Origin of the sequence: Streptomyces sp. NPDC007025 (assembly GCF_042869455.1) — a bacterium.
Classification (GTDB): domain Bacteria; phylum Actinomycetota; class Actinomycetes; order Streptomycetales; family Streptomycetaceae; genus Streptomyces.
Genome location: NZ_JBIAFT010000007.1, coordinates 289,430 through 380,049, shown reverse-complemented (window position 1 = coordinate 380,049; position 90,620 = coordinate 289,430). Strand labels below are relative to the sequence as shown.

80 protein-coding genes, 2 tRNA genes, 4 pseudogenes and 1 riboswitch (1 of these 87 cut by a window edge) are annotated in these 90,620 nt (G+C 72.5%); of the genes and pseudogenes, 36 read left to right on the top strand and 50 right to left on the bottom strand.

Annotation, left to right across the window (positions count from 1 at the left end; genetic code table 11):
* A pseudogene (locus ACFYMO_RS16685) lies at positions 1 to 90 on the top strand (phage tail tape measure protein); the annotation flags it as partial.
* 102 nt (positions 91 to 192) lie between these two features.
* On the opposite strand, the gene ACFYMO_RS16680 reads toward ACFYMO_RS16685, so the two are convergent.
* A complete protein-coding gene (locus tag ACFYMO_RS16680) occupies positions 193 to 810 on the bottom strand; it encodes a TetR/AcrR family transcriptional regulator (protein ID WP_388546983.1) in 618 nt (205 codons plus the stop codon).
* A 213-nt stretch (positions 811 to 1,023) separates the two neighbouring features.
* On the opposite strand from ACFYMO_RS16680, the gene ACFYMO_RS16675 reads away from it, so the two are divergent.
* A complete protein-coding gene (locus ACFYMO_RS16675; protein ID WP_366774626.1) occupies positions 1,024 to 1,602 on the top strand; it encodes a dihydrofolate reductase family protein in 579 nt (192 codons plus the stop codon).
* A gap of 72 nt (positions 1,603 to 1,674) precedes the next feature.
* Here the strand turns inward: ACFYMO_RS16675 and ACFYMO_RS16670 are convergent, their stop codons facing one another.
* Complete coding sequence (locus ACFYMO_RS16670) at positions 1,675 to 2,187, bottom strand: hypothetical protein (RefSeq protein ID WP_366774627.1); 513 nt, start codon at positions 2,185 to 2,187, stop codon at positions 1,675 to 1,677.
* Positions 2,188 to 2,315: 128 nt separating this feature from the next.
* On the opposite strand from ACFYMO_RS16670, the gene ACFYMO_RS16665 reads away from it, so the two are divergent.
* The 3 genes from ACFYMO_RS16665 (at position 2,316) to ACFYMO_RS16655 (ending at position 4,434) form a co-directional block, all read left to right on the top strand.
* Positions 2,316 to 2,705, top strand: coding sequence for a PadR family transcriptional regulator (locus ACFYMO_RS16665; protein WP_388546979.1), 390 nt, complete (start codon positions 2,316 to 2,318; stop codon positions 2,703 to 2,705).
* Positions 2,702 to 3,406, top strand: coding sequence for a permease prefix domain 1-containing protein (locus tag ACFYMO_RS16660; protein WP_388546976.1), 705 nt, complete (start codon positions 2,702 to 2,704; stop codon positions 3,404 to 3,406). Before ACFYMO_RS16665 ends, ACFYMO_RS16660 begins: the two co-directional genes overlap by 4 nt.
* A gap of 212 nt (positions 3,407 to 3,618) precedes the next feature.
* Complete coding sequence (locus ACFYMO_RS16655) at positions 3,619 to 4,434, top strand: class I SAM-dependent methyltransferase (protein ID WP_366774630.1); 816 nt, start codon at positions 3,619 to 3,621, stop codon at positions 4,432 to 4,434.
* Between the two features lie 172 nt (positions 4,435 to 4,606).
* Here the strand turns inward: ACFYMO_RS16655 and ACFYMO_RS16650 are convergent, their stop codons facing one another.
* The 5 genes from ACFYMO_RS16650 to ACFYMO_RS16630 all read right to left on the bottom strand — a co-directional run bounded on the left by ACFYMO_RS16650 (position 4,607) and on the right by ACFYMO_RS16630 (position 9,451).
* Entirely contained in the window at positions 4,607 to 5,569 is a 963-nt protein-coding gene (locus ACFYMO_RS16650; protein ID WP_366774631.1) for a zinc-binding dehydrogenase, read from the bottom strand.
* Positions 5,570 to 5,683: 114 nt separating this feature from the next.
* Entirely contained in the window at positions 5,684 to 6,589 is a 906-nt protein-coding gene (locus ACFYMO_RS16645; RefSeq protein ID WP_388546972.1) for a TIGR03620 family F420-dependent LLM class oxidoreductase, read from the bottom strand.
* A 94-nt stretch (positions 6,590 to 6,683) separates the two neighbouring features.
* Complete coding sequence (locus tag ACFYMO_RS16640) at positions 6,684 to 7,475, bottom strand: amino acid ABC transporter ATP-binding protein (protein WP_366774632.1); 792 nt, start codon at positions 7,473 to 7,475, stop codon at positions 6,684 to 6,686.
* The gene (locus tag ACFYMO_RS16635) at positions 7,472 to 8,428 is read right to left on the bottom strand and encodes an amino acid ABC transporter permease (RefSeq protein ID WP_019354532.1); all 957 of its coding nucleotides are present in this window, start codon (positions 8,426 to 8,428) and stop codon (positions 7,472 to 7,474) included. The genes ACFYMO_RS16640 and ACFYMO_RS16635 overlap by 4 nt, the downstream gene beginning before the upstream one ends.
* A gap of 66 nt (positions 8,429 to 8,494) precedes the next feature.
* On the bottom strand, positions 8,495 to 9,451 hold the full coding sequence (locus ACFYMO_RS16630) for an ABC transporter substrate-binding protein (protein ID WP_366774633.1): 957 nt from the start codon (positions 9,449 to 9,451) through the stop codon (positions 8,495 to 8,497).
* A gap of 532 nt (positions 9,452 to 9,983) precedes the next feature.
* On the opposite strand from ACFYMO_RS16630, the gene ACFYMO_RS16625 reads away from it, so the two are divergent.
* On the top strand, positions 9,984 to 11,180 hold the full coding sequence (locus ACFYMO_RS16625; protein ID WP_366774634.1) for an NADP-dependent malic enzyme: 1,197 nt from the start codon (positions 9,984 to 9,986) through the stop codon (positions 11,178 to 11,180).
* 122 nt (positions 11,181 to 11,302) lie between these two features.
* Here ACFYMO_RS16625 and ACFYMO_RS16620 read toward each other — a convergent pair.
* Positions 11,303 to 12,091, bottom strand: a pseudogene (locus ACFYMO_RS16620) (class I SAM-dependent methyltransferase).
* Between the two features lie 77 nt (positions 12,092 to 12,168).
* Here ACFYMO_RS16620 and ACFYMO_RS16615 point away from each other — a divergent pair.
* Positions 12,169 to 12,846: a CGNR zinc finger domain-containing protein gene (locus ACFYMO_RS16615; RefSeq protein WP_366774636.1), complete on the top strand. Its 678-nt coding sequence runs from the start codon at positions 12,169 to 12,171 to the stop codon at positions 12,844 to 12,846.
* A gap of 44 nt (positions 12,847 to 12,890) precedes the next feature.
* Here the strand turns inward: ACFYMO_RS16615 and sodX are convergent.
* A pseudogene (sodX, locus tag ACFYMO_RS16610) lies at positions 12,891 to 13,220 on the bottom strand (nickel-type superoxide dismutase maturation protease); the annotation flags it as partial.
* A gap of 162 nt (positions 13,221 to 13,382) precedes the next feature.
* Between sodX and sodN the strand changes: the two are divergent.
* On the top strand, positions 13,383 to 13,778 hold the full coding sequence (gene sodN / locus ACFYMO_RS16605; protein ID WP_019354527.1) for a superoxide dismutase, Ni: 396 nt from the start codon (positions 13,383 to 13,385) through the stop codon (positions 13,776 to 13,778).
* A gap of 175 nt (positions 13,779 to 13,953) precedes the next feature.
* Here sodN and ACFYMO_RS16600 read toward each other — a convergent pair whose 3' ends face one another.
* The 3 genes from ACFYMO_RS16600 to ACFYMO_RS16590 are packed head-to-tail and all read right to left on the bottom strand — an operon-like array spanning position 13,954 to position 16,945.
* Positions 13,954 to 15,150: a cytochrome P450 gene (locus ACFYMO_RS16600; RefSeq protein WP_388546965.1), complete on the bottom strand. Its 1,197-nt coding sequence runs from the start codon at positions 15,148 to 15,150 to the stop codon at positions 13,954 to 13,956.
* A 2-nt stretch (positions 15,151 to 15,152) separates the two neighbouring features.
* Complete coding sequence (locus tag ACFYMO_RS16595) at positions 15,153 to 15,764, bottom strand: cupin domain-containing protein (RefSeq protein WP_388546962.1); 612 nt, start codon at positions 15,762 to 15,764, stop codon at positions 15,153 to 15,155.
* The gene (locus ACFYMO_RS16590) at positions 15,761 to 16,945 is read right to left on the bottom strand and encodes a type III polyketide synthase (protein WP_388546960.1); all 1,185 of its coding nucleotides are present in this window, start codon (positions 16,943 to 16,945) and stop codon (positions 15,761 to 15,763) included. Before ACFYMO_RS16590 ends, ACFYMO_RS16595 begins: the two co-directional genes overlap by 4 nt.
* Positions 16,946 to 17,199: 254 nt before the next feature.
* On the opposite strand from ACFYMO_RS16590, the gene ACFYMO_RS16585 reads away from it, so the two are divergent.
* A complete protein-coding gene (locus ACFYMO_RS16585; protein ID WP_366774640.1) occupies positions 17,200 to 17,973 on the top strand; it encodes an N-acetyltransferase in 774 nt (257 codons plus the stop codon).
* A gap of 52 nt (positions 17,974 to 18,025) precedes the next feature.
* Here the strand turns inward: ACFYMO_RS16585 and ACFYMO_RS16580 are convergent, their stop codons facing one another.
* On the bottom strand, positions 18,026 to 19,216 hold the full coding sequence (locus ACFYMO_RS16580; protein WP_366774641.1) for a class I SAM-dependent methyltransferase: 1,191 nt from the start codon (positions 19,214 to 19,216) through the stop codon (positions 18,026 to 18,028).
* Positions 19,217 to 19,436: 220 nt separating this feature from the next.
* Here ACFYMO_RS16580 and ACFYMO_RS16575 point away from each other — a divergent pair, with 220 nt between their 5' ends.
* Positions 19,437 to 19,670 (top strand): hypothetical protein, encoded by a 234-nt coding sequence (locus tag ACFYMO_RS16575; protein WP_366774642.1) that lies wholly within the window; start codon positions 19,437 to 19,439, stop codon positions 19,668 to 19,670.
* Between the two features lie 67 nt (positions 19,671 to 19,737).
* On the opposite strand, the gene ACFYMO_RS16570 is transcribed toward ACFYMO_RS16575, so the two are convergent.
* Positions 19,738 to 20,268, bottom strand: coding sequence for an NUDIX hydrolase (locus tag ACFYMO_RS16570; RefSeq protein WP_026004291.1), 531 nt, complete (start codon positions 20,266 to 20,268; stop codon positions 19,738 to 19,740).
* Between the two features lie 85 nt (positions 20,269 to 20,353).
* Entirely contained in the window at positions 20,354 to 21,709 is a 1,356-nt protein-coding gene (locus ACFYMO_RS16565) for a transcriptional regulator (RefSeq protein WP_388546956.1), read from the bottom strand.
* 250 nt (positions 21,710 to 21,959) lie between these two features.
* Between ACFYMO_RS16565 and ACFYMO_RS16560 the strand changes: the two genes are divergently transcribed.
* The 5 genes from ACFYMO_RS16560 to ACFYMO_RS16540 all read left to right on the top strand — a co-directional run bounded on the left by ACFYMO_RS16560 (position 21,960) and on the right by ACFYMO_RS16540 (position 27,352).
* The gene (locus ACFYMO_RS16560) at positions 21,960 to 23,714 is read left to right on the top strand and encodes a hypothetical protein (protein WP_388546953.1); all 1,755 of its coding nucleotides are present in this window, start codon (positions 21,960 to 21,962) and stop codon (positions 23,712 to 23,714) included.
* A 74-nt stretch (positions 23,715 to 23,788) separates the two neighbouring features.
* Positions 23,789 to 24,379, top strand: a complete 591-nt coding sequence (locus ACFYMO_RS16555; RefSeq protein ID WP_388546951.1) for an N-acetylmuramoyl-L-alanine amidase — start codon at positions 23,789 to 23,791, stop codon at positions 24,377 to 24,379.
* 79 nt (positions 24,380 to 24,458) lie between these two features.
* The gene (locus ACFYMO_RS16550) at positions 24,459 to 25,460 is read left to right on the top strand and encodes a 1-aminocyclopropane-1-carboxylate deaminase/D-cysteine desulfhydrase (RefSeq protein WP_388546948.1); all 1,002 of its coding nucleotides are present in this window, start codon (positions 24,459 to 24,461) and stop codon (positions 25,458 to 25,460) included.
* A gap of 519 nt (positions 25,461 to 25,979) precedes the next feature.
* The gene (locus ACFYMO_RS16545; protein WP_019354516.1) at positions 25,980 to 26,393 is read left to right on the top strand and encodes an anti-sigma regulatory factor; all 414 of its coding nucleotides are present in this window, start codon (positions 25,980 to 25,982) and stop codon (positions 26,391 to 26,393) included.
* Positions 26,394 to 26,413: 20 nt separating this feature from the next.
* Positions 26,414 to 27,352 carry an RNA polymerase sigma factor SigF gene (locus ACFYMO_RS16540; protein ID WP_366774654.1) on the top strand — a complete coding sequence of 313 codons (939 nt, stop codon included), beginning with the start codon at positions 26,414 to 26,416 and terminating at the stop codon, positions 27,350 to 27,352.
* A 92-nt stretch (positions 27,353 to 27,444) separates the two neighbouring features.
* Here ACFYMO_RS16540 and ACFYMO_RS16535 read toward each other — a convergent pair whose 3' ends face one another.
* Positions 27,445 to 27,900 (bottom strand): hypothetical protein, encoded by a 456-nt coding sequence (locus ACFYMO_RS16535; protein WP_366774647.1) that lies wholly within the window; start codon positions 27,898 to 27,900, stop codon positions 27,445 to 27,447.
* Positions 27,901 to 27,968: 68 nt separating this feature from the next.
* On the opposite strand from ACFYMO_RS16535, the gene ACFYMO_RS16530 reads away from it, so the two are divergent.
* Positions 27,969 to 28,937, top strand: a complete 969-nt coding sequence (locus ACFYMO_RS16530; RefSeq protein WP_366774648.1) for a diacylglycerol kinase family protein — start codon at positions 27,969 to 27,971, stop codon at positions 28,935 to 28,937.
* A 315-nt stretch (positions 28,938 to 29,252) separates the two neighbouring features.
* A complete protein-coding gene (locus ACFYMO_RS16525; RefSeq protein ID WP_016469673.1) occupies positions 29,253 to 29,516 on the top strand; it encodes a WhiB family transcriptional regulator in 264 nt (87 codons plus the stop codon).
* Between the two features lie 232 nt (positions 29,517 to 29,748).
* Here the strand turns inward: ACFYMO_RS16525 and ACFYMO_RS16520 are convergent, their stop codons facing one another.
* The 7 genes from ACFYMO_RS16520 to ACFYMO_RS16490 all read right to left on the bottom strand — a co-directional run bounded on the left by ACFYMO_RS16520 (position 29,749) and on the right by ACFYMO_RS16490 (position 38,407).
* On the bottom strand, positions 29,749 to 31,218 hold the full coding sequence (locus tag ACFYMO_RS16520; protein ID WP_366774655.1) for a histidine kinase N-terminal domain-containing protein: 1,470 nt from the start codon (positions 31,216 to 31,218) through the stop codon (positions 29,749 to 29,751).
* A 489-nt stretch (positions 31,219 to 31,707) separates the two neighbouring features.
* Entirely contained in the window at positions 31,708 to 32,358 is a 651-nt protein-coding gene (locus tag ACFYMO_RS16515; protein WP_366774649.1) for a class II aldolase/adducin family protein, read from the bottom strand.
* Between the two features lie 13 nt (positions 32,359 to 32,371).
* A complete protein-coding gene (locus tag ACFYMO_RS16510; RefSeq protein WP_366774650.1) occupies positions 32,372 to 33,433 on the bottom strand; it encodes an SIS domain-containing protein in 1,062 nt (353 codons plus the stop codon).
* A gap of 108 nt (positions 33,434 to 33,541) precedes the next feature.
* Positions 33,542 to 35,083 (bottom strand): glycoside hydrolase family 3 N-terminal domain-containing protein, encoded by a 1,542-nt coding sequence (locus tag ACFYMO_RS16505; RefSeq protein ID WP_366774651.1) that lies wholly within the window; start codon positions 35,081 to 35,083, stop codon positions 33,542 to 33,544.
* 136 nt (positions 35,084 to 35,219) lie between these two features.
* Complete coding sequence (locus tag ACFYMO_RS16500) at positions 35,220 to 36,050, bottom strand: carbohydrate ABC transporter permease (protein WP_366774652.1); 831 nt, start codon at positions 36,048 to 36,050, stop codon at positions 35,220 to 35,222.
* Positions 36,050 to 37,072 (bottom strand): sugar ABC transporter permease, encoded by a 1,023-nt coding sequence (locus ACFYMO_RS16495; protein ID WP_366774653.1) that lies wholly within the window; start codon positions 37,070 to 37,072, stop codon positions 36,050 to 36,052. Before ACFYMO_RS16495 ends, ACFYMO_RS16500 begins: the two co-directional genes overlap by 1 nt.
* Positions 37,073 to 37,138: 66 nt before the next feature.
* Positions 37,139 to 38,407, bottom strand: a complete 1,269-nt coding sequence (locus tag ACFYMO_RS16490) for an extracellular solute-binding protein (protein ID WP_366774707.1) — start codon at positions 38,405 to 38,407, stop codon at positions 37,139 to 37,141.
* Positions 38,408 to 38,684: 277 nt separating this feature from the next.
* On the opposite strand from ACFYMO_RS16490, the gene ACFYMO_RS16485 reads away from it, so the two are divergent.
* The 6 genes from ACFYMO_RS16485 to ACFYMO_RS16460 all read left to right on the top strand — a co-directional run bounded on the left by ACFYMO_RS16485 (position 38,685) and on the right by ACFYMO_RS16460 (position 46,662).
* Positions 38,685 to 39,479 (top strand): GntR family transcriptional regulator, encoded by a 795-nt coding sequence (locus ACFYMO_RS16485; RefSeq protein WP_019354505.1) that lies wholly within the window; start codon positions 38,685 to 38,687, stop codon positions 39,477 to 39,479.
* A 252-nt stretch (positions 39,480 to 39,731) separates the two neighbouring features.
* Positions 39,732 to 41,918, top strand: a complete 2,187-nt coding sequence (locus ACFYMO_RS16480) for a carbon starvation CstA family protein (RefSeq protein ID WP_388546941.1) — start codon at positions 39,732 to 39,734, stop codon at positions 41,916 to 41,918.
* 20 nt (positions 41,919 to 41,938) lie between these two features.
* The gene (locus ACFYMO_RS16475; RefSeq protein ID WP_366774709.1) at positions 41,939 to 42,142 is read left to right on the top strand and encodes a YbdD/YjiX family protein; all 204 of its coding nucleotides are present in this window, start codon (positions 41,939 to 41,941) and stop codon (positions 42,140 to 42,142) included.
* A 99-nt stretch (positions 42,143 to 42,241) separates the two neighbouring features.
* Entirely contained in the window at positions 42,242 to 42,739 is a 498-nt protein-coding gene (locus ACFYMO_RS16470; RefSeq protein WP_366774687.1) for a GNAT family N-acetyltransferase, read from the top strand.
* 160 nt (positions 42,740 to 42,899) lie between these two features.
* Positions 42,900 to 43,035: riboswitch (cobalamin riboswitch) on the top strand.
* Between the two features lie 160 nt (positions 43,036 to 43,195).
* Positions 43,196 to 45,637 carry a ribonucleoside-diphosphate reductase subunit alpha gene (locus ACFYMO_RS16465; protein ID WP_388546938.1) on the top strand — a complete coding sequence of 814 codons (2,442 nt, stop codon included), beginning with the start codon at positions 43,196 to 43,198 and terminating at the stop codon, positions 45,635 to 45,637.
* Complete coding sequence (locus ACFYMO_RS16460; protein WP_366774689.1) at positions 45,637 to 46,662, top strand: ribonucleotide-diphosphate reductase subunit beta; 1,026 nt, start codon at positions 45,637 to 45,639, stop codon at positions 46,660 to 46,662. The genes ACFYMO_RS16465 and ACFYMO_RS16460 overlap by 1 nt, the downstream gene beginning before the upstream one ends.
* Positions 46,663 to 46,764: 102 nt before the next feature.
* On the opposite strand, the gene def is transcribed toward ACFYMO_RS16460, so the two are convergent.
* The 8 genes and pseudogenes from def to ACFYMO_RS16420 all read right to left on the bottom strand — a co-directional run bounded on the left by def (position 46,765) and on the right by ACFYMO_RS16420 (position 54,172).
* Positions 46,765 to 47,409, bottom strand: a complete 645-nt coding sequence (gene def, locus ACFYMO_RS16455) for a peptide deformylase (protein WP_366774690.1) — start codon at positions 47,407 to 47,409, stop codon at positions 46,765 to 46,767.
* A gap of 103 nt (positions 47,410 to 47,512) precedes the next feature.
* A complete protein-coding gene (locus ACFYMO_RS16450; RefSeq protein WP_019354498.1) occupies positions 47,513 to 48,514 on the bottom strand; it encodes a tetratricopeptide repeat protein in 1,002 nt (333 codons plus the stop codon).
* Positions 48,515 to 48,685: 171 nt separating this feature from the next.
* Complete coding sequence (locus ACFYMO_RS16445; RefSeq protein WP_366774691.1) at positions 48,686 to 49,957, bottom strand: hypothetical protein; 1,272 nt, start codon at positions 49,955 to 49,957, stop codon at positions 48,686 to 48,688.
* Positions 49,954 to 50,751: pseudogene (locus tag ACFYMO_RS16440) on the bottom strand (HD-GYP domain-containing protein); the annotation flags it as partial. The pseudogene ACFYMO_RS16440 and the gene ACFYMO_RS16445, both read right to left, overlap by 4 nt.
* Before the next feature lie 464 nt (positions 50,752 to 51,215).
* The gene (gene rsrA, locus ACFYMO_RS16435; protein ID WP_366774692.1) at positions 51,216 to 51,593 is read right to left on the bottom strand and encodes a mycothiol system anti-sigma-R factor; all 378 of its coding nucleotides are present in this window, start codon (positions 51,591 to 51,593) and stop codon (positions 51,216 to 51,218) included.
* Positions 51,590 to 52,261 (bottom strand): sigma-70 family RNA polymerase sigma factor, encoded by a 672-nt coding sequence (locus ACFYMO_RS16430; RefSeq protein WP_388547025.1) that lies wholly within the window; start codon positions 52,259 to 52,261, stop codon positions 51,590 to 51,592. The genes rsrA and ACFYMO_RS16430 overlap by 4 nt, the downstream gene beginning before the upstream one ends.
* A gap of 299 nt (positions 52,262 to 52,560) precedes the next feature.
* Positions 52,561 to 53,250 (bottom strand): alpha/beta family hydrolase, encoded by a 690-nt coding sequence (locus tag ACFYMO_RS16425; protein ID WP_366774694.1) that lies wholly within the window; start codon positions 53,248 to 53,250, stop codon positions 52,561 to 52,563.
* Between the two features lie 64 nt (positions 53,251 to 53,314).
* Positions 53,315 to 54,172 carry an SOS response-associated peptidase gene (locus tag ACFYMO_RS16420; RefSeq protein WP_366774695.1) on the bottom strand — a complete coding sequence of 286 codons (858 nt, stop codon included), beginning with the start codon at positions 54,170 to 54,172 and terminating at the stop codon, positions 53,315 to 53,317.
* Positions 54,173 to 54,268: 96 nt separating this feature from the next.
* On the opposite strand from ACFYMO_RS16420, the gene ACFYMO_RS16415 reads away from it, so the two are divergent.
* The 4 genes from ACFYMO_RS16415 (at position 54,269) to ACFYMO_RS16400 (ending at position 57,917) form a co-directional block, all read left to right on the top strand.
* Positions 54,269 to 55,009 (top strand): M50 family metallopeptidase, encoded by a 741-nt coding sequence (locus tag ACFYMO_RS16415; RefSeq protein WP_019354491.1) that lies wholly within the window; start codon positions 54,269 to 54,271, stop codon positions 55,007 to 55,009.
* Positions 55,010 to 55,085: 76 nt separating this feature from the next.
* Positions 55,086 to 56,480 carry a 3-phosphoshikimate 1-carboxyvinyltransferase gene (gene aroA, locus ACFYMO_RS16410; RefSeq protein ID WP_366774696.1) on the top strand — a complete coding sequence of 465 codons (1,395 nt, stop codon included), beginning with the start codon at positions 55,086 to 55,088 and terminating at the stop codon, positions 56,478 to 56,480.
* 13 nt (positions 56,481 to 56,493) lie between these two features.
* Positions 56,494 to 57,510, top strand: coding sequence for a ribosome small subunit-dependent GTPase A (rsgA, locus tag ACFYMO_RS16405; protein WP_366774697.1), 1,017 nt, complete (start codon positions 56,494 to 56,496; stop codon positions 57,508 to 57,510).
* An 83-nt stretch (positions 57,511 to 57,593) separates the two neighbouring features.
* Positions 57,594 to 57,917 carry a multidrug efflux SMR transporter gene (locus tag ACFYMO_RS16400; protein ID WP_360301867.1) on the top strand — a complete coding sequence of 108 codons (324 nt, stop codon included), beginning with the start codon at positions 57,594 to 57,596 and terminating at the stop codon, positions 57,915 to 57,917.
* A gap of 74 nt (positions 57,918 to 57,991) precedes the next feature.
* Here the strand turns inward: ACFYMO_RS16400 and ACFYMO_RS16395 are convergent, their stop codons facing one another.
* Positions 57,992 to 58,633: a helix-turn-helix domain-containing protein gene (locus tag ACFYMO_RS16395; RefSeq protein ID WP_366774698.1), complete on the bottom strand. Its 642-nt coding sequence runs from the start codon at positions 58,631 to 58,633 to the stop codon at positions 57,992 to 57,994.
* Between the two features lie 191 nt (positions 58,634 to 58,824).
* Here ACFYMO_RS16395 and hisN point away from each other — a divergent pair, with 191 nt between their 5' ends.
* Together hisN and ACFYMO_RS16385 are read left to right on the top strand one after the other, a co-directional pair.
* The gene (gene hisN / locus ACFYMO_RS16390; RefSeq protein ID WP_366774700.1) at positions 58,825 to 59,619 is read left to right on the top strand and encodes a histidinol-phosphatase; all 795 of its coding nucleotides are present in this window, start codon (positions 58,825 to 58,827) and stop codon (positions 59,617 to 59,619) included.
* 166 nt (positions 59,620 to 59,785) lie between these two features.
* Positions 59,786 to 60,208 carry a CBS domain-containing protein gene (locus ACFYMO_RS16385; RefSeq protein WP_366774701.1) on the top strand — a complete coding sequence of 141 codons (423 nt, stop codon included), beginning with the start codon at positions 59,786 to 59,788 and terminating at the stop codon, positions 60,206 to 60,208.
* A gap of 153 nt (positions 60,209 to 60,361) precedes the next feature.
* On the opposite strand, the gene ACFYMO_RS16380 is transcribed toward ACFYMO_RS16385, so the two are convergent.
* Positions 60,362 to 61,828 (bottom strand): catalase, encoded by a 1,467-nt coding sequence (locus ACFYMO_RS16380; protein WP_388546928.1) that lies wholly within the window; start codon positions 61,826 to 61,828, stop codon positions 60,362 to 60,364.
* Positions 61,829 to 61,962: 134 nt separating this feature from the next.
* Here ACFYMO_RS16380 and ACFYMO_RS16375 point away from each other — a divergent pair, with 134 nt between their 5' ends.
* Positions 61,963 to 62,379 carry a Fur family transcriptional regulator gene (locus ACFYMO_RS16375; RefSeq protein WP_366774703.1) on the top strand — a complete coding sequence of 139 codons (417 nt, stop codon included), beginning with the start codon at positions 61,963 to 61,965 and terminating at the stop codon, positions 62,377 to 62,379.
* 198 nt (positions 62,380 to 62,577) lie between these two features.
* Here the strand turns inward: ACFYMO_RS16375 and ACFYMO_RS16370 are convergent.
* The 4 genes from ACFYMO_RS16370 to ACFYMO_RS16355 all read right to left on the bottom strand — a co-directional run bounded on the left by ACFYMO_RS16370 (position 62,578) and on the right by ACFYMO_RS16355 (position 68,001).
* Positions 62,578 to 62,651, bottom strand: a tRNA-Met gene (locus ACFYMO_RS16370).
* A gap of 277 nt (positions 62,652 to 62,928) precedes the next feature.
* Positions 62,929 to 64,803, bottom strand: a complete 1,875-nt coding sequence (locus ACFYMO_RS16365; protein ID WP_366774704.1) for a tetratricopeptide repeat protein — start codon at positions 64,801 to 64,803, stop codon at positions 62,929 to 62,931.
* Positions 64,804 to 64,970: 167 nt separating this feature from the next.
* A tRNA-Met gene (locus tag ACFYMO_RS16360) sits at positions 64,971 to 65,047 on the bottom strand.
* Positions 65,048 to 65,094: 47 nt separating this feature from the next.
* The gene (locus ACFYMO_RS16355; protein WP_388547022.1) at positions 65,095 to 68,001 is read right to left on the bottom strand and encodes a UPF0182 family protein; all 2,907 of its coding nucleotides are present in this window, start codon (positions 67,999 to 68,001) and stop codon (positions 65,095 to 65,097) included.
* A 161-nt stretch (positions 68,002 to 68,162) separates the two neighbouring features.
* On the opposite strand from ACFYMO_RS16355, the gene ACFYMO_RS16350 reads away from it, so the two are divergent.
* Positions 68,163 to 68,729, top strand: a complete 567-nt coding sequence (locus ACFYMO_RS16350; protein WP_027759059.1) for a PPA1309 family protein — start codon at positions 68,163 to 68,165, stop codon at positions 68,727 to 68,729.
* A gap of 158 nt (positions 68,730 to 68,887) precedes the next feature.
* On the opposite strand, the gene ACFYMO_RS16345 is transcribed toward ACFYMO_RS16350, so the two are convergent.
* The 4 genes from ACFYMO_RS16345 to ACFYMO_RS16330 all read right to left on the bottom strand — a co-directional run bounded on the left by ACFYMO_RS16345 (position 68,888) and on the right by ACFYMO_RS16330 (position 72,257).
* The gene (locus ACFYMO_RS16345; protein ID WP_388546923.1) at positions 68,888 to 70,003 is read right to left on the bottom strand and encodes a PDZ domain-containing protein; all 1,116 of its coding nucleotides are present in this window, start codon (positions 70,001 to 70,003) and stop codon (positions 68,888 to 68,890) included.
* Positions 70,004 to 70,028: 25 nt separating this feature from the next.
* On the bottom strand, positions 70,029 to 70,334 hold the full coding sequence (locus tag ACFYMO_RS16340) for a hypothetical protein (RefSeq protein WP_388546920.1): 306 nt from the start codon (positions 70,332 to 70,334) through the stop codon (positions 70,029 to 70,031).
* 205 nt (positions 70,335 to 70,539) lie between these two features.
* Positions 70,540 to 71,037: a molybdenum cofactor biosynthesis protein MoaE gene (locus ACFYMO_RS16335; protein ID WP_366773948.1), complete on the bottom strand. Its 498-nt coding sequence runs from the start codon at positions 71,035 to 71,037 to the stop codon at positions 70,540 to 70,542.
* A 119-nt stretch (positions 71,038 to 71,156) separates the two neighbouring features.
* Positions 71,157 to 72,257 (bottom strand): SDR family oxidoreductase, encoded by a 1,101-nt coding sequence (locus ACFYMO_RS16330; RefSeq protein WP_366773947.1) that lies wholly within the window; start codon positions 72,255 to 72,257, stop codon positions 71,157 to 71,159.
* Positions 72,258 to 72,445: 188 nt separating this feature from the next.
* Here ACFYMO_RS16330 and ACFYMO_RS16325 point away from each other — a divergent pair, with 188 nt between their 5' ends.
* Together ACFYMO_RS16325 and ACFYMO_RS16320 are read left to right on the top strand one after the other, a co-directional pair.
* On the top strand, positions 72,446 to 73,972 hold the full coding sequence (locus ACFYMO_RS16325; protein ID WP_366773946.1) for a zinc-dependent metalloprotease: 1,527 nt from the start codon (positions 72,446 to 72,448) through the stop codon (positions 73,970 to 73,972).
* Positions 73,969 to 74,547 (top strand): NUDIX hydrolase, encoded by a 579-nt coding sequence (locus ACFYMO_RS16320; RefSeq protein ID WP_366773945.1) that lies wholly within the window; start codon positions 73,969 to 73,971, stop codon positions 74,545 to 74,547. The genes ACFYMO_RS16325 and ACFYMO_RS16320 overlap by 4 nt, the downstream gene beginning before the upstream one ends.
* Here ACFYMO_RS16320 and ACFYMO_RS16315 read toward each other — a convergent pair.
* Positions 74,519 to 75,130 carry a M48 family metallopeptidase gene (locus ACFYMO_RS16315; protein WP_366773944.1) on the bottom strand — a complete coding sequence of 204 codons (612 nt, stop codon included), beginning with the start codon at positions 75,128 to 75,130 and terminating at the stop codon, positions 74,519 to 74,521. The two genes, ACFYMO_RS16320 and ACFYMO_RS16315, sit on opposite strands and share 29 nt — an antisense overlap.
* Before the next feature lie 225 nt (positions 75,131 to 75,355).
* Here ACFYMO_RS16315 and ACFYMO_RS16310 point away from each other — a divergent pair, with 225 nt between their 5' ends.
* On the top strand, positions 75,356 to 76,516 hold the full coding sequence (locus ACFYMO_RS16310) for a ThiF family adenylyltransferase (RefSeq protein ID WP_388547019.1): 1,161 nt from the start codon (positions 75,356 to 75,358) through the stop codon (positions 76,514 to 76,516).
* Complete coding sequence (locus ACFYMO_RS16305; RefSeq protein ID WP_366773943.1) at positions 76,509 to 77,924, top strand: AarF/ABC1/UbiB kinase family protein; 1,416 nt, start codon at positions 76,509 to 76,511, stop codon at positions 77,922 to 77,924. Before ACFYMO_RS16310 ends, ACFYMO_RS16305 begins: the two co-directional genes overlap by 8 nt.
* A 150-nt stretch (positions 77,925 to 78,074) precedes the next feature.
* On the opposite strand, the gene ACFYMO_RS16300 is transcribed toward ACFYMO_RS16305, so the two are convergent.
* The 4 genes from ACFYMO_RS16300 to ACFYMO_RS16285 form a co-directional block, all read right to left on the bottom strand.
* Positions 78,075 to 78,437, bottom strand: a complete 363-nt coding sequence (locus tag ACFYMO_RS16300; protein ID WP_366773942.1) for a hypothetical protein — start codon at positions 78,435 to 78,437, stop codon at positions 78,075 to 78,077.
* Positions 78,434 to 78,775 carry a WhiB family transcriptional regulator gene (locus ACFYMO_RS16295; RefSeq protein WP_037705804.1) on the bottom strand — a complete coding sequence of 114 codons (342 nt, stop codon included), beginning with the start codon at positions 78,773 to 78,775 and terminating at the stop codon, positions 78,434 to 78,436. The genes ACFYMO_RS16300 and ACFYMO_RS16295 overlap by 4 nt, the downstream gene beginning before the upstream one ends.
* Before the next feature lie 159 nt (positions 78,776 to 78,934).
* The gene (locus ACFYMO_RS16290) at positions 78,935 to 79,207 is read right to left on the bottom strand and encodes a hypothetical protein (protein WP_388546914.1); all 273 of its coding nucleotides are present in this window, start codon (positions 79,205 to 79,207) and stop codon (positions 78,935 to 78,937) included.
* Between the two features lie 219 nt (positions 79,208 to 79,426).
* Positions 79,427 to 81,637: an ATP-dependent DNA helicase UvrD2 gene (locus ACFYMO_RS16285; protein ID WP_388546911.1), complete on the bottom strand. Its 2,211-nt coding sequence runs from the start codon at positions 81,635 to 81,637 to the stop codon at positions 79,427 to 79,429.
* A gap of 183 nt (positions 81,638 to 81,820) precedes the next feature.
* On the opposite strand from ACFYMO_RS16285, the gene ACFYMO_RS16280 reads away from it, so the two are divergent.
* Positions 81,821 to 82,063 carry a mycoredoxin gene (locus tag ACFYMO_RS16280; protein WP_360293195.1) on the top strand — a complete coding sequence of 81 codons (243 nt, stop codon included), beginning with the start codon at positions 81,821 to 81,823 and terminating at the stop codon, positions 82,061 to 82,063.
* 80 nt (positions 82,064 to 82,143) lie between these two features.
* Here ACFYMO_RS16280 and nudC read toward each other — a convergent pair whose 3' ends face one another.
* From nudC to ACFYMO_RS16260, 4 genes are all read right to left on the bottom strand, one after another.
* A complete protein-coding gene (gene nudC, locus ACFYMO_RS16275) occupies positions 82,144 to 83,055 on the bottom strand; it encodes an NAD(+) diphosphatase (RefSeq protein WP_366773953.1) in 912 nt (303 codons plus the stop codon).
* A gap of 202 nt (positions 83,056 to 83,257) precedes the next feature.
* The gene (locus ACFYMO_RS16270) at positions 83,258 to 84,667 is read right to left on the bottom strand and encodes a M20/M25/M40 family metallo-hydrolase (RefSeq protein WP_366773939.1); all 1,410 of its coding nucleotides are present in this window, start codon (positions 84,665 to 84,667) and stop codon (positions 83,258 to 83,260) included.
* Positions 84,668 to 84,695: 28 nt separating this feature from the next.
* Positions 84,696 to 88,157 carry a UvrD-helicase domain-containing protein gene (locus tag ACFYMO_RS16265; RefSeq protein WP_388546907.1) on the bottom strand — a complete coding sequence of 1,154 codons (3,462 nt, stop codon included), beginning with the start codon at positions 88,155 to 88,157 and terminating at the stop codon, positions 84,696 to 84,698.
* Between the two features lie 55 nt (positions 88,158 to 88,212).
* Positions 88,213 to 90,620: the 3' portion of an ATP-dependent helicase gene (locus tag ACFYMO_RS16260; protein ID WP_388547016.1), read on the bottom strand. The gene runs 1,237 nt beyond the window's last position; the window shows 2,408 of its 3,645 coding nt (coding positions 1,238-3,645); its start codon lies off the right edge, out of view — the gene reads right to left on this strand; its stop codon occupies positions 88,213 to 88,215.

Here is a 90,620-nt window from a genome sequence, read left to right as displayed (position 1 = left end):
CTCACCGACCCCGTCGCCAACATCGTCGCCGCCTGCAACTACGCCGCCGACCGCTACGGCAGCATGGACAACGTCGACTCCGCCTACTGACACACACACCCGACAACACACAACCCCCACACCACCAAGGAGCGGGCAGGAGGAACACACCTCCCACCCGCTCCCTCGCATGTGCTCTGCCGGGACCACCGGTCAGCTGCCGCGCGCCGCCTCGCCTCCCTCATCCGGCTCCGCACTGTCGCCGAAGACGCGGGACACCATCGCCTGGATCAGGCGGTCGGCGCCGAAGGGGCCGCGCAGGATGTCCGGGGCCGTCATGTCGTCGAGCAGCAGGCCCGCCATGGCGAGGTAGAGAAGGGCGACGCCCAGGTCGTCGCCGGGCATCCCGGCGTCGCGGTGGTAGCCCAGCAGGCCCTCGAACTCGGCGCGCAGGAACCCGGACAGCTCCTCGTACAGCTCGGGACGCCGGGTGGCCTCCAGCCGCAGTTCCAGCATGGCCAGATAGCTGCTGCGGTCGGCGCGCATCCGGGCCAGCAGGTCGCGCATCAGCTCCACTTCGAGCCCGAGCGTGCGCGGGGCGCTCATCCGCGCGGCCAGTGCCGCTTCGTCCGGTGTGAGCCGCTCGCGGGTGCGGCGCATGGCCTGGGTGAGCATGTCGCCGCGGTGGGCGAAGTAGTTGGAGGCGGTACCGGTGGGCACTCCCGCTTCCTTGTCGACGGCCCGCAGCGTCAGCCCGCGGGAGCCCTCCCGCGCCAGCACTTCGATGGCCGCGTCGAGCAGCGCGGTGCGCCGCTCGGTGTTCTGCCGCATGACGACTCCCTGGTTCTCCTGAAGGTTTCCGCGGGTCCGCACCGAACCCCTTGAACCACTTCACTTGAAGTACTATATTCAAACCCCTCCAATCAGAGTACTCCGAGCGAAGTGCTCGGCTCCGCGAGGCTCCCCCAGCACGCAATGACACGGAGAACGGAGTCGCGGCACCGCCCCCGGCAGAGCAGTCATCGACCATGAAGGAGCAACCCCGTGCGCAGACTCGTCTACTACGTCGCCGTCACGATCGACGGGTTCATCGCAGGCCCACAGGGCGAGTACGACTTCTTCCCGGTACCGGACGACTTCGTCTCGGCGACCGTGGAGAACCTGCCCGAGACGATCCCCACCCCCGCCCGGGCGGCGATGGGCCTGCCGGAGACCCCCAACCGGCGCTTCGACACGGTACTGATGGGCCGCGGCACCTACGAGCCCGCACTCGGCCAGGGCGTCACCAGCCCGTACGCGCACCTGCGGCAGATCGTCTTCTCCCGCACGCTGCCGCCCGGGACGGACCCGGAGGTGGAGATCGTGCGGGACCGGGACCCGGTCGAGGTCGTACAGGAACTCAAACAGCAGCAGGGCCAGGACATCTGGCTCGCGGGCGGCGGGAAGCTGGCAGGCCCGCTGCTGGAGGAGATCGACGAACTGATGATCAAGCGCAGTCCCCGGCTGGCCTGCGCCGGAGTCCCGCTCTTCGACGGCGCGTTCACACCGACCCCGTTCCGGCCCGTGACCACCCGCGACTTCGCGTCGGGCATCAGCATGACCACCTACCAGCGGGAGCGCTGAACCGGGCACCGGGCGCCGGCCCGCTCGCGGCGCCGGCCCCCGCCCGGGGGTCGGGTCACCGCGGGCGGGAGGTCAGGCGCTCGTGGTCGAGCCCGGGCGGAGGATCATCAGGACGACCACCGCCGCCCACAGTAGGTTGAAGACGCCGGTCACCATGGCCAGTCGGGCCGCCGCGGCACGCGGGTCGGATATCTCCGGCACGGCCTCGCCCACGTCGAGGCCGACGCCGGCCGCACCCAGGAGCCGCGCCTGCCGGGGCAGGACGACCGCGCCGAGGAGGACAGCGGCGAGGGCCGTCAGGACGACGGAGGCGAGCAGCCAGGCGTCGGCGAGGGCCCCGAGCCGGGCGCCGGTGGCCACACCGAAGACCGGTACGGACACGCCGAAGACGGCGTAGGCCCGGCAGACACGGTGCAGCAGGGCCGCGCCCGCCGCACCGCCGGGCGCCTCGCCACCCGGGTCACCGGAGGAGCCGGCAGCGAGCAACTCCCGGGCTCTGCGCGGGAACATCGAGGCGGCTACGGAGATCGGCCCCACCGCCAGGATCGCGGCCAGGACGTGCAGGGAGAGCAGCAGCTTGGTCACCAGGGCTCCGATTCGGCAGGGCGAGGGGGCAGGGGCACCGACGCGTCCGTCGTGGATACCGACGCCCCTGAAATGCATTGGCAGGCAATAGGTAGCACAGCAATATATTCTCTGCCTACACTCTGTGCATGAAGACGGAAGCGGTACGCGGACACCTGGACGGGCTGCTGCTGGCCGCGCTCGAGGACGGACCGCTGCACGGATACGCGATCATCACCGCGGTCCAGGAGCGCAGCGGCGGAGTGCTGGAGCTGCGGACGGGCACGGTCTATCCCGCGCTCAACCGGCTGGAGCGGCTGGGCCTGCTGGCCAGCGACTGGCAGTCCGTCGGCGAACGGCGCAGGCGCTGCTACGCCCTCACCGGAGCCGGGCGGCGGGCGCTCGCGGACGAGCGCACCGGATGGCGGCAGTTCACCGCGGCGATCGGCGCGGTCCTCGACCCGTCCGCGGCGGCCGGGAACGCCCCGGCCACCGACGGGCCGGCCCTGGCACCCGCCCGGCACCGGCCCGCGACATGAACGCGCCGCAGCAGCACCCCGACCCGCTGCTCGCCTACACCGCGGAGCTGCACGCCGCGCTGCCGGGACCGGCCCAGGCCGCGTCCCGGATGGTCGAGGAGATCCACCACGGGCTGCTGGACACGACGGACGCCTACGTCCGGGAGGGCGTACCGCGCACCGACGCCGCACACCGCGCCGTGCGCGACTTCGGACCGGTGGCCGAACTGGCGCCCGAGTGCCGACGGGAACTGGCGCTCGCCCAGACCCGGCACACCGCGCGTGCGGCCGCGCTCTGCGCCCCGCTGCTGCTGGCCTGCTGGGCGCTGGTGCACACGGCGCTGGGTGCGGCGGCCGCTCCGCTGGCCGTCCTCGCCGCCGCCAGCGCGCTGCTGGCAGTGGCCGCCCTGGCCGCGACCGGTGGCCCTCCGGCGCGCCGGTTCGACGTCCCGGAGGCGCTGCCCCGCCTGGTCGCCTGGACGGGAACCGGCGCGAGTGCCGGTATGGCGGCGGCCACCTTGGCCCTGGCGTGCACCGCGGCCACCACCGCGCAGTGGCCGCTGCTGCTGCTCGCGGGGTCGCTCTCCGCCGCCTCGCACGCCGTGCTGGGCACCTCCGTCCGGGTGTCCCGCCGCTGCCTCGCACCCGCGGACGTGCGCACCGGGCAGCGGAACGGGCCGGGGGCCCGAGGGCGCGCACCGGGTGACTTCCGCACTCCGTGAGGCTCCCCTGAGCGGCCACCCGCCGTGTCCGCGGACCTCCCCGCAGGCCCCGGGTCACTCCTGCGGGTGACCAGGGCCCCGGACGGCGGAGCCCGGCCGTGCGGCGGCCGCCGCGGCCGCCGACACTCGAGGCAGAGCGCCCGCGGTGCCAGGCGCGGTGCCCGCGCACCGGAGGCGCCGCCCGCCGCCCCCGCCTCGTCGCCGGAGTCCGCATGGCCAGCAGGAAGAACCTCGTCGCCGACCGGACCACCCTCGCCCACAAGGCCCGGTACGCGCTGGCGCACCCGCAGCGCGTCCCCGGCCACCTCCGGCGTGCGGGCCGCGACCGGTGGCTGGCGTTCAAGCACCGCGACCATGTCGGCTACTACCGCGCGGTGATGGCCTCCGACACCCGGCGTGATCCGGACGCCGCGGTCGGCAGCCCGACCCGCGAGGGGTGGCTGAAGCTGGGCGAGCTGCAGTTCAGCTATCTGCGGCGGCACGGGCTGGCACCGTCGGCGCGGATGCTGGACATCGGCTGCGGCAATCTGCGTGCGGGCTGGCGCTTCATCGAGCATCTGGACGCGGGCCACTACTACGGCATCGACATCTCCCCCGACGTGCTGATCGCCGCGAAGCGCACGCTGACCGAGCGCAATCTCCAGGCCAAGCTTCCCCATCTGACCCTGACCCAGGATCTGACACTGGACTTCCTGCCGGCGGCGCACTTCGACGTCGTCCACGCGCACAGCGTCTTCTCGCACTCGCCGCTCGACGTCATCGAGGAGTGCTTCGCGCACGTGGGCCGGGTGCTGGCGCCGGGCGGATTCTTCGACTTCACGTTCGACCGCACGGTCGGTGCCGAGCACCATGTGCTGCGCGAGGACTTCTACTACCGGACCGAGACGCTGACCGGGCTGGCCGCCCGGCACGGCCTGCGCGCCCGCTTCATGGACGACTGGGAACTCCTGGGGCACGGCCAGTCCAAGATCCGCGCCACCGCCGGGACCGCGCGGACCACCGGGACCGCGCCGCCCCTTCCGGCGTGAGGGCGCGGGCCCGGGCCGTCCGGGGTCCGGCCCCGCGCGTCCGCGGCACCGCCCGACCCCGCGCGAACCCCGCGCGGCACCGCGCCGCGTGCCCTGCCCGGCCCGGCGGCACCGGACCGGGCGCGGGCGAAGGCCGGACCCGATGGCCCGGCCGACCGCGCGCGGCCGCGGCTCAGACCGTCAGCACGACCTTGCCGAACAGGTCGCCCTCCGCCATCTTCGCGAAGCCCTCCCGGGCCCGGTCGAGCGGGAGCACGGAGTCGATGACGGGCCTGATCCCCTTGGCGGCGCAGAAGTTCAGCAGCCCCGCCAGCTCCTCCTTGGTGCCCATCGTGGAGCCCACCACCCGCAGCTCCAGGAAGAAGATCCGGTTCAGCTCGGTCGCGGGCGGATTCGGACCGCTGGTGGCGCCGGAGATGACCAGAGTGCCCCCGGGACGCAGCGACTTGACCGAGTGCGACCAGGTGGCGGCGCCCACCGTCTCCAGCACCGCGTCCATCTTGTGCGGCAGCCTGGTGCCCGCCTCCACCGCCTCCTCGGCGCCGAGTTCCAGGGCCCGCTTGCGCTTGGCCTCGTCCCGGCTGGTGGCGAAGACCCGCAGCCCGGCGGCGGCGCCCAGCACGATGGCGGCGGTCGCGACCCCGCCGCCCGCGCCTTGCACCAGCACCGAGTCCCCTGGGCTGACCCCGGCGTTGGTGAACAGCATCCGGTAGGCCGTCAGCCAGGCCGTCGGCAGGCAGGCCGCCTCCTCGAAGGAGAGTTCCGCCGGTTTCGGCAGCACGTTCCACTGCGGCACCGCGACCCGCTCGGCGAACGTGCCCTGGTAGCGCTCCGTCAGGATGGAGCGGGGCTCGCGTGGGCCGACCCCGTGGCCGGACTGCCCGATGACCGAGTGCAGGACGACCTCGTTGCCGTCGTCGTCGACCCCCGCCGCATCGCAGCCGAGGATCATCGGCAGCGACTCCTCGCCGATCCCCACGCCCCGCAGCGACCAGAGGTCGTGGTGGTTGAGCGACGCCGCCTTCACCGCCACGGTCATCCATCCCGGAGGCACCTTGGGCTCCGGCCTCTGCCCCAGCTCCAGCCCGCTGAGCGGCTCTTCCTTGTCGATACGAGCGGCGTAAGCAGCAAACATGCCCTGACGCTACGCCGCCTCGCCGACCCACCGACAGACCATCCGGCCCCGGAGCGACCGATCTCACGCCGTCGGCGCACGTCCGCCGGGCCCGGAGCCGTTCCCGGCCGCCGCTCAGTCCCGCAGCGGCAGCGCCTCGGCCAGTGCGCGCCACTCCTCCCGGGGGAGGTCGGTGCCGGTGGCGGCGGTGACCACCTGGAGGGCGACGTGGTCGGCACCCGCCGACAGGAACGCGTCCACCTTCGCGCGTACCGCCGCGGCGTCGCCGATGGCGAACAGCGCGTCGACGAGCCGGTCGCTGCCGCCGCCGTCGAAGTCGGACTCCGCGAAGCCGAGCCGCAGCAGGCTGTTGCGGTAGTTGGCCAGGGCCAGGTAACGGGAGAGGTAGTCGCGCGCCGTGGCGTACGCCGCGGCGGGGTCGGCGCCCGGCCGTTGCAGGACCACCTTCAGCTCGGGGGCCAGCAGCGGGTCGGCGCCGAGGATGTCGCGGGCCTCCGCGGTGTGTTCGACGGTGACCAGGTAGGGCAGCGCGCCCAGCGACCGCTCGGCCGCCAACTGCAGCATCTTCGGCCCGAGCGCCGCCAGCGCGCGCCCGGCGGCGGGCACCGGACGCGGCGCGTTGTCGAGCATGTCGAGATAGGAGCGCATGGCCGACCGGGGCCGGCCGGCCAGCGGATGGTCCAGCGCGTGCCCGCTGCGCGTCTCCGCGTGGCTGACCCCGAGCCCGAGCAGGAAGCGGCCGCCGTACTCGTCCGTCAACTGCGCGTGCCGCGCGGCGACCTCGGGAGCCGCGTGCTCCCAGATGTTGAGGATGCTGGTGCCGACCGTCGCCCTCGAGGTGGCGGCCAGCACTCGCTGGGCCATGTCCGGCGAGGGACTGCCGCCGATCCAGAGCGTGCCGTAGCCCAGCTCGTCGAGTTCGGCGGCGGCCTCTTCGGCCTGGGGGCGCCGCGCGGCGTCGTCGGTACGCAGTGCGGAGGCCCAGATGCCGACCCTGCCCAAGGATGCGTGATGTGCCATGGCGGACACAGCATCACACCGCGGGCCGGTATTCCAGGAACCGCGGTCCGCCCCGGCCCGGCGGGGCGGAGCGCGGTTCCCGGCGGACGGCTGCCTAGAGCACCTTCGAGAGGAAGGACTTGGTGCGCTCGTGCTGCGGGTCGGTGAGGACGTCCCTGGGGTTGCCGGACTCGACGACGACGCCGCCGTCCATGAACACCAGCGAGTCGCCGACCTCCCGCGCGAAACCCATCTCGTGGGTGACGACCACCATCGTCATGCCGTCCCGGGCCAGCGCCTTCATCACGTCCAGCACCTCGCCGACCAGCTCCGGGTCCAGCGCGGAGGTCGGCTCGTCGAAGAGCATCAGCTTGGGGTCCATGGCCAGCGCCCGCGCGATGGCGACGCGCTGCTGCTGGCCGCCGGACAGCTGCGCGGGGAACGAGTCGATCTTGTCGGCCAGCCCCACCCGGTCCAGCAGTTCCGCGGCCCGCTTGCGCGCCTCGGCCCGCGGGGTCCGCTTGACCTGGACGGGCGCCTCCATCACGTTCTCCACCGCGGTCATGTGCGGGAAGAGATTGAAGCGCTGGAAGACCATCCCGATGTCTCGCCGCTGGGCCGCGACCTCGCGGTCCCGCAGCTCGTAGAGCTTGCCGCCCTTCTCGCGGTAGCCGACGAGCGTGCCGTCCACGTAGAGCCGCCCGGCGTTGATCTTCTCCAGGTGGTTGATGCACCGCAGGAAGGTGGACTTGCCGGACCCGGAGGGACCGACGATGCAGAACACCTCGCCGGTCTTCACCTCCAGGTCGATGCCCTTGAGGACCTCGACGTGACCGAACGACTTGCAGACGCGCTCGGCCCTGACCATCGTTCCGCCGCTCTCCGTCTTCTTGACCGACGTGCTCATGCGCCCTGCGCCCCCGATCCGGTGCCGCGCCCGAAGGCGAAGACGTTCTTGCGTACGCGCTGCCACGGGGTCTCGGGCAGTTGGCGCAGGGAGCCGCGCGCGTAGCGCCGCTCCAGGTAGTACTGGCCCACGCTGAAGATGCTGGTGATGACGAGGTACCAGATGGTGGCGACCAGCAGCATCTCGACGACGGCGCTGGAGTTGTTGCCGATGTTCTGCGCCTTGCGCAACAGTTCCTCGTACATCACGACCGAACAGAGCGAGGAGGTCTTCAGCAGGTTGATGAACTCGTTGCCGGTGGGCGGCACGATCACCCGCATCGCCTGCGGGAGCACGATGCGCCGCATGTTCTGGCCCTGAGTCATCCCCAGCGCCTGGGACGCCTCGGTCTGGCCCTCGTCCACGGACTGGATGCCCGCCCGGCAGATCTCCGCCATGTAGGCGGCCTCGTTCAGCCCCAGGCCGAGGAGCGCCGCCATGAACGGGGTCATGACGTCGGTCATCTCGTCCTTGTAGAGGGGCATCAGGTTCAGCACCGGGAAGATCAGCGCCAGGTTGAACCAGAGCAGCAGCTGCACATAGACGGGTGTGCCGCGGAAGAACCAGATGTAGCCCCAGGCGACCGACGAGGTCACCGGGTTCTTCGACATCCGCATGACGGCCAGGACGATCCCCAGCACCAGACCCATGAGCATCGAGAGCACGCTGACGACCAGCGTGTTGCGGACGCCCTCGAGGATCTGGTCGTTGAAGAAGAAGTCCCCCACCGCCTGCCAGCGCAGCCCCTCCGCGGTGGCGAAGGCGCGGATCAGCAGCGCCAGCAGCGCGAGGACCACGACGGCGGACACGTACCGCCCGTAGTGCCGTACGGGGATGGCCTTGATGGCCTCCGGTGCGTCCTTCGACGGAGGTGCCCCGCCGGAGGGGATCTTGTCGGTGGTGGGTGGTGTCACGGGGGCTTGCCTCTCAGCGTCCTGGACGTCCTGCGGGGTGTGTCGGGTGCGTCGCCGCCGCGCGGCTCAGGAGCCGCCGTTGATCGCGGCCTTCTCGACGCCGCCGTCCTCGACGCCCCACTTCTCCAGGGCCTTCTTGTACGAGCCGTCCTCGATGATCGCGTCCATCGCGGCCCGGAGGGCGTCGCGAAGCTTCTTGTTGTCCTTGGCGACGGCCATGCCGTAGGGGGCGGACTGCATCTGGTCGCCGACGACCTCGAAGTCGGAGCCGGACTTGGCCGCGTTGGCGGCGACCGGGAAGTCGGAGATGTCGGCGACGACGCCGCCGGCCTTCAGTCGCACCCGGGCCTCGTCGTCGGTGTTGTACGGCTCGATGCCGATCTTCTTCTTGCCGTCCTCGACGCACTTCTCGGTCTGCGTCTTGAGGATCTCGTGCGAGGTGGTGCCGCGCTGGGTGGCGACCTTCTTGCCGCACATCTGGTCGACCGACTCGATCTTGTCCGGGTTGCCCTTCTTGACCAGGATCGAGGAGCCCGCGGAGAGGTAGTCGACGAAGTCGACGCCCTTGCCGGCCTTCTTCCCCTTGTCGTCCAGGCCTTCCTGGCGGTCCTTGGTGTCCGTCATCGACGACATGATCATGTCGAAGCGGCCGGTCTGCATGGAGGTGATCAGGCCGTCGAAGGTGCCGTTGGTGAACTCGAAGCGGACCCCCAGCTTCTCCCCCATCGCCTTGGCGAGGTCGGGGTCCAGGCCGACGATGTCGGCCCCCTCCTTGAACTCCATCGGCTTGTACGCGGCGTCGGTGCCGACCTTGATGACACCGGCGCTGCGGATCTTGTCGGGCAGCTTCGAGCTCAGCTCGGCCTTCTCGCCGGAGCTGCCGCCGTCGGCGCCCTCGGTCTGGTCGCCGCAGCCGGTCAGCAGCAGGGCGCCGCCGGTGACGAGGGCGACCGGGATGATCCCGGCGCGTCGAGCGGCCGTACGTGCGGCCCGGCCGGCGGTCATGCGCCTGCTAGCGGTCATGAGCGGGTCCTCCTGCGGTGAGGGAGAGCAGCCGTGGGGTCGGGCACACACCTTCGGATGTCGCGACCGTGTCCGACGGATGAACGGATGAACGATGGGGGGCATCTTGCCATCCGGACAAGCGGCAGCAGGACGCCTCCGAGGTCAAAATCGGATAACGGATACAGGACTCCGGATACAGGGCGGTGGGAACGGCCGTAAAGGGGGTTACGGGCCGGAGTGCCGTCTCTCACACTCCCCGGCCGTCTCACCCTGCGGACTTCGAGTCGGAGTCGAGGCGCTTTGTCCCGCATTCCGCCAGCTTGGACACCGGTGCGGCCGGAAGTAGGTCGTCCCCGGCGGGGAGTGTCGGGTAGAAAGGTCGATTACACCCCTCACCCGGGGACCAGGGCGCGTGTGCGGCGCGCCCGGCGTCCGTACCTCCCTCCGGGCAGCGGCAGGCCGCTCGCCCGGGAAGCGGACGCGGTGCCCGCCCGTTCCTCACCGCAGGGAGCGGTCACCCTCACCAGATTCGACTAAGGGGTTCAACACAGTGGCAGCGGAGATCGTCAATCAGAAGGACGGGCTGGAGTCGGACGTGATCGATCCGGCGTTCGCCCTGCACCGGGGCGGCAAGATGGCCGTTCAGGCGACCGTGCCCGTGCGGGACGCGGACGACCTGTCCCTCGCCTACACGCCCGGCGTCGCCAAGGTCTGCAGCGCCATCGCGGAGCAGCCCGAACTCGTCGACGACTACACCTGGAAGTCCCAGGTCGTCGCGGTGGTGACCGACGGCAGCGCGGTGCTCGGGCTGGGCGACATCGGCCCAGGCGCCTCGCTCCCGGTCATGGAGGGCAAGGCCATCCTCTTCAAGCAGTTCGGCGGCGTCGACGCGGTGCCGCTCGCGCTGGACACCCAGGACACGGACGAGATCGTGGCCACGGTCCAGCGGCTGGCGCCCTCGTTCGGCGGGGTCAACCTCGAGGACATCTCGGCACCCCGGTGCTTCGAGATCGAGGCCCGCCTCAAGGAGAAGCTGGACATCCCGGTCTTCCACGACGACCAGCACGGCACGGCCATCGTCACGCTGGCCGCGCTGCGCAACGCGGCGAAGCTGAGCGGCCGTGCGCTGGGCTCGCTGCGCGCCGTCATCTCCGGCGCGGGCGCCGCCGGGGTGGCCATCGCGAAGATCCTGGTGGAGGCCGGTATCGGGGACGTGGCGGTCTGCGACCGCAAGGGCGTCGTCTCCCGGGACCGCGGCGACCTCACCCAGGTCAAGAGGGACCTGGCGGGCTTCACCAACAAGGGGAACCGCACCGGTTCCCTGGAGTCGGTGCTCGAGGGTGCCGACGTGTTCATCGGGGTGAGCGGCGGCACGGTGCCCGAGGAGGCCGTCGCGCGGATGGCCGAGGACGCCTTCATCTTCGCCATGGCCAACCCGAACCCGGAGATCCACCCGGACGTGGCGCGCAAGTACGCGTCCGTGGTGGCCACCGGGCGCAGCGACTACCCGAACCAGATCAACAACGTGCTGGCGTTCCCGGGCGTCTTCGCCGGAGCTCTGCAGGTGCGCGCCACGGACATCACCGAGGGCATGAAGCTGGCCGCCGCCGAGGCGCTGGCCGCCGTGGTGGCCGACGAGCTGAGCGCGGACCGGGTGATCCCCTCGCCCTTCGACGAGCGCGTCGCCCCGGCCGTGACCTCCGCGGTGGCGGCGGCGGCCCGCGCGGAGGGCGTCGCCCGCCGCTGAGCACCACCAGGGCCGCCCGCCCTCCGTCGTGCGGGTGGGCGGCCCGGGCGCCCGGCCGGATCGACCGCGGGTGCCGGCCCGGCCGCGGGTGCCGGCCCGGCCGCGGGCCTCGTGCGGAGCGCTCAGCGCAGTCCGAGGACCATGGCATCGGCGGGCGAGGACCAGACCGTGCGGGCCTCGCCGAAACCGGCCTCGCGCAGCGCGGCCGCGTGCCACTCCGCGCTCGGGAACTCCTCGTCGTTGTGGTCGCTGTGCTGCGCCTCGGCCGGATTCCCGAACAGGGCGAACCGCTCGGCGGCGACCGCCCGCAGCTCCGGGTCCTCCCCCAGCGCGCGCCACCACCCCTTCCAGTCCTACGCCCCCTCGGCGGTCCGCCGCGCGCGCCGCTCCTCGTCGAAGACGTGCACCGCGGCGTTGATGCGCGGGGTCGATTCGTCCGGCATGTGGTCGGCGTTCAGGAACACGCCGCCCTCCCGCACCAGGCCCGCGAGCTGCCGGTAGAGCGCGCGCAGCGGCTCGGTGCGCATCCAGTGCAGGGCCGTGGCCGTCAGAACGGCGTCGTAGGGGCCCTCCGGCAGTGCGGCCGGCCAGTCGGGGTCGCTCAGGTCCGCCGTGACGAAGCGCGCCCGCCCGTCCCCTTCGAAGGTGCCGCGCGCGATGGCCAGCAGCGCCGGGTCCCGGTCGACGCCGACGGTGCTCGCGACCGGCATCCGCCGCAGCACGCGGTCCGAGATACTGCCCGTACCGCAGGCGAGGTCGAGCACCCGGGGTTCGGGACCCACCAGGGCCTCGGTCATGTCGAGCATGACCCGGAACCGCTCCTCGCGGTCGGGCAGGTACCACTCCTGCTGCCGGTCCCAACTCTCCTGCCGGCGCCGCCAGTCGGCAGCGCTCCGTGCGTGGGTCGCCATACCCGCCCTCCGCCGTAATACGCTCTGACAACTTTCAACCATTACTGACGATAGACCGCCCGCTGTAAGGACCACAAGTGGAACTGAACTATTACTCGGATCTGGCAGTGCGCCTCGTGAACAGCGAGCAGCCCGAGCGCGGCGAAGACACCCTCACCTCCGTCGGCGCCGTCCTCGAACTCTTCGGGTCGCACGGCACCATGGCCCGCCGCGTGACCGAGGCGGACGTCAGCCGGCTCCGCGCCGTACGCACCCGGCTGCGCGCCGTTTTCACCGCGGCCGCCGAGGACGACGAGGTCCGCGCGGTCGACCTGCTGAACGCCCTGCTGATGGAGTTCCCCACGAGTCCGCAGATCTCCGGGCACGGCGACCTGGACGACGAGGGCCGGCCCCGCTGGCACATGCACCTGGCCGAACAGCCCGCCAACGCCACCGCCGCCTACGCGGCGACGGCCTGCATGGGGCTCGCCTTCCACCTCACCGACCTGGGCGTGGACCGGCTGGGCATCTGTCAGGCCACGCCCTGCCGCAACGCCTACCTGGACACCTCCACCAACCGCTCCCGCCGCTACTGCTCCGACCGCTGCGCGACCCGCGCCAACGTGGCGGCCTACCGGGCCCGCAAACGCCTGGAGAGCAGCCCGGCCGCCTCCGAGGACGCACCGGACCCCGCGGGCGGCCGGGACCGCAGCGGGCCGACCAGCGGACGCACGGCGGAGACCGCCCAGCGCACCGCGGAACCCGGCGAGCGCTGAGCCCCGCGCGGCGGGCGCAGCCGCAGCCAGGCCCGGGCCACGACCAGGTCGTCGGGGACGGCGCCGAACTCCCGGCTGTCGTTCTTCACCCGCGGGTTGTCACCGCGCACCCACCACCCGCCGGGACGCCGTTCGACCGCGCGCTTGACGATGAGCAGGTCGTGCTGGAACGGGTGGCGCAGCACCACGACGTCGCCCGGACGCACGGCGGCCCCGTAGCCGACGACCAACTGGTCCCCGGGCAGCAGGGTCGGCCGCATCGACGGGTTGTAGACCTCGGCCAGCCCGATCCGCTTCAGCGGCCCCTCGTGCCGATCCCCCTCCCGGCGCTCCGCCCCGTGGCCCGACCCGCGCTGCGGCCTACGCTCCGGCATATTCCCGCCTCCGGTCCCAAGGCCGTCTCCGGCCCGATCACTCCACCAGATCCAGTCCGTCACCGGACTTTTGTCCTAAGCCCGTGGGGGCACACGCGAAAAGACTTCCCACACGGAGTAATCTCGCACGTGAGAAGACGATCACGAGGAAGGACGGCTTTTATGCTCTCCCGACTGTTCGCCCCCAAGGTGCAGGTCAGCGCCCATTGTGACCTGCCCTGCGGTGTCTACGACCCGGCACAGGCCCGGATCGAGGCCGAATCCGTGAAGGCCGTTCAGGAGAAGTACCAGGCCAACGACGACCCGCACTTCCGGACCCGGGCCACCGTCATCAAGGAGGAGCGCGCGGAACTCGCCAAGCACCACGTCTCGGTGCTGTGGAGCGACTACTTCAAGCCGCCGCACTTCGAGAAGTACCCGCAGCTGCACCAGCTGGTGAACGACACCCTCAAGGCGCTCAGCGCCGCCAAGGGCTCCACCGACCCGGCCACCGGGCAGAAGGCGCTGGAGCTCATCGCCGAGATCGACAAGATCTTCTGGGAGACCAAGCAGGGCTGACCCGGCCCGCAGGTCCCCCTTCCGCGGGTACGAACGGCCGCACCCGGTCCGCGGGACTCCGACCGAGTCCCGTCCGGACCGGGTGCGGCCGTTTCCCGTCCGAGCGCCGGACGCGCCGGCCGGGAGGTCCGGCAGCGGGCTGCCGGGGCGCGGCCCGCGCCGGCCGCCGCCGGGCTCACCAGGTGACCGGAAGCCCGACCGGCCCTCTGATGAGCACACTGCCCTGCCAGGCGATCTCCTCGGCGGGCACGGCCGGCCGCAGCCCCGGTAGCCGGCGCAGCAGCGCCGACAGCAGTTCCTCCGCCTCCATCCGGGCCAGCAGCGGTGCCACGCAGTGGTGCGGCCCGTGCCCGAAAGCCAGGTGCGGCGGGCCCTGGCGGTCGATGTCGACCGTGTCCGGGTCGGGGAAGCGGCTCGGGTCGCGGCCCGCCGCCACGTAGGACACCTGCACCACCTCGCCGCGGCGGACGAGCACCCCGCCCACCTCGACGTCCTCGATGGCGATCCTGGGCTGTCCCACCCCGTGCTTGTGCGGGATCCAGCGCAGCAGCTCCTCGACGGCGCGCGGCACCGACTCCGGTTCGGCGCGCAGCCGTTCGCGCAGCTCGGGCCGGGTCAGCAGCAGGTAGACCATGTTGGAGACGTTGTTGCGCACCGCGTGCCACCCGTTGAGCCCGATCAGGGTGGCCAGCGCGAGCAGTTCCTCCTCGTCGATGCGCCCGGCGTCCACCGCCTCCACCATTCGCGTCATCAGGTCACGAGCGGGCCGGGACCGGCGCAGCTCCGCCAACTCCCGGAAGTACTGCCGGGCCGCCGCCTTCACCTGCTGGGCACGTTCGGCCGCCGCGTCGTCCGAGGCGCGGGTCAGCAGCGTCGAGGCCCAGTCGCGCACCTGTGTGCGGTCCTCGGGCGGTACCCCCAGCAGCTCCCCCACCACGGCCAGCGGCAGGGGCGAGACGACGTACCGCACTACGTCGGCCGGGGGGCCGGCCGCCAGCATCCCGTCCACCAGCTCCGCCACGAGCGCCCGGACCCGGGGCCGGAGTCGCTCGACCGCGCCGCTGCCGAACACCGGCGCCACCACGGAGCGCACCCGCGCGTGCTCGGGCGGGTCGACGAAGCTGACGGCGCGGTCGAGCGGAATCAGATGCCGGGTCATGCGCGGGGTGGGACGGCCGACGATGTCCCGGCTGAACCGGGGGTCCGAGGTGACGAAGCGGACGTCGTCGTACCGCGTCACCAGCCAGCAGTCCCCCTCGCCGTGCGGCAGCCGGATGCGGGACGGCGGGCTCTCCAGGGCTGCCCGCAGGAACGGGTCGAACTCCAGCTCCGGCGGATCGGCCGGGAGGTCGTAGAGCGGGCACTGCGCCATGGTCAGCCCTCCTCGGTCCGGTCCGGGGCGCCCTTCGGCACCGGTCCCGGGGGCGGGCCGTGCCGGAGCGGGGTGAGCTGCTCGATGTCGTAGCGGGCCCGCAGTTCGGCGACGGCCGCCTCGTCCGGCGGGCCGTCCGCGGACAGGATGTCGAGCAGTTCGTCGAAGTACCGCTCGTGGTCGGGCGGCGGCGCCGCCTGGAAGAACATCCGCGCCGGGGATCCGGTCGGGCTGGCGAACGCGTGCGGGCAGCCCGGCGGCACCAGCACGGTGGTGCCCGCGGTGGCGCGCACGGGACGGTCGCCGGCGGCCGACTCCCACTCCCGCCAGCCGCCCCGGGTGCGCACCCGGGGTTCGAAGGCGAGCAGCTCCAGCTCACCCTCCAGGACGTAGAAGAGTTCCTCGCTGCGGGTGTGCACATGGGCGCCCACGTCGAAGCCGGGCGGTACGACGACCTCGAAGCTGGAGGCGGCCCGGGAGTGCTGCCCGGTCACCTTGAAGGTCACCTGCTGGGCGGCGGTGCGCAGGGTGCGACCCCCGCCCGGGGGCACGACCAGGCCGCTGCACGGCCTGGGTCGCCGCGGGCCGGGCTTCTCTGCTCCGGTACGCGTCATGACGGGCTCAGTGCTCCTTCCGGTGGGTTCTCCGGGTGGGGTCCGGGGGTCTTCCCGGCCTTCCCGGCGGGCCCCTGTCCGTGCCGGGTCCCGGCGCACTGCCGGGCGGTGTCCGCCGGGCCCGCCTGCACCGCGGTGCCCTCCCAGCGGCCCAGTGCCATCTCCGCGGTGATGCCGGGGCCGAACCCGGCCAGCAGTCCGCGCGCGCCTTCACCGGGTCCGCCCTCGTCGAACAGCCTGCGGAGGGCGTCCAGGACGACGACGCTGGCGGTGTTGCCGTACTCCGTCAGCGTGGCCCGGCTGAACCGGAAGGCGTGCTGCGGCACCTCCAGGTACTTCCCCAGGTCCAGCAGGATCCGCGGACCGCCGGCGTGCACGATGTAGAAGTCCAGCGCGGAGGCGTCCCAACCGTGCCGCGCCGCCAGTTCGCACAGTGCGGGCGCCAGCGGGCCCATGGTCGAGGGGACCCGTTTGTCCAGCAGGAAGTGGAAGCCGGTGGAGCGCACGTCGTAGGAGATCCACTCCTCGGTGTCCGGGATCAGATAGGAGCCGTTGCGCAGCAGCCGGATGCCCGTGCCGCCCGAGCCGCGGACCACGGCTGCCGCCACCCCGTCCCCGAACAGGCCGTCCGAGAGCAGCGCGCCGACGCCGACATCGGTGGGCTGGTAGCACAGGGAGCAGAACTCGCACGCGACGATCAGCGCGTTGGCCTCGGGGTAGGCCGTGCAGAAGTCCTGTGCCCGGTTGATCGCCGCTCCGCCGCCCGCGCAGCCCAGTTGCGCGATGGGCAGTTGGCGGGTGGTGGAGCGGAAGCCCAGCGTGTTGATCAGCCAGGCCGTCAGCGAGGGCATCATGAAGCCGGTGCAGGAGACGTAGACGATGAGGTCGATCTCCCCGGCCTCCAGTTCGGCGGCGGCCAGGGCCCGGCCGACGACCCGGGGAACCCGGGCCTTGGCCTCCGCCTCGTACACCGAGTTCCGCGCCGCGAAACCGGGATGGCGGAGGGTCAGCTCCAGGGGTTGGACGAGGTGTCTGGTCCGCACGCCGGTGTTCTCGATCAGCCGCAGCACGAGGGGGAGTTGAGGATGCTCCGCGTGCTGGGAACGCGCCAGTGCGAGCGTGTCCGCCAACGTGATCACGTGTGGCGGGACCTGTACAGCAGGTCGGCACAGAGTCGCCATGACAGGAACAACGAGGGTTCGACGCAGTACGGTACTCCACTATAGGGTGGGAAATCAATCCCAACTACCGCGACGGTAATCAACTGCACCATAAAGGACAGGCGTTGCATGTCGTCGGCGGCATGGGCCCCGGACGTACGCGGGCCGTCCCCGCACCGGACCGGCCTCCGTGATGGGGACGCCGCCGAGACCGAACGCGGCGCCCCGCACAAGTCCGTGGACCGCGCTCCACCGTTTGTGGAAGCGTCCGGCTCATGACGCCCCACAGCTCCGGCACCGTCGAGATCACCCGCCTCGCCGACCGCCCCGAACTGACCGGCAGGCTCTACGAGATCTCCGACGACTGGCCGGCCTTCGTCGCGGCGGACCTGGTCGCCTGCACCCTGCTCCCGCAGGTCCCGGAGGACTTCCCGGAGTACTGCGTCGTCGCCACGGACGGGGACCGCGTCGTCGCGCGCGGGTACGGCGTGCCCTTCGACGCCGACTCGGCCGGCCGTGAGGAGACCCCCGACCAAGGGTGGGACAGGGTGCTGACATGGGCCTGCGCCGACCGGCGGCACGGCCGTCCGGCCACGGCGGTGAGCGCGCTGGAGATCACCGTCGACCCGGCGCACCGGGGCCGCGGACTGTCCTGCCGGATGCTGGACGGGCTGCGCGCGGCGGCGCACCGGCAGGGGCACCGGGAACTGGTGGCCCCGGTACGCCCGACGGCCAAGCAGCAGCGGCCGGAGCTGCCGATGGCCGACCACATCGGCGAACTGCGCGCCGACGGACTGCCCGCCGACCCGTGGCTGCGGGTACACGTTCGCGCGGGCGGCACCGTGGAGCAGGTCGCGCCCGCTTCCATGACGGTGAGCGCGTCCCTGGCCCGGTGGCGGGAGTGGACGGGGCTGCCTTTCGACCGTGCGGGAGAGGTGCGGGTGCCGGGTGCGCTGGCGCCGGTGCACTGCGATCCGGTGCGGGGGCACGCCGTCTACGTGGAGCCCAACGTCTGGGTCCGGCACCGTGCCACGGGGCGGACAGGCTGAACCTCGCCCGCGCCCCGGCGCACCGGCCGCTGCCCGTGCGGACGGCCGCGGCTCAGCCGGCCGCCGGGCGCAGCCGCCACAGCCGCGTCGTCTCGGCGGCCCTGGCCGCGTGCAGGGGCGCCTCCGGGTCCTCGGCCCTGCCGTGCCGGGGCCGGGCGTCGAGCCGGCCGGCCACCTCCAGTCCGGCGTCGGCGATCCACTCCAGCAACTGCTCGCGGGGGCGCAGGCCCAGGTGCTCGGCGAGATCGGAGAGGATCAGCCAGCCCTCGCCGCCGGGGGCGAGCCGCTCGGCCAGGCCCGTGAGGAAGCCCCGCAGCATGCGGCTGTCGGGGTCGTAGACCGCATGCTCCAGTACCGAGGTCGGTTTGGCGGGCAGCCACGGCGGATTGCAGACCGCGAGGTCCGCCCGCCCGGCGTCCGGGGGCGGGAAGAGATCGGACCGTACGACCTCGACCGCCTCCGCCACGCCGAGCCGCGCGGCGTTCTCGCGCGCGCACTCCACCGCCCGTTCGCCCAGATCGGTGGCGATCACCCGGCCCACACCGCGCCGGGCCAGCACCGCGGCCAGCACGCCGGTCCCGGTGCCGACGTCGAAGGCCAGCAGTCCGGCAGCCGGACGGTCCGGCAGCGGAGCCTGTGCGACCAGGTCGACGTACTCGCCGCGTACCGGTGAGAAGACCCCGTGGTAGGGGTGGATCCGGTCGCCGCCCAGTGCTTCGACGGGCACCCCGTTGCGCCACCATTCGTACGCGCCGAGCACGCCCTGCAGTTCGCGCAGCGACACCAGCGCCAGGTCGCCCACGGCGCCGCCGGGCGCGCCGTAGGCGGCCACACAGGCGGGTCCCACCTGCGGCGCGCGGCGCAGCGGTACGGCGTAGGAGCCGCCGGGCGCGGTCTCCAGCGGGACCAGCAGCATGCCGAGGATCCGGGCCCGGCGGGAGCGGGCCTGCCGGTGGAGGTGGAAGCCCTCCAGGGGGGTGGCCCCCGCTTTGGGCTGCTTGCGGTCCACCCGGCGGCCGAGCGCCGCCAGCAGTTGCCGGGCACCGTGGTAGTCGCCGCGCCACAGCAGCGCGGTCCCCTCGCAGACCAGCTTGTAGGCGATGTCGGCGGCCATCCGGTCGTCGGCGACGGCGATCCGCCGTGGCGGCCGGGCACCGCTCTCCGACCGCCACGCGGCCGTCCGCTCCCGGCCTCCCTCGTCCCACCGGACGGTGCCGTCCCCGGCCTCTGGCTGTGCGTTCACCGGACAACCGTAACCGCGCCCGCGGGTGCCCCCTTCGGCGCGGCCGGAGCACGGGCACCGCCGGCCCCGCCGAGGGCCGTTCGGGCGATCGTGTGAAATGGACTGACCAGCCGGTTCGGCGCAGCCGTGGGCGGCGGGGAACCGGCTGATCACGGCATACGTTGACGGATGTACCGGAGCCGACCCGGCCGGTAGAGCCGTACACGACGGAGGCAGGACCATGGCAGGCTTTCTCGACCGCGCCAAGGAGCAGGCACAGCGGGGCATCGCGCAGGGCAAGGAGAAGGTGGAGGAGGTCCAGGCCCAGCGCGCGGGCAACGACCTGCTGCGCCGGCTGGGAGCCGCCTACTACGCGGAGCAGAAGGGCACCGGTTCGGCGCAGGAGGTGCAGCGGGCTCTCGCCGCCGTCCAGGAGCACGTGGCGCAGAACGGCGACGACTTCCTCAAGGGCTGAGGCCGCCCCCGCGCGGCCGGGGGCCCGGGGCAGCTCCTCACCGGCCGAGGGGCGGCCCCGGGCCGGCTCACCCGAAGCGGACGCGGTGGAGCATCAGCAGCGCCGCGGCCATGTTCGCCGCGGGGACCTCGCCCGCGGCGATGAGGTCGGGCACCTCCTTGAGCGGGACCCACTCGCGCTTCTCGGACTCGAAGTCGTCCTCCGGCGGGCCCACGTAGTCGGCCCCCGGCGACCAGTAGATGTGGTGCCGGGCATCGGTGAGTCCGTTGGACGGCTCGACGGTCATCAGATGGCGGAGCGGTCCCGGGCGCCAGCCGGTCTCCTCCAGCATCTCCCGGGCCGCCGCCTCGACCAGGTCCTCGCCCTCCTCGACGACGCCCGCCGCCAGCTCCCACCCCCAACTGTCCGTGATGAAGCGGTGCCGCCACAGCAGCAGCACCTCGTTGCGCTCGTTGACCGCGGTCGCCGCGGCGACGGGCCGCAGCCGGATCAGATAGTGATCCAGGTGGCGCCCGTTCGGCAGTTCCACATCCGCCAGATTCACCCGAAGCCACTGGTTCTCGTACACAGTGTGTTCACCCAGGTTCTTCCATCGCACGTATGTGCCCCCTTCCCGACGGAGGTTGGGCACATCCCAGCATGTCGTGCGCGCTCACTGACAGGGGCGCAGGGCGCGCCCCGGCTCAGAACGGCACGCTCAGTGAGTCCTCGATGAGCTTCGCCGCCTCGACCGCCGAAGTCCCGGGGTGCTGCTCCAGCCGCTTCCTGACCCTGCGCATGCGCCCGCGCAGCCGCTGCGACTCGATGCCCTGCGCGGTGTCCACCATCTCCGCCGCGGTGACCGCGGCACGTTCGGGTTCCCCCGCGTGCAGCGCCACGTCGGTGAGGGTGGCGAGCCGGTTCACCCGGCCGCGGGCGTGCGCGGGCGCGCGGGCCGCCCGCTGGGCGTACTCGGCAGCCGCGGACAGCTCTCCCAGCAGGATCAGCGCCTCGGCCAACCGCACCTCGACCAGTCCCGGTTGGACGTAGCTCGTCTCCTCGGGCTCCTCCGCGGGGCGAATGCGCTCGGAGTACGCCTCGGCCCGGCGCATGCAGTCGTGCGCGCTGCGCCGGTCTCCGAGCCGGGCGTACGCACCGGCCTGCATCGCGTACACATCCGTGGCGAGCGCGGCGCTGATGCGCGGTCCCGTGGTGCGCAGCAGGGCCTCGGAACAGGCGAGCGCATGCCGGGTGTCGCCGAGGAACAGCGCCTGGTTGACGAGAAGGGCGACCACGTAGCCGCCGAAGACCAGGTCGCCGGACGCCTTGCCCAGCCGCAGCGCCTGGTGGAAGTAGCGCTGGGCCAGCCCCTGCGCGTCGGCATCGTAGGCGCAGATGCCGCTGATGGCGGCAAGCGAGCCGGCGGCGCGGCACAGCGCGCGGCCGGTGGTGTCGTCGTAGCTCCCGCGCAGCAGCGGGGCGACCTCGCCGTGCAGAAAGCCGACCACCCGGCCGCGGGTGGCGACTCCTCCGGCGTTCCGGTACAGGTGCTCGTAGTGGCCGCGGGCGGCGTGCAGCACCCCCACGTCCGCGTCGGTGACCTCGGCACCGCCGGTGCGCGAGACGTCCCGGTCCTCGGGCGGGTTCTCCCACTCCCACACCGGCGCGACAGCCGCGCCGCCGGTCAGCAGGGCGGGGCCGAGCCGGTCCCCGTGCACGCGGTCGGAGCGCCACAGGGAGGCAGCGCGCTCCACGAACCGCTCCAGGCCCGCCGCCTCGGAGCCGAGCGCGGGTCCGGGAAGCCGGCCGTCCGCCGGGACATCCATGCCGATGTCACTGAGTGTGAGGGTTCTGTCGAGCTGGCGCCCGAGGATCTCGCAGATCAACTCGGGGACTCTGCCGCGTGGCCGTTGCCCCTTCAACCAGCGCGCCACGGCCGTGTGATCGTAACGCAGGGTTGTTCCTGCTTGGTCGCCTAATCGATTGATTCTCGCCGCAAGACCGGCTCGGGACATCCCTGCCTGGTCAAGGAGCGCGTCCAGTTGGCTGTTGGGCTCCATGCCGCCCTCCGTCGGGTCCAACGTGTCGTCTCGCAGAGTAATGGACCTGCTTTCACACGGGGTGTGAAAGCACCACGCAGTCGTGCACCCGGCACATGCTCCCGCAGCGGGGAGCGATGCGGTTCCCTGAAAACGTCCGGGTGCATGACAGCACATCAAGCACACGGAGAGCTACGGAAAGACATCACTTGATTCCGGAAGTGAGGCAGAACAGTGAACGACCCCATCCGGTTCCACCTCAGGAACAACCATGCGACCCGCTGACCCCGTACGCGTCACGGCGTCCCCGAGCACCGGGTCCCGCACACGCGCCCCCAACCGCGCGCTGCGTGCCCTGCTGGAGGAGAGCGAGTGGACGCAGGCGGCGTTCGCGCGTGCCCTGGCTCGTCTGGGCGCCGAGGTCGGCATCCACCTCCGGTACGACAGAACTTCAGTCGCCCACTGGCTGCGCGGCAGCCGTCCCGACCCCCGGGTGCAGCACCTGATGGCGGAGGCGCTCTCGCGCCGCCTCGGCCGCCGGATCACGGTGGCGGACCTGGGCATGCTCAGCGGGCGCGGCTGCCGCCCCGGCACGGCGGCCCGCCCGCGAGGCGACAGCGGTGGCGGTGGCGGTGGCGGTGGCGAGGACGACGCCTCCGATCCGGCGGAGGACGGACCACTCCCGGCCGCCGGGCCCGCGCCGGCCGGGCACCGGGAGCGGCTCCGGGGCCCGCTCGGCTCCGGTGCCCCGGCGGCCGACACCGAGGCACCGGCGGGGGTCCGGGAACACCCTTTGGACGCCCGCCTTTTCGGCCTCGGCCGGCCGTTGCGCCCCGCCGACCAGCTCACCGCGCTCACCGCGCCGGTGATCCCGCCGCCCCGCGCGGACACCCCGCCCCCGGCGCCGTACGCCCTGGAACTGCTCACCGAGACGGTACGCGGACAGCGGGACGGCCGTCCCGACGGCGCCCCGGCGGAAGCGGGCGCCGAGCCGGCCGCGGACGATCCGGTCACCGCGCCCGGCGCCCCCACCCCGGCGCCGCTGCCCGGCGCCCGGAACGGCTGCACGGCCCGCGGCTCCCGCCCCGCACGCACCCCCGAACCGGGCCAGGTCGCCTCGGTCCACGAGCACGCCCGGTTCTTCGCGCTGCAGGCCGACCGGTACGGCGGCGGTCATATCCGCACCCCGCTCGCCGCCTGCCTCTCGGGGCTCGTCCGCTCGCTGCGCCACGACGAGGAGGGCGCGCACCAGCGCGGTATCCAGGCGGGCGCCGCACGGCTGAGCTTCCTGCTGGCCCGGGTCTACGTGGACGAGCAGCGGCACGGACTCGCCCAGCGCGCCTTCCTCACCGCGGCGGAACTCGCCGCGGAGGCCGCCGATCCGGAAGGAGTCGCGCTGGCCCGCCGCGCCCTCAGCTCGCAGGCGCACCAGTTGGGCCACCCGCGCGAGAGCCTGCTGCTCGCCCGGGCGGCCCTGGCCGCGGCCCCGGCGGACACCGACCCCTCGGCGCGCGCGTTCCTGTACGCCGGACTTGCCGTGGCGGACGCGGCGTGCGGCCGGGAGGGCCGGGCGCTGGAGGCGCTGGAGCGCGCGGAGCGGCAACTGGCCCGGTCCCCGGTCGATCTGACCACCGGTCCGGAGAGTCCCACGGGCGAGCCGGTCGGCAGCTACCGGAGTGCGGCGCTGCGTTACCAGTCCAGCCAGGTGCGGGTGGCGCTCGGCGACCGCGAAGGCGCCATCGACGACCTGCGCGCCTCACTGCACGCCCGCCCCGCGAGCGAGCGCCGCACCCGCGCCGTGTGCCAGGCGGAACTGGCCGAACTCCTGCTCTCGCGCGGCCGGCTGGCGGAGGCGTGCGCCGCGTGGAGCGGATTCCTGGAGGTGTCCGCGCAGGTCCGCTCGGGCCGGGTGCGGGTGGCCCGCTCCCGGATACCGGAGCTGCTGCGGCCCTACGGGCGCGACCCCCGGGTGCGCGCCCTCCTCGTACGGGTGACGCCCGCCGCGGGTGCGGCACGGCACGGCTAGAAGCGGCGCGGCAACGGGTATGACCCCGGGACAGGTTCCGGCCGCGGCCGGACACCCGGCAGCCGGAGGCGAGCATGGCCACACCCATCACCGCGACCGCATTCGTCCGGGCCCTGGAGAAGGAGGGGGCCCGGGTCGAGGAGGTCCGGGACTGGCGCAACCACAACCGCGACCAGCAGGGGCCGTGGGGCCCGGTGCACGGTGTCGTGATCCACCACACCGTCACCAGCGGCTCGGCCGCGACAGTCGATCTGATCTACGACGGCCGCGAGGATCTGCCGGGGCCGCTCGCCCAAGGCTGCGTCACCAAGGACGGCACCGTGCATCTGACCGGCCACGGCCGGGCCAACCACGCGGGCTCCGGCGACGACGACGTGCTGCGCGCCGTCGTCGCCGAGCGCGCCACCCCGCGGCCGAACCAGCAGAACACCGACGGGAACCGGTACTTCTACGGCTTCGAGTGCGAGAACCTCGGAGACGGCGAGGACCCGTGGCCGGACGAGCAGCTGGAGGCGATCGTGCGGGCCGCGGCCGCGCTGTGCCGGCACCACGGCTGGGGCGCCCGGTCGGTCATCGGCCACCTGGAGTGGACGGACCAGAAGAGCGACCCCCGCGGCTTCACCATGGACGCCCTGCGGGAGCGGATCGCCGAGCGCCTCAAGTGACCGGTCGCCTGCCCCGCGGCGTCCCCGCGGCCCGGGCGGGGATCCGCGGGCACCGGAGTCCGACCGCCACAATGGAGGGGTGAGCCACTCCGTCGATGTCGCCGCGGCCCTGCGGCCCCGCCCGCCCTCCCCGCTCCAGGAGGTCGAGGACGAGCGCTTCGTCCGCCGGGGTGTGCGGCTGCTGCTGAAGCGGGAGGACCTCGTGCATGCGGCGGCCGCCGATCGGCCCGGGCCGGGGCCGGGGCCGGGGCCGGGGCCGGGGCCGGGGCCGGGGCCGGGGCCGGTGGAGCTGTACCCCTCCGGTAACAAGTGGCGCAAACTCGCCCCCAACCTCCGGGCGGTGGCCGAGAGCGGCCACCGGCGGCTGCTGACCTTCGGCGGGGCCTACTCCAACCATCTGCGCGCCACCGCGGCGGCGGGCAGGCTGCTCGGGTTGCGCACGGTCGGGGTGGTCCGGGGTCACGAGCTGGCCGACCGGCCGCTCAACCCGTCCCTCGCCCGCTGCGCCGAGGACGGCATGCTGCTGCACTTCGTCACGCGCGCCGACTACCGCCGCCGCGCCGACCCCGCGTTCCACCACGAGCTGCGCACCCGCTTCGGGCCCTGCGCCGTCGTCCCGGAGGGGGGCAGCAACGCGGCGGCCGTGCGCGGGTGTGCGGCGCTGGGCGCGGAACTGCGCGGGCACACCGATGTGGCTGCCGTCGCCTGCGGTACCGGCGGCACCCTCGCGGGCATGGCGGCGGGCCTTTCCGCAGGTCAGCGCGGCCTCGGGGTGCCGGTGCTGAAGGGTGGGTTCCTCGCCGGGGAGATCGCACGGCTCCAGCGGGAGGCCTTCGGGGGGCCGCGGGGCGACTGGTGGCTGGAGGAACGTTTCCACGGCGGCAGTTACGCGAAGACGGACCCGGAGCTGTCCGACTTCGCGGCGGACTTCGCCCGGCGGCACGGGCTGCCCGCGCTGGAGGAGACCTATGTGACCAAGCTGCTGTTCGCGCTCACCCGGCTCACGGAGGAGGGTGCCTTCCTCCGGGGCAGCACGGTGACCGCCGTCGTCACCGGCCGGGCATTCCCCTCAGAACGGTGACACACCGTGAAGACACTGTTCACTCTCCGCACCCGGGTTTCCGCCACCCCTCCGCCCGGAGTGACACTGAGTAGCCACCTCTCGCCCCCCTCGGGCACCTCCGACCCGTTTCGGGGTCACTCGCAGGGGCGGGTTTCGGCCCTTGTCGGAGCCTGTGCCGCGAGGGGCTATGAACGCATCAGGTGACGGGTACTGACATGGCAGGCCCTTCCGGCGTCGCCGAGGCGCCCCCGGCCGGGCACACAGGGTGGCCACGGGGATCTCGGGAGTCGTTCCGGAAAGCGGCCCACGGCAACCCCATGAGACCAACACAGCGTAATCACGGCGGATTTGGGGCCTCCACCCCCTAGCCACAGAAAGTACCCATATGTTTACTATGGGTGACGCTCAGGAATGAGGCGGCAGTGATCGATGCGTGCGGCATCGTGACACGGATCGCGATAGCGTCACTGACGAAACGAATCAACAGCCGCTTCGGCCCGTGAGGCCCGACCGGCTCGTGCCACCTTGGAGGTGAGGGTGTCCCAGATCGCAGGCGAGCCCGCGTCGCAGGACTTCGTCGAGGTCCGGCTGCCGGCTGCGGGTGCCTATCTGTCGGTGCTGCGGACGGCCACCGCCGGGCTCGCGGCCCGCTTGGACTTCACCCTCGACGAGATCGAGGATCTGCGGATCGCCGTGGACGAGGCGTGCGCGATCCTGCTCCAGCAGGCCGTCCCCGGTTCCGTACTCAGTTGTGTCTTCCAGCTCGTCGGCGACTCGCTGCACGTCACCGTCTCGGCGCCGACGACCGATGGCCGTGCCCCCGAACGCGACACCTTCGCGTGGACGGTGCTCTCGGCCCTGGCCGGTGAGGTGGGTTCAGCAGTGTCGGATGACCGTACGGTCAGCATCAGCCTGCACAAGAAGCGCGGTGCAGGACCCGGAGCATCGTGACCGAGCACGAGGCAAGTCAGATGTGGTCAGGCCGCCCGGGGGCGGTCTCCCGGGGCGTTCCCGAGCAACAGCCCCGGCCGCACCCGGCCGACCCCAGCATGCAGCGACCCAAGCAGGCAGAGCGGGCGGACGCTATGGACCAGCAGCAGCACGAGCGGCGTGAGCGGGCCGCCGGCCACGACGCGGGCGCGTCCCACGGGCCCGACCCGCAGGAACGCGGCGGCGCGCGGGCGCTCTTCGTCCGGCTGCGCACGCTGCCGGACGGGCCCGAGCGCGCCGAGCTGCGCAACCACCTGGTGCGGATGCATCTGCCCCTCGTCGAGCATCTGGCCCGCCGCTTCCGCAACCGCGGCGAGCCGCTGGACGACCTGACGCAGGTCGCGACGATCGGTCTGATCAAGTCGGTCGACCGCTTCGACCCCGAGCGCGGCGTCGAGTTCTCGACGTACGCGACACCCACGGTCGTCGGCGAGATCAAACGCCACTTCCGCGACAAGGGCTGGGCCGTGCGCGTGCCCCGGCGGCTCCAGGAGCTGAGGCTGTCCCTCACCTCGGCGACGGCCGAGCTCTCCCAGCTCCACGGCCGCGCCCCGACCGTGCACGAGCTGGCCAAGCGGCTCTCGATCTCCGAGGAGGAGGTCCTCGAGGGCCTGGAGTCCGCGAATGCCTACAGCACCCTGTCGCTCGACGTGCCCGACACCGACGAGGAGTCCCCGGCCGTCGCCGACACCCTCGGCGCCGAGGACGACGCCCTGGAGGGCGTCGAGTACCGGGAGTCACTCAAACCGCTGCTGGAGGAGCTGCCGCCGCGGGAGAAGAAGATCCTGCTGCTGCGGTTCTTCGGCAACATGACCCAGTCCCAGATCGCCCAGGAGGTCGGCATCTCCCAGATGCACGTCTCCAGACTCCTGGCGAGAACCCTGGCACAACTGCGGGACCGCCTGCTGGTGGAGGAGTGATCCTCCGGCTCCGCCCCTTCTCCTGAACCGGGGCGCGTCCCGCGGTCGGCGGGAAGGGGCGCTGCGCACCGGAGGGGTCGGCTCCCGGGGGCTCAGTCCCGGCCGATACCGAGCGCCTCGGTGGCCTTCGGGTTCACCAGGCACCCCAGTACGACGACGGCCGCCAGGCCCAGCGCGACGCCGGCGGCCAGTGAACCGCCCCCGTTGCTGCCCAGTTGCCAGGCGACGGGCAGCGCGATGAGCTGCACGATCATCGAGGGCCCCCGGCTCCAGCGGCGCCGGAGCCACAGCCCGCCGGCCGCGGCCAGCGGCAGCACGGACAGCGCGAGGACGGTGGCGGCCAGGGTGGCGGCCTGCGTCGTGTCGTCCGGCCGCCGGGTGACCAGCAGCACCAGCGAGACGACCCCGAAGGCCGCGACGACCAGCCCTTCGGCGCCGGTCAGTACGGCGGCGACGACGATCCTGCGCGGACCGCGCGCCTCCTGCCGGGTCCCCGTCGCCTCGTCCGCTTCCGTGGCGGCGTCCGCCCGCTTCGACCTTTCGCTCACCAGGGCAGCCTAGCCCTCCGGCACCGGCGGGGCTGGGCCGTGTACCCCGCGGTAGGTACCCTCACCCCATGCGCGCACTACTCGTGGTCAACCCGGCAGCCACCACCACCAGCGCCCGGACCCGTGACGTGCTGGCGCATGCCCTCGCGAGCGATCTCAAACTGGAGGTGGCGACCACCCGGTACCGGGGCCACGCCAGGGACCTCGCGCGGCAGGCCGCCCAGGGCGGCACCACCGAGCTGGTCATCGCGCTCGGCGGGGACGGCACGGTCAACGAGGTGGTCAACGGGCTGCTGCACGACGGCCCCGACCCGGAGCGGCTGCCCCGGCTGGCCGTGGTACCGGGCGGCTCCACCAATGTCTTCGCGCGCGCCCTGGGGATGCCCAACGACGTGGTGGAGGCCACCGGCCATCTGCTGGACGCGCTGGAGGCGGGCTCCGAGCGGACGGTCGGCCTGGGGATCGCCGGAGGCGTACCGGGCTCGGACGACGCGGAGATTCCCGACCGCTGGTTCACCTTCACCGCGGGGCTGGGGTTCGACGCCGGGGTGATCGGCAGGGTGGAGCAGCAGCGGGAGCGCGGAAAGCGCTCCACGCATCCGCTGTATGTGCGCCAGGTCGTACGGCAGTTCCTGAACGAGCCGCACCGCCGCACCGGGACGATCACGCTGGAGCGGGAGGACGCCGAGCCGGTGCGGGAGCTGGCGCTCTCGATCGTGTGCAACACCGCGCCGTGGTCCTACTTCGGGAACAAGCCGCTGTACGCGGCGCCGGAGGCGTCCTTCGACACCGGCCTCGACGTGCTGGGACTGCAGAGACTGACGCCGCTGGCCGTGAGCCGCTACGGCACCCAGTTGCTGACCTCCAGCCCGGACCGGGGGCCCCGCGGCAAGCACGCGGTGACACTGCACGACCTCACCCGGTTCACCTTGCATTCGCAGGCGCCATTGCCGTTTCAGATGGACGGTGACCACCTGGGACTGCGTACGAGCGTGAGCTTCACAGGCGTACGGCGTGCACTGCGTGTGATTGTGTAAGTGGAAGGGGCCAAAGTCCTTCCACTCGAACGTTTAGGCCAGGATCCACCCCCTCGAATGACGGCTGTGAGCTAGTCGACACCAAGGATTCAAAAAAAAGTTTCCGGAAGGGGTTGTATCCGCCGCCGAGGTTTGCGAGTCTCTTCATGGCGATCGGGACGGCCCCGCCATCAGGGCCCCCTTGAGAGCCGGAATCCCCTTCTTTGACTTCAGTGGGACCCGCATCACATTTGTGAGGCCCCACTTCCCCCGTCAAGGGATTCGTGAAAGCGTTCACATTCACAAGCAAGCCACACACGAGGAGAGGTAGCAGCCATGGACTGGCGTCACCACGCCGTTTGCCGCGAGGAAGACCCCGAGCTGTTCTTCCCCATCGGCAACACCGGTCCCGCGCTGCTGCAGATCGAGGAAGCCAAGGCTGTCTGCCGCCGCTGCCCCGTCATGGAGCAGTGCCTGCAGTGGGCTCTGGAGTCGGGTCAGGACTCCGGTGTCTGGGGTGGTCTGAGCGAGGACGAGCGCCGCGCGATGAAGCGCCGTGCCGCCCGCAACCGGGCGCGGAACAACGCCGCGACCGCCTGACACGCCTGACACCAGCCCTGCACCAGCGGCAGCCCGAGACGCAGCGCGCACAGTGCCCTCGGAGCGCCCAGCAGCACGCGGAGCGCCCGCACAACTCAAAGCAGAGCGTGAAGCTCGAAGCAGAGCGTGAAGCGCCGAGCCCCCCGTCCTCGCCCAGGGACCGGGGGGCTCGGCGCTTTGTCGCACTCCCCGCCGAACGGCTCCGGGACGCCGCCGGACCGGCTCCGGGACGCTAGCCCGCGGCCACCGGGAGGTCGAACAGCACCCGGGTGCCGCCCGTGCTGCCCGGGAGCATGTCGAACGTGCCGCCCAACTCCCCCTCCACCAGTGTCCGGACGATCTGCAGCCCGAGGTTGCCGCCGATCCTGGGATCGAAGTCCGCGGGCAGACCGCGGCCGTTGTCCTGCACCGTGACCAGCAGCCGCGCCCCGTCCTTCCCGGTGGCCGCGCCGCGCACGGCGTGTACCTCGACGGCGCCCTGCTCCTCGGCGCCGAACCCGTGCTCGATGGCGTTCTGCAGGACCTCGGTGAGCACCATGGACAGCGGCGTGGCGACCTCGGCGCCGAGGATCCCGAAGCGCCCCGTCCGGCGTCCGGTGATCCGGCCGGGTGAGATCTCCGCCACCATCGCGAGCACCCGGTCGGCGATCTCGTCGAAGTCCACCCGCTCGTCCAGGTTCTGGGACAGCGTCTCGTGCACGATGGCGATCGAGCCGACCCGCCGCACCGCCTCGCCGAGCGCCTCCTTGCCCTGTTCCGAGTCCATCCTGCGGGCCTGCAGGCGCAGCAGCGCGGCCACCGTCTGGAGGTTGTTCTTCACCCGGTGGTGGATCTCCCGGATGGTGGCGTCCTTGGTGATCAACTCGCGTTCGCGGCGGCGCACTTCCGTGATGTCCCGCAGCAGGATGAGCGAACCGATCCGGGTTCCCTTGGGCTTGAGCGGGATGGCGCGCAGTTGCACGATGCAGTCGTTGGCCTCCACCTCGGCTCCACGGGGCGCCCAGCCGCTGGCCAGCTTGACCATGGCCTCATCAACCGCCCCGCGGGCGGGAGCCAGTTCCGCGGTGGCCTCGCCCAGGTGCAGCCCGACCAGGTCGGCGGCGAGTCCCAGCCGGTGGTAGGCGGACAGCGCGTTCGGGGAGGCGTACTGCACATGGCCGTCGGCGTCCAGCCGGATCAGGCCGTCCCCCACGCGCGGGACATGGTCCATGTCCACCTCGTGCCCGGGGAACGGGAAGCTGCCCGCCGCGATCATCTGTGCGAGGTCGGAGGCGCTCTGCAGATAGGTCAGCTCCAGCCTGCTGGGGGTGCGGACCGTCAGCAGATTGGTGTTGCGCGCGATGACCCCCAGGACCCGGCCCTCGCGGCGGACCGGGATGGACTCGACCCGCACCGGCACCTCCTCGCGCCACTCCGGGTCCCCCTCCCGCACGATCCGGCCCTCGTCCAGCGCCGCGTCCAGCAGCGGCCGGCGCCCCCGGGGCACCAGATGGCCGACCATGTCGTCCTGGTGCGAGGTGGGACCGGTGTTCGGGCGCATCTGGGCGACCGAGACGTAGCGGGTGCCGTCCAGGGTCGGCACCCACAGCACGAGGTCGGCGAAGGAGAGGTCGGCGAGGAGCTGCCACTCGGAGACCAGCAGGTGCAGCCACTCCAGCTCCACGGCGGAGAGGGCGGTGTGCTGGCGTACGAGGTCGTTCATGGAGGGCACGGGGCCGAGGGTACGGCAGGCCACCGCGCAGGCCGACGCCACCCGACCCCGGCCGGGTTCCCGCCCGGCGCCCGGCGGACCTGAGCGGGTGCCGCGGGACGGCGGAAACGCGCGATCCGTAGACAGACAGCCGTGGTCTAGTCCAGAATCCTTCCGGAAGAACTTCTGTCCTCCCCGCACAGGAGGGCGGATCGAGGTCCGCGGCGCTCTCTGCCCTGACAGCGCCGGGGCCTTGCAGCTCCGGGCTGCGGTGCCGGACGGGTTGAGGGTCCCGTACCGGCGCCGCGGCCCGTAGTGCGTTCCGGGCCCGCGGCACGTTCCGGCCGCTCCCCGGTCTTTCCGTGTCCGGAGCATCGGCGGGCTCCGGTCGCCGGGACCCTCCAGGCCGCTGCGGCCTCCCACCGGGCCCCGGGATCCCGAAAGGACCCGGAGGCACCCCGGAAGCCGCGGAAGGGGAATCCCGCGCCTTCCGGGCGCAGCTCAGGCGTGCCGGATCGCCTCGTCCGCCGGTACCGGGAAGCGTGTCGTGCGGTCCCCCAGCAGCAGCGCGCGGTAGGTGGCCGTGGCCGCCTCCTCCAGGTTCATCGCCCGCCGGAAGGCCATCCCGACGTTCTCCCCCAGCGCCGAGCAGCCGTGGTGCGCCAGCAGCACGCAGTTGTGCTCCTTGGCCTGCTCGGCGGCGGTGTCGGCCAGTTCGTCCGAACCGTTCGGGAAGAAGCCGGTACGGCCGACGGACCGCACGTACACCGCGTGGTCCAGGGTCAGCAGCCGGATCTCGTGGCCGAGCGCGTCGACCAGCACGGCGTGCTGCGGGTGCATGTGGACGATCGCGTTGACGTCCTCGCGCACCCGGTAGGTGCGCTGGTGGAGCTTCCACTCGCTGGAGGGCTGCGGGTTGCCGGCGACGATCTCGCCCGCCAGGTTCATGACGGTGAAGTCCTCCGGCACCAGCCGGTCCAGCCAGGTGCCCGCGCCCGTGACCACGAAGTCCTCGGAACCGGGCAGCCGGGCCGACAGATTGCCGCCGCTGGCCAGGACGAAGCCCCGGCGCACGGCGGTCGCCCCGACGTCGATGAGCTGCTCCACCAGGCCGTCGGCAGTGGTCGCCTGCTTCATGGACGGCTGCGCCATGCCACGCCCCCGTTCAGCGGGTCTCGGTGACCTTGGCGAGGGAGCGGGGCGCGTCCGGGTCCTGGCCCCGCGCCATGGTGACCTCGTAGGCGAGCATCTGCAGGGGCAGGATCTGGATCAGCGGCTGCAGCTCCTCGGGGAGCCCCTCGGTGGGCAGCGCGAAGCCGGCCGACGCCCGCTCCACCTCCTCGCGGCGGCCGATGACCACCAGGTCGGCTCCCCGGTCGCGGAGCCGCTCCAGCACCGGCTGCAGGGCCTCGCCGCCCTTGCCGTCGGCGACCACGGCGATCACCGGCGAGATGTTGTCCACCATCGCCAGCGGGCCGTGCAGCAGGTCGGCGCCGGAGTAGGAGAGGGCCGGGATGTAGCTGGTCTCCATGAGCTTCAGCGCGGCTTCCTTCGCCGTCGGGTAGCCGTAGCCGCGCGAGGTGAGCACCATGCGTTCGGCGAACCGGTAGCGCGCCGCCAGCGCCTTGACCTCGCCCCTGCGCTCCAGCACCGCCTCGGCGAGCTCGGGCAGCGCCTTGGCGGCCTCGGTACCCGCGCCGCCGCGCAGGCCGTCCACGAACAGGTAGAGCGCCAGCAGCTCGGCCGTGTAGGTCTTGGTGGCGGGCAGCGCCTTCTCCGGGCCGGCCAGCACGTCGATGTGGAACTCGCTCACCCGTGCGAGCGGCGAGTCGGCGTTGTTGGTGACGGCGAGCGTGATCGCGCCCGCTTCCCGGGCCGCCTCCGTGGAGGCCACCAGGTCCGGGCTGCCGCCGGACTGGCTGATGGTGATCACCAGGCAGTCGGTGAGGTCGGGGCGCGCGCCGTACGCGGTCGTCGTCGACATGGAGGTCAGCCCGCACGGTTTGCCGAGCTGGATCTCCAGCAGATACTTCGCGTACAGCGCGGCGTTGTCCGAGGTGCCCCGCGCCGTCAGCAGGACGAAGCGGGGGTTCTTCGCGGCGATCCGCTCGGCCACCTCGCGGATGGCGGGAGCGCCCTCGTCCAGGATGCGGCGCAGCACGGCCGGCTGCTCGGCCATCTCACCGGACATGACGGTGCCCGGCTCGGACGGGGCGTTCGAGGACATGCGGGTCCCTCCCAGGGGTGATGTTCGCGTGCGGTCGCGGTTCGATCCTACGGCGTGGCGGTTGGGCACGTTTTGCCCCGGGTCAGCCCCGGGTCTCAGCCCCGGGTCTCAGCCCCGGGCGATGACCTCGGCCGCCGCCCGTCCGCAGACCCGGGCCGCGCCGTGCGTGGCGATGTGCAGCGCGCCCTGTGGCGGCGCCTGGGGCAGGCCCATCTCGACCACCACGGTCTCCTCGCGGGCGGCGACGAGCCGCGCCACCGCCTCCGCCATCCACGGGTGTCGGTGCAGGTCCCGGACGACCACGACGACGGGCCGCTCCCCCGCGTCGGCGAGCACCGCGGCGCCGACGTCCCCGTCGGCGGCCCGGTAGGTGCCCGTCCGGGTGCCCGGCACCATCCGCTCCAGCTCGGCGGCGGGACCCCAGGGGGTCTCGTCGCCGACCGCGATGTTGGCCACCGAGGTGAGGGCCGCGACGTACAGCGGCCCGGCCGGGCTGCGGTGGCCCTCCAGTCCGGTCACCACCAGCGCGCGCCGCGCCGCCTCCAGCCCGATGCCCGCCTCGGCACCGGACGGGTCCGCGCGGAGGGCGGGGTCGGCCGGACCCCCCGTGCCCGACCGCCGCACCCCCCGCGCCCACGCGGCCAGGCCGCGCACCCGTGCCGCGGCGTCGGCGAGCCGCTCCTCGGCCAGCTCGCCGTCGCGCACCGCGCGCACCAGCGCGTCGCGGAGCCCCAGCACGGTGTCCTCGCCGGCCAGTCCGCCACCGACGCAGATGGCGTCGGCCCCGGCGGCGAGCGCGAGGACGCTGCCGCGTTCGAGGCCGTAGGTCGCGGAGATGGCCCGCATCTCCATTCCATCGGTGACGATGAGCCCCTGGTGGCCCAGGCCGCCCTGGTCGCGGGGGGCCCGCAGCAGCCCGGTCAGCGCCGCGGGGCTGAGGGTGCCGGGGCGCGCGGCGTCCAGCGCCGGGAGCAGGATATGGGCGCTCATCACGCACTTGCTGCCCGCCTCGACCGCCGCGGCGAAGGGGACGAGCTCGCGGGCCCGGAGGGTCTCCAGGTCGGCGTCGATGCGGGGCATGTCGTGGTGCGAGTCGACGGCGGTGTCCCCGTGCCCGGGGAAGTGCTTGACGCAGGCGGCGACCCCGGCCGCCTGGAGGCCCTCGACGTAGGCGACGGTGTGCCGGGCGACGAGCTGCGGGTCGCCGCCGAAGGAGCGCACACCGATGACGGGGTTGTCCGGGTTGGAGTTGACGTCGCCGGAGGGCGCCCAGTTGAGGTTGACGCCGGCCGCGGCGAGCCTGCTGCCCAGTTCGAAGGCCACCGCCCGGGTCAGGTCGGGGTCGTCGACGCGGCCGAGGGCGAGGTTGCCGGGGTAGGAGGAGCCGGTACGCACCTCCAGCCGGGTGACGTCGCCGCCCTCCTCGTCGATGGCGACCAGCAGGTCCGGGCGGACGTCACGGAGCTGTTCGGTGAGCAGGGCGAGTTGCTGGGCGGACTCGATGTTCCGCCCGAACAGGCCGACCGAGGCGAGGCCCTCCTCCAGGTGCCGCAGCAGCCAGGCGGGTGCGGAGGTTCCGGCGAAGCCCGGCTGGAGGACGGCGAGGGCGTCGCGGGTGAGGGTGTCGGAGGCTCGGAGTGAGGTGGTCATGCGGCGCGGTGTCCCTTCACTTCACTGCTGTGCCGTGGGGCCGGGCGGCGGTGTCGCACAGTTTTCCCTGTTTTCCCTGTGTCCCTGGGCCCTTCTGCCAGGGCCCCGGTCTCCCTGTGTCCCGTCGTTCCTCGGCCTATCCCTTGACCGCGCCGGAGGCCAGGCCGGCGACGGCCTTGCGCTGGAGGTAGAGGAAGAGCAGCAGGATCGGCACGGCGAAGAGGGAGGCTGCCGCCATCGTGGCACCCCAGTCGTCGCCGAAGGCCGTCTGGAACTTCGACAGCCACAGCGGGAGCGTCTGCGCCTCGTCGTCCTTGTTGAGGATGAGCACCAGGGGGAACTCGTTCCACGCCGTGATGAATCCGAACAGCGAGGTGGCCATCAGGCCCGGGGCCAGCAGCGGGAAGATCACCCGGCGGAACGCCTGGAGCCGGGTGCAGCCGTCGACCATGGCCGACTCCTCCAGGTCCTTGGGCACGGCGGCGACGTAGCCGCGCAGGGTGATGATCGTCAGCGGCAGCACCATGACGGTGTAGAAGAGCGTGAGCGGCACCAGACTGTTCAGCATCTCGGCGTCGCGCACGATCATGTAGATCGCGATGACCATGACCTCCCAGGGCGCCATCTGGGCGACCATGAAGGTCAGCAGGATGCCCTTGCGGCCCTTGAACCGCATCCGGGCGAGCGCGAACGAGGCGAAGAGCGCCACGAGCAGCGAGAATCCGACGGCCAGCACCGTGACGGTGACGGAGTTGCGGACCAGCGTCCAGAAGTTCTCGGCGTTGACCGCCGTGCTGAAGTGCTCGAAGGTCGGCGAGGTGGGGAACCAGACCGGGTCCTCGCTGATGATCTGCCCGTTCGGTTTGAACGCCGTGTTGAACATCCAGTACACGGGAAAAGCGAACGCCACGAACAGCAGCAGTGCGGTCGCGTTCGGCCATATCCGGCCCAGCAGTGACCGTCGCATCAGGCCCTGCCCCCCTTGCTCTTCTCGGAACCCTCGGCCTCGTCCGCGCTCTCCTGCCGGATCACCAGCCGCAGGTAGTAGGACATCAGGGCCAGCAGAATCAGGATCGTCAGGACGGAGATCGCCGCACCGGCTCCGTAGTGCTGGTTGCCGACGCCCTCCACGAACGCGTACACCGGCAGCGTCTCGGTGAGCCGGTCGGGACCGCCCTGGTTGATGGCGAACACGTGCGGGAACGCCTTGAAGATCCAGATGACTTCGAGGAACGTCGCGACCATCAGGAACGGCTTGAGGAACGGGAAGGTGACGTTCTTGAAGCTCTGCCAGGCTCCCGCGCCGTCCAGCGCCGCGGCCTCGTACAGCTCCTTGGCGATGGTCGTCGTCGCGGCGTAGAGGTTGATCGCGACGAACGGGACGGATGTCCACACCAGCAGCAGCGAGATGACGAAGAACGTGGAAAGCTGGGTGCCCGTCCAGTTGTAGTCGGCCATCGAGTCGAAGCCGAGCTTGGCCAGCACCCAGTTGACGACACCGAACCGCTGGGCGAACAGCCACTGGTAGACGGTCGTGGCGGCGATGATCGGCATCGCCCAGGCCAGCACCAGAGCGATCGAGAGCAGCAGCCGCATCTTGGACCCGAGCCGCGCGAGCAGCAGTCCGACGAGGGTGCCGACCACGATGATCACGACGACGTTGACGAGGGTGAAGATCACCGACCGCAGGGTGACCCGCCAGAACGTGTCGTTCCCGAGCGCGTCGGCGTAGTTCTCGAACCCGTTCCACTCGGTGACGTGCTGGATCAGCTGCGTCATGTTGAGGTTCTGGAACGACAACATGCCGTTGGTGACCAGCGGATATCCGAGGAAGACCGCGGTCAGCCCGAGGGCGGGCAGCAGCAGGAGGTAGGGCAGTGTGCCCTTCCTGGTGAGCCGGCCGGCGCGCGGCGGCGGGCCGGACACCTCCACCGTCCTGACGGGCGTCCTGCCACGAGGAGGCGCCGCCTCATCGGTTTTCACAGACATTCAAACTCCCACCCGGTTGTGGGGGCGGTGCCAGGCACCGCCCCCACCCCCGCCCTGGCGAACGGGTCACTGCTTCTGCGACAGCCTCTTGTTCATCTCGCCCTCGACGGCCTTGGCGGCGTCGGCGTGCGACTTCCCCTTCAGGACCGACGTCATATAGGTCTTGATCGGGTTGGGCGGGTTCTCCACGGCACCCCACTCGGGGATGAGCGGCGTCAGGCCGCCGCCCTCGACCGCGGGCGCGGCGGCCTCGGCGGCGGGGTTGCCCTTCAGATTGCTCTGCAGCGCGGACTTGTTGGGGATGACCCCGCCCTCCTTGGCGAGCTCACCCTCGTACTTGTCGGACAGCGCGATCTTCAGGAACTCCTTGGCGAGCTCCTGCTTCTCGCTGCCGGCCGCGACGGCGAGGTTCGAACCGCCGAGGAAGACGCCCTCGGGCTCGTCGGCGGTCTCACCCGGGATGGTGAAGTAGCCGATGTCCTTCTCGATCTTCTTGTTGGCCTTGATCGCGGTGGCCGCCTCCCAGCTCAGTCCGATGAAGGCGCCGGTCTTGCCCTTGGCGAAGACCTCGGCCTGCTGGGGGGTGGCCTCGTCCTTGTCCTTGGGCGCCTCGGAGTAGGAGGCGTACTTCTTGTAGATGTCCATGGCCTTGCCGACCTTGGGGTCGGCGAGGTTGGAGACCCACTTGCCGCCCTTCTTCTTCACCAGGTCGGCGTCCTGGCCGATGAGCAGGCCGTCCAGGAAGTACCAGTTCTGGCCGGGCATGTAGAGGGGCTCGGCGTCGGTCTTCTTGCCGATTTTCTCGAGCGCGTCGAAGAATTCCTGGCGGGTCTCGGGCGTGCCCTTGATGCCCGCCTCGGACCAGATCTTCTTGTTGTAGATGACGGTGCGGTTGACGGCGAACCAGGGTGCCGCGTACTGCTTTCCGTCGTAGACCGCGGACTTGTTGAGGGAGGGCGTCCAGTCCTTGCCCAACCCCTTCTTCAGGTCGCTGAGATCGGCCAGTCCGCCGGTGCGCGCGTACGCCGGGGTCTGGGTGTTGCCGACCTCGATCACGTCCGGCGGGTCGGACTCGGAGAGGGCGGTGGTGATCTTCTGCTGGATGCCGTTCCACTGCTGGACTTCCAGCTTCAGCTTGGCACCGGTCTTCTTCTCGAAGGCCGCCTTGACGTCCTTGGTCCACTGATCGGGCGTGGAGCCGTCCATCGCCCAGAGGGTCAGGGTCTGGCCCTTGAAGCTCTCGGGGCCGTCCTTCTTGTCGCCGTCCGACCCGCAGGCCGCGACGTTCACCATCAGCGCCGCGACACCGGCCGCGGCAATGAGGCCCCTATGTATGCGTACCACAGCATTCTCCCCTGCACACTGGAACGCTCCGCACCGCAAATCCGGAGTGGCTTCCGGACGGAGTTGGTTTAGACCAATGAGATGAAGAGAGCTTGGCCTAGACCTTTAGGGGTGTCAACGGTGTATAAAGCTCGCTGTCGGTTCCGTTATCGGAACGACATCTGAGCTGGGACGCCCGCCCGGACCGGGGCCGTGCCACGATGTGAGCCGCTACGCAACACGGAGGAAGCCGGTGACGGCAGCACCACAGGAGTCGGGAAGGCGGGCCATGAGCACGGACGGGGGCGGCGCGGTCGCGCCGGCCGCGGCGGACACCGGGTCCGCGGGCGGCAACGGATCGGCGGCCCGCACCGCGCGCGTGCCAAAGTACTACCGGCTGAAGCGGCACCTGCTGGAGATGACCGAGACCCTGCCGCCGGGCACCCCGGTACCGCCCGAGCGGACGCTGGCCAGCGAGTTCGACACCTCGCGCACCACGGTGCGGCAGGCGCTCCAGGAACTCGTCGTCGAGGGGCGCCTGGAGCGCATCCAGGGCAAGGGCACCTTCGTCGCCAAGCCCAAGGTCTCGCAGGCGCTGCAACTCACCTCCTACACCGAGGACATGCGGGCCCAGGGACTCGAACCCACCTCGCAGCTGCTGGACATCGGCTACGTCACCGCCGACGACCGGCTCGCCGTGCTGCTGGACATCCCCGCGGGCGGACGCGTCCTGCGCATCGAGCGGCTCCGGCTGGCCAGCGGCGAACCCATGGCGATCGAGACCACCCACCTGTCCCAGAAGCGGTTCCCCGCACTGCGCCGCAGCCTGGTCAAGTACTCCTCGCTCTACACCGCACTCGCCGAGGTCTACGACATCCACCTGGCGGAGGCCGAGGAGACCATCGAGACCTCACTGGCCACCCCGCGCGAGGCCGGGCTGCTGGGCACCGACGTCGGACTGCCGATGCTGATGCTCTCGCGGCACTCCCGGGACACCGCCGGGGAGCCCGTGGAGTGGGTGCGGTCGGTCTACCGCGGCGACCGCTACAAGTTCGTGGCCAACCTCCAGCGCCCCACGGCCTGACTCCGCCGCCCCACCGGCCACCGGCCACCGGCCACCGGCCACCGGCCACCGGCCACCGGCCACCGGCCACCGGCCACCGGCCACCGGCCACCGCAACCAGCGGGACCGCGCCGCGGGTTCCCCTTCCGCGCCGCGGATCGCGGTTCCCCCTCCCGAGGTATGGCGCTGATCAAATCGGTGTTCTACGGTCGGCCTGCCGTGGTAGGCGCGCCACCTCGAATGGTGCGCAGGTGAGGTCGAGGAGGGACGCGCGTGCCCAGCACTGCACAGCCGGCCGGCAAGCTCGGTCCACGCTCCATAGCCGTCTGGACAGCCGTCGCGCTGATCGGCGCGGCAGGCTGGGCCATGCTCGCTCTCGCCCGCGGCGAAGAAGTCTCCGCCGCGTGGATGGTGGCGGCCGCACTCGGCTCCTACGCCATCGGCTACCGCTTCTACGCGCGCTTCATCACCACCCGGGTGCTGCGCGTCGACAAGACGCGGGCCACACCCGCCGAGCGGCTCGACAACGGCATCGACTTCCACCCCACCGACCGGCGCGTGCTGCTCGGCCACCACTTCGCCGCGATCGCGGGCGCCGGACCGCTGGTCGGCCCGGTGCTGGCGGCCCAGATGGGATATCTGCCGGGCACCATCTGGATCGTCGTCGGCGTGATCCTGGCCGGCGCCGTCCAGGACATGGTGACGCTCTTCTTCTCCATGCGGCGGGACGGCAAGTCGCTGGGGCAGATGGCGCGCGAGGAGATCGGCCCGGTCGGCGGCGCGGCGGCGCTGCTCGCCGTTCTCGCCATCATGATCATTCTGCTGGCGGTGCTGGCGCTGGTCGTCGTCAACGCGCTGGCCGAGTCGCCCTGGGGCACCTTCTCGATCGGTATGACGATCCCGATCGCGCTGTTCATGGGGTTCTATCTGCGGGTGCTGCGCCCCGGCCGGGTCACCGAGGTCTCGCTGATCGGCATCGCGCTGCTGCTGTTCGCCCTGGTGGCCGGACGGTGGGTCGCCGAGTCCTCCTGGGCCGACACCTTCACCCTGGAGCCGGGCACCCTGGTCGTCTGGATCCTGGTCTACAGCTTCATCGCCTCCATCCTGCCGGTGTGGATGCTGCTGGCGCCGCGCGACTACCTGTCGACGTTCATGAAGATCGGCACCATCGGGCTGCTGGCCGTCGGTGTGGTGGTGACGCTGCCGACGCTGAAGATGGCGGGCATCACCGACTTCGCGGGGGTGGGCGACGGGCCGGTGTTCGCCGGTTCACTCTTCCCGTTCGTCTTCATCACCATCGCCTGCGGCGCCCTGTCCGGCTTCCACGCGCTGATCTCCTCGGGCACCACGCCGAAGATGATCCAGAAGGAGACCCAGATCCGGATGATCGGCTACGGCTCCATGCTGATGGAGTCGTTCGTCGCCATCATGGCGATGGTCGCCGCCAGCATCATCGACCCGGGCCTCTACTTCGCGATGAACGCGCCCGCCGGCGTCATCGGCGACAATGTGCAGGCCGCCTCCGAGGCGGTGCGCAGCTTCGGGTACAGCATCTCCCCCGACCAGCTGGCCGCCGCCGCGAAGGCCGTCGAGGAGCAGTCGCTGCTCTCCCGGACGGGCGGCGCGCCCACCCTGGCGATCGGGGTGTCCACCATCTTCTCGGAGGTCGTGGGCGGCTCCGGGATGAAGGCGTTCTGGTACCACTTCGCCATCATGTTCGAGGCGTTGTTCATCCTGACCGCCCTGGACGCCGGCACCCGGGTGGGCCGGTTCATGCTCCAGGACATGCTCGGCAACGTCTACAAGCCCTTCCGCCGGGTGAGCTGGTGGCCGGGCCTGCTGCTGTCCAGCGGCGTCATCGTGGCGCTGTGGGGCTACTTCCTGTGGGTGGGCGTCCACGAGCCGCTCGGCGGGATCAACCAGCTCTTCCCGCTCTTCGGGATCGCCAACCAGCTGCTGGCCGCCGTCGCCCTGGCGGTCTGCACCACGCTGCTGGTCAAGTCCGGACGGCTGAAGTGGGCGTGGGTGACGGCCGTACCGCTGGCGTGGGACGCCGTCGTCACACTGACGGCCAGTTGGCAGAAGGTCTTCTCCACCGACCCGAAGATCGGTTTCTTCCAGCAGCGCGCCGACTACCAGGAGGCCATCGACCAGGGGAAGGTCATCGCCCCCGCCAAGAGCATGGACGACATGCACACGGTGGTCACCAACTCGACCGTGGACGGGGTCCTCTCGGCGCTCTTCGCGCTGCTGGTCATCGTCGTCCTCGCCGACGCGGCCCGCACCTGCGTGCGCGCGGTGCGCGACCCGGAGGGCACCCGGATGCACGAGGCGCCCTATCGGAAGTCGACGCTGACGGCGCCCGCCGGACTGATCGCCACCAAGGAGGAGAAGACCGAGCTGGCCGAAGCGGCGGCAGCCGGGCCGTCCGGCGGCGGAGCGGACGGGGACTCCCGGTGAGCGGGGCAGCCGCCGACCGGATGGTGCGCCCGGTGCTGCGTGCCGGACGCTGGGTGCGCTGGTATGTGCGCGAGCTGACCGACGAGAGCGCCTACGACCGGTATGTGGCCCATGTGCGCCGGCACCAGGGCCCGGACGCGGAGGTCCCCAGCAGGAGGGAGTTCGAGCGGCGCCGCACCGACGCCCGCGAGGGCGACCCGCGCGAGGGCTTCCGCTGCTGCTGAGTACCCGCCCGCGGGTGCGGTCGCACCGCGCCGCCGACCGTCCCGGCGGCGCCTTCCTCGGCGGGCCGCGCTGTCGGTGGTGTGGCGGATGATGACGGCATGGACATCACGGTGAGAACGGCCAGGCCCGCGGAATACCCGGAACTCGGCGAGTTGGTCGCCCGGGCCTATCTGAGCGGCGGGCTGCTGGACCTCGGCGAGGCCGACCCGTATCTGGAGACCCTGCGGGACGCTGCGGGCCGCGCCGGCCACGCGGAGCTGCTCGTGGCCGAGGAGGACCAGGGCGAACTGCTGGGCACCGTCACCTTCGTCGGCCGCGGCGGGCCCTTCGCGGAGCGGGCGCGCCAGGACGAGGGCGAGTTCCGGATGCTGGGAGTGCGCGAGTCGGCACGCGGACGCGGGGTCGGGGAGGCGCTGGTGACGGCCTGCTCGGACCGGGCCCGCGCGCTGGGGCTCTCGGGGCTGGTGCTCTCGACCCAGCCGACCATGCATGCCGCCCACCGCCTCTACCGGCGCCTCGGGTTCCGCCGGGACCCCGAGCGGGACTGGAGCCCGGTCCCGGGCGTCACCCTGTGGGCCTACGCGCTGCGCCTGTGAACGCTTCCCCGCCCGGGCCACGCGCCGCGCCCGGCCCGGGTGACCGGTCTCCGTGCCCGCACCCCGCGCCGCGCCGGGGGCGCTGCGGGGGGGCTGGCGCCGGTTCCCGACACGACCCAGGACGGCACAAGATATGGGGTGCCTGCTTAGGCCGAGCACAAGATGTATGGTGTCTCACGGCTGTCGCCCTCGACGCAGGGGAATCCGGTGCGAATCCGGAACTGTCCCGCAACGGTGAGGGGCCGGCGCGAGCCCGCCCGCGAGTCCGAGTACCTGCCGGCGGCAGCCTGATGAACGTCCAGGTCTCGTGGGTTGGACCGGTGGGCGGAGCGCGCCGTGCCCTGAACAGGGTTCCGGGCCCGGGACCGGGCTCGGTGCCCGAGCGGGGCGGCCGGGCGCGCGCCTCTCCCTCCGTGCCGCTGCCCACGGCCAGTGAGCAGCGAGGGAGAGCACCGCGTGACCGTCACCACCGCCCCCACCCTTCCGGCACCCGTCACCCCCGGCTCCGCCACGGGGGGCGAGGCCGGCGAGGACCCTTCGGCCGCCGCGTTGCGCGCGACCCTCGCCGCGCTCACCGCCGACCTCCCGGACGCGGACCCGGCTCCGGTGCTGGCCGCGGCGCTGCGCGGCAGGCAACCGGGCGCGGACGCGGTGGAACTGCGCACCCTGGCCATCGAGTCCGCGGCCGGCCGCATCAGCGAGGACCCCGCGTACTCCCGGCTGGCGGCCCGGCTGCTGACCCTCGCGATCCGGGACGAGGCGGCCGCGGAAGGCGTCGTCTCGTTCTCCGACGCGGTGGCGCTGGGCCACGCGGAGGGGCTGATCGCCGACGGTACGCACGCGTTCGTCCGCCGGCACGCCGACCGGCTGGACGCGCTGGTGCGGGAGGCCGTCGAGGACGGCGCCGACGACCGGTTCGGGTACTTCGGGCTGCGGACGGTCCACTCCCGCTATCTGCTGCGGCATCCGATCACCCGGCGCCCCGTCGAGACGGCGCAGCACTTCCTGCTCCGGGTGGCCTGCGGACTGGCCGCTGACGAGTCGCCGCAGGCCCTCGCGGAGGTGGCCGACTTCTACCGGCTCACCAATTCCCTCGCCTATCTGCCCTCCTCCCCCACGCTCTTCAACTCCGGCACCCGCCACCCGCAGATGTCCTCCTGTTATCTGCTCGACTCCCCCCAGGACGAACTGGACTCGATCTACGAGCGCTACCAGCAGGTCGCGCGGCTGTCCAAGCACGCGGGCGGCATCGGTCTGTCGTACTCCCGGATCCGCTCCCGCGGGGCACTGATCCGGGGCACCAACGGCCACTCGAACGGCATCGTGCCGTTCCTGCGCACGCTGGACGCGTCCGTGGCCGCGGTCAACCAGGGCGGCCGCCGCAAGGGGGCAGCCTGCGTCTACCTGGAGACCTGGCACGCGGACCTGGAGGAGTTCCTGGAGCTGCGGGACAACACCGGCGAGGACGCGCGCCGCACCCACAACCTCAACCTGGCGCACTGGATCCCGGACGAGTTCATGCGCCGCGTCGAGGCGGACGAACAGTGGTCGCTCTTCTCCCCGTCCGAGGCGCCGGAGCTGGTGGACCTGTGGGGCGAGGAGTTCGACGCCGCCTACCGCCGCGCCGAGGCCGAGGGGCGCGCGGTCAAACGGCTGCCCGCGCGGCAGCTGTACGGCGCGATGATGCGCACCCTCGCGCAGACCGGCAACGGCTGGATGACGTTCAAGGACGCCGCGAACCGCACCTCCAACCAGACCGCGGAACCGGGCAACACCGTGCACTCCTCGAACCTGTGCACGGAGATCCTGGAGGTCACCGACGACGGGGAGACCGCCGTCTGCAACCTGGGCTCGGTGAACCTGGCCGCGCACCTGAGCGAGGAGGACGGCGGCCCGCTGCCGGACCGGATGGACTGGAAGCGGCTGGACGCCACGGTCCGCACCGCGGTGCGGTTCCTGGACCGCGTGGTGGACATCAACTTCTATCCGACCGGGCAGGCCGCCGTCTCCAACTCCCGCTGGCGGCCGGTGGGCCTGGGAGTGATGGGCCTGCAGGACGTCTTCTTCCGGCTCGGGCTGCCCTTCGACTCCCCGGAGGCCCGCGAGCTGTCCACCCGGATCGCCGAGCGCATCATGCTGGCCGCCTACGAGACCTCCGCCGAGCTGGCCGAGCGGCACGGACCACTGCCCGCGTGGGAGGCGACCCGCACGGCGCGCGGCGTGCTGCACCCCGACCACTATCCGGCCACGGCCGGGGAGCGGGCCTGGCCGCAGCGGTGGGAGGCGCTGCGGGCACGGATCTCCCGGACCGGGATGCGCAACTCCCTGCTGCTGGCGATCGCTCCGACGGCCACCATCGCGTCCATCGCGGGGGTGTACGAGTGCATCGAGCCGCAGGTCTCCAACCTGTTCAAGCGCGAGACGCTCAGCGGCGAGTTCCTCCAGGTGAACACCTATCTGGTCGCGGAGCTGAAGCGGCTGGGGCTGTGGGACGCGCGCGCCCGGGAGGCGCTGCGCGAGGCCAACGGCTCGGTGCAGGAGCTGGAGTGGGTGCCCGCGCAGGTCCGCGCGCTCTACCGGACGGCCTGGGAGACCCCGCAGCGGGCGCTGATCGACATGGCGGCGGCCCGTACCCCGTATCTGGACCAGAGCCAGTCGCTGAACCTCTTCCTGTCCTCGCCCACCATCGGGAAGCTCAGCTCGATGTACGCCTACGCCTGGAAGCGCGGCATCAAGACCACGTACTACCTGCGGTCGCGCCCCGCGACCCGGATCGCGCAGGCGGCCGGAGCCACCGCTTCGGTGCCCGCCCCCGCCCCCGCCCCCGCCCCCGCGACGGCCGACGAGGCCCTCGCCTGCTCCCTGGAAAACCCCGAGTCCTGCGAGGCATGCCAGTAATGACGACGAGCGACCCGACAGCCGCCAAGAACCTGCTCGACCCGGGTTTCGAACTGACGCTGCGCCCGATGCGCTACCCGCATTTCTACGAGCGCTACCGCGACGCGATCAAGAACACCTGGACCGTGGAGGAGGTCGACCTCCACTCCGACGTCGCCGACCTGGCCAAGCTCACCCCGGGCGAACAGCACATGATCAGCCGGCTGGTGGCGTTCTTCGCCACCGGTGACTCGATCGTGGCCAACAATCTGGTGCTGACGCTCTACAAGCACATCAACTCGCCCGAGGCGCGGCTGTATCTGTCCCGGCAGCTGTTCGAGGAGGCCGTGCACGTCCAGTTCTATCTGACACTGCTGGACACCTATCTGCCCGACCACGACGAGCGCGCGGCGGCCTTCGCCGCGGTGGAGAACATCCCCTCCATCCGGGAGAAGGCGCAGTTCTGCTTCCGCTGGATGGACGCCGTCGAGAACATCGGCGAGCTGGCCTCCCGCGAGGACCGGCGGCGCTTCCTGCTCAATCTGATCTGCTTCGCCGCCTGCATCGAGGGGCTGTTCTTCTACGGCGCGTTCGCCTACGTCTACTGGTTCCGCTCGCGCGGACTGCTGCACGGGCTGGCCACCGGGACCAACTGGGTGTTCCGCGACGAGTCGATGCACATGTCCTTCGCGTTCGACGTGGTGGACACCGTGCGCCAGGAGGAGCCCGAGCTCTTCGACGCGGAGCTGGAGAAGCAGGTGACGGCGATGCTGGAGGAGGCCGTCGAGGCGGAGCTGCAGTTCGCCCGCGACCTGTGCGGGGACGGCCTGCCGGGGATGAACACCGACTCCATGCGCGAGTACCTCCAGGCGGTCGCCGACCAGCGGCTGCGCCGGCTGGGCTTCCCGGAGCGCTACGGGTCCGGCAACCCCTTCACGTTCATGGAGCTGCAGAACGTCCAGGAGCTGACGAACTTCTTCGAACGCCGCCCCTCGGCCTACCAGGTGGCGGTGGAGGGGTCGGTCTCCTTCGACGACGAGTTCTGAGCAACACCCCACAGACCCCGGGCGGGGGCCAGGTGGCCCAGGCTCCCGCCCGGTTTCCGCTGCCGCACCGGCGGCCCGGGCGCTCGGCCCGGGCCGCGCGGCTCAGTCGTTGGGGACCGTCTCGTAGCGGGGCGTGCTGTCGGCCATCTGCCGGAGCACGTCCTTGCGCTCGCGCTTGGAGAGCCGGTCGATGTACAGATACCCGTAGAGGTGGTCGGTCTCGTGCTGCAGGCACCGGGCGAAGTAGCCGGTGCCGCGCACGGCGATCGGCTTGCCCTGCGCGTCCTGGCCCCGCACCACGGCCTGGTCGGGGCGGGCGAGCGGGTGGTAGGCGCCGGGCACCGAGAGGCAGCCCTCGCTGCCGTCGTCCAGCACCCGGCGTTCGGCGGGAAGCTGGTCGAGCACCGGGTTGCAGACGACGCCCACGTGCCGTTCGCCCGCGTCGTCGTGGCAGTCGTAGACGAACACCTTCAGGTCGACGCCGATCTGGTTGGCGGCGATGCCGACTCCCTCGGCGGCGCGCTGGCTGGCGAACATGTCGTCGATCAGCGCGGCGAGCTCGTCGTCGAACTCCGTCACCTCCCGGCACTCCCGGTGCAGCACCGGGTTGCCGACGACGGTGACCGGCCGGGCCGTGCCCCGCTCGGTGTGCGCCTCCTCGCGGGCCGCCGCGTCCGTCACGTCGTCGACGAACTCGCCCTCGGGGGCAGCGGCCGCCCCGGCCGTCGTTTCCTGCTGCTGCGCCATGCCGTCGTACGCCTTCCTGCGACCCGTGAGAGCTGAGCGGCCGGTGATCCGGCTGGGCCCCGTACGGACCCGCCCTACAGGGTACGGGCCCGCCGCCGACGGCTCAGCAGACCTCCTCGAGATCCCGCCACTCGCGGGTGTCCGGGCTGTCGGCGACCCAGCCGTCCAGCAGCCCGTGCACCAGCGCGGCGGGCGCCGCCAGTCCGCACTCGCGCTCGGGCACCCACAGCTCACCGGGTCCACCCTGCGTCATATGGCCCAGCGGACCGGGGTGGCCGGGCGAACTGTGGTCGTGCGGATCCAGATGCACGGTGCCGTCGCCCTCGTCGGCGGGCATGGCGCTCTCCGAGCAGGCCCGGCACAGCAGCCGCACCGAGGAGGACCAGTCCTCGGCCGCGAACCCGGCGTCGGCCGCGAGCCGCTCCAGTGCGTCCCGGTCGCTCTCCGTGGCCGCCTCCAGCAGGACCACCCAGGTGGGCACCGGCGAGGGAGCCCACAGCTCGATCTCGTCGAAGACCGGGTAGGACGGCCCGGCCGCCGTGGTGCGCTCGCCGTGCGGGACGCCGTCGTGCAGCACGACCTCGCCCCAGCGCCGCCCCGAGGAGGGCAGCGGAATGCTCTGGATCTCCATCCGCGCCGGATCGATACGGCGGCCCCACACCACCTCGGCCTCGCCCTCCGGGGAGAGCCGTACGGCGGCACTGCCGAGCTGCATCCCGGTGGGCTCCTCGGCGGCGGCGGCGCCGTGCGAGGGGCCGGCCACGTGCAGCCCGTACGCCTGCCAGGCCCGGCGGGCCAGCGGCCAGTCCTGGAGCGCGGTGGCCGCGATGCCCACGTTCCACCAGTCGGGCGCCCCGGACTCGCGGTCCAGCAGCGCCACGGCGCGCAGCCCCGCCGTGCGGGCCTGCTCCCAGTCGTGCCGGAACTTGTACAGCAGCGCGAGATTGAACCAGGACTCCGAGAGCCACGGCTCCAGGTCGGCGGCACGGGTGAGCAGGGCGCCCGCATCCTCGTAGCGCCCGTCGCCGATAAGCGTGAAAGCCCGGTCCGTCGCCTGCCGCCATGAAGCGGAGGGCCGGTGCCGCACCTTGCCGAAGATCCTCAATGTGCTCCCGCCGATCCCGCCGTTCCGCCTGTCCTCGGGCCCGGCCCGCGCCCGGCCCGCCGTCTGCCGATGGGGTTGTGCACTCGGACGCCGCGCGCCCGTCCTCGCCTCTCGCGGTTCCCCCTTCGCATCCAACCATGCCCGCTCGGGTGCCCGCTCATTACCCGTGCGTCAGACCTCCGCCGCCCTCGCCACGACCCGTGACAGGGCCTCCACCACGCGTGGTTCGTGATCCCGGCCGGCCGCGCGCAGCCGGTGCAGAGCCCGCGCACGGGCCACCGCACCGGCTGTCCCGCTGTCACCGAGGAGGTCGTCGTAGGCGTTGACCGTGCGGAGTACCCGCGCCGTCACCGGCTGCTCCCGGTACGGATCGGCCTGTGCCTCCACCGCGGACGCCACCCGGCGGCGGACGCCCGCCTGCCGCAGCACCGCACCGCCCAGCAGGGCCACCCGGCGCTGGCTGCCCGCATCCAGCACCGCCGTGGCGCCGCCGGGAACCGGATCGGCCAGGGAGAGCTGCCCCACGTCGTGTGTGAGGGCCGCATACTCCAGCGCGGTGAGTTCCCCCCCGGTCAGGCCCAGCTCGCGCCCCACGGCACGGCTGAGGTCCGCCACCCGGCGCGCATGCCCGCGGGGGGTGCAACCCGCCACCTCGGGGGCCCGCGCGAGGGAGGCGAGGGTCGGCCGGTGGGTGGCCCGTGCGGAGGCACGGCGGCGCAGCGCGCACTGGACGACGAGGACGGGGGCGCAGCACAGCGGAAGTGCCGGGAGCCCGGCGGCGGCGACGGCCAGCGCGAAGAGCACGGCGGTCGCGGCGAGGGCGGGCACCGTGGCCAGGTGGGACCGCAACGGATGGCGCTCGGCCCGGCCGTGGTGCCCCGCCGGAGCGGCCCCGGAGCCGTCTGCGCGCACCGCGGCAGCGGCCAGGAGCGCGTCGAGGCAGCCGACGAGCAGGGCCACGGACAGCAGGCACAGCGGCAGGAGCCCGTCCGGCACGGCGGCACCGCCCGACCGGCCCCTGCCGTACAGCGGTTGGCAGCACAGGGCCGCCGCGCCCACCCCGAGCACGAGCCGGGCGAGGGCCTGCGGCGGCGGCGCCTGCCCTAGCGCCACCAGCGGGGTCAGTCCGACGAGGGAGCCGACGGCGGCCACCGCGACGGCCTGCGCGGGACCGTGCCCGGCGGCTGCGCCCGCCACCTGGCCGCAGAGGGCGTAGCCGAGCGCCGCGGCACCGGAGAGCAGCCCGGTGGTACGGATCCCGGAGCGCTCCTCGGGCAGCCGCACCCGGGCCAACTCCCCGGCGGCGACCAGCAGTCCGAAGGCCAGCGCGGTACCGGGCCGGGCGAGGCCGCGCCACAGGGTGCTGCCCAGGGCGCCGCACACCACCAGTGCCGCTGCCGCGTTGCAGGCGGCGACCAGCCGTGCCGCCGTGGTCCGGGTCATACCGCGACGCCGTCGATCCGCGCCCCGGCCGCCTGCGCCGTGCTCCGGCGGCCGGTCGGCGGCGGAGCCGCCGCGCGTGGCCCGGAGACCTCGGCGAACGGCCAGCCGTGCCGGCTCAGCGCCCGGCCGAGGGCCGCGACCATCCGGGGGTCGAACTGGGTGCCCGCGCAGCGCTCCAGCTCTTCCAGCGCCGCGGCGACGGGCCGCCCCGGGCGGTAGCAGCGGGTCGAGGTCATCGCGTCGAACGCGTCGGCGACGGCGACGACCCGGGCCGCCTCCGGGATCTGCGGTCCGGCCAGGCCCCGCGGATACCCGGTCCCGTCCATCCGCTCGTGGTGGTGGAGGACCGCTGCCCGGGCCTCTCCCAGGAAGTCGAGCCCGCGGACGATCTCGGCCCCGTGCTCGGGGTGCCGTTCCATGACGCGGCGCTCGGCGGGGGTGAGCGGGCCGGCCTTGCACAACAGTCCCGCGGGGACGCCGAGTTTGCCGATGTCGTGCAGGACGCCGGCGCAGCGCAGCGTCTCGGTGCGCTCCTCGTCCAGCCCCAGTTCGCGGGCGATCAGCACGGCGGCGAGGCCGACCCGTTCGCCGTGGCCGCGGGTGTAGTGGTCCTTGATCTGCACCGCCTGGGAGAGCGCACGCACCGCGGCCTGCCGGGCCACGCGCTCGGGGCGGCACCACCGCAGCCCCCACCAGCCGAGCCAGACCGGCCCCAGCGCGGGGAGCACGGCGAGCGGACCGTAGGCACTGCGCCACAGCACGACGGCCACCGGCACGGTCAGCACACCGGCCAGCACGAGTGCCGCGCGGTTGCCCTCCGCCGTCCCGGCCGTCCGTGCGGTCCCGGGCGTCGGCGCGTGCGCCGTCCCCGCGGCGGCCACCGCCTGTGGCCTGCTCCTCGTGAGCCGCATCCGCGGCCTCCTCCCCGCCTGCTGCATGGCGGGGACACTAGGAGCAGTGCGCGGGGCGGCTCACGGCACTCGGGCAGGTTCCCCCGTACGAGACGGTCCTTACTCACCCGAAGGAGGGAGAAGGGGCGCTCCCGTCCGGTCCCGTACCCGCCTCGCGCCGGAAAGCCGTCGGCAGGTCGCGCCCGGCACGAACTCCGGACCCGGGGGGCGTTCCTGGCGTCCTGCGGTGCCCGGCGGGGCTGCCGACGCTTCGGCACCCGGCGCGGCATCCGGGCGTTCTCCGGCGCTCGGCGCGGCTTCCCGGCAGCCTGCGGTGCTCAGCCCGGGCCGGTGTGCCGTCCGGGCGGTCAGCCGGGGTTCTTGTCGTCCCCGGAGCCGACCGCGTCGGCGGTCTCCGCCGCCGCGCCGCCGGATGCGGCCCGGGGGCCCGCCCCCTGGTCCGGACCGGCGTCCGCGCCCTCGCGGGCCTCGCCCTGGCGGATCACCTCGATCCGTCCCATGACCTTGGACCGCAGGTCGGAGGGGACGTCGTCCTGGCCGCAGCAGCGCTTGACGAGCTTCTTGACCTCGCGCTCCAGCCCGTACTTCTCGAAGCAGGGCGAGCACTCGTCGAAGTGCTCCTGGAACTTGGCGCAGTCACCTTCGGGCATCTCCCGATCGAGGTACTCGTAGAGGTGGTCGAGGACCTCGGAGCAGTCCGTCTCGTGCGGCTCTCCGCAACTCATGAGCCCGAGCCTTTCCGGTCTTGCGACCCGTCCGCCGCGGCACCGGCCGGGACCAGGCCGCGCTCCTGCGCGTAGCCCTCCAGCATCTCGCGAAGCTGGCGCCGTCCGCGGTGCAGACGGGACATCACCGTACCGATGGGTGTCCCCATGATGTCGGCGATCTCCTTGTACGCAAAGCCCTCGACATCGGCGAGGTAGACGGCGATGCGGAACTCCTCGGGGATGGCCTGGAGCGCTTCCTTCACGTCGGAGTCCGGCAGGTGGTCGAGTGCCTGCGCCTCGGCCGAGCGCAGTCCGGTCGACATGTGCGACTCGGCGCGCGCCAGCTGCCAGTCCTCGATCTCCTCCGCGGCGCTGCGCTGGGGCTCACGCTGCTTCTTGCGGTAGGAGTTGATGAAGGTGTTCGTCAGAATGCGGTACAGCCACGCCTTGAGGTTGGTGCCCGCACGGAACTGGTGGAAGGACGCGTACGCCTTCGCGTAGGTCTCCTGCACCAGGTCCTCGGCGTCGGCCGGGTTCCGCGTCATCCGCAGCGCGGCGGAGTACATCTGGTCGAGGAACGCGAGCGCGTCCCGCTCGAAGCGCGCGCTGCGCTGCTCCACCGTCTCCGACGCCGCTGTCTCCTGCTGTGTGCTCGAGCCGCCTTCGGTCCCGGTGACCGGACCCACCTCCTCCAACGTGGTGGCGAGCCCGAACGAAGACCCGCCCGAATCGGAGAATAGACGACGACCGCCACCGCCCGCCGCTTGAATCTTCGCGCCGGAGGACAGTGCCACCGTGGCCCAGTCCAGGTCAGCGGCCCGCGGACGCTGGGGGCAAGCGACAGAACCCATCGGGGCGGCTCCCTTTCCTCATGGAGGGTATGGCTGTATCTCACACTCTTCCCGGCCGCGGATTCCCTCCGCGGCCGGACACCCCGTGCAACCATCCGGGTGCGCCGATCATTCCCGGGCGGCGCGGGGACCGCTCACCCCTGGCCGCGCCGGGCCTCCCGGCCCCCGCTGATCCACCGGGTGACGGCGCCGGTGACCAGCTCCATCGCGGCCGCCTCGGTCAGCTCGGCGGACTTCGGCAGGGCGAAGCCGTGGTCGGCGCCGGGCACCTCCACCGGAGCCGTACCGGCCGGGAACTCCGCGGGGCGGCCGAACGGGTCACGGCCGCCCTGCACCACCAGCACCGGCAGCTCCACCGAGGTCAGCTCCTCGGCGCGGGACTTCTCCGGCCTGCCCGGCGGGTGCAGCGGGAAGGACAGCGCCAGCACCGCGCAGGCGCCCAGCGCCCCCGCGGTGCGGCAGGCGACGCGGGCACCCGCGCTGCGCCCCCCGGCGATCACCGGCAGTCCCGGCAGCGCCAGCGCCGGCCACAGGGCGCTCCACGCGGCGTCCAGGGTGCGGGGCGCCGGAGCCACCTTCTTCCCGGCCACCCGCCAGGGCTGCTCGACCAGCGCCACCGTCACGCCCTGGGCGGGCAGCTCGGCGGCCAGGGCGCGCAGGTCCCGGGCCTCGATCCCGCCGCCCGCGCCGTGCCCGAGGGCCAGCACCGTGTGTGCCGGACGCGCGTCGTGCCAGGTGATCCTGGCCTCGCCCACGGGGGTGGCGACGGTCTCGGCCCGGGGTCCGGCTCCGCGCGGCTGCGGGGCCTGCTGCTGCCTGCTCATACCGGCATCCTGCCAGCGGACCGCGGACGAACGCCCGGCACTCCCCGGGCACGTCCCGGCACGCTCAGAAGAGGGTCTCCTCCTCCGGTGCGGGGAGCTCCTTGAGGAGGTGCGGGCCGTTGTTGCGGACGTTGCTGACGTCCGTGGAGACGGGCCAGGCGCGCAGCAGGCCCTCCGGCGGCGGGGCCAGCAGCTCCCGCAGTTCCCCGGAGCCGCTGCGGGCGGGGTCCAGCCAGGCGTCCCAGCGGTCCGGGGTGAGCATCAGCGGCATCCGGGGGTGGATGTCGGCCAGCGACCGGGGGCCGCCCTCGGCGTGCTCGTCCGCGTCGGCCAGCGGCGTGGTCTCCGCCGCGGTGGTCAGGACGGTGCACGTCGCCCACCAGCCCTGCGGATGGTCGTCGGGCAGCGTCTTGTCCCGCCAGAACTCGTACAGGCCCGCCATCGCCATCACCGGCCGCTCCTGCCGGGCGGCGTGCGGCGCGGGGGCGTGCGGCGCGGGGGAAATGAAGTAGGGCTGCTTGCGGGGCCGCTTGCGCTTGCCCTCCTGTTCGAGCTTCAGCTCGCCCTGTGCGGTGACCCACTCGTAGTAGCCGTCCGCGGGCAGCAGGCAGCGGCGGGCGGCGAAGGGACGGCGGTAGGCGGGCTTCTCGTGCACGGTCTCGGCCCGGGCGTTGATCATCTTGACGCCCATGTCGGGTGATTTGGCCCACCCGGGCACCAGGCCCCACTTGAGCGTGCGCAGCTGCCGCACCGGCCGCGGGTCGTCGCTCCCCTTGACGGGGCGGTCGAGGACCGCGTGGACCTGCTTGGTGGGCGCGACGTTCCAGTCCGGTTCCGCCGCCTCGGCGGGCTCCCACTTCTCCACCTCGAACAGCCGGACCAGATCCTCGGCACTCCGGCTCGCTGCATACCGTCCGCACATGCCTGCAAGACTGCCACGGCACGCCGGGCCGTCGCCGTGCGTTGACCGGACGCGGAGCGGCACGGCCCCCGAGCACACGAGGAGAACACCCCGAACATGGACAACGCGAGCATCACGGATGTCTGGGACCGGGTCGTCGGCGGCCAGCAGCCCCCCGAGGAGTGGCTGGTGCTGGTCACCGGTCTCGTCGCGCTGCTCGCGGTGGCGCCGCACGGCGTGTGGCGGATCTCGCGCAACGCGGTCACCATCGCGCACGAGGGGGGACACGGACTCATAGCCCTGCTCACCGGGCGGCGGCTGGACGGCATACGGCTGCACTCGGACACCTCGGGGCTGACGGTCTCGCGCGGCAAGCCGCACGGGCTCGGCATGGTGCTGACCGCCGCCGCGGGCTACACCGCTCCCCCGCTGCTCGGCCTGTGCGGCGCCTGGCTGCTCTCCTCCCACCACGTCACCGCGCTGCTGTGGGGCGCCACGGCGCTGCTGGTGGCGATGCTGGTGATGATCCGCAACGCCTACGGCGTGCTCGCCCTCGTCCTGACCGGCGGCGCGTTCCTGCTCATCTCCTGGCTGACCGGCCCCCAGGTGCAGGCGGCGTTCGCCTACGTGGTGGTGTGGTTCCTGCTGCTGGGCGGGGTGCGGCCGGTCTTCGAGCTGCAGGGCAAGCGGCGGCGGCAGGGGGCGCACCGCGGCCCGGCCGGGCCCGGCATGCCGGACTCGGACGCCGACCAGCTCGCCCGGCTGAGCCATCTCCCGGCAGCCGCGTGGCTGTTCCTCTTCCACGCGGTCGCGCTGTGCTCCCTCGTCGGCGGCGGGCGCTGGCTGCTGGGGCTGTGAACCGGGGCCCGGGAGCCCGCCGCGGGGCGGGCGCCGACCAGCGGGACGGCCGGCCACCAGCCATTACAGTGGCCCCATGACCGACCAGCGCACCAGCCCCGCAGAGACCGCACTCTGGCCCGCTCCCACCGCACCGGGCCGGGTCGAGGCGACCGTCACCGTGCCGGGCTCCAAGTCGGTCACCAACCGCGCCCTGGTACTGGCCGCGCTCTCCTCCGAACCGGGCTGGCTGCGCCGCCCGCTGCGGTCGCGGGACACCCTGCTGATGGCGGAGGCGCTGCGGACCCTGGGGGTGGGGATCGAGGAGACCGTCTCGTCCTCATCCTCGGCGTACTCGGCCACCGCGGCCGACAGCGAACGTCCCGGAGGCGAGGCGTGGCGGGTGATCCCGACGGCGCTGCGCGGCCCGGCGACCGTGGACGTCGGCAACGCGGGCACCGTGATGCGCTTCCTGCCGCCGCTGGCGGCGCTCGCCCGGGGGCCGATCCGGTTCGACGGGGATCCGCGTTCCTACGAACGCCCGCTGCACGGCGTCATCGACGCGCTGCGCACGCTGGGCGCCCGGGTGGAGGACGGGGGGCGCGGCGCGCTGCCGATGACGGTGCACGGGAACGGCTCGCTGGCGGGCGGCCCGGTCGAGATCGACGCGTCCTCCTCCAGCCAGTTCGTCAGTGCTCTGCTGCTGTCCGGTCCGGGCTTCAACCAGGGGGTCGAGGTCCGGCACACCGGCCGCACACTGCCGTCCATGCCGCACATCCGGATGACCGTGGACATGCTGCGCGCCGCGGGCGCGAAGGTGGACGCGCCGCAGGACGGGGGCGCGCCGAATGTGTGGCGGGTGACTCCCGGGGCCCTGCTCGGCCGGGACCTGACCATCGAGCCGGACCTGTCCAACGCGCAGCCCTTCCTCGCTGCGGCACTGGTGACCGGCGGCCGGGTCACCGTCCCGGACTGGCCCGAGCACACCACCCAGCCCGGTGACGCGCTGCGCGAGATCTTCACCGCCATGGGCGGCTCCTGCGTGCTGGACGAGCGGGGCCTGACCTTCACCGGCGGCGGCCGGATCCACGGCATCGACATCGATCTGGGCGAAGTGGGCGAGCTGACGCCGGGCATCGCCGCCGTCGCGGCGCTGGCCGAGGGCGAGTCGGTGCTGCGCGGCGTCGGGCATCTGCGGCTGCACGAGACCGACCGGCTGGCGGCACTCGTCAAGGAGATCAACAGCCTGGGCGGGGACGTGACCGAGACGGAGGACGGGCTGCGGATCCGGCCGCGGCCGCTGCACGGCGGCGTCTTCCACACCTACGACGACCACCGGCTGGCCACCGCGGGCGCGGTGCTCGGCCTGGCCGTCGAGGGCGTCGAGGTGGAGAACGTCGCGACGACGTACAAGACCCTGCCGGACTTCCCGCGGATGTGGGACGAGCTGCTGGGACTCCCGTCCGGGTCCGGGACCGGAGAGAGAGCCTGAGAGGGCGCCCGCGATGCGCCGCTACGGCAAGCACACCGACGAGGACGACATCCGGGTCCGTCCCTCGCGCCGGGGCAGCCGCCCGCGCACCCATACCCGGCCCAAGCACGAGGACGCGGCCGAGGGCCTCGTCCTGACCGTCGACCGGGGCCGGCTGACCTGCCTGGTGGAGGGGCGCACGGTCACCGCGATGAAGGCCCGCGAGCTGGGCCGCAAGGCGGTGGTGGTGGGCGACCGGGTGGCCGTGGTCGGCGACCTGTCGGGCGAGAAGGACACCCTCGCCCGCGTCGTCCGGGTGGCCGAGCGCAGCTCGGTGCTGCGCAGGACGGCGGACGACAACGACCCGTACGAGCGGGTCGTGGTGGCCAACGCCGACCAGCTGGCCGTCGTCACGGCGTTGGCCGACCCCGAGCCGCGCCCCCGTCTGATCGACCGCTGCCTGGTGGCGGCCTTCGACGCGGGGCTGGAGCCGCTGCTGGTGCTGACCAAGGCGGACCTGGCGCCGGCCGGTCCGCTGCTGGAGACGTACACGCCGCTGGGAGTGCGCCATGTCGTCACCAGCCGCGCGGAGTTGACCGAAGGGCCGGGTGCCGAGGAGGTGCGCGAGCTGCTGCGCGGCCGGACGACGGTGTGCGTGGGGCACAGCGGTGTCGGCAAGACCACACTGGTCAACGCTTTGGTGGAGCGGCAGCGGGCCACCGGGGTGGTGAACGCGGTCACCGGGCGCGGGCGGCACACCACGACCTCGGCGCTGGCGCTGCCGCTGCCGCCGTCCCCGGTCGGCGCCGACGGCTGGGTGATCGACACCCCGGGGGTGCGCTCCTTCGGCCTGAACCACATCCAGCTCTCGCGCGTCATCCACGCCTTCCCCGATCTGGAGGAGGGCGCTGCCGAATGCCCTCGTGCCTGCAGCCACAACGAGCCCGCCTGCGCACTCGACCAGTGGGTGGCCGACGGGCACGCCGACCCGGCCCGCCTGCACTCGCTGCGCCGCCTGCTGGCGACGCGGGAGAGACGCGAAGGGGACTGACCGATTCCACCCGGCTCCCCGTTGCATACTGGGCTTCCTGCGCTTGACCTGCTGCCCCACCGGAGCAATGAGAGGAAGAGCACATGGCGTGGCTGCTGGTGATGGTCGCGGGGTTGCTGGAGACGGGCTTCGCTGTGTGCCTGAAGCTCTCGCACGGCTTCACCCGGCTGTGGCCCACGGTCGCGTTCTGCGCCTTCGCACTGGGCAGCTTCGGCCTGCTGACGCTCGCGCTCAAGCGGCTGGACGTCGGTCCGGCGTACGCGGTCTGGACGGGGATCGGCGCCGCGGGGACGGCGATCTACGGCATGGTCTTCATGGGCGATGTGATCTCCGCGCTCAAACTGGTCTCCATCACGCTGGTCATCGTCGGGGTCATGGGCCTCCAGCTCTCCGGCAGCGCGCACTGAGCACGCCCCGGGCACCTCTCGCGGGCCGGCCGGTGCCCGGGTGCCCCCGGTGCGTGCGGGCACGGGTCAGCCCGTCAGTAAGGCGCGGACGACCTCAGTAAGGCGCGGACGACCTCGTCGACCCGTCCGCACGGCTCCTCGTCGCCGTGCTCGGGTGCGACGACGTAGGAGAGCGCGATCCGCAGCCCGGCCTCGTAGGCGCGCTCCAACTCCTGCCGTCCGGCGCCGCGCCGCGCCGGACCGCCGGGCGCCGGGCCGCCCACGGGGACCCGTCCGCTCCGCTCCAGCCCGGCGAGCGCGCGGCTGCGCAGCACCGCGGCGAGTCCGCCCGGCTCGCCACCCGGCCCGTGGCCGGGCACCGGACGGGCGGGCAGCGGCATCCGCGCGCCCCAGCAGTCGGTGAGGGCCGCCCGGACGATGGGCTCCGCCCGCGCCGTCCGCAGGATCCAGTGCGCGGCGGCGGCGCAGCAGGCCGCCGGATCGGCTCCGCTGCGGCACGCCTCGGCCACCGCCCGGCCCGCGCCGTCCAGGAAGTCGTCCAGCAGCCGGTCGACCAGTGCGGCGCCCAGCCCCTCCTTGCTGCCGAACTCGTTGTAGAGCGTCTGCCGCGACACCCCGGCGGCCGCGGCGACGTCGACCATCCGCACCGCCGTCCAGGGGCGCGCCCGTACCGCCACATGGGCGGCGTCCAGCAGGATCTCGCGTGCAGCAGGCATCGTCGCCTCCCCGGCCCGCACCCCGCTGCCCGGGCCGGTGCCGGCGGCCGGTGCGCGCGAGGCGTCCGCAGACGGGCTGACCGGCAGCCCGGTGTGCGGCACAGAATTGACGCACCGCCAAGAGGTGTCAATACGCGGCGCACGCGCATGGCCCTGTGGCCGGGGGTTTCGCCGCTCGATACTGTTCGGACATGCTGGACTATCACGATGATCTGCGTCTCGCCCATGTACTGGCCGACGCCGCCGACGCCGCGACCATGGAGCGGTTCAAGGCTCTCGACCTGGAGGTCGAGACCAAGCCGGACATGACACCGGTGAGCGAGGCCGACAAGGCGGCCGAGGAACTGATCCGCGTCTCGCTCCAGCGCACCCGGCCGCGCGACGCGGTACTGGGCGAGGAGTTCGGCACCGAGGGCCATGGGCCGCGCCGCTGGGTGATCGATCCCATCGACGGGACGAAGAACTATGTGCGCGGCGTTCCGGTGTGGGCGACGCTGATCGCGCTGATGGAGATGGGCGAGGGCGGGGACCGGCCGGTGGTCGGCGTCGTCTCGGCGCCGGCGCTCAACCGGCGCTGGTGGGCGGCGAAGGGTGCGGGCGCCTACACCGGGCGCAGCCTGTCCAAGGCCAGCCGCATGGAGGTCTCGAAGGTCTCCGAGGTGCGGGACGCGTCCTTCGCCTACTCCTCGCTGCACGGCTGGGAGGAGCGCGGCATGCTGGGCGGCTTCATGGACCTGACCCGGGACTGCTGGCGGACCCGCGGCTACGGCGACTTCTGGCCGTACATGATGGTCGCCGAGGGGGCGGTGGACATCTGCGCCGAGCCGGAGCTGTCGCTGTGGGACATGGCGGCGAGTGCGGTGATCGTCGAGGAGGCGGGCGGCGTCTTCACCGGGCTGGACGGGAATCCGGGCCCGCACAGCGGCAGCGCTGCGGCGTCGAACGGGCTGCTGCACGAGACACTGCTGAGCTATCTGACGGCCTGATCCGGCCCCTCGTCCGGGTGGTCCCTACACACGTCCTTGTTGTGACCTCCAGCACATGTGAACATGAGAATTCGCTCGCTTGTGCTCTTGTGAATCGCTTCTCGAGGTCCCGGCCGGCTGCTCGCCGGGGCCCCGGGAGGCATTCCGCCAAGGAGGTAGCCCCCTCATGCCCGGACACGTCCAGCACGCCATGAGCACCGTCGTCCTCACCATCGGCCCGGCCCACACCCTGCGCCAGGCGGCCCGGCTGATGTCGGCCCGCCGCGTCGGTGCCGCCGTCGTCCTCGACCCCGACACCAGCGGACTCGGCATCCTCACCGAGCGCGACATCCTCGACTCCCTCGGCGCCGGCCAGGACCCGGACCGGGAGCGGGTCCACGACCACACCACCGACGACGTCGTCTTCGCCACGCCGGACTGGACGCTGGAGGCGGCGGCGGACGCCATGACCCGCGGCGGCTTCCGGCATCTGATCGTGCTCGACGAACGGGAGGCGGTGGGCGTCCTGTCGGTACGCGACATCGTCCGCACCTGGTCGGACCGGCGCGCCGCGGTGGCGCCGGAGCCCACAGAGGAGGTCGCCGTGTAGGCACCCAGGGGCCCTGCGGCGGGCCGACCCCGGGGACCTTCGCCGCGGATTGGCCTACGGCGCCGGACACACCCGCCGGAGGCGCCGGACGCACCGGAGGGGCCGGAGCCCCATGGCGTCCGGCCCCTCCGGGCTCGTACGGCGAGCGGTCGATCAGCCGCGCAGGGCCTGGACCGCGGCCTCCAACCGCTTGCCGTAGTCCGGGTCCGCCTTGCGGAAGTTCTCGATCGCACGCTGGGCGATGTCGTCGCGGGAGACGCCGGCGATGTTGCCCGCCAGGTTGTCGATCAGCCGCTGCTTCTCGTCCTCCGACATCAGCCGGTAGAGGTTCCCCGCCTGCACGAAGTCGTCGTCCTCGGCGTGCACGGCCGCCGGGTGGTCCTCGGTCGTGCCGCTCACGGTGGCGTGCTGCCACAGCGGACGACCCGTCTCGGCCGGCGCGCCGAAGCTGTTCGGCTCATAGTTCTTCGCACCGCCGTGACGGCCGTCGTACATCACGCCGTCCCGGCCGTAGGTGCGCGCCCGGGTCGCCTTGGGCTCGTTCACCGGCAGCAGATCGGCGTTGATCCCGACCCGGTAGCGGTGCGCGTCGCCGTAGGCGAACAGCCGCCCCTGGAGCATCTTATCCGGCGAGGGGCCGATGCCCGGCACGAAGTGGTGCGGGGAGAAGACCGACTGCTCCGTCTCGGCGAAGATGTTCCGCGGGTTGCGGTTCAGCTCCAGCTTGCCGATCTCGATCGGCGGGTAGTCCTCGTGCGGCCAGACCTTGGTCAGATCGAACGGGTTGAAGCGGTAGTCCGCCGCCTCCGCCGCGGGCATGATCTGGACCTGCACGGTCCAGGCAGGGAAGTCGCCGTTCTCGATGGACTCCCGCAGGTCCCGCTGGTGGCTGTCAGGGTCCTTGCCGGCCAGCGCGTCGGCGTCGGCCGCCGTGAGGTTCTCGATGCCCTGGTCGGTCTTGAAGTGGTACTTGACCCAGAAGACCTCGCCCGCCTCGTTCGTCCACTGGAAGGTGTGCGAACCGTAGCCGTTCATGTGGCGGTAGGACGCGGGGATGCCGCGGTCACCGAAGAGCCAGGTCACCTGGTGGGTCGACTCGGGCGACAGGCCCCAGAAGTCCCAGACGTTGTCGGGCTCCTGCGAGCCGGTGTAGGGGTCCCGCTTCTGGGTGTGGATGAAGTCGGGGAACTTGATGGCGTCCTTGATGAAGAACACCGGGGTGTTGTTCCCCACCAGGTCGTAGTTGCCTTCCTCGGTGTAGAACTTCAGCGCGAACCCGCGCGGGTCGCGCACCGCGTCCGCCGCGCCGAGGTTGCCGGCCACCGTGGAGAACCGCAGGAAGACCTCGGTCTCCTTGCCGATCTCGGAGAGGAACTTCGCCCGGGTGTACTCGGTCACGTCCGCGGTGACGGTGAACTTGCCGTACGCGCCCGCGCCCCGGGCGTGCACGATGCGCTCGGGAATGCGCTCACGATTGAAGTGGGCGAGCTTCTCGAGCAGGTGCTGGTCCTGGACGAGCACCGGTCCGCCCACTCCGGCGGTCTGGCTGTTCTGGTTGTCCGCGACCGGCGCACCGGCCTCCGTCGTCATGGATCCGGCCGTCTCGTCCTGCACGGTCACGTGCGCCTCCTGTGCATCACATCTGTCCTGTGGGCCAACCACTCGACAGCCTACATTGGACATTGTCCAAGTCAAGATGAAGACAAAACCCGTACGGGTTCTGCTCATGGACCAGCCGCTGCTAGGCTGGGCCTATGAGTGACCTGCTGGAACGGCTGCGCGATCGCGGTTGGCGACTCACCGCACAGCGGCGAGTCGTCGCCGAGGTGCTCGACGGCGACCATGTGCACTACACGGCGGACGAGGTCCACGCCCGTGCGACGGACCGCCTGCCCGAGATCGCCCGCGCGACGGTCTACAACACCCTGAGCGAACTGGTCGCTCTCGGTGAGGTGCTGGAGGTGAGCACCGACGGGCGCGCCAAGCGCTACGACCCGAACGCGCGACACACCCACCAGCACCTGGTCTGTTCCCGCTGCGGGACGATCCGCGACGTCCACCCCGTGGGCGACCCGCTGGCAGCCCTCCCCGAGAACGAGCGCTACGGCTTCGCCATCGCCGACGCCACCGTCACCTACCGGGGCGTCTGCCCGAACTGCGCCGACGCCTGAGCGCTGCCGGCCCCGGTTCCACGGAACCGGCAGGCCTCCCTTCACGGCCCCCCGACGGCCCCGCACCCCGCCCGGGTGCGGGGCCGTCGGCCGTCGCACGCCCGCGGCGCCGGTAGGGGAAGGCCCGGGAGGAGGAGAGGGAAGAGCCCGAAAAACACGAAGGCCCGGATCCCTGAGGATCCGGGCCTTCGCCTTCAGTAGCGGGGACAGGATTTGAACCTGCGACCTCTGGGTTATGAGCCCAGCGAGCTACCGAGCTGCTCCACCCCGCGCCGTTGTGTGCACAACTCTAACCCGGCCCGACGACCAGCGCAAATCGAGATCCCGGTGGCGGCCGGGACCCATCCGCCGGGGCGGTCCGGGCCGCCCCCGGGGCCGCTGCCGCCGCCTCCGACGGCACGACAGCGGCCGGGGTGGGCCACCGCCCTGGGCCGCGGGAACGTCCCCGTCGGAGACAGGGCCGGGGCGGACGAGTCGCGGGCGAGGACGGGAGAAGCCTGCGGGACCGTACGGCCCCCAGGCCGTACGGTCCCGCAGGCCCCGGCGCCCTCAGGCCGTCAGCTCCGAGCGGAGGGCCTCACGGAGTTTCGCCGCGCGTTCGGCCACCTCGGCCGGACCGAGCTCCATGGCACGGGCGCACCAGAACTGCCCCTCGTCCAGCTCGCCGCCGCGGGCGCTGATCAGTGCCAGCCGCAGAGCGGCCCTGCCGTGCCCGGCCTCGGCGGCGCGGGCCCACCACACGGCCGCCTCCGGCTCGCTGCCCTCACGGGCCAGCAGCAGGCCCAGATTGAACGCGCCGTTCGGACTTCCCGACTCGGCCGCGGCGCGGTACCAGCGGGCCGCGTCCACGACCTCGCCGCGCGCGGCGGCGCACATGCCCAGCCGCACCTGGGCGCGGCGGTGGCCGTGTTCGGCGGCACGTTCGTACCACTCCTCGTACTCGGGTCTGGCGCCGTCCGGACGGCCGAGTTCGTGTTCCGAACCCAGCTCGCCCGTGCCGTGCCGGGTGACCCGTTCCAGCAGCGCGCCCAGCCGAAAGGCACCCTCGACGCTGCCGCCGCCCGCGGCGCAGCGCAGATGCCGCTCCGCGGTGTGCAGTTCGCCCTCGCGGAGCAGCGCGATGCCGACCTGGAGGGCGGCCTCCGCGTGCCCGGAAGCAGCCGCGCGCTCGTACCACTGGCGCGCGGTGGGCTCGTCGCCCCGTCCGGCGTGCAGGATGCCGAGGTTGAAGGCCGCGTCCACGCTGCCGGACTCGGCGGCCTTGGAGAACCACGGCTCGGCACCTTCCGCGTCCCCGCGCTGGAGCAGCAGCACGGCGAGCGCGTTGGCGGCCTCCCGGTGCCCGGCGTAGGCGGCTCGGCGGTACCACTGCTCGGCCTGCGCGGTGCGGCCCTGGGCCGCGGAGAGCAGGCCGAGGTTGAAGGCACCGTTGTCGGAACCGGCGTCGAGCGCGACGCGGTACCAGCGCTCGGCGGCCTGCCGCTCGCCCCGGTCGGCGTGCAGCGCGCCCAGCGCGTTGGCCGCGCTGCCGTCGCCGTCCTCGGCCGCCCGGCGCCACCACACGGCGGCGCTCTCCTCGTCGCCCGCGTCCCGCAGCAGGAAGCCGAGCGCGCAGGCGGCGCGCGCCTCACCGTCCTTGGCGGAGGTGAGATACCACCGGCCGGCCTCCTTCAGCTCGCCGCGGCGCTCCAGCAGCGCGCCGAGCCGGAGCGCCGCTCTGCGGTGACCACGGGCGGCCGCCTGCCGGAACCAGCGCTCTGCCTCCTCGGCGGTCTCCCGCACCGCGGCGGCCGTGGGTCCGCTCCGGGCAGCCAGCTCCTCGGCCCGCGCGTTCACCGCCCGGGCGACACGGTAGGCCGCTTCTCGGTGCCCGCGCTCGGCGGCGGCACGGAACCACTCCTCGGCGCCGTCCTCCCCGTGGTGCTCCAGCAGGTCCGCCAGCGCGTAGGCGCCCAGCGCGTGACCGGACTCGGCGGACTGCCGCAGCCAGTAGAAGGCCGCGGGCTCGTCGCCGCGCTCCCGGTGGTAGCGGCCGAGGGCGTGCGCGGCGGCCGCGGAGCCGGCGACAGCCGCGGTACGCCACCACTCGGCGGCCTCCTCCGGGTAGCCCCGCTGGTGCAGCAGCACCCCCAGGTTGTTGGCGGCCGCGCGGTCCCCCGCGGCGGTGGCCGCGCGCAGATGCGGTTCGGCGCCGTTCAGGTCCCCCCGGCGCAGCAGTTGGGCGCCCAGCACGCTGTCGGCCGCGGTCGTGTCGGCCGGCGCCCTTGCGCTCTCGTCCGCTGTGGTCCTCCCAACTGCCGTCGTCTCCTCGACTGCTGCGATCCGCACGGCTGCTGTGGTCTGCTCGGTGTACTCCTCCACGCTCAGGCCCGGACCGGGACGCACCGGGTCCGTCAGCCTTGCCTTCTCCCCCATAAGCTCCATCGTCGCACCACCCGCAACCCGCGTACACCTCGTATACCGCAGCCGGTGAGGTCACTTCAGAGGTTTGTCGACTTCCCGACGAAGAGATTCCCCAAACCCCCTGGTCCAACTGTCCCCCGCACAAGCGAAAGAGGCCCGGAGTCTGTTGACTCCGAGCCTCTTCCGAGTGGTAGCGGGGACAGGATTTGAACCTGCGACCTCTGGGTTATGAGCCCAGCGAGCTACCGAGCTGCTCCACCCCGCGCCGTTGTGAGTACAACTCTACACCACTCGGCAGGGTGGTCTCACCCGCTACCCGCTATTGCCGGATCCGCTCCCGCCACTGCCCTTCTTCTCGGCCTCGGCCGCCTCGTCCAACGCGTCCGCCAAGGCCTCCTGCTGCTTGCCGTACTCCTCCCAGTCGCCCTTCTCGCGCGCTTTCTCGCTCTTGTCCCACGCGGTCTGGGCGTCCTTGAGCGCGTCGGCGACCGAGGCGTTGGGCGGATTCTTCTCCTTGTCCTTGCCCTTGTCCTTGTCCTTCTCCTGGTCGCCGGGGCCGGTCCGCTCGCCGTCCTGCTGCCGGCCCTCGGTACCGAAGACCTTGTTCAGCGCCTGCTCCAGGCTGTCCTCGAAGGCGATGCGCTCGTTGTAGGCGACGAGGACCTTGCGCATCCGCGGATAGTTGGTGCCGGCACCACGGACGTAGACCGGCTCGACGTACAACAGACCGCCCTCCACGGGCACGGTCAGCAGATTGCCGTACTCGACCTCGGAGTCACCCTTCTTCAAGATGTTGATCTTGTCCGCGATCACCGGGTCGGAGTTGAACTTGCTCTGCACCTGCGAGGGACCGGCGACCGTGGTGTTCGGCGGCAGTCTCAGCAGCCTGAGCTTGCCGTAGTCACCGCTCTTCGCGTCCGCGTCGACGGCCATGAACGCGCCCAGCGTCTCGCGCTTGTTCGGGTTGAACGTCGTCGTGAGCTGGAACTGCTGTTCCTTCTGGCCGGGCATCTTCATGCTCAGGTAGTACGGCGGGACGGCGTTGCCCTTGTGCGTGGGGTCGTCCGGAACCTGCCAGCGCTCACTGCCGCTGTAGAACTGCGACGGCGAGGTCACGTGGTAGGTCTGCAGCAGGTCGCGCTGCACCTTGAAGAGGTCCTGCGGGTAGCGCAGGTGGTCCATCAGGTCGTCACTGATGGCGCTCTTGGGCTTCACCGTGTCGGGGAACGCCTTCATCCAGGTCTTCAGCACCGGGTCCTTCTTGTCCCACTGGTACATCTCGACCTTGCCCGTGTAGGCGTCCACCGTCGCCTTGACCGAGTTGCGGATGTAGTTGACGCGGTTCTGCTGGGCGACCACCGCGCGCTGCCCGTCGGTCAGCGAGTCCTCCGTGGTGTCCCCGAGGGTCGTCCGCGACGAGTAGGGGTAGCCGTTGGAGGTGGTGTAGGCGTCGACGATCCACTTGATGCGCCCGTCCACCACCGCGGGGTAGGGATCGCCGTCGATGGTCAGCCAGGGGGCGACCGCCTCCACGCGCTCCTTGGGAGTGCGCTTGTACAGGACCCGCGAGCCCTCGCCGATCGCTCCCGAGTAGAGGATCTGCGGCTCGTTGAAGTTGACCGCGTAGGCCGCGCGGTTGAGCGGGTTGGAGAGGTTGACGCCGCTGTCCGCCTTGTAGGTGTAGGTCTTCTCCCCGTTGTCGTCCGCGTAGTCCAGTTCCTTCTGCGGACCGCCGACGATGGAGTACTGCGTCGTCTTCTCTCCGTAGTAGACCCGGCCCTGGTACTTGCCCAGGTCGCCCTCCGGCGGCAGGTCCTTCTCGGTGAAGTCGGGAGCACCGTCCTTGTCCACCGAGGTGCCCTTGGCGGCGACCATGCCGAAGCCGTGGGTGTACTTGAAGTGCTCGTTGATCCAGTTCTTCTCCGGGATGCCGTTGGTGTTGATCTCCCGGAGGCCGACAACGGTGTCCTGCTCCTTGCCGTCCTTCTTGTAGCGGTCCACATCAAGGGTCGCCGGGAACTGGTAGTACCCGCGGACCTGCTGCTTCTGCTGGAAGGTCGGAGAGACGACGTTCGGGTCCAGCAAGCGCATGCTCGCGGTGGTGTCGGCCGCGTTGCGCAGCTTCTCGTTGCTCGCCTTGCTGGTGCCCCGGTAGTCCTGCTCCTCGGCGTCGTCGATGTCGTACGCCTTGCGCGTCGCCTCGATGTTCTTCTTGATGTACGGCGTCTCCTTGGCCTGCTCGTTCGGCGAGACCTGGAACTTCTGCACCAGCGCCGGGTAGAGCCCGCCGATCAGGATGGCCGAGAGCACCATCAGACCGAAGCCGATCACCGGGAGCTGCCAGGTGCGGCGCCAGATCGTGGCGAAGAAGAGCAGCGCGCAGATGATGGCGATGATGAACAGGATCGTCTTCGCCGGCAGGTAGGCATTGGCGTCGACGTACTTGAGGCCCGTCCAGTTGTCGGTCGCCTTGAAGTCACCGGACTTGACCGCCAGGCCGTACCGGTCCAGCCAGTAGGCCACCGCCTTCAGCGCGACGAAGACGCCCAGCAGCACCGAGAGGTGCCCGGTCGCCTGCGCCGTCGCCCGCGCGCCCGGGGTCGTCACCCGCAGCCCGCCGTAGAGGTAGTGCACCAGGGCGGCGGCCAGCAGCGAGAGGATCGCGGCAGCGAAGCCGAAGCCCAGCAGGAACCGGTAGAAGGGCAGGTCGAACGCGAAGAACGAGATGTCCTTGTGGAACTGCGGATCCTTGGAGCCGAACGGCACACCGTTCACCCACATCAGCCAGGTGCGCCACTGGCCTGCCGCGGAGGCGCCGGAGATCAGCCCGATCAGAGCCGTGGCCCCCAGCAGCACCCACTTCTTGTAGGGCGCCAGCGCCATGCGGTAGCGGTCGAGGCTCTGCTGCTCCATCGACATCGCGCTCAGCGGCGGGCGCAGCCGGTGGGCCAGCCAGATGTTGAACCCGACAGCCACGGCCATCAGCAGTCCGAAGACCGCGAACAGGCCGATCTTGGTCCACAGAGTCTTGGTGAAGACCGAGCTGTAGTCGACCGAGCGATACCACAGCCAGTCCGTCCAGAACCCGGAGAACATGACGAAGAGCATCGCCAGGACCACCAGCACGCCCGCTGTCATCAACAGCGTCCGGGCGCGCCGGGAAGGCCGGCCCACTCTGATCCGTGGCCCGGAGGGACCCCCTGAGCCCCGGTCCGGCATCTGGAAAGCCAAGGTGCGCACCTCAAAGATTCGCAGTTTATGAAGCGATGATGCTGGGCCCGCATCGTAGGCCCACCTAGGCAACTTAACGAAGCTTTACCCAGTTCCCGGTTCCGGGGTCCGAGTCACGTTTTCCGGCACCGGGACGGCACGATATGGGGATGGACAACCTCTCTCCCGAGGGCACACCCCTCGCCTCCGGACCTCTGACCCGCGCGGTACTGGAGATCGACGAATACGCCTCCGGCCTGGGCTGGGACCAGCCAGCCCGGCTCTTCGCGCTGGTGAACACCGAGCGGCTGCGGGCCGAGGAGCCAGGTCTGGCCGGGCAGCTGGGGCTGGACCAGCAGCCGGACAGCGCCCGCGGAACCTCCTTCACCCCCGTCGAGCAGGACGAGATCTCCGCGGACGTGCCGCTGGACGAGTTCCTGGGGACGATCGCCTGGCCCCCGTCGGTCGACGGCTGCGCGGTCACCGTGGAGCGGCTGATGCTGCCGCCGTCGGCCGAGGCGGCGGTGCCGCAGGACCTCGGCGAGGCGGAACTGGCCCGCTGGGTCGCCGAGCACCCCGAGCGCAGCGAGGTGCGGATGACGGTGGCGGTCCTGCGCGACGGGGAGCGCGAGTCGGCGCTGCGCCTGCGGGAGAAGGACTCCGCCACGGAGGTGCTCACCGGCGGCGATCTGGTGCCCGGGCTGGCGGAGGCACTGGCCGCGACCTTCGCGGAGTAGCCGGGGGCCGGAGGGCGGCGCCGCACCGCGCCGCCGCCCGGCCCTGGGGGCACCGCCCGGCCCTGGGGGGCAGCCGCAGGGGTCGTCGCGCGGCGCGGCCCGGAGGAGGGCGGAGCGGGCGGGAGCGCCTCAGGGTGCCTTCGCACCCGATGCGGCGGTCAGGGCGCCTTGCAGCGGGTGAGCTCGTCGGTCCTGCCGCTGCGGATCTTCTTCAGCGCGCCGAGCGCGTCGTCGATGGTGGCGGTCTTCACCAGGGTGAGGCCCTCGGGCTTGTCCTTGGCGGCGGAGGCGCAGTTGCCCGCGGGGGTGAGGAAGTACTCGGCGCCCTTCTTGCGGGCGCCGACGGTCTTCATCTGGATGCCGCCGATCTCGCCCACCTTGCCGTCGTCGTCGATGGTGCCCGTGCCGGCGACGAACTTCCCGCCGGTCAGGTCGGCGGGGGTGAGCTTGTCGACGATGCCGAGCGCGAACATCAGTCCGGCGCTGGGGCCGCCGATGTCGGCGAGCTTGATGTCGATCTCGAACGGGAAGGTGTGCCCCACCGCGGGCTGGATGCCCACGACCGCGCGGCCGTCGTCCGCTGCCTTCCGCGTGCCGACCGTGACCTTCTCGGCGTCCTCGGCGGGGGGCTTCTGGCCCCGCTTCCGGGCAGCCTTCACCCGGTCCGCCGGGATCACGGTGAAGGTGACCTTCTCGCCGGGCTTGTGCTTGGTGACCAGCTTGCCCACGCTCTGCGCCCCGCCGACCGGTGTGCCGTCCACCGCCGTGATGACGTCTCCCGCGTGCAGCCGCTTGTGCGCGGGGGCACCCTTCTCCACGGAGCCGACCAGGATGTGCGTGCTGACCGGGAGGTCCAGCTCCTTCAGCGCTGCGGCCTTGGCGCTCTCCTGGGAGGCGGTGAATTCCTCGGCGTTCTCCTCGTCGACCTCCTGGGCCGATTTGTCGTCCGGATAGAGCGTGTGGTGCGGGACGACCAGGCTGTCATGGCGCAGCCAGCCGGACAGTGCCCCGAAGAGGGTCATCTTGTACTCGGAGCTGGTGACGCGGACGGTCGTCATATTGAGGTTGCCCGAGGTGTCGTACACCTCGGGGCGCCCTTTGCGGTCCGGCTCGTCCTTGACGTTGAGCACCGGATCCCCGTCGTGCGTACCGAGAGTGTTCACCGTCGGACCCGGTGACATCTCGGCATAGGGCACGTTCAGGAGCGCTCCGACGCAGAACATCGTTATGAGCAGCAGCGCAGAGGTCAGCAGGGTCGCGGTGCGGCGAGGCATGGCACGACAGTACGGGAAGGGCCTGTCAACCTGCTTCCCGGGCCGGTCCGTCCGGGGCCGTGCGGGCCGCCGCCCCGGCGGGGGCGAGGTCGAGATCCCCCTTCCGCCTCCACCACCTCAGGTCCCTGCGGGCCGCCGGCTCGTCGGCCACCGCGGCGGCATCGGGGGCGTCGTCGGCGCGGGAGCGCTCCATGGCGACCCGGAAACGCTCGTATCCGGCCACCCCCGCGGCGTCGGGCGTCTTGACCCGGCGCCGCCCGACCCAGCTTCCCCACATGCTCGTGGCGACAGCGGCGACCAACGGAATCAGCAACCAGGCGAGAGCAGCCATCCGGAACCTCCCGACCCTCGTAGGTGCCTCCCGGGCACGCGGCCCGGCGACCGGCAGACCGGCCGATGAGCAGATTAACCGTCGGTGTCTCAACGGTCGGGGCGAGGGGCCGGTTACGCAACCGGAGCGAGCTGCACCCGCGTGCGCGGCGGGACCGGCCGGTCCGGGCCGGTCCCGGGACGGTTCCGGGGCCGTCGGCGGCCGGCTAGACGCCCACCCACTCCTCGGCTCCGTCGGCGAACGTCTGGTGCTTCCAGATCGGGACCTCGTGCTTGAGGTCGTCGATGAGCTTGCGGCAGGCGTCGAACGCCTCCGCGCGGTGCGGACAGGAGACGGCCACGACCACGGCCAGGTCCCCCACCGCCAGGTCCCCGACGCGGTGCACCGCGGCGAGGGCGCGCACCGGGTGGTCGGCGACGACCTTCTCGGCGACCCGGCGCAGCTCGGCCTCGGCCGAGGGGTGCGAGGAATAGCCCAGACGGGCGACATCGGCGCCGCCGTCGTGATCGCGGACGGTGCCGACGAAGAGCGCCGTGCCGCCCGCGGCGTGGTCGCCGACCGCGGCGAAGACCTCGTCCACGGACAGCGGGGCCTCGCGGATCTCCAGCAGCCGGATCGGGTCCTCGGCCCCCAGTTCGCCGGGGTGGTCGGAGTTCACGTGCCGGTGCCCGGGGCCGGGCTCGCCGTCGTACGTCTGTGCCATGCCGGTCATGCTGCCCTACCTGCCCCGGATCCGGAACACCCGGCCTGTCGCGCCCGGCGTGTCGTACCGGCGCCGCGGGGCTGCGGCCGCGGGCTCCGCCACCGGCCCGCGGGCACTGCTCACAGCCCGCGCCGCTTGCGCGCCCTGCGCACCAGTGCGGCGGTGCCCAGCAGCGCCACCGTCGCACCCGCGGCGCCGGCGGCGGTGGCCGCCTCCGTCCGGCCCAGCCGCCGCCCGGCGACAGTGTGCCTGCCGGAGACGTCCTCCAGCAGCGCGGCGAGCACCTCCTCGTTCGTCCAGGCCGGGCGCCAGCCCGCGTCGTGCAGCCTGCTGCCGCTGACCACCCAGGGGTGCATGGTGTAGGCGAGGTCGGCGGCGGGCGAGGGGGTCAGTCCGAGCCGGTGCAGCCGGGAGGCGGCGCCCAGCGCGACGCTGGAGGGCAGCTCCATCCGCCGCATCCCGGTGAGCTGCTCGACCTCCTCCTGCTCCAGCCAGCCGTCGCAGCCCACCACCATCTCGCCCTCGACCTTCTCCAGCGCGGCGTACTCGAGCGCGCTGACCAGGTCCTCGACATGGCAGAACTGCCAGCAGGGGCGCGATCCGGCGACCACCAGGAGCCGCGGCGACTCGAAGTGGCGGGTGAGGGTGGTGTCCGTTCCGGCGCCGACCAGCACGGTGGGGCGCAGGACGGTCACGTTGAGGCCCGGGTGGGCCCGCGGGGCACGCTGGGCCAGGCGTTCGAGCTCCAGCAGGTCGCCCACGCCCGTGGCGTCCGCGGTGGCCCGCAGCTCGGAGTCCTCCGCGAGCGGCACGTCGTTGTCCTGGAGCGCTCCGTAGACCATCGCCGAGGTGCACAGCACCACCCGGCGGACGCCGGCGGCCGCCGCCGCGGTCAGCACGGTCTGGGTGCCGCGCACGTTGAAGGCGGTGCGGGCCACCGGGTCGGTCTCCAGATCCAGGTCGAGCGCCAGGTGGACGACCACGTCCACCGGGTCGCCGTCGCCGCGCAGCCGGTCGGCGATGGCCGGGTCCCGCACATCCAGGGTGTGCCACTGGGCCTCGGTCACCTCGCCTCTGCGCTCGTCCAGCGCGATGACCTGCTTGATCTCCTCGGACGCCGCCAACCGCTCGGTGAGCAGCGCGCCGACCCCCGCGGCGGCGCCGGTGACGGCGACGGTCGGGGTTCGCGCTGCGCGAACGTGGGACTCGGAGGAACTCACCGGGCGTCTCCAGTGGTTGTTTCTGGTACGGGGTGCGCAGGCTCCATCCTGCCTGACTCGTGTCTAGGCTGGAGGCAGAGCCCACAGATCGCACCAGGACATACCGGCGCAGAACCCGACCGCACCCAGGACATGCAGACCGTCCCCGAACCACCAGACCGTCCTACGAGACAGAGCCGAGGAAACCCGTGAGTGACACCCCATTCGGATTCGGCGTACCTCCTGAGGAGCCCGAGGACGGGAACGACGGCGAGAAGAAGAAGCCGGGCGGCGACCAGCCGAACCCGTTCGGTTTCGGCGGCGCCCCGGGCTCCGGCGGTGCCGACAACCCCCTGGCGGCGATGTTCGGCTCGCTGGGCGGCGGGCAGGGCCAGCTCGACCCGAGCGACCTGGGTGCCGCCTTCCAGAAGCTCGGCCAGATGCTCTCCTACGAGGGCGGCCCGGTGAACTGGGACATGGCCAAGGACATCGCACGGCAGACGGTCGCGTCGGGGGCCCAGGACGGCTCCAAGGACGCCTCCGTCAGCCCGCACGACCGCGCGGCCGTCGAGGAGGCCGTACGCCTGGCCGACCTGTGGCTGGACGGAGTGACCTCCCTGCCCTCCGGCTCCGGTGCCGCGGTGGCCTGGAGCCGCGCGGAGTGGGTCGAGGCCACCCTGCCGGTCTGGAAGGACCTGGTCGACCCGGTCGCCGAGCGCGTCGGCGCCGCCATGGGCGATGTGCTGCCCGAGGAGATGCAGGCGATGGCCGGCCCGCTGCTCGGCATGATGCGCTCCATGGGGGGCGCCATGTTCGGCACCCAGATCGGGCAGGCACTGGGCGTGCTGGCGGGCGAGGTCGTCGGCTCCACGGACATCGGACTCCCGCTGGGGCCCGCCAACAAGGCGGCACTGCTGCCCGTCAACATCGAGGCGCTCGGCGGCGGACTGGGCATCCCGTTGGAGGAGGTCCGCCTCTACCTGGCCCTGCGGGAGGCCGCACACCAGCGGCTGTTCGCGCACGTCCCGTGGCTGCGCTCGCACCTCTTCGGCGCCGTCGAGGGCTACGCCCGGGGCATCAAGGTGGACACCGCCAAGCTGGAGGACGTGGTCGGGCAGATCGACCCGCAGCGCCCCGAGGAACTGCAGGAAGCGCTCCAGCAGGGCATGTTCCAGCCGGAGGACTCCCCCCAGCAGAAGGCGGCGCTCGCCCGGCTGGAGACGGCGCTGGCACTGGTCGAGGGCTGGGTGGACGCGGTGGTGCACGCCGCGGCCGAACCGCACCTGCCGTCCGCCTCCGCGCTGCGCGAGACGCTGCGCAGGCGGCGCGCCTCCGGCGGCCCGGCGGAGCAGACCTTCTCCACGCTGATCGGCCTGGAGCTGCGCCCCAGGCGGCTGCGCGACGCCTCCCGGCTGTGGGCCTCGCTCGCCGACGCGCGGGGCGCCGAGGGCCGCGACGCCGTGTGGGAGCACCCGGACATGCTGCCGACGGCCGCCGACCTGGACGACCCGGACGCCTTCGTCCACCACGAGCAGCCGGACTTCTCCGAGCTGGACAAGATGCTGGGCGACGCGGCCGCCGCGGACGGCGGCAGCGGCAGCACCCCTCAGGGCGAAGCCGGGAGCGAGACCTCCGGCGGCGACCGGTCGGACAAGCGCTCCGGGGAGCAGCCCGGCGGTACCGACGGCACCGACAAGAGCGACGGCACCGACGGCGAGGGCGAAGGCACACGGTGAGCGCGTCACCGGACGGCCTCCACGCGGATGCGGAGCGTGTCCTCACCCGGTGGCGCAGCCAGGACGGCGACCCCGCCCAGGAGGAGCTGCGCGAGGAGTATCTGCGCCACCTCGCCGAGCGGCCGGACGGCATGTGGAAAGCGTGCTCCGCGGGGCACATCACCGCCAGCGCGATGGTCGTCGACCCGCGGCAGGACCGGGTGCTGCTGACGCTCCACCGCAAGCTGGGCAGATGGCTGCAGATGGGGGGCCACTGCGAACCGGAGGACGCCACCCTGGCGGGGGCCGCGCTGCGGGAGGCCACGGAGGAATCGGGCATTCCGGGGCTCTCCCTGCTGCCCGGCGGCCCGCTCCGGCTCGACCGGCACCGCACGCCCTGCGCCTGGCATCTGGATGTGCAGTACGCGGCTCTCGCTCCCGAGGGCGCCGTCGCGGCGATCAGCGAGGAGTCCCTGGACCTGCGCTGGTTCGGCTTCGAGGAGGTGGCCGGGGTCGAGGACGAGTCCGTGGTGCGGCTCGCCCGGCTCTCGGCCACGGCCGTCGCGGTCAGCCCCGGCCGGGACCCTCTTCCGTGACGGGGTCGGAGCCCTCCTGCGGGACGGCTCCGGGGCCGTCCCCCCTGACGGGCTGGTGCGGCAGCCGCTCGGCTGCCGCCACCCCCTCCAGATAGCCACGGGCCCGCTCGGTGCGCGGATACGCCTCCAGCAGTCGCCAGAACCGCGGGCCGTGGCCGGGCACGAGCAGATGCGACAACTCGTGCAGCAGCACGTAGTCGATGACGTACTCGGGCATCCCCTGCAGCCGGTGGGAGAGCCGGATGCTGCCCTCCGCCGGCGTGCAGGAGCCCCAGCGGGTGTTCTGGTTGGTCACCCAGCGCACCGAGGCGGGCCGGGCATGCCCACCGAGATACTGCTCGGAGAGGGTTGCCGCGCGCCGGGCGAGGTCGCTGTCGTCGAGCATGCGCCTGCTCTCCTGGGCGGCCAGCTTGTCGAGCATCACGCCCACCCAGCGCGTCTCCTCGTCCGCCGTCATGCGCGCCGGCAGCAGCACGACGGTGCGATCGCCTTCGCGGTAGGCGGAGACGGTGCGGCGTCGGCGGGTGCTGCGGCGCACCTCGACCGCGCGTCGGCTGGTGCTGTTCAGCGGGTCGGCGGGCACGCCACGACGTTACCCGCTGCGGTCGGCGGAAGTCCCGCCTCCAGGCTTGTTCGAGGGGGAAAGGCGACAACGGACCGGGGCACGGCGAGGGTGAACGGCTCACGCTTGTATGACTGATGCCGTCTCCTGTGGACAACTCGCTCCGCGAAATCCACCGCCGACGGCATGCTGTCCCCAGTGATCGACAGCCGAGCCGGGTCGAGTCCCGGCACGTCAGGGGGGAACGTGCACCCGATGCTCAAGCCCGCGCTGCGGCGGGGCTGGCGAGACAGGCAGACCGTGCAGTGCGGTGTGGCGCCCGCGCACGCGGTGCTGCTGGGACCCTTGAGCGACGCGGCGGCGGCCTTCATCGAGATGATGGACGGAACCCGCAGCATGGAGCGGCTCCAGCAGGAAGCGGACCGGCTCGGCCTGGCTCCCCGGACCCCGGCGAGGATCACCGAGCGGCTCAGCGCCGCCGGGGTGCTGGACGACGCGACGGCCGACCGCGAAGCCGCGGCGCACGTCAGCGACCGGCTGCGGCCGGACCTGGCGTCACTGTCCGTGGTACACCGCGAACCGGGCGGCGGGGTGCGCCGACTTGCCGCCCGGCGGGCCGCGCGCGTCCAGGTGCGAGGGCTGGGCCGGGTGGGCACCGCGGTGGCCGCCGCCCTGTCGGCCGCGGGGGTGGGCCAGGTGGACGTGGCGGACGGGGGTGTCGTGGAGGAGTGGGACACCGCGCCGGGCGGGGTGCCTCCGGAGCAGGTGGGCACGCGCCGCGATGTGGCGGCCCGCGGCGTGGTGCGCCGCTCCCGCTCCTGGCGGAGCGGCGCCCGCTCCGAGACCGGCCTGGTGGTGGTGACACCGCGGGACGGACTGGACGCCTACGCGCCCGACCCGGAGGCCACCGGGCGCTTCATGGAGGCAGGAACACCGCATCTGTTCGGCGGGGTGGTGGAGGCCACCGGGGTGGTGGGACCTCTGGTGCTGCCCGGTTCCACACCGTGTGCGGAGTGCCTGGCACGCACCCGGGCGGAACGGGAGCCCAGCTGGCCGATGCTGGTGGGCCAGTGGCGGACGGCGAGCAGACGGCGCACGGGGGTCCCCGCCTGCGACACGGCACTGGCCACCATGCTGGCGGGCGCGGTCGCCTCCTACGCACTGAGCTATCTGGACGGGGACGGAGCCTGCGCGGTGGGCTACCGGCTGCGGTTCGCACTGCCCCACCTGCTGCCGGAAACCGAGCAGTTCGCGGCGCATCCGGAGTGTCCGTGCGGTGCCGCTTCGGTGACTGCGCCCCCCCGCACCGCCGCGAACGGCCGACGGCAGGCGACAATGACCGGGTGGCCGACGTCCTCGGTGCTGTCTCGGTTGAGCTGTCAGGGAGTTGGAGGGACGCATGTCTGATCTTCCGCGCAAGGCGGTGACGCGGACGGCCAAGCTGGCCGCCCTGCCGCTGGGCTTCGCGGGCCGCTCCGCATGGGGGCTCGGCAAGCGCCTCGGGGGCCTGTCCGCCGATCTCGTCGGCCAGGAGCTGCAGCAGCGGACCGCCGAGCAGCTCTTCAAGGTCCTCGGTGAGTTGAAGGGCGGTGCCATGAAGTTCGGGCAGGCCCTCTCGGTCTTCGAGTCCGCTCTCCCCGACGAACTGGCGGGCCCCTACCGCGCCACCCTGACCCGGCTCCAGGAAGCCGCTCCGCCGATGCCCGCCGGCACCGTGCACAAAGTGCTGGAGGAAGAGCTGGGCCAGGAGTGGCGCGAGTACTTCGCCGAGTTCGACGACAAGCCCGCCGCGGCGGCCTCCATAGGCCAGGTGCACCGCGCCGTCTGGCACGACGGGCAGGATGTCGCGGTCAAAGTGCAGTACCCGGGCGCCGGCGAGGCCCTCGTCTCCGACCTCACCCAGCTGAGCCGATTCGCCCGGCTGCTGGGCCCGCTGATACCGGGGATGGACATCAAACCGCTCATCGCGGAGCTGCACGAGCGGATCGCGGAGGAACTGGACTACAGCCTGGAGGCGGAGGCCCAGCGCAGCTACGCGGAGGAGTACGAGGCGGACGAGGACGTCGTCGTCCCGCAGGTGGTCCACCAGGCCGACCGGGTACTGGTGTCCCAGTGGCTGGAGGGCGTACCGCTCTCCCAGGTGATCGCCGACGGCAGCCAGGAGGAACGGGACCGGGCCGGACTGCTGCTGAGCCGGTTCCTCTTCTCCGGCCCCGTACGCACCGGACTGCTGCACGCGGACCCGCACCCGGGGAACTTCCGGCTGGTCCCCGGGGACACCGGGACATCCGCCGACTGGCGGCTGGGAGTGCTGGACTTCGGCACCGTGGACCGACTGCCGGAAGGGCTGCCCCCGACGATCGGCGAGGTGCTGCGGATGATGCTCGACGGCGACGCGGAGACGGCCTATGCCCTGCTGCGCGAAGAGGGCTTCGTCAAGAGGGAGATAGAGCTGGATCCGGAGGCGGTACGGGAGTATCTGCTGCCGATCGTCGAGCCCGCCTGCGTGGAGGAGTTCACCTTCAGCAGGGACTGGATGCGCACACAGGCGGCCCGGATCGCCGACCCCCGCTCCGCGGCCCACCAGCTGGGGCGGCAACTCAACCTGCCGCCGTCCTATCTGCTGATCCACCGGGTGACGCTCAGCACCATCGGCGTCCTGTGCCAGCTCGGCGCGACGGTGCGGATGCGGCACGACATGGAGACCTGGGTACCGGGGTTCGCCACCGCGGTGGCGCCGCAGCCCCGGTGGTCCGAGGAGCCGCCGGACGGGGAGACGGCGGAGCCCGAGGAGGAACCGGAGATCGCCCTGTGAGCAGGGTCCGCGCCCCGGCCGCGGGGCGGCGCACGCCCCGGCGGAGGCGATGACGACGGAGAGCCTGTGACGACGGAGAGCCGGGGCGCTCGCCCCGGCTCTCCGGTGTTCGGGTCACATGGACCGGATCTTCAGGTCACACAGGCCGGGTCACTGCATCACGGCCATGGCGAGGGCACGCCGTGCGCGAAGCGTCGCGCGCTCCGCGCGCCGCTGAAGGCGCCGCGCGGTCCTCAGCCGCAGCGCCCTGCGTTCGGATTCGGCCTCGTGCATTCGTTGCTGTATCTGTGCTCTGGCCAGGCTTTCTGGCATGAGTTGCATGTCGCGGGTCCTGTTCTGGCGGACGACTGTGGCGTCGGAGCGAGTGCGAGCGGTGGTCTCGTGAAGGGGGGTCATCGTCGGGTCCTGCTTCGTGAGGTGGCGCGTACGGGGATCCAGCGCCGACGGGTTGTCGATCGTTCCGGCAACCGCCTTGCGGCGGGCGGGCGATCCATGGGAGCGACGGGGGTTCATGCCGTCACCGGGTTCTTGCGGGGACGGCCCCGCGGACGCTTCCGCGGAACCACGACGCCCTGTACGAACAGCTCGCCGCCCCAGACACCCCAGGGCTCGCGGCGGTCCTTGGCCCCGGCGAGGCAGGCCTCGCGCAGCGGGCAGGTCTGGCAGAGGGACTTCGCGTACTCGACGTCCGCAGGGGACTCGGCGAAGAAGACCTCGGGGTCGTAGGAGCGGCAGGGAACATCGACGCCGAGCCGCTCGATGGCGTCGTCGAGCTCGGTGAGGGTGATCTGCGGGGCGGTCAAGGAGTCCTCCGTGGTGAGATCAGGCGGCAGAGAAGGCGCGGGGCGCAACGTGTCAGGGTGCGTCTCGGTGTGCACTGCGGTTCTTCCTGTCTGTTGAATGTCTGTTGTCGTGTCGGGCCGGCTGGTGGCCGGTCGGGGCAAACAGAAGGGCCGCGGATCCCGATGTGGGTTCCGCGGCCCTGGAAGGTGCCGACCTGATCTCGCCGATCAGGCTGGATCTCTCCAGGGTCGGAGGCCACGGAAGGCCCACATGGTGTAGCGCTGCGTCTTCTGGCGTCCTTCGCCGACACCGTTGGCCGCGGAGCCACCGGCAAAGGCGGCTGCCTGTGCCTGTGCTGCTACCTCGGGTGCCTTGCTCGGTCGCTCGTTGCCGCCGGGGTTGACACCGGACAGACCGGTGCCGTGGAGGTTGGAGCCGAGCAGGCAGGCGCGAATGACCGAGTGATCGGTCATTTTGATCTCCGAAATGATCGTGGCCACTGGTCTCGCCTCCTCTCGGCGCCTCGGAGGACCCGCCACTGGCGGCTGGTCCGTGGATGTTCAGGACGTAGTACAGCATGGAAGAGGAAGAGCGAAAAGGCCCGCCCTCTCCATGTCCGGAAGGCTATGAGGCTCCGTACGGCCCGCGCAAACTATTTTTCACGGCTTTCTGTCACAGCTTCTGTGACATGGGCCCCGCGCACACTCCGCTGCCGGTCGTCACCCCTGCCGAGGCTCCTCGTCCGGGGCCGCGGGCAGCTCCTCCCCCGCGCACAGCGCGAGCACGTCGGCACCGAACTGCTGGAGCTTGCGGTGCCGGACTCCGGAGATGCGGGAGAGTTCCGCCGCGTCGCCGGGAACGGCCTCGGCGATGGCGAGGAGCGTCTTGTCGGTGAAGACGCAGTAGTCCGGCTGCCGCAGCAGCTCCGCCTGCCGGGCCCGCCACTGGTGCAGCCGCTCGTGCAGCGCCTCGTCCAGCTGCGAGGGGCACTCCTCGCAACGCATCAGCTTCACCTCACCGGGCTGGGTCAGCGACCGGCCGCACACCCGGCACCGCGCCGGCGCACGACGCACCCGCCCCCGGCTCCCGGACGGAGCGGGAACGCGCCCACCGCCGGTGACGCTGCCGCCCGTCCCCGCACCGGTCCGGGCAGTGCTCGCGCCGGAACCGGTACGCAGCCCCGCGAGGAATCGACTGGGCTGCCTGCTGGGCCGGCCTCCCGGTGAGCGGGCGAGCGACCAGGAGAGGGTCAGAGACCGGCGAGCGCGGGTGATCCCGACATAGAGCAGTCTGCGCTCCTCCTCCGTCTGCTCCTCGGTCCTGGCGTGGGTGATCGGCAGCATCCCGTCGGTGAGACCCACCACGAAGACGGCATCCCACTCCAGGCCCTTGGCCGCGTGCAGCGAGGCCAGCGTGACGCCCTCCACGGTGGGCGCGTGCTGGACCCGGGCCCGCTCGTCCAGCTCCCCGACCAGATCGCCGAGCCCGGCACCTGGCCGGGCCCCGGCGAAATCCTCGGCCAGCCGCACCAACGCCGCCAGCGACTCCCACCGGTCCCGGACGGCCCCCGACCCGGACGGTGCGTGCGGACTCCAGCCCTTGGTACCGAGCACAGCACGCACCTGCGAGGGCAGATCCACCGCGTCGTCCAGCAGCGCGTCGTTGCCGCCGGCCCGGGCCGCCCCGCGCAACGCCACGAACGCCTCCCGCACCTCGGGGCGTTCGAAGAACCGCTCGGCACCCCGCAGCCGGCAGGGGACCCCGAGATCCGCCAGCGCCTGCTCGTAGACCTCGGACTGGGCGTTGATCCGGTACAGCACGGCGATCTGGCTGGCGCGGACTCCCGAGGCGATGAGATCCCGGACCCGCCGGGCCACCCCTTCGGCCTCGCCGGGTTCGTCGGCGTACTCGGCACACACCGGCTCGGGGCCCGGCTCCCGCTGGGAGACCAGCTCCAGCCGGTGTTCGGCGGCACGGCCCCGGGCCTGCGCGAGCAGCCCGTTGGCGAAGTGCACCACCTGCGGGGTCGAGCGGTAGTCACGGACCAGCTTGACGACCGTCGCCTCCGGATGGCGGGAGCGGAAATCGAGGAGGTGATCAGGGGTGGCGCCGGTGAAGGAGTAGATCGTCTGACTGGCGTCGCCGACCACGCACAGACCACCCCGCTCCCCCACCCACAGCTCCAGCAGCCGCTGCTGCAGCGGGCTCACATCCTGGTACTCGTCCACCGTGAAGTGCTGGTACTGGCCGCGGACCGTCTCGGCGATGTCCGGACGGTCCTGCAGGATGCCGACGGTGAGCAGCAGCACATCCTCGAAATCGATCAGCGAACGCTCCCGCTTGAGCTGCTCGTAGAGGGCGTAGACGCGGCCGGTCTCGGCGCTGTCGCGGGGGGCCGCGCGGCCCGCCGCCGCGGCGGCGGCCGGATAGTCCTCGGGCACGGTCTGGGTCACCTTGGCCCACTCGATCTCGCCGGTGACATCCCGCAGCTCGCTACGGTCGAGCCGGATCCGGCACCGGGCCGCCGCCTCCCCGACGAGCTGCGCCTTGCGCTCGACCAGCGGCGGCAGCTCGCCGCCGACGGCGCGCGGCCAGAAGTACTGGAGCTGGCGCAGCGCGGCCGAGTGGAACGTGCGCGCCTGGATGCCCTGGACGCCGAGCTCGCGCAGCCTGCCGCGCATCTCCCCGGCGGCGCGCTGGGTGAAGGTGACGGCGAGCACCCCGCCCGGAGGCAGGATGCCGGCGCGGACGCCGTAGGCGATGCGGTGGGTGATCGCTCTCGTCTTTCCGGTGCCGGCACCGGCCAGTACGCACACCGGACCGTGCAGCGCCGTCGCCACCGCACGCTGCTCCGGGTCGAGCCCCTCGAGCACCGCGTCGGGAGAGTCGGGAATCCGCGGGAAGAGAGTGGAGTCCGTTGCTGCTGTCACCCCGCCATGCTGCCAGCCCGGCCGGGAGGGGTGGCACGGCTGTCCACAGCCGTGCCCCTGCGGTCCTACGAATCGCGCCGCCTTCCGGCGCGGGAGCCCTGGGAGGATGGCCCGGGGGAATGTCCCCGGGCCGCCACGCGTTCAGATACCGCACCCGGACGAGACGAAGGAGCACTGGAGAAGATGACGGGCACTGTGACGATGTACAGCACCACCTGGTGCGGCTACTGCCGTCGGCTGAAGGGCCAGATGGAACGCGCGGGCATCGCGTACACGGAGATCAACATCGAGCAGGACCCCGAGTCGGCGAACTTCGTCGAGAAGGCGAACGGCGGCAACCAGACGGTGCCCACCGTACTGTTCCCCGACGGTTCGACGCTGACGAATCCCTCGCTGGCCCAGGTCAAGGAGCGGGTCGGGAGCTGACCGCGGCCGGCGGCGGGACCGGTCCGGCGTAGCGGGCCGGCCCGCCGCCGCCCCAGACATGGTGCCGAGGTTGCGGCGGCTCAGTCGTGGTGCCGGGGCTGCGGCAGCGGCTGCCCGTACCAGAGCTCGACCAGCCGGGCCGCGATCGAGATGCCCGAGGGTGTGAGCACCTCACCGGAGTCGATCGCCGCCCGCAGGTCCTCGCGGGAGAACCAGCGGGCCTCCTCGATCTCGTCCTCGTCCACCTGGATCCGGGACGAGGTGGCGCGCGCCATGAAGCCCAGCATCAGGCTGGAGGGGAACGGCCAGGGCTGGCTCGCCACATAGCTGACGGGCCCGACGGCCACCCCGGCCTCCTCGGCGACCTCGCGGCGCACGGCGGCCTCCAGGGACTCACCCGGCTCCACGAAGCCCGCCAGCGTCGAGAACCTGCCCTCGGGCCAGTGCACCTGGCGGCCGAGGAGTGCGCGGTCCTGCTCGTCGGTGACCAGCATGATCACGGCGGGGTCGGTGCGCGGATAGTGCTCGGCCCCGCAGGCCGGGCAGCGGCGGATGTGCCCGGCTGCCGCGATGACGGTGCGCTCACCGCAGCGGGAGCAGAAGCGGTGGGTGCGCTGCCAGTTCTCCAGGCCGACGGCGTGCACCAGCAGTTCGCTGTCGCGGTCCGAGAGCAGTACGCCCGCCTCGCGCAGTCCGGCCGGGCGGGCGATGTCGTCCATCCGGCCCGGGAGCGAGTCCTTCTGGAGCGCGAAGTAGCGCACTCCGTCCTCGTCGGTGCCCAGGAAGTAGCGATGGGCCTCGGTGAAGGGGGCGTCGAAGGACGGCATGGTGACCAGTTCCGTCGTGCCGTCCTCCTGGTCCTCGATCAGGGCCTGTCCGCCGGAGACCACGAAGACCCGGGTGCTGGGGTGGCTCCAGGCCGCCGCCAGCCATGCCTCGTCCAGCCGGTGGTGTGCGGCCCGGTCGATGCCTCCGGTACTGGTGAGGCTGATGGCCGGGTCGCCGGAGGGTCCGGGCCGGCCGGCTCCGCCGCCGGGCCCGGCGGTCCGGTCGGCGCTGGGGTCTGTCGAGGTCGGGATGGTCACTTCTGCTTCCTACTCCCCCTGGGTCGGGGCTCCCCGCCCGGCAGCGGGTCGGGGGGCGGTTGGCGAGCGTTCGTGAGTCGGTCGGAGGGCGCGGCGGGTGTCGTCCGGGTCAGCCCTCGCCCCAGTGTGCCGCGAGGTCCTCCCAGAGGTAGGCGGCGGTCTCCGCGCCCTTGAACAGCAGATCGAGTTCGATCTTCTCGTTCGGCGCGTGCCAGCCGTCCGAGGGGACCGAGACGCCGAGGAAGAGCACCGGGACGTCGAGCGCGTCCCGCAGGTCGGCCGCGGGGCCGGAGCCGCCTTCGCGGGTGAAGCGGACCGGGGTGCCGAAGGCGCGTCCCATGGCGCGGGTGAGGGAGCGCAGTGCGGGGTGCCCGAGTGGGGTGAGGCAGGGGCGGGTGGCGCCCCAGAAGGTGATCTCGTGCCGGATCCCCGCGGGCAGCCGGCCGGCGACCCAGTCGCGGAGTGCCTGCTGGATCTTCTCCTCGTCCTGGCCCGCGACGGTGCGGAAGGACAGCTTCAGCTCGGCCGAGGCGGGCACGATCGTCTTGCCGCCGGGGCCCTGGTAGCCGCCGCCGATCCCGTTCACCTCGGCTGTGGGCCGGGCCCACACCCGCTCCAGCGTGGTGTAGCCGCGTTCGCCGAGGGCGGCGCGGGAGTGCGCCGTGCGCAGCCAGGCGTCCTCGTCGAAGGGCAGCTCGGCGAAGAGGGTGCGCTCTTCCTCGGTCAGCTCCACGACTCCGTCGTAGAAGCCGGGGAGGGTGACCCTGCGGTCCTCGTCGTGCAGCGCCGCGGCGAGCCGGGCGGCTTCGGTGGCCGGGTTGGGCACGGCTCCGCCGAAGGAGCCCGAGTGCACGTCCTGGGCCGGTCCGTACAGGTCGATCTGGCAGTCGGTGAGCCCGCGCATCCCGGTGCAGACGGTGGGGGTGTCCTCGTCCCACATGCCGGTGTCCGAGACGACCACGGCGTCGCAGCCCAGCCGGGACGCGTGGGTGCGCAGCAGCGCGGGGAAGTGCGGTGAGCCGGATTCCTCCTCGCCCTCGACGAGCAGTTTGACGCCGACCGCCGGGGTGCTCCGCCCGGTGGCGGCCAGGTGCGCGCGCAGACCCAGGGCGTGGAAGAGGACCTGCCCCTTGTCGTCGGCGGCGCCCCGCGCGTACAGCCTGCCGTCCCGCTCCTCGGGCTCGAACGGTTCGCTGTGCCAGCCGTCGGAACGGGCCGCGGGCTGGACGTCGTGGTGGCCGTAGACCAGGACCGTGGGTGCCGCGGGGTCGCCGGAGGGCCACTCGGCGAAGACGGCGGGCGCGCCCTCGGTCTCCCAGACCTCCGCGACGGGGAAGCCGGTGGCGCGCAGCGCGGCGGCGAGCCACTCCGCGCTGCGCCGCACCTCCGGTGCGCGTTCCGGGTCGGCGGAGACGGACGGGATGCGCAGCCAGTCGCACAGGTCGCCGAGGAAGGCGGGACGCTGGTCCTGGATGAAGGTTCGGACAGCGCTGTCCGGGGGAGCGGGGGTGGTGCTCATGCCCTCGACCCTATCGGGCCGGGCTGGGTCAGCCGTCGGCCGGAGGCTCGTGCCCGGGGTGCCGCGGGGGCTGCCGGGGGTCGGGCGCGCGCTGCGCGGGGGCGCCGTCCAGCAGCAGCCGTTCCAGTCCGGCCCGGTCCGGGAGTTCCGCGGGCCGCACCAGTGTGCCGCTGCGCACATAGAGGAACGCCGCGCCGACGGAGGACAGCGGAACGCCTTCCTGTTCGGCCCAGGCGAGGCGGTAGACGGCGAGCTGGAGGGGGTCGGCCTCCCGGCCGCGGCCGGTCTTCCAGTCGATGATGTCGAAGGTCACGCTCCCGTCCGGTGCGCGGTCCCGGTAGACGGCGTCGATCCGGCCCCGGACGATCCGTCCGGCCAGCGCGAGCTGGAAGGGCGCCTCCACGCGGTGGGGGGTCCGGTGTGCCCAGGGGGTGCGTTCGAACGCCTCCTTGAGGGCGGCCAGGTCCCGCTCGTCGGTGATCTGCGGGGGCTCGCCCGCGTAGCGGCCCTCGCCGTCCGCGCCCGGCAGCTCTTCGGGGCCCAGCAGTGGCAGCGGGAGTTCTTCGAAGCGGGACTCCACCCAGGCGTGGAAGCGGGTGCCCCGGCGGGCGGCCGCGGGCTGCGGAGGGCGCGGCATGGGGCGGGCCAGTTCCCGGGCGAAGCCTTCCGGGTCGGCGGCCAGACGCAGCAGTTGGGAGGCGCTCAGCGTGCGCGGCAGCGGGACGTCGCGTACCGCGGCGCGGGAGCGGCGCAGCTCTCCGGTGAGTGCCTCCAGGTCCCGGTCCCAGGCTGCGGCCAGCCGGGCCTCCTCGGGGTCGAGACCGCCGGGCCCGGCCGCCCCGTCCGGGGCGGGGCCCGCGTCCGGGTCGGCCGCCGGGCCCGGGTGGGGGCCCGCGTCCGGGTCCGGCAGGTGCGCGTCCGGGCCGGAGGCGGCTGCCGGATCCCCGGGGGAGGCGTCGGCGGTCCCCGGTCCGGCGGCGTCGTCGCTGCCGTCGGCGGCTTCGAGGTGGGCCAGCACCCGGTTGGCCGCCGCGCGGCGCAGTGCCAGCGCTTCCGCGTCCAGCGGTAGCGGCCACACGCGGTCCTCGGCGGGCTCCTCCAGCGCTGGGTTGGCCGCGTCCTGCTCCGGCGGCTCGGCCCAGTGCTCGACCTCGCCGTGCGCCGGGTCGGCCTCGCAGTGGGCGCGCAGGGCCTGGAGGAAGGCGGAGGGGCCGCGCGGGCGCTTCTGCGCGGGCCCCCACCAGTGTCCGGAGCCCAGCAGCAGGCTGCGCGGGCGGGTGAAGGTGACGTAGCCGAGCCGCAGCTCCTCCGTCGACTGGTGGGCCCGCAGCGCGTTCTCCTGGTCCGTGAGGCCCTTCGCGGTCCACTCGGGCCGGGACGGGAGGGTCTCCGCGTCCCCACGCAGCTCGTACGGCAGCACCTTGGGTTGGGTGAGCCAGGTCTCGCGGGCCTGTTCACTGGGGAACTGCTTGGCGACCAGGCCGGGCACCGCGACCACGTCCCACTCCAGCCCCTTGGACTTGTGCGCGGTCAGCACCTTGACGGTGTTCTCCCCGCCGGGGAGCGAGCTGTCCAGCCCCTTCTCGTACTGCACGGCCGTCCGCAGGAACGCCAGAAAGGCCAGCAGGGTGGCCTCGCCGTCCAGCGAGGCGAAGCCTGCCGCGATGTCGAGGAACCGGCCGAGCGTCTCGCGCCGCCGTGCCGCCACCGCGTGCGGGGAGGCGGCCAGCTCGACCTCCAGCCCGGTGACGGCCAGCACCCGGTGGAGCACGTCCATGAGCGGATCGGCCAGCGAACGCCGCAGGTCGCGCAGTTCGGCGGCGAGCCGTGCGAAGCGCACCCGCGCCTCGGCGGAGAACGGCAGGTCGTCGTCGTGGCCGTCGGACTCCAGGAAGGTGTCCAGGGCGTCCGCCAGGGAGCGCAGTTCGGCCGGGTCGGCGCCCTCGACGGCCGCTGCCAGCCGCTCGTCCGGGTCGTCGTCCGGGTGTGCGCGCTGGTGTGCGACGAGCAGCGCCGCGCGGCGTCCCAACAGCGCCAGGTCACGGGGGCCGATCCGCCAGCGCGGTCCGGTCAGCAGCCGCACCAGCGCGGCGTTCGCGGTGGGGTCCTGCAGCACTTCGCAGACGGCGACCAGGTCGGCGATCTCCGGCAGGTGCAGCAGTCCGGACAGGCCGACGACCTCGACGGGCAGGTCGCGCTCGACCAGTGCGCCCTGGATCTCGGCGAAGTCGCCGGCGCTGCGGCACAGCACGGCGATCTCGCCGGGCGGGGTTCCGGTGCGCACCAGGTGTGCCAGGGAGTCGGCCAGCCAGGCGATCTCCTCGGCGTGCGTGCCCAGCAGCGCCGCGTGGACCCGTCCTTCCCGCTCCGCGCCGGATGCGGGGCGCAGCGCCTCGACGCCCTGGTGGCGCTCCCGCAGCGGTGCGGCCATCGTGTTGGCGAGGTGCAGCAGCCGGCCGCCGCTGCGCCGGTTCTCGCTCAGCGACTGGCGGCGTGCGGGGGTGCCGTCGGAGTGTGCGAAGTGGCGGGGGAAGTCGTCCAGGTTGGCGACGGAGGCGCCGCGCCAGCCGTAGATCGCCTGGCAGGGGTCCCCGACGGCGGTGACCGGATGGCCGGTGCCCTGTCCGAAGAGTCCGGCCAGCAGGACGCGCTGGGCGACGGAGGTGTCCTGGTACTCGTCCAGCAGGACGACGGAGAACTGTTCCCGGAGGGCGCGGCCGACCTCGGGCATCCGGGCGAGCTGTGCGGCCAGCGCGATCTGGTCGCCGAAGTCGATCCGCTCCTGCGCGTGCTTGCGGGCGCGGTACTCCGCCACCAGGCCGAGCAGCTCCTGCCGGGCGAGGGCGGCCTGCGGCACCTTGCGCAGCTTCTCGTTGGTCAGCCGGGCCCCTTCCAGGTCCGCGAGGAGCCCGGTGTCGTGCGCGCGGAGCTCCTCGGGCGCGACGAGGTGTTCGGACAGTTCGGCGTCCAGCGCCAGCAGGTCCTCCACGAGCGCCGGTACGGACTTGGTGAGCGCCTCGAAGGGGCCCTGCGCCGTGTGCAGTACCGAGGCGGCGAGCTGGAAGCGGGTGGCGTCCGCCAGCAGCCGTACGGTCGGCTCCAGCCCGAGGCGGAGTCCGTGCTCGGTCAGCAGCCGTCCGGCGAAGGCGTGGTAGGTGGAGATCTGCGGCTCTCCCGGTTCCGCGCCGTCGGGACCCGCCGGGTCGGGGTCGGTAACCCCGGCGCGCAGCAGCGCCTTGCGCACGCGTTCGGACAGCTCTCCGGCTGCCTTGTTGGTGAACGTCAGCCCCAGGACCCGGTCGGGCGCCACCTGCCCGGTGCCCACCAGCCAGACCACGCGGGCCGCCATGACGGTGGTCTTCCCCGAGCCCGCTCCGGCCACGATCACCTGCGGAGCGGGCGGCGCGGTGATGCAGGCCGTCTGCTCCGGGGTGAACGGGATCCCCAGCAGCTCGGCGAGCTGTGCGGGGTCGGTGAGGGGTGCGGGCACTCGTAAGACGCTAGCGCTCGTGGCTGACAGCGTGCGCGGGGGCCGGACGAGCCGGCTACTCGACCACCTGGCGGCCCTCGGGGCGGGCGGAGCAGGCCGCGCGGAAGGCGCAGTGCGTGCACTGCCGGCCGGGCGAGGGCGTGAAGCGCTCGTCCAGGACCCGTGCCGCGGCGGTGGCCAGCAGCTCGCCGACCCAGTCCCCGTCACCCGCTGTCCTGGATGCGGCTTCCGTTGCGGATGCGGTTTCCAGACCGGATGCGGCTTCCGTTGCGTTTTGCGGCGCCGCACCGGGCTCCGGCGCGCTTTCCGGCCCCGGCCCCGGTCCCGGTCCGGGCTCCGGCGGAGGCTCCTGCTGCTGGACGACCGGGAGCGCGTCCCCGCCGTCGCGGCGGGCGGCGCCGAGCCGCAGGTGCACCAGTTCGGCCCCGCCCGGCTCCGGCCGTACCCCGTCGAACAGGGCGTCGGCCGCGCCCTCCTGCACGGCGCGCTGGTAGACCGCGAGCTGGGGGTGGCGCTCGACCTCGGGCCCGGTGGGACGGGTGCGGCCGGTCTTGAAGTCGACCACGTAGGCGCGGCCCGCCGCGTCGCGTTCGACCCGGTCCATGCTGCCCCGGATGCGGACGGCGTACTCACCGGCCCGCAGCGTGACATCGAAGCCGTGTTCGCTGCCGACCAGCTCGCGGCCTTCTCCGCGTGCCATGACGTGCCAGCGCAGGAAGCGTTCCAGGGCGGCGCGCGCGTTCTCCTTCTCCTGCCGCGACTTCCACGGCGCGTCGAAGGACAGGCCGTCCCAGACGGCGTCCAGCCGCTCCATGAGCGCGGACAGGTCGCCGGGGCTGCTGCCGGAGGCCACCTCGTCGGCCAGTACGTGCACCACGTTGCCGAAGCCCTGCGCGGCCGTGGCCGGTTCGTCCGCCTTGACCTCCCGGGCCAGGAACCACTGCAGGGAGCAGGAGCGCCCGAGCTGCTCCAGTGCGCTGCCGGACAGGGCGACGGGCGCCTCGCGCTCGCGCAGCGGCACGGCGGAGCGGGTGGGCTCGGCCAGTCCCCACCAGCGCTGCGGATGCGCTGCCGGAACGAGCGGATACCCCTCCTCGTCGCGTTCGGCCGCCAGCCTGGCCAGCCGCCGGGCGGCCGCGTCCCGCAGCGCGGGCGAGGCCGCCGGGTCGACGGTGGTGGCGCGGAGCTCGGCGACGAGCGCGGGCACCGAGAGCGGACGGCGGGGGCGGCTGCCGACCGGCTGCGGCTGGACGCCCAGCTCGCCCAGGAACCGCGAGGGCTGGTCGCCGTCCTCCGCGGGGGCCGCCACGGCCGTCACCACGAGGCGCTCCGCGGCGCGGGTCGTCGCGACGTAGAACAGCCTGCGCTCCTCGGCCAGCAGGGCTCCCGGGGACAGCGGCTCGGCGATGCCGTCCCTGCCGATACGGTCCGCCTCCAGGAGGGAGCCCCGGCGTCGCAGGTCGGGCCAGAGCCCCTCCTGGACCCCGGCGACGACCACCAGCCGCCACTCGCGGCCCTTGGCGCGGTGCGCGGTCATCAGCCGTACCGACTCGGGCCGCACCGCCCGCTGGACGAGCGTGTCGGCCGCTATGTCCTGTGCCTCCAGCTCGTCCAGGAAGTTGAGCGCCCCCCGGCCGCCGCCCCGCTCCTCGGCGCGTGCCGCGACGGCGAACAGGGTGCAGACGGCGTCCAGGTCACGGTCGGCGTTGCGGCCGGCGGGGCCGCCGCGGCGCGCGGTCCGCTCCAGCCGGTCCGGCCAGCCGGTGCCGCTCCACAGCGCCCACAGGGCCTCCTCGGCGGTGCCGCCGCCGGCGAGCAGCTCGCGGGTCTTGCGCAGCAGCAGGCCGAGGCTGTGCGCGCCCTCGACGGAGCGCCCGCCGGGTGCCGGGGCGGCGGCGCCGGAGTGCGGGGTGTGGGCGACCAGGCGTTCGGGCTCGGCGAGGGCTTCGGCCAGCAGGGTGTCGGAGGGCCGGGGCACCTTGGCACCGGCGGCGCGCTCCTCTTCGCGCAGTGCCCGGCCGAGACGGCGCAGGTCGGCGGCGTCCATCCCGCCGAGCGGTGAGGTCAGCAGGGTCAGCGCGGTCTCGGTGCCGAGCGCGGCCGACTCCGCCAGGGCGCCGGTGGCCGCGACGCGCAGCGCCGTCAGCAGGGGGGCGACGGCTGGTTCGTGGCGCAGCGGTACGTCGTCGCCGTCCACGTCCACGGGCACGCCGGCGGAGACGAGGGCGCGGCGGACCACGGGCAGCGACCGCCCGCCCGCGCGCACCAGGACCGCCATCTCGCCCCAGGGGAGACCGTCCTCCAGATGGGCGCGGCGCAGCAGGTCGGCGATGTTGTCCAGCTCGGCACCCGCGGTCGCGTATGTGTACACCTCGACCCGGCCGGAGGCACCCGCGCCGTCCGCGCCCGCGCCGGGACCGTCCGTGCCGTCGCTGCCGTCCGCACCCGCCGGGGCCGGCGCGC

What these genes read in the sequence shown, in the direction of transcription:
- ACFYMO_RS16680 (WP_388546983.1), bottom strand. Translation starts at nt 810, where the DNA reads ATGCGGCAGAACACCGAGCGGCGCACCGCGCTGCTCGACGCGGCCATC.
- ACFYMO_RS16665 (WP_388546979.1), top strand. Translation starts at nt 2,316, where the DNA reads ATGAAGACGGAAGCGGTACGCGGACACCTGGACGGGCTGCTGCTGGCC.
- ACFYMO_RS16660 (WP_388546976.1), top strand. Translation starts at nt 2,702, where the DNA reads ATGAACGCGCCGCAGCAGCACCCCGACCCGCTGCTCGCCTACACCGCG.
- ACFYMO_RS16655 (WP_366774630.1), top strand. Translation starts at nt 3,619, where the DNA reads ATGGCCAGCAGGAAGAACCTCGTCGCCGACCGGACCACCCTCGCCCAC.
- ACFYMO_RS16650 (WP_366774631.1), bottom strand. Translation starts at nt 5,569, where the DNA reads ATGTTTGCTGCTTACGCCGCTCGTATCGACAAGGAAGAGCCGCTCAGC.
- ACFYMO_RS16645 (WP_388546972.1), bottom strand. Translation starts at nt 6,589, where the DNA reads ATGGCACATCACGCATCCTTGGGCAGGGTCGGCATCTGGGCCTCCGCA.
- ACFYMO_RS16640 (WP_366774632.1), bottom strand. Translation starts at nt 7,475, where the DNA reads ATGAGCACGTCGGTCAAGAAGACGGAGAGCGGCGGAACGATGGTCAGG.
- ACFYMO_RS16630 (WP_366774633.1), bottom strand. Translation starts at nt 9,451, where the DNA reads ATGACCGCTAGCAGGCGCATGACCGCCGGCCGGGCCGCACGTACGGCC.
- sodN (WP_019354527.1), top strand. Translation starts at nt 13,383, where the DNA reads ATGCTCTCCCGACTGTTCGCCCCCAAGGTGCAGGTCAGCGCCCATTGT.
- ACFYMO_RS16600 (WP_388546965.1), bottom strand. Translation starts at nt 15,150, where the DNA reads ATGGCGCAGTGCCCGCTCTACGACCTCCCGGCCGATCCGCCGGAGCTG.
- ACFYMO_RS16595 (WP_388546962.1), bottom strand. Translation starts at nt 15,764, where the DNA reads ATGACGCGTACCGGAGCAGAGAAGCCCGGCCCGCGGCGACCCAGGCCG.
- ACFYMO_RS16590 (WP_388546960.1), bottom strand. Translation starts at nt 16,945, where the DNA reads ATGGCGACTCTGTGCCGACCTGCTGTACAGGTCCCGCCACACGTGATC.
- ACFYMO_RS16585 (WP_366774640.1), top strand. Translation starts at nt 17,200, where the DNA reads ATGACGCCCCACAGCTCCGGCACCGTCGAGATCACCCGCCTCGCCGAC.
- ACFYMO_RS16575 (WP_366774642.1), top strand. Translation starts at nt 19,437, where the DNA reads ATGGCAGGCTTTCTCGACCGCGCCAAGGAGCAGGCACAGCGGGGCATC.
- ACFYMO_RS16565 (WP_388546956.1), bottom strand. Translation starts at nt 21,709, where the DNA reads ATGGAGCCCAACAGCCAACTGGACGCGCTCCTTGACCAGGCAGGGATG.
- ACFYMO_RS16560 (WP_388546953.1), top strand. Translation starts at nt 21,960, where the DNA reads ATGCGACCCGCTGACCCCGTACGCGTCACGGCGTCCCCGAGCACCGGG.
- ACFYMO_RS16555 (WP_388546951.1), top strand. Translation starts at nt 23,789, where the DNA reads ATGGCCACACCCATCACCGCGACCGCATTCGTCCGGGCCCTGGAGAAG.
- ACFYMO_RS16540 (WP_366774654.1), top strand. Translation starts at nt 26,414, where the DNA reads ATGTGGTCAGGCCGCCCGGGGGCGGTCTCCCGGGGCGTTCCCGAGCAA.
- ACFYMO_RS16530 (WP_366774648.1), top strand. Translation starts at nt 27,969, where the DNA reads ATGCGCGCACTACTCGTGGTCAACCCGGCAGCCACCACCACCAGCGCC.
- ACFYMO_RS16525 (WP_016469673.1), top strand. Translation starts at nt 29,253, where the DNA reads ATGGACTGGCGTCACCACGCCGTTTGCCGCGAGGAAGACCCCGAGCTG.
- ACFYMO_RS16520 (WP_366774655.1), bottom strand. Translation starts at nt 31,218, where the DNA reads ATGAACGACCTCGTACGCCAGCACACCGCCCTCTCCGCCGTGGAGCTG.
- ACFYMO_RS16515 (WP_366774649.1), bottom strand. Translation starts at nt 32,358, where the DNA reads ATGGCGCAGCCGTCCATGAAGCAGGCGACCACTGCCGACGGCCTGGTG.
- ACFYMO_RS16510 (WP_366774650.1), bottom strand. Translation starts at nt 33,433, where the DNA reads ATGTCCTCGAACGCCCCGTCCGAGCCGGGCACCGTCATGTCCGGTGAG.
- ACFYMO_RS16505 (WP_366774651.1), bottom strand. Translation starts at nt 35,083, where the DNA reads ATGACCACCTCACTCCGAGCCTCCGACACCCTCACCCGCGACGCCCTC.
- ACFYMO_RS16500 (WP_366774652.1), bottom strand. Translation starts at nt 36,050, where the DNA reads ATGCGACGGTCACTGCTGGGCCGGATATGGCCGAACGCGACCGCACTG.
- ACFYMO_RS16495 (WP_366774653.1), bottom strand. Translation starts at nt 37,072, where the DNA reads ATGTCTGTGAAAACCGATGAGGCGGCGCCTCCTCGTGGCAGGACGCCC.
- ACFYMO_RS16485 (WP_019354505.1), top strand. Translation starts at nt 38,685, where the DNA reads ATGAGCACGGACGGGGGCGGCGCGGTCGCGCCGGCCGCGGCGGACACC.
- ACFYMO_RS16475 (WP_366774709.1), top strand. Translation starts at nt 41,939, where the DNA reads ATGGTGCGCCCGGTGCTGCGTGCCGGACGCTGGGTGCGCTGGTATGTG.
- ACFYMO_RS16470 (WP_366774687.1), top strand. Translation starts at nt 42,242, where the DNA reads ATGGACATCACGGTGAGAACGGCCAGGCCCGCGGAATACCCGGAACTC.
- ACFYMO_RS16460 (WP_366774689.1), top strand. Translation starts at nt 45,637, where the DNA reads ATGACGACGAGCGACCCGACAGCCGCCAAGAACCTGCTCGACCCGGGT.
- def (WP_366774690.1), bottom strand. Translation starts at nt 47,409, where the DNA reads ATGGCGCAGCAGCAGGAAACGACGGCCGGGGCGGCCGCTGCCCCCGAG.
- ACFYMO_RS16445 (WP_366774691.1), bottom strand. Translation starts at nt 49,957, where the DNA reads ATGACCCGGACCACGGCGGCACGGCTGGTCGCCGCCTGCAACGCGGCA.
- rsrA (WP_366774692.1), bottom strand. Translation starts at nt 51,593, where the DNA reads ATGAGTTGCGGAGAGCCGCACGAGACGGACTGCTCCGAGGTCCTCGAC.
- ACFYMO_RS16425 (WP_366774694.1), bottom strand. Translation starts at nt 53,250, where the DNA reads ATGAGCAGGCAGCAGCAGGCCCCGCAGCCGCGCGGAGCCGGACCCCGG.
- ACFYMO_RS16420 (WP_366774695.1), bottom strand. Translation starts at nt 54,172, where the DNA reads ATGTGCGGACGGTATGCAGCGAGCCGGAGTGCCGAGGATCTGGTCCGG.
- ACFYMO_RS16415 (WP_019354491.1), top strand. Translation starts at nt 54,269, where the DNA reads ATGGACAACGCGAGCATCACGGATGTCTGGGACCGGGTCGTCGGCGGC.
- aroA (WP_366774696.1), top strand. Translation starts at nt 55,086, where the DNA reads ATGACCGACCAGCGCACCAGCCCCGCAGAGACCGCACTCTGGCCCGCT.
- rsgA (WP_366774697.1), top strand. Translation starts at nt 56,494, where the DNA reads ATGCGCCGCTACGGCAAGCACACCGACGAGGACGACATCCGGGTCCGT.
- ACFYMO_RS16400 (WP_360301867.1), top strand. Translation starts at nt 57,594, where the DNA reads ATGGCGTGGCTGCTGGTGATGGTCGCGGGGTTGCTGGAGACGGGCTTC.
- ACFYMO_RS16395 (WP_366774698.1), bottom strand. Translation starts at nt 58,633, where the DNA reads ATGCCTGCTGCACGCGAGATCCTGCTGGACGCCGCCCATGTGGCGGTA.
- hisN (WP_366774700.1), top strand. Translation starts at nt 58,825, where the DNA reads ATGCTGGACTATCACGATGATCTGCGTCTCGCCCATGTACTGGCCGAC.
- ACFYMO_RS16385 (WP_366774701.1), top strand. Translation starts at nt 59,786, where the DNA reads ATGCCCGGACACGTCCAGCACGCCATGAGCACCGTCGTCCTCACCATC.
- ACFYMO_RS16375 (WP_366774703.1), top strand. Translation starts at nt 61,963, where the DNA reads ATGAGTGACCTGCTGGAACGGCTGCGCGATCGCGGTTGGCGACTCACC.
- ACFYMO_RS16365 (WP_366774704.1), bottom strand. Translation starts at nt 64,803, where the DNA reads ATGGAGCTTATGGGGGAGAAGGCAAGGCTGACGGACCCGGTGCGTCCC.
- ACFYMO_RS16355 (WP_388547022.1), bottom strand. Translation starts at nt 68,001, where the DNA reads ATGCCGGACCGGGGCTCAGGGGGTCCCTCCGGGCCACGGATCAGAGTG.
- ACFYMO_RS16350 (WP_027759059.1), top strand. Translation starts at nt 68,163, where the DNA reads ATGGACAACCTCTCTCCCGAGGGCACACCCCTCGCCTCCGGACCTCTG.
- ACFYMO_RS16345 (WP_388546923.1), bottom strand. Translation starts at nt 70,003, where the DNA reads ATGCCTCGCCGCACCGCGACCCTGCTGACCTCTGCGCTGCTGCTCATA.
- ACFYMO_RS16340 (WP_388546920.1), bottom strand. Translation starts at nt 70,334, where the DNA reads ATGGCTGCTCTCGCCTGGTTGCTGATTCCGTTGGTCGCCGCTGTCGCC.
- ACFYMO_RS16335 (WP_366773948.1), bottom strand. Translation starts at nt 71,037, where the DNA reads ATGGCACAGACGTACGACGGCGAGCCCGGCCCCGGGCACCGGCACGTG.
- ACFYMO_RS16305 (WP_366773943.1), top strand. Translation starts at nt 76,509, where the DNA reads ATGTCTGATCTTCCGCGCAAGGCGGTGACGCGGACGGCCAAGCTGGCC.
- ACFYMO_RS16300 (WP_366773942.1), bottom strand. Translation starts at nt 78,437, where the DNA reads ATGAACCCCCGTCGCTCCCATGGATCGCCCGCCCGCCGCAAGGCGGTT.
- ACFYMO_RS16280 (WP_360293195.1), top strand. Translation starts at nt 81,821, where the DNA reads ATGACGGGCACTGTGACGATGTACAGCACCACCTGGTGCGGCTACTGC.
- ACFYMO_RS16270 (WP_366773939.1), bottom strand. Translation starts at nt 84,667, where the DNA reads ATGAGCACCACCCCCGCTCCCCCGGACAGCGCTGTCCGAACCTTCATC.